General features: G+C 72.2%; 91 protein-coding genes, 13 tRNA genes, 1 other RNA gene, 5 pseudogenes and 1 riboswitch (1 of these 111 running past the window's edge). Of the genes and pseudogenes, 49 read left to right on the top strand and 61 right to left on the bottom strand.

Annotation, left to right across the window (positions count from 1 at the left end):
- Positions 1-365: 365 nt before the first annotated feature.
- Complete coding sequence (locus AB0J10_RS15590; RefSeq protein WP_363062096.1) at positions 366-869, bottom strand: MarR family transcriptional regulator; 504 nt, start codon at positions 867-869, stop codon at positions 366-368.
- Positions 870-1,262: 393 nt separating this feature from the next.
- Between AB0J10_RS15590 and AB0J10_RS15595 the strand changes: the two genes are divergently transcribed.
- Positions 1,263-2,552, top strand: a complete 1,290-nt coding sequence (locus AB0J10_RS15595) for an MFS transporter (RefSeq protein ID WP_363062098.1) — start codon at positions 1,263-1,265, stop codon at positions 2,550-2,552.
- 21 nt (positions 2,553-2,573) lie between these two features.
- Here the strand turns inward: AB0J10_RS15595 and AB0J10_RS15600 are convergent, their stop codons facing one another.
- Both AB0J10_RS15600 and AB0J10_RS15605 read right to left on the bottom strand, forming a co-directional pair.
- Entirely contained in the window at positions 2,574-4,277 is a 1,704-nt protein-coding gene (locus AB0J10_RS15600) for an ATP-binding SpoIIE family protein phosphatase (RefSeq protein ID WP_363061789.1), read from the bottom strand.
- A 242-nt stretch (positions 4,278-4,519) separates the two neighbouring features.
- Positions 4,520-6,073, bottom strand: a complete 1,554-nt coding sequence (locus tag AB0J10_RS15605) for an FAD-dependent oxidoreductase (RefSeq protein ID WP_363061791.1) — start codon at positions 6,071-6,073, stop codon at positions 4,520-4,522.
- A gap of 338 nt (positions 6,074-6,411) precedes the next feature.
- Here AB0J10_RS15605 and AB0J10_RS15610 point away from each other — a divergent pair, with 338 nt between their 5' ends.
- Complete coding sequence (locus AB0J10_RS15610) at positions 6,412-7,176, top strand: helix-turn-helix domain-containing protein (RefSeq protein ID WP_363061793.1); 765 nt, start codon at positions 6,412-6,414, stop codon at positions 7,174-7,176.
- A 499-nt stretch (positions 7,177-7,675) separates the two neighbouring features.
- Positions 7,676-9,598 carry a sigma-70 family RNA polymerase sigma factor gene (locus tag AB0J10_RS15615; RefSeq protein ID WP_363061795.1) on the top strand — a complete coding sequence of 641 codons (1,923 nt, stop codon included), beginning with the start codon at positions 7,676-7,678 and terminating at the stop codon, positions 9,596-9,598.
- A 232-nt stretch (positions 9,599-9,830) separates the two neighbouring features.
- Here the strand turns inward: AB0J10_RS15615 and AB0J10_RS15620 are convergent, their stop codons facing one another.
- Positions 9,831-11,972 carry an asparagine synthase-related protein gene (locus tag AB0J10_RS15620; protein ID WP_363061797.1) on the bottom strand — a complete coding sequence of 714 codons (2,142 nt, stop codon included), beginning with the start codon at positions 11,970-11,972 and terminating at the stop codon, positions 9,831-9,833.
- 725 nt (positions 11,973-12,697) lie between these two features.
- On the opposite strand from AB0J10_RS15620, the gene AB0J10_RS15625 reads away from it, so the two are divergent.
- From AB0J10_RS15625 to AB0J10_RS15640, 4 genes are all read left to right on the top strand, one after another.
- Complete coding sequence (locus AB0J10_RS15625; RefSeq protein ID WP_363061799.1) at positions 12,698-14,143, top strand: MFS transporter; 1,446 nt, start codon at positions 12,698-12,700, stop codon at positions 14,141-14,143.
- Between the two features lie 114 nt (positions 14,144-14,257).
- Positions 14,258-15,475 (top strand): L-2-hydroxyglutarate oxidase, encoded by a 1,218-nt coding sequence (lhgO, locus tag AB0J10_RS15630; RefSeq protein WP_363061801.1) that lies wholly within the window; start codon positions 14,258-14,260, stop codon positions 15,473-15,475.
- Between the two features lie 47 nt (positions 15,476-15,522).
- Positions 15,523-16,335: a tRNA (guanosine(46)-N7)-methyltransferase TrmB gene (gene trmB, locus AB0J10_RS15635; protein WP_363061803.1), complete on the top strand. Its 813-nt coding sequence runs from the start codon at positions 15,523-15,525 to the stop codon at positions 16,333-16,335.
- Positions 16,336-16,409: 74 nt separating this feature from the next.
- Entirely contained in the window at positions 16,410-17,747 is a 1,338-nt protein-coding gene (locus AB0J10_RS15640; RefSeq protein WP_363061805.1) for a PrsW family intramembrane metalloprotease, read from the top strand.
- Between the two features lie 223 nt (positions 17,748-17,970).
- Here the strand turns inward: AB0J10_RS15640 and AB0J10_RS15645 are convergent, their stop codons facing one another.
- The 5 genes from AB0J10_RS15645 to AB0J10_RS15665 form a co-directional block, all read right to left on the bottom strand.
- Entirely contained in the window at positions 17,971-18,993 is a 1,023-nt protein-coding gene (locus AB0J10_RS15645; RefSeq protein ID WP_363061807.1) for a M23 family metallopeptidase, read from the bottom strand.
- Between the two features lie 11 nt (positions 18,994-19,004).
- A riboswitch (cyclic di-AMP (ydaO/yuaA leader) is annotated at positions 19,005-19,140 on the bottom strand.
- A 306-nt stretch (positions 19,141-19,446) separates the two neighbouring features.
- On the bottom strand, positions 19,447-20,586 hold the full coding sequence (locus tag AB0J10_RS15650; RefSeq protein ID WP_363061809.1) for a PP2C family protein-serine/threonine phosphatase: 1,140 nt from the start codon (positions 20,584-20,586) through the stop codon (positions 19,447-19,449).
- Between the two features lie 210 nt (positions 20,587-20,796).
- Entirely contained in the window at positions 20,797-21,549 is a 753-nt protein-coding gene (locus AB0J10_RS15655) for a MerR family transcriptional regulator (RefSeq protein WP_363061811.1), read from the bottom strand.
- A 135-nt stretch (positions 21,550-21,684) separates the two neighbouring features.
- Positions 21,685-21,758 (bottom strand) — tRNA-Met (locus tag AB0J10_RS15660).
- Positions 21,759-21,921: 163 nt separating this feature from the next.
- Complete coding sequence (locus AB0J10_RS15665) at positions 21,922-22,122, bottom strand: DUF5988 family protein (RefSeq protein ID WP_138054425.1); 201 nt, start codon at positions 22,120-22,122, stop codon at positions 21,922-21,924.
- Between the two features lie 237 nt (positions 22,123-22,359).
- On the opposite strand from AB0J10_RS15665, the pseudogene AB0J10_RS15670 reads away from it, so the two are divergent.
- Positions 22,360-22,802 (top strand): annotated as a pseudogene (locus tag AB0J10_RS15670) (IS5 family transposase); the annotation flags it as partial.
- Positions 22,802-22,996, top strand: a pseudogene (locus tag AB0J10_RS15675) (SAM-dependent methyltransferase); the annotation flags it as partial. The pseudogenes AB0J10_RS15670 and AB0J10_RS15675, both read left to right, overlap by 1 nt.
- 431 nt (positions 22,997-23,427) lie before the next feature.
- On the opposite strand, the gene AB0J10_RS15680 reads toward AB0J10_RS15675, so the two are convergent.
- The 7 genes from AB0J10_RS15680 to AB0J10_RS15710 all read right to left on the bottom strand — a co-directional run bounded on the left by AB0J10_RS15680 (position 23,428) and on the right by AB0J10_RS15710 (position 29,261).
- A tRNA-Lys gene (locus AB0J10_RS15680) sits at positions 23,428-23,500 on the bottom strand.
- Positions 23,501-23,824: 324 nt separating this feature from the next.
- Positions 23,825-24,439 carry a hypothetical protein gene (locus tag AB0J10_RS15685; RefSeq protein WP_363061813.1) on the bottom strand — a complete coding sequence of 205 codons (615 nt, stop codon included), beginning with the start codon at positions 24,437-24,439 and terminating at the stop codon, positions 23,825-23,827.
- A gap of 119 nt (positions 24,440-24,558) precedes the next feature.
- Positions 24,559-26,745, bottom strand: coding sequence for a DEAD/DEAH box helicase (locus AB0J10_RS15690; RefSeq protein ID WP_363061815.1), 2,187 nt, complete (start codon positions 26,743-26,745; stop codon positions 24,559-24,561).
- A gap of 431 nt (positions 26,746-27,176) precedes the next feature.
- A complete protein-coding gene (locus AB0J10_RS15695; protein WP_363061817.1) occupies positions 27,177-27,761 on the bottom strand; it encodes a hypothetical protein in 585 nt (194 codons plus the stop codon).
- Positions 27,762-27,917: 156 nt separating this feature from the next.
- On the bottom strand, positions 27,918-28,280 hold the full coding sequence (crcB, locus tag AB0J10_RS15700) for a fluoride efflux transporter CrcB (RefSeq protein WP_363061819.1): 363 nt from the start codon (positions 28,278-28,280) through the stop codon (positions 27,918-27,920).
- Positions 28,277-28,771: a CrcB family protein gene (locus AB0J10_RS15705; protein ID WP_363061821.1), complete on the bottom strand. Its 495-nt coding sequence runs from the start codon at positions 28,769-28,771 to the stop codon at positions 28,277-28,279. Before AB0J10_RS15705 ends, crcB begins: the two co-directional genes overlap by 4 nt.
- Positions 28,772-28,910: 139 nt before the next feature.
- Complete coding sequence (locus AB0J10_RS15710; protein ID WP_199800681.1) at positions 28,911-29,261, bottom strand: metallopeptidase family protein; 351 nt, start codon at positions 29,259-29,261, stop codon at positions 28,911-28,913.
- 71 nt (positions 29,262-29,332) lie between these two features.
- On the opposite strand from AB0J10_RS15710, the gene AB0J10_RS15715 reads away from it, so the two are divergent.
- From AB0J10_RS15715 to AB0J10_RS15730, 4 genes are all read left to right on the top strand, one after another.
- Positions 29,333-30,889 carry a metallophosphoesterase gene (locus AB0J10_RS15715; protein ID WP_363061823.1) on the top strand — a complete coding sequence of 519 codons (1,557 nt, stop codon included), beginning with the start codon at positions 29,333-29,335 and terminating at the stop codon, positions 30,887-30,889.
- 80 nt (positions 30,890-30,969) lie between these two features.
- Positions 30,970-31,042, top strand: a tRNA-Glu gene (locus tag AB0J10_RS15720).
- 46 nt (positions 31,043-31,088) lie between these two features.
- Positions 31,089-31,163 (top strand) — tRNA-Asp (locus tag AB0J10_RS15725).
- A 21-nt stretch (positions 31,164-31,184) separates the two neighbouring features.
- Positions 31,185-31,258, top strand: a tRNA-Phe gene (locus AB0J10_RS15730).
- Between the two features lie 90 nt (positions 31,259-31,348).
- Here the strand turns inward: AB0J10_RS15730 and AB0J10_RS15735 are convergent.
- The 4 genes from AB0J10_RS15735 to AB0J10_RS15750 all read right to left on the bottom strand — a co-directional run bounded on the left by AB0J10_RS15735 (position 31,349) and on the right by AB0J10_RS15750 (position 34,806).
- Positions 31,349-32,485: a site-specific integrase gene (locus tag AB0J10_RS15735; protein WP_363061825.1), complete on the bottom strand. Its 1,137-nt coding sequence runs from the start codon at positions 32,483-32,485 to the stop codon at positions 31,349-31,351.
- Positions 32,486-32,541: 56 nt separating this feature from the next.
- On the bottom strand, positions 32,542-33,978 hold the full coding sequence (gene repSA / locus AB0J10_RS15740; RefSeq protein ID WP_363062100.1) for a replication initiator protein RepSA: 1,437 nt from the start codon (positions 33,976-33,978) through the stop codon (positions 32,542-32,544).
- A gap of 178 nt (positions 33,979-34,156) precedes the next feature.
- The gene (locus AB0J10_RS15745) at positions 34,157-34,495 is read right to left on the bottom strand and encodes an XRE family transcriptional regulator (RefSeq protein ID WP_363061827.1); all 339 of its coding nucleotides are present in this window, start codon (positions 34,493-34,495) and stop codon (positions 34,157-34,159) included.
- A 56-nt stretch (positions 34,496-34,551) separates the two neighbouring features.
- Positions 34,552-34,806, bottom strand: coding sequence for a hypothetical protein (locus AB0J10_RS15750; RefSeq protein ID WP_363061829.1), 255 nt, complete (start codon positions 34,804-34,806; stop codon positions 34,552-34,554).
- A 195-nt stretch (positions 34,807-35,001) separates the two neighbouring features.
- Between AB0J10_RS15750 and AB0J10_RS15755 the strand changes: the two genes are divergently transcribed.
- The 3 genes from AB0J10_RS15755 (at position 35,002) to AB0J10_RS15765 (ending at position 37,417) form a co-directional block, all read left to right on the top strand.
- Positions 35,002-35,325 (top strand): antibiotic biosynthesis monooxygenase, encoded by a 324-nt coding sequence (locus AB0J10_RS15755; protein WP_363061831.1) that lies wholly within the window; start codon positions 35,002-35,004, stop codon positions 35,323-35,325.
- Positions 35,318-36,556 carry a helix-turn-helix domain-containing protein gene (locus AB0J10_RS15760; protein WP_363061833.1) on the top strand — a complete coding sequence of 413 codons (1,239 nt, stop codon included), beginning with the start codon at positions 35,318-35,320 and terminating at the stop codon, positions 36,554-36,556. The genes AB0J10_RS15755 and AB0J10_RS15760 overlap by 8 nt, the downstream gene beginning before the upstream one ends.
- Before the next feature lie 462 nt (positions 36,557-37,018).
- Positions 37,019-37,417 (top strand): hypothetical protein, encoded by a 399-nt coding sequence (locus AB0J10_RS15765; RefSeq protein WP_363061835.1) that lies wholly within the window; start codon positions 37,019-37,021, stop codon positions 37,415-37,417.
- 420 nt (positions 37,418-37,837) lie between these two features.
- On the opposite strand, the gene AB0J10_RS15770 is transcribed toward AB0J10_RS15765, so the two are convergent.
- From AB0J10_RS15770 to AB0J10_RS15780, 3 genes are read right to left on the bottom strand one after another with little or no spacing between them, the layout of a single operon-like run.
- The gene (locus AB0J10_RS15770) at positions 37,838-38,665 is read right to left on the bottom strand and encodes a cytochrome c biogenesis CcdA family protein (protein ID WP_363061837.1); all 828 of its coding nucleotides are present in this window, start codon (positions 38,663-38,665) and stop codon (positions 37,838-37,840) included.
- Complete coding sequence (locus tag AB0J10_RS15775) at positions 38,662-39,552, bottom strand: DsbA family protein (RefSeq protein WP_363061839.1); 891 nt, start codon at positions 39,550-39,552, stop codon at positions 38,662-38,664. The genes AB0J10_RS15770 and AB0J10_RS15775 overlap by 4 nt, the downstream gene beginning before the upstream one ends.
- Positions 39,553-39,611: 59 nt before the next feature.
- Complete coding sequence (locus tag AB0J10_RS15780) at positions 39,612-40,091, bottom strand: hypothetical protein (RefSeq protein ID WP_363061841.1); 480 nt, start codon at positions 40,089-40,091, stop codon at positions 39,612-39,614.
- 477 nt (positions 40,092-40,568) lie between these two features.
- Here AB0J10_RS15780 and hrpA point away from each other — a divergent pair, with 477 nt between their 5' ends.
- From hrpA to AB0J10_RS15795, 3 genes are all read left to right on the top strand, one after another.
- Complete coding sequence (hrpA, locus tag AB0J10_RS15785) at positions 40,569-44,528, top strand: ATP-dependent RNA helicase HrpA (protein ID WP_363061843.1); 3,960 nt, start codon at positions 40,569-40,571, stop codon at positions 44,526-44,528.
- A 90-nt stretch (positions 44,529-44,618) separates the two neighbouring features.
- Positions 44,619-44,693 (top strand) — tRNA-Asp (locus AB0J10_RS15790).
- A gap of 120 nt (positions 44,694-44,813) precedes the next feature.
- Positions 44,814-45,215, top strand: a complete 402-nt coding sequence (locus AB0J10_RS15795) for a DUF6274 family protein (protein WP_363061845.1) — start codon at positions 44,814-44,816, stop codon at positions 45,213-45,215.
- 424 nt (positions 45,216-45,639) lie between these two features.
- Here the strand turns inward: AB0J10_RS15795 and bldC are convergent, their stop codons facing one another.
- Entirely contained in the window at positions 45,640-45,846 is a 207-nt protein-coding gene (bldC, locus tag AB0J10_RS15800) for a developmental transcriptional regulator BldC (protein WP_003949541.1), read from the bottom strand.
- A 491-nt stretch (positions 45,847-46,337) separates the two neighbouring features.
- Entirely contained in the window at positions 46,338-47,183 is an 846-nt protein-coding gene (locus AB0J10_RS15805) for a hypothetical protein (protein ID WP_363061847.1), read from the bottom strand.
- Positions 47,184-47,338: 155 nt separating this feature from the next.
- On the opposite strand from AB0J10_RS15805, the gene AB0J10_RS15810 reads away from it, so the two are divergent.
- Together AB0J10_RS15810 and AB0J10_RS15815 are read left to right on the top strand one after the other, a co-directional pair.
- Positions 47,339-48,430 carry a Glu/Leu/Phe/Val dehydrogenase dimerization domain-containing protein gene (locus AB0J10_RS15810; RefSeq protein WP_363061849.1) on the top strand — a complete coding sequence of 364 codons (1,092 nt, stop codon included), beginning with the start codon at positions 47,339-47,341 and terminating at the stop codon, positions 48,428-48,430.
- Between the two features lie 280 nt (positions 48,431-48,710).
- Positions 48,711-48,959 (top strand): DUF3073 domain-containing protein, encoded by a 249-nt coding sequence (locus tag AB0J10_RS15815; protein WP_363061851.1) that lies wholly within the window; start codon positions 48,711-48,713, stop codon positions 48,957-48,959.
- A gap of 63 nt (positions 48,960-49,022) precedes the next feature.
- Here the strand turns inward: AB0J10_RS15815 and purM are convergent, their stop codons facing one another.
- The 4 genes from purM to AB0J10_RS15835 form a co-directional block, all read right to left on the bottom strand.
- Positions 49,023-50,087 carry a phosphoribosylformylglycinamidine cyclo-ligase gene (purM, locus tag AB0J10_RS15820; RefSeq protein WP_363061853.1) on the bottom strand — a complete coding sequence of 355 codons (1,065 nt, stop codon included), beginning with the start codon at positions 50,085-50,087 and terminating at the stop codon, positions 49,023-49,025.
- Positions 50,088-50,123: 36 nt separating this feature from the next.
- Positions 50,124-51,641: an amidophosphoribosyltransferase gene (gene purF / locus AB0J10_RS15825; protein WP_363061855.1), complete on the bottom strand. Its 1,518-nt coding sequence runs from the start codon at positions 51,639-51,641 to the stop codon at positions 50,124-50,126.
- A 239-nt stretch (positions 51,642-51,880) separates the two neighbouring features.
- Positions 51,881-52,723, bottom strand: a complete 843-nt coding sequence (locus tag AB0J10_RS15830; protein WP_363061857.1) for an META domain-containing protein — start codon at positions 52,721-52,723, stop codon at positions 51,881-51,883.
- Positions 52,724-52,767: 44 nt separating this feature from the next.
- Positions 52,768-53,562 (bottom strand): sterol carrier family protein, encoded by a 795-nt coding sequence (locus AB0J10_RS15835; RefSeq protein WP_363061859.1) that lies wholly within the window; start codon positions 53,560-53,562, stop codon positions 52,768-52,770.
- A gap of 120 nt (positions 53,563-53,682) precedes the next feature.
- On the opposite strand from AB0J10_RS15835, the gene AB0J10_RS15840 reads away from it, so the two are divergent.
- The gene (locus AB0J10_RS15840; protein WP_363061861.1) at positions 53,683-54,084 is read left to right on the top strand and encodes a nuclear transport factor 2 family protein; all 402 of its coding nucleotides are present in this window, start codon (positions 53,683-53,685) and stop codon (positions 54,082-54,084) included.
- Positions 54,085-54,401: 317 nt separating this feature from the next.
- Here AB0J10_RS15840 and purL read toward each other — a convergent pair whose 3' ends face one another.
- From purL to purS, 3 genes are all read right to left on the bottom strand, one after another.
- Positions 54,402-56,651 (bottom strand): phosphoribosylformylglycinamidine synthase subunit PurL, encoded by a 2,250-nt coding sequence (gene purL, locus AB0J10_RS15845; RefSeq protein WP_363061863.1) that lies wholly within the window; start codon positions 56,649-56,651, stop codon positions 54,402-54,404.
- A gap of 85 nt (positions 56,652-56,736) precedes the next feature.
- Entirely contained in the window at positions 56,737-57,417 is a 681-nt protein-coding gene (gene purQ, locus AB0J10_RS15850; protein WP_363061865.1) for a phosphoribosylformylglycinamidine synthase subunit PurQ, read from the bottom strand.
- Positions 57,414-57,659, bottom strand: coding sequence for a phosphoribosylformylglycinamidine synthase subunit PurS (purS, locus tag AB0J10_RS15855; RefSeq protein WP_017946142.1), 246 nt, complete (start codon positions 57,657-57,659; stop codon positions 57,414-57,416). The genes purQ and purS overlap by 4 nt, the downstream gene beginning before the upstream one ends.
- 298 nt (positions 57,660-57,957) lie before the next feature.
- Between purS and AB0J10_RS15860 the strand changes: the two genes are divergently transcribed.
- From AB0J10_RS15860 to AB0J10_RS15885, 6 genes and pseudogenes are all read left to right on the top strand, one after another.
- Positions 57,958-58,287: an Lsr2 family protein gene (locus tag AB0J10_RS15860; protein ID WP_363061867.1), complete on the top strand. Its 330-nt coding sequence runs from the start codon at positions 57,958-57,960 to the stop codon at positions 58,285-58,287.
- A 137-nt stretch (positions 58,288-58,424) separates the two neighbouring features.
- Positions 58,425-58,496 (top strand) — tRNA-Gly (locus AB0J10_RS15865).
- A 78-nt stretch (positions 58,497-58,574) separates the two neighbouring features.
- Positions 58,575-58,647: transfer RNA gene (locus AB0J10_RS15870), tRNA-Gly, on the top strand.
- A 182-nt stretch (positions 58,648-58,829) separates the two neighbouring features.
- Positions 58,830-59,420: pseudogene (locus AB0J10_RS15875) on the top strand (ABC transporter permease); the annotation flags it as partial.
- A 369-nt stretch (positions 59,421-59,789) separates the two neighbouring features.
- A pseudogene (locus AB0J10_RS15880) lies at positions 59,790-60,416 on the top strand (response regulator transcription factor).
- Positions 60,417-60,438: 22 nt separating this feature from the next.
- Positions 60,439-60,514 (top strand) — tRNA-Gly (locus AB0J10_RS15885).
- 40 nt (positions 60,515-60,554) lie between these two features.
- On the opposite strand, the gene AB0J10_RS15890 is transcribed toward AB0J10_RS15885, so the two are convergent.
- The 6 genes from AB0J10_RS15890 to ffs form a co-directional block, all read right to left on the bottom strand.
- Complete coding sequence (locus tag AB0J10_RS15890; RefSeq protein WP_363061869.1) at positions 60,555-61,454, bottom strand: phosphoribosylaminoimidazolesuccinocarboxamide synthase; 900 nt, start codon at positions 61,452-61,454, stop codon at positions 60,555-60,557.
- 148 nt (positions 61,455-61,602) lie between these two features.
- Positions 61,603-63,090, bottom strand: a complete 1,488-nt coding sequence (locus AB0J10_RS15895) for a N,N-dimethylformamidase beta subunit family domain-containing protein (protein WP_363061871.1) — start codon at positions 63,088-63,090, stop codon at positions 61,603-61,605.
- 163 nt (positions 63,091-63,253) lie between these two features.
- Positions 63,254-64,981: a hypothetical protein gene (locus AB0J10_RS15900; protein WP_363061873.1), complete on the bottom strand. Its 1,728-nt coding sequence runs from the start codon at positions 64,979-64,981 to the stop codon at positions 63,254-63,256.
- Positions 64,982-65,530: 549 nt separating this feature from the next.
- Positions 65,531-66,784, bottom strand: coding sequence for a phosphoribosylamine--glycine ligase (gene purD, locus AB0J10_RS15905; protein ID WP_363061875.1), 1,254 nt, complete (start codon positions 66,782-66,784; stop codon positions 65,531-65,533).
- A 61-nt stretch (positions 66,785-66,845) separates the two neighbouring features.
- Positions 66,846-69,146 carry a DNA polymerase III subunit gamma and tau gene (locus AB0J10_RS15910; protein WP_363061877.1) on the bottom strand — a complete coding sequence of 767 codons (2,301 nt, stop codon included), beginning with the start codon at positions 69,144-69,146 and terminating at the stop codon, positions 66,846-66,848.
- A gap of 210 nt (positions 69,147-69,356) precedes the next feature.
- Positions 69,357-69,453: signal recognition particle sRNA small type (gene ffs / locus AB0J10_RS15915), an RNA gene on the bottom strand.
- Positions 69,454-69,525: 72 nt separating this feature from the next.
- On the opposite strand from ffs, the gene AB0J10_RS15920 reads away from it, so the two are divergent.
- Positions 69,526-69,613, top strand: a tRNA-Ser gene (locus AB0J10_RS15920).
- 79 nt (positions 69,614-69,692) lie between these two features.
- Here AB0J10_RS15920 and AB0J10_RS15925 read toward each other — a convergent pair.
- From AB0J10_RS15925 to AB0J10_RS15950, 6 genes and pseudogenes are all read right to left on the bottom strand, one after another.
- A pseudogene (locus AB0J10_RS15925) lies at positions 69,693-69,959 on the bottom strand (tyrosine-type recombinase/integrase); the annotation flags it as partial.
- A 181-nt stretch (positions 69,960-70,140) separates the two neighbouring features.
- Positions 70,141-70,854, bottom strand: coding sequence for a DUF899 domain-containing protein (locus AB0J10_RS15930; protein WP_363061879.1), 714 nt, complete (start codon positions 70,852-70,854; stop codon positions 70,141-70,143).
- Between the two features lie 254 nt (positions 70,855-71,108).
- The gene (locus tag AB0J10_RS15935) at positions 71,109-72,527 is read right to left on the bottom strand and encodes a DUF6777 domain-containing protein (RefSeq protein WP_363061881.1); all 1,419 of its coding nucleotides are present in this window, start codon (positions 72,525-72,527) and stop codon (positions 71,109-71,111) included.
- A gap of 598 nt (positions 72,528-73,125) precedes the next feature.
- Positions 73,126-74,097 (bottom strand): NAD(P)-dependent alcohol dehydrogenase, encoded by a 972-nt coding sequence (locus AB0J10_RS15940; RefSeq protein WP_363061883.1) that lies wholly within the window; start codon positions 74,095-74,097, stop codon positions 73,126-73,128.
- Positions 74,094-74,285: a helix-turn-helix transcriptional regulator gene (locus AB0J10_RS15945; RefSeq protein ID WP_363061885.1), complete on the bottom strand. Its 192-nt coding sequence runs from the start codon at positions 74,283-74,285 to the stop codon at positions 74,094-74,096. The genes AB0J10_RS15940 and AB0J10_RS15945 overlap by 4 nt, the downstream gene beginning before the upstream one ends.
- A 53-nt stretch (positions 74,286-74,338) precedes the next feature.
- Positions 74,339-74,767 carry a hypothetical protein gene (locus tag AB0J10_RS15950; RefSeq protein ID WP_363061887.1) on the bottom strand — a complete coding sequence of 143 codons (429 nt, stop codon included), beginning with the start codon at positions 74,765-74,767 and terminating at the stop codon, positions 74,339-74,341.
- Positions 74,768-75,422: 655 nt separating this feature from the next.
- Between AB0J10_RS15950 and AB0J10_RS15955 the strand changes: the two genes are divergently transcribed.
- From AB0J10_RS15955 to AB0J10_RS15975, 5 genes are all read left to right on the top strand, one after another.
- Positions 75,423-76,229, top strand: coding sequence for a CAP domain-containing protein (locus tag AB0J10_RS15955; RefSeq protein ID WP_363061889.1), 807 nt, complete (start codon positions 75,423-75,425; stop codon positions 76,227-76,229).
- A 246-nt stretch (positions 76,230-76,475) separates the two neighbouring features.
- Positions 76,476-77,744: a YncE family protein gene (locus AB0J10_RS15960; RefSeq protein ID WP_363061891.1), complete on the top strand. Its 1,269-nt coding sequence runs from the start codon at positions 76,476-76,478 to the stop codon at positions 77,742-77,744.
- A 98-nt stretch (positions 77,745-77,842) separates the two neighbouring features.
- The gene (locus AB0J10_RS15965) at positions 77,843-78,121 is read left to right on the top strand and encodes a hypothetical protein (protein WP_363061893.1); all 279 of its coding nucleotides are present in this window, start codon (positions 77,843-77,845) and stop codon (positions 78,119-78,121) included.
- 94 nt (positions 78,122-78,215) lie between these two features.
- Positions 78,216-78,797: an HhH-GPD-type base excision DNA repair protein gene (locus AB0J10_RS15970; RefSeq protein ID WP_363061895.1), complete on the top strand. Its 582-nt coding sequence runs from the start codon at positions 78,216-78,218 to the stop codon at positions 78,795-78,797.
- Positions 78,798-78,957: 160 nt separating this feature from the next.
- Complete coding sequence (locus tag AB0J10_RS15975; protein WP_363062102.1) at positions 78,958-80,499, top strand: M28 family metallopeptidase; 1,542 nt, start codon at positions 78,958-78,960, stop codon at positions 80,497-80,499.
- 132 nt (positions 80,500-80,631) lie between these two features.
- Here the strand turns inward: AB0J10_RS15975 and AB0J10_RS15980 are convergent, their stop codons facing one another.
- On the bottom strand, positions 80,632-82,260 hold the full coding sequence (locus AB0J10_RS15980; protein WP_363061897.1) for a helicase HerA-like domain-containing protein: 1,629 nt from the start codon (positions 82,258-82,260) through the stop codon (positions 80,632-80,634).
- A gap of 108 nt (positions 82,261-82,368) precedes the next feature.
- Here AB0J10_RS15980 and AB0J10_RS15985 point away from each other — a divergent pair, with 108 nt between their 5' ends.
- Both AB0J10_RS15985 and AB0J10_RS15990 read left to right on the top strand, forming a co-directional pair.
- Positions 82,369-82,665 (top strand): type II toxin-antitoxin system VapB family antitoxin, encoded by a 297-nt coding sequence (locus AB0J10_RS15985; protein ID WP_003999914.1) that lies wholly within the window; start codon positions 82,369-82,371, stop codon positions 82,663-82,665.
- Between the two features lie 154 nt (positions 82,666-82,819).
- Positions 82,820-83,443 carry a LytR C-terminal domain-containing protein gene (locus AB0J10_RS15990; protein WP_363061899.1) on the top strand — a complete coding sequence of 208 codons (624 nt, stop codon included), beginning with the start codon at positions 82,820-82,822 and terminating at the stop codon, positions 83,441-83,443.
- A gap of 114 nt (positions 83,444-83,557) precedes the next feature.
- Here the strand turns inward: AB0J10_RS15990 and upp are convergent, their stop codons facing one another.
- The gene (gene upp, locus AB0J10_RS15995; protein ID WP_138054321.1) at positions 83,558-84,193 is read right to left on the bottom strand and encodes a uracil phosphoribosyltransferase; all 636 of its coding nucleotides are present in this window, start codon (positions 84,191-84,193) and stop codon (positions 83,558-83,560) included.
- Between the two features lie 87 nt (positions 84,194-84,280).
- Between upp and AB0J10_RS16000 the strand changes: the two genes are divergently transcribed.
- From AB0J10_RS16000 to AB0J10_RS16035, 8 genes are all read left to right on the top strand, one after another.
- Entirely contained in the window at positions 84,281-84,514 is a 234-nt protein-coding gene (locus tag AB0J10_RS16000; RefSeq protein WP_363061901.1) for a hypothetical protein, read from the top strand.
- A 182-nt stretch (positions 84,515-84,696) separates the two neighbouring features.
- Positions 84,697-85,212: a hypothetical protein gene (locus AB0J10_RS16005; RefSeq protein WP_363061903.1), complete on the top strand. Its 516-nt coding sequence runs from the start codon at positions 84,697-84,699 to the stop codon at positions 85,210-85,212.
- A gap of 35 nt (positions 85,213-85,247) precedes the next feature.
- A complete protein-coding gene (tadA, locus tag AB0J10_RS16010; RefSeq protein WP_363061905.1) occupies positions 85,248-85,721 on the top strand; it encodes a tRNA adenosine(34) deaminase TadA in 474 nt (157 codons plus the stop codon).
- Positions 85,722-85,769: 48 nt separating this feature from the next.
- Positions 85,770-85,854, top strand: a tRNA-Ser gene (locus tag AB0J10_RS16015).
- Between the two features lie 444 nt (positions 85,855-86,298).
- Complete coding sequence (locus AB0J10_RS16020) at positions 86,299-86,466, top strand: hypothetical protein (protein WP_363061907.1); 168 nt, start codon at positions 86,299-86,301, stop codon at positions 86,464-86,466.
- Between the two features lie 336 nt (positions 86,467-86,802).
- A complete protein-coding gene (locus tag AB0J10_RS16025; RefSeq protein WP_093655404.1) occupies positions 86,803-87,606 on the top strand; it encodes an RNA polymerase sigma factor SigF in 804 nt (267 codons plus the stop codon).
- A gap of 234 nt (positions 87,607-87,840) precedes the next feature.
- Positions 87,841-88,743, top strand: coding sequence for an RNA polymerase sigma factor SigF (locus tag AB0J10_RS16030; protein WP_363061909.1), 903 nt, complete (start codon positions 87,841-87,843; stop codon positions 88,741-88,743).
- A gap of 623 nt (positions 88,744-89,366) precedes the next feature.
- A complete protein-coding gene (locus AB0J10_RS16035) occupies positions 89,367-89,606 on the top strand; it encodes a hypothetical protein (RefSeq protein ID WP_363061911.1) in 240 nt (79 codons plus the stop codon).
- 34 nt (positions 89,607-89,640) lie between these two features.
- On the opposite strand, the gene AB0J10_RS16040 is transcribed toward AB0J10_RS16035, so the two are convergent.
- The gene (locus AB0J10_RS16040; protein ID WP_363061913.1) at positions 89,641-89,856 is read right to left on the bottom strand and encodes a hypothetical protein; all 216 of its coding nucleotides are present in this window, start codon (positions 89,854-89,856) and stop codon (positions 89,641-89,643) included.
- Positions 89,857-90,090: 234 nt separating this feature from the next.
- Here AB0J10_RS16040 and AB0J10_RS16045 point away from each other — a divergent pair, with 234 nt between their 5' ends.
- Together AB0J10_RS16045 and AB0J10_RS16050 are read left to right on the top strand one after the other, a co-directional pair.
- Positions 90,091-90,540, top strand: coding sequence for a MarR family winged helix-turn-helix transcriptional regulator (locus AB0J10_RS16045; protein WP_363061915.1), 450 nt, complete (start codon positions 90,091-90,093; stop codon positions 90,538-90,540).
- Between the two features lie 35 nt (positions 90,541-90,575).
- The gene (locus tag AB0J10_RS16050; RefSeq protein ID WP_363061917.1) at positions 90,576-92,996 is read left to right on the top strand and encodes an MFS transporter; all 2,421 of its coding nucleotides are present in this window, start codon (positions 90,576-90,578) and stop codon (positions 92,994-92,996) included.
- A gap of 522 nt (positions 92,997-93,518) precedes the next feature.
- Here AB0J10_RS16050 and AB0J10_RS16055 read toward each other — a convergent pair.
- The 6 genes from AB0J10_RS16055 to AB0J10_RS16080 all read right to left on the bottom strand — a co-directional run bounded on the left by AB0J10_RS16055 (position 93,519) and on the right by AB0J10_RS16080 (position 101,711).
- On the bottom strand, positions 93,519-95,663 hold the full coding sequence (locus AB0J10_RS16055; protein WP_363061919.1) for a glycosyltransferase family 39 protein: 2,145 nt from the start codon (positions 95,661-95,663) through the stop codon (positions 93,519-93,521).
- A complete protein-coding gene (locus tag AB0J10_RS16060) occupies positions 95,660-97,075 on the bottom strand; it encodes a bifunctional glycosyltransferase family 2/GtrA family protein (protein WP_363061921.1) in 1,416 nt (471 codons plus the stop codon). Before AB0J10_RS16060 ends, AB0J10_RS16055 begins: the two co-directional genes overlap by 4 nt.
- 25 nt (positions 97,076-97,100) lie before the next feature.
- Positions 97,101-98,633, bottom strand: a complete 1,533-nt coding sequence (locus AB0J10_RS16065; protein WP_363061923.1) for a HAMP domain-containing sensor histidine kinase — start codon at positions 98,631-98,633, stop codon at positions 97,101-97,103.
- 3 nt (positions 98,634-98,636) lie between these two features.
- Positions 98,637-99,377, bottom strand: coding sequence for a response regulator transcription factor (locus tag AB0J10_RS16070; RefSeq protein WP_363061925.1), 741 nt, complete (start codon positions 99,375-99,377; stop codon positions 98,637-98,639).
- A 206-nt stretch (positions 99,378-99,583) separates the two neighbouring features.
- Positions 99,584-100,579 carry an amidohydrolase family protein gene (locus AB0J10_RS16075; RefSeq protein WP_363061927.1) on the bottom strand — a complete coding sequence of 332 codons (996 nt, stop codon included), beginning with the start codon at positions 100,577-100,579 and terminating at the stop codon, positions 99,584-99,586.
- A 226-nt stretch (positions 100,580-100,805) separates the two neighbouring features.
- Positions 100,806-101,711: a DUF2797 domain-containing protein gene (locus tag AB0J10_RS16080; protein ID WP_363061929.1), complete on the bottom strand. Its 906-nt coding sequence runs from the start codon at positions 101,709-101,711 to the stop codon at positions 100,806-100,808.
- A 446-nt stretch (positions 101,712-102,157) separates the two neighbouring features.
- Between AB0J10_RS16080 and AB0J10_RS16085 the strand changes: the two genes are divergently transcribed.
- Positions 102,158-102,934 carry a calcium-binding protein gene (locus tag AB0J10_RS16085; RefSeq protein ID WP_363061931.1) on the top strand — a complete coding sequence of 259 codons (777 nt, stop codon included), beginning with the start codon at positions 102,158-102,160 and terminating at the stop codon, positions 102,932-102,934.
- Between the two features lie 305 nt (positions 102,935-103,239).
- Here AB0J10_RS16085 and AB0J10_RS16090 read toward each other — a convergent pair whose 3' ends face one another.
- The 3 genes from AB0J10_RS16090 to AB0J10_RS16100 all read right to left on the bottom strand — a co-directional run bounded on the left by AB0J10_RS16090 (position 103,240) and on the right by AB0J10_RS16100 (position 104,464).
- A complete protein-coding gene (locus AB0J10_RS16090) occupies positions 103,240-103,791 on the bottom strand; it encodes a hypothetical protein (protein ID WP_363061933.1) in 552 nt (183 codons plus the stop codon).
- Between the two features lie 134 nt (positions 103,792-103,925).
- A tRNA-Arg gene (locus tag AB0J10_RS16095) sits at positions 103,926-103,998 on the bottom strand.
- A gap of 375 nt (positions 103,999-104,373) precedes the next feature.
- Positions 104,374-104,464, bottom strand: a tRNA-Ser gene (locus AB0J10_RS16100).
- A gap of 234 nt (positions 104,465-104,698) precedes the next feature.
- Here AB0J10_RS16100 and AB0J10_RS16105 point away from each other — a divergent pair.
- A complete protein-coding gene (locus AB0J10_RS16105) occupies positions 104,699-105,223 on the top strand; it encodes an SSI family serine proteinase inhibitor (protein ID WP_363061935.1) in 525 nt (174 codons plus the stop codon).
- A gap of 328 nt (positions 105,224-105,551) precedes the next feature.
- Entirely contained in the window at positions 105,552-109,700 is a 4,149-nt protein-coding gene (locus tag AB0J10_RS16110; RefSeq protein ID WP_363061937.1) for a PAS domain-containing protein, read from the top strand.
- 570 nt (positions 109,701-110,270) lie between these two features.
- On the opposite strand, the gene AB0J10_RS16115 is transcribed toward AB0J10_RS16110, so the two are convergent.
- The 5 genes from AB0J10_RS16115 to AB0J10_RS16135 form a co-directional block, all read right to left on the bottom strand.
- Complete coding sequence (locus tag AB0J10_RS16115; RefSeq protein WP_363062104.1) at positions 110,271-111,923, bottom strand: long-chain fatty acid--CoA ligase; 1,653 nt, start codon at positions 111,921-111,923, stop codon at positions 110,271-110,273.
- 90 nt (positions 111,924-112,013) lie between these two features.
- A complete protein-coding gene (locus tag AB0J10_RS16120; protein WP_363061939.1) occupies positions 112,014-112,559 on the bottom strand; it encodes a SigE family RNA polymerase sigma factor in 546 nt (181 codons plus the stop codon).
- Positions 112,560-112,706: 147 nt separating this feature from the next.
- Entirely contained in the window at positions 112,707-113,873 is a 1,167-nt protein-coding gene (locus AB0J10_RS16125; RefSeq protein ID WP_363061941.1) for a lipid-transfer protein, read from the bottom strand.
- Positions 113,870-114,295: a MaoC family dehydratase gene (locus tag AB0J10_RS16130; protein ID WP_363061943.1), complete on the bottom strand. Its 426-nt coding sequence runs from the start codon at positions 114,293-114,295 to the stop codon at positions 113,870-113,872. Before AB0J10_RS16130 ends, AB0J10_RS16125 begins: the two co-directional genes overlap by 4 nt.
- On the bottom strand, positions 114,292-115,343 hold the 3' portion of the coding sequence (locus AB0J10_RS16135; protein WP_363061945.1) for an acyl-CoA dehydrogenase family protein. Its footprint extends 64 nt past the window's final position; 1,052 of the gene's 1,116 nt are visible here — the last part of the coding sequence; its start codon lies beyond the right edge, outside the window — the gene reads right to left on this strand; it ends in the stop codon at positions 114,292-114,294. The genes AB0J10_RS16130 and AB0J10_RS16135 overlap by 4 nt, the downstream gene beginning before the upstream one ends.

Consider the following 115,343-nt stretch of genomic DNA (forward strand, 5'->3'; position numbering starts at 1 on the left):
TTTCCCTTTCCGGCGGTTCCGACTCTATCAGATCCTTTCGGGCCTGATTCCCAGTCAGAGGGGGTTGTCTTTCCGGCCACCGGGCCGTTCCGACGCCCAAACTCTAGCCCATTTCCCAGTCGGCTCATAATCGGGCCGATCGAAATGAATTTCGGCATGCCGAAAATCATCCCGGCTGGGATATCGTGCAGAGTTGGTTTGCCGCGTTCGCGGCGGGATCGGTCGTCGAAGAACCGTTCCGGCTCCGTGACAACTCGAAGAACCTTACGGATCGGCGCGGGCGGTGTCAACCCGCGCCGTTCACCGAGTCGACGCCGGCCCGTATCCGGCTCGCGCGCTGTCCCACAGCCCCTGCGGGACAGCCCTCAGTCGAGGTCGGTGAGTCGTCCACCGGCATCCGGTTGGGCCTGCTCGACGCGGCGCAGGAGTCGGATCAGCATCTCGCCGAGGACTCCGCGTTCCTCGCCTGTGAGGTCCTGCAGCAGGTCCTCCTCGAAGTCCGTGGCCATGCGCATGGCCTCCAGCCACTTCGCGCGGCCCTCGTCGGTCAGCTCGACGATCACGCGCACCCGGTTGGACTCGTCCCGGTCCCTGGTGACCAGGCCCTCCGCCGCCATCCGGTCGATGCGGTGGGTCATGGCCGCCGGGGTGAGGCCCAGTCGCTTGGCGAGATCTCCGGGGCCCTGACGGTACGGGGCCCCGGAGAGGACCAGCGTCTTGAGGACCTCCCATTCGGCATTGCTGATGCCCAGCGCTGCGACCTGGCGGCCGTACGCCACGTTCATCCGGCGGTTGAGCCGACCGAGGGCCGAGACGACCTTCTCCACCTGGGGGTCCAGGTCGCGGAACTCACGCTGGTAGGCCGCGATCTGCTCGTCGAGGCTCGGCTCCTGCGATGCCCCGGGGTTCGCGGAGCTTCCCCGGGTGGTCGACGCCGAGCGCTTGGGCGCGGCCGGACCGGCGGATGAAGAGGAGGAGCGAGAGGCGGAGGGAGCGGCCGCTCCGGCCGGGGACCCCTGCGCCGGCTTGCCGGCCTCTTCGTCTGACGGGCCGGGCGGTGCTGTCGCGGGTGCCTGCTCGGCCCGCGCCGGGCGGGCGGGCCTCTGCTCGGGGGTGTCGGACATGCGCCTCACTATCCCATGCCGCTGGTTTGGTTCTAAGTCCTTCGATGTGTACTGTTGAGGTTCTAACTTTAGTTTCTAAGTCTTCAAGCTTCAGTCCTCCGGACTGATCGACCGAGGCAGGTGAGTGTGACCAAGGCGATGGGCGCAGCAATGCGCCGGATCCAGGCAGGGAACGTGCTGAGCGCGTTCGGGCTCGGGTTCACCGTTCCGTACCTCTATGTGTATGTGGCGCAGGTGCGGGACCTGGGGGCGAGCACGGCGGGCGTCGTGCTCGCCGTCTTCGCCATGGCCGCGCTCGTGGTACTTCCCTTCACCGGGCGGGCCATCGACCGCCGCGGTCCGCTGCCGGTGCTCGTCGTGGCCGCGCTGCTGGCCTCGGGCGGGGCTCTGGCCATGGGCCTGGCCGACAGTGTGTCCGCCGCCGTGCTGTCCGCGGCGCTGCTGGGCGCCGGTACGGCCGTGATGCAGCCGGCGCTGGCGACGATGATCGTCTGGTGCTCGAGCCCGACCACCCGCACACGGGCCTTCGCCGTGCAGTTCTTCCTGCAGAACCTGGGCCTGGGCATCGGTGGTTTGTTCGGCGGGCAGATCGTCGACAGGAGCCGGCCCGGCAGTTTCACGCTGCTGTTCTCGATCGAGGCCGCGATGTTCGTCGTCCTGGCCGTGATCGCGGCGACCGTGCGGATGCCGAAGTCGCCGTCGATCCCCGACGCGATGCCGGAGAACACCGAGGCCAAGGCCAGGGGCGGAATGCGGGCGCTGCTCGGGCACCGCGCCATGGTGCAGCTGTGCGTCCTCGGCTTCGTTCTCTTCTTCGCCTGCTACGGCCAGTTCGAGTCGGGCCTCGCGGCCTACGGCACCGAGGCCGCGGGGATCGACCCGGCGACGCTCGGTTACGCACTGGCGGCCAACACCGCGGTGATCGTGCTCGCGCAGTTCCTCGTGCTGCGGTTCGTCGAGCGGCGCCGTCGGTCGCGTGTGATCGCCGCGGTCGGGCTGATCTGGGCCGTGGCCTGGCTCGTCGCCGGCTACGCGGGGCTCGGGCACGGCGGGCAGGCGATGGCGACGGCCGCCTTCGTCTCGACGTACGCGCTGTTCGGGCTCGGCGAGGCGATGCTCTCGCCGACGGTGGCACCGCTCGTCGCGGACCTCGCACCGGAGTCCATGGTCGGGCAGTACAACTCCGCATTCGCTCTGGTCAAGCAGCTGGCGCTGGCAGTCGGCCCGGCGGTGGGCGGCCCGATGGGGGCCTCGCTGCACGGCCCGTACATCGTGACGTTCGTCCTCTTCTCCCTGGGCATCAGCGTGCTGGCCGTGAAGCTCGGGCGGAACCTCACGGCCGTACAGGACCGGCCCTCGCTCGCGTCCGCGTCGCGGGTCGTCGCACGGCACCGACCCGAGCAGGACAGGGCGCCGGCCGGCGCCTGACGGCGGCGGCCGGCGCCGCCGCTAACCGGGCGGCTCGGGCAGGGCGAACTCGCACCACACCGCCTTGCCGCCGCCGGGGGTGCGGCGGCTCCCCCAGGACGAGGCGATCGTCGCGACGATGGAGATCCCGCGGCCCGCCTCGTCCTCCGTTTCGGCGCGGCGGCGGCGCGGAAGGTGATCGTCGCCGTCCGTGACCTCGATGATCAGCCGGCGGTCGGTGCGCCGCAGCCTCAGCCGCATGGGCGGCGTGCCGTGCTGCAGCGAGTTCGCGACCAGCTCGCTCGCCGCGAGCACACCGAGGTCGCGCAGCTCCACGGGGAACCGCCACGACGCAAGCACCCCCGATGCGAAAGCCCGTGCGCGGGGCGCGGCCTCCACGCCGCCGAGCAGTTCGAGGGCGGCATTGTGGAAGAGCTCCGCGTCCCCGCCCGTGCGGGTCGGGTGCTGCAGGACGAGGACCGCGACGTCGTCGTCGTGGTCCGCGGTGACTCCCAGGGAGCGGATCAGCCGGTCGCACACGACCTGGGGAGTGCCGGTCGCTCCGGCGAGCGCCCGCTCCAGCGCGGCGACACCTTCGTCGATGTCCTCGCCGCGCCGTTCGACCAGTCCGTCCGTGTAGAGCACGGCGGTGGAGCCCGGCTGCAGCGGGATGGTGGCGGAGGAGTGCAGCCAGCCCCCGGTGCCGAGCGGCGGGCCGGTCGGCTCCTCGGCACGGTGGACCGTGCCGTCGGCGTCGCGGACGAGGATCGGCAGATGGCCCGCGGACGCGTACACCAGTCGGCCCTCGTTCGGGTCGTGCACCGCGTACACGCAGGTGGCGATCTGGCTTGGATCGATCTCGGAGGCCAGGCCGTCGAGGAGCTGGAGCACTTCGTGCGGGGGCAGGTCGAGGCGGGCGTACGCGCGGACGGCGGTGCGCAGCTGGCCCATGACGGCGGCCGCTCGCACGCCGCGGCCCATGACGTCGCCGATGACGAGCGCGGTGCGGCCGGCGCCGAGCGTGATCACGTCGTACCAGTCGCCGCCGACCGCGGCGTCCGTGCCGCCCGGCCGGTAGTCGGCGGCGATGCGCAGGTCGTCCGGCTGTTCGAGCTCCTGCGGCAGCAGTGAGCGCTGCAGGGTGACGGCCGCCTCGCGGTGACGGCTCTCGCTGGCGCGCAGGCGTTCGGCGGCCTCGGCGTGTGCCGTGACGTCGGCGGCGAAGACGAGGACGCCCTTGACGAACTCGCCCTCCCGGCGCGGATCGGGGGCCTCGGCGGGCAGGCACGTGACCGTGTACGAACCACCGCCCCTGACCCGGCGGGACTTCACCGTGCGGGGCCTGCCGCTGCGCAGCACCTGGTCGAGCAGCGGAAGCAGTCCCAGTTCGCCGAGTTCGGGGCAGGCCGCCGCGGCCGCGGCACCGGTGGCGCGGGGGCCGAACGCGCTCTCGTACGCCTCGTTGACGTAGGAGATCCGGTGCTCGGGGCCGTGGACGAGGGCGACCAGCGCGGGCAGCCCGTCGAGCAACCCGCGGACGGGGAAGTGCTCAAGGGCCGGAACGGAGGATTCCGCCGACGGGGCCGGTGCGCCGTGCGGATCGGTGACGACGTCGGTGGCGTCGGGCTGCCGGTCCGGCCGCCGGTCGTACTCACCGCGGGCCGCGGGGACGGACCCGCGGTCCGTCCGCGCTGCGGCGCGACGCTGCGTACCGGGGAGCCGGGCGCTCCAACGCGTGAAGTTCACGGATTTTCAAGCCTCGTGGTGTCGTTGCTGTTGCCGTGCGCGGTTGCGCCCGTGTGTGTGACCGTGGCCGGTGGGGGTCCGGTTCCGGTTCCGGGGGCCGCTCCTCACCGGAGCGGCCAGGTCTGCTGGTCTCGTCGTCGATCGGTGCGGAGGGGACGGCGCGCCCCGGCACGTCACTCTGCGCTGCTCGCACGGCCACCTATCGTCACACGTCCAGTGTGGCGCACCGCACCGACAGCGGGTCAGCCCTCCTCGGTTCCCGGTCCTGGAGCGTCCTGGCCCTTCACCCCCCGGTCGCCACCCGCCGCGGCGTCGGACGGCGCCCCGGACGCGTCGGGACGGGTGCCGGACGCCCGACCCCGCCTCCTCTCCCGGGCACTCATGGGCGGGTCCTCGTGGCGGCGCGCGAGCGGCCTGGACGGGACGCCGCCCGCGGCGAGTTCGAACTCGGCACGCGGGTGCTCCAGCGACCCGAGGGAGACGATCTCACGCTTGAACAGCCCGGACAGCGTCCACTCGGCGAGGATGCGGGCCTTCCGGTTGAAGGTGGGCATGCGGCTGAGATGGTACGCGCGGTGCATCAGCCAGGCCGGATAGCCCTTCAGCTTGCGGCCGTACACATGCGCGACGCCCTTGTGCAGCCCCAGCGACGCCACGGAACCGACGTACTTGTGCGCGTAGGTCTGCAAGGGCTGTCCCCGCAGCGAGGCGACGATGTTCTCGGCGAGCACCTTGGTCTGGCGGACCGCGTGCTGGGCGTTCGGCGCGCACTCCGTACCGGGCTCCTTCGCGGTGACGTCGGGCACGGCGGCGGCGTCGCCCGCCGACCAGGCGTGTTCGGCGCCCTCGACGGTGAGTTCGGCGGTGCACTTGAGACGCCCGCGCTCGTTGAGCGGCAGGTCGGTGGCCGCCAGGACGGGGGCGGGCCGGACACCCGCGGTCCACACGACCGTGCGGGTCGGCAGCCGGGACCCGTCACTGAGAACGGCGACCCGGTTCTCGCAGGAGTCGAGTCGGGTGTCGAGCCGCACGTCGATGTTGCGGGCCCGCAACTCCCGGATGGCGTACTTCCCCATCTCCGAGCCGACCTCCGGCAGGATCCGGTCGCTCGCCTCGACGAGGACCCACTTGAGGTCCTCGGGCTTGATGTTGTGGTAGTAGCGGGTTGCGTAGCGGGCCATGTCCTCGAGCTCGGCGAGCGCCTCGACGCCCGCGTAGCCGCCGCCCACGACGACGAAGGTGAGCGCCGCGGCGCGCAGGGCGGGCTCACGGGTGGAGGAGGCGATGTCCATCTGCTCGATGACGTGGTTGCGCAGGCCGATGGCCTCCTCCACGGTCTTGAAGCCGATGGCGTACTCGGCGAGTCCCGGCACCGGCAGCGTGCGCGAGACGGAGCCGGGGGCGAGCACCAGCTCGTCGTACCCGATCTGGATCGCCCCCGCCCCCTCCTCCTCGGTGGCGAGGGTGGTGAAGGTGGCGGTGCGCTCGGCGTGGTCCACGGACCGGATCTCGCCGCTGACGATCTTGCATCTGTGCAGGACCCGGCGGAGCGGTACGACCACGTGGCGGGGCGAGATGGAACCCGCGGCCGCCTCGGGGAGGAAGGGCTGGTAGGTCATGTAGGGCTCGGTCGACACGACCACGATCTCGACCTCGCCGCGCTCCAGCTCGCTCCTCAGCTTCTGCTGGAGACGGATCGCGGTGTACATCCCCACGTACCCCCCGCCGGCGACGAGAATGCGCGTGCGCGACGGGGTGCCTGGGGTCGTGTCCCGGGAGTATGCAGCCTTCACCATCCCATGACGCAACGCTCCTCGGAGTTTGTCCACAGCCCCGGCCGATTGTGTGACCGGAGGTTTTGGCCACGCCGCGGCGGCGCGGTCGCCGCCGTCGGGGAAAGATGCGCAGGTCAGCGTGGAGAAAGCGGGTCCGTGGCGGGGGTGGAATCAGGAAGGTTCCGGCCCTTGCTCCGATCGGGGGGCGCACCGGACGGAACTGCCCCTTCTGAATTGACCCCGACTCAACTATGTTCGTACCTCGTCGGGGTGTTCTGGCCGGTGACTCGTCTGATTCACCCCGGCGTCACGGCGGGGAGTCTCCGGGGGGAGACGACATCATTTCCGGGGGAACATTCATGCACATTCAGGATTCGCATTGGTCGGGCGCCGTCGCCACGGAGGCCGGTGGAAACGGGCGCGCGGGCGCGGCTGCCACCAGCCGTTCGGCACCGCTGCGGGTGGACGCGCAGCGCAATCTGGAGCACGTGCTCAGAGCTGCTCGCGAGGTGTTCGGGGAGCTCGGCTACGGCGCTCCGATGGAGGACGTGGCACGTCGGGCGCGGGTGGGCGTGGGCACGGTCTACCGCCGCTTCCCGAGCAAGGACGTGCTGGTTCGGCGCATAGCCGAGGAGGAGACCTCCCGGCTCACGGAGCAGGCGCGGACCGCCCTCGGCCAGGAGGAGGAGCCCTGGTCGGCGCTTTCCCGCTTCCTGCGCACATCGGTGGCCTCGGGTGCGGGCCGGCTGCTGCCGCCGCACGTTCTGCGGGTCGGCGTGGCCGACGACGCGACGGTCGTCGAGGACGCGGTCCGGGAGGAGACGCGGGTGCCGCAGCAGCGTCTGGGCCTCGCCGGACAGCCCGAACTGCGGGTGGTCGCACCGCGTCCGGTGCCCGCCGCCGAGCAGGACGACTCGGGAGCGGGCGAGCTGCTCGACGTCGTGGGGCAGCTGGTCGAGCGGGCGCGGGGGGCCGGTGAACTGCGCGTCGACGTCACCGTGGCGGACGTGCTGCTGGTGATAGCCACCGCCGCGCCGTCCCTTCCGGACGCTGCGCAGCAGGCGGCCGCCTCGGCACGGCTGCTGGACATCCTGCTGGAGGGGCTGCGCTCGCGGCCCTTGTGACCGCGGGTGCACGGCCTCCGGCCGGCCGGCCGGAGCGCGGAGCGCGATCGGACCTCGCGGCCGCTCGGACGCGGCCGACCGCCGGCTGGACACGGGCTCTCGTCGGTCGGTCCCGGTGCGCGGGCCTTCCGGGTGCGGCTCCCGTACGCGGGGCCACTCGACCCGTACCCGGGGCCGCTTGAGTCGACCCTCGTACGGGGCCCTGGGGGACGGTTCCCTTACGCGGCCTCGGGACGGCCCCCTCGTGCGTGCCTCACGCGCACGAGGGGCTCGGGAGCGGGCCGGCGGCGGAGAACGCAACCGGCCGGCCGGTCTCCTCGCGTACGCGGGCTCGGGAACGGGCCCTCGGGAAGGGCGTCTTGTACCGGCCGGGTGTCGTCCTTGGATTCGGATGGTCTCCCGGACGAGTGGTTACTGTGCGGGGGAGGCTTGACAGCCCGATCCCTGTGACACTCTTGGCCGGTGTTCGGGTCACTGGGTGGGTACGGGGGCTTACGCGATGAGCGGTGAGGGTCGCAACGAGCCGCACGCCGGAGGCACCGGCGACGAAGCCGGCCGGCTCGGTGGGGAAACCGGCGGGCGGGTCCCGTCGCAACGCGAGGGCGGCTCATCGGGACCCGGTCTCGATGCCTCGCCCTCTCCACCGTCACCGTCGGACGCCGACCTGGTCCTGCGGATGCGCGGTGGCGACGACAGCGCGTACGGAGAGCTCTTCCGCAGGCACGCGGACGCCGTGCGCCGCTACGCCCGCACCTGCTGCCGTGACGCCCACACGGCGGACGACCTGACGGCAGAGGTGTTCGCCAGGACGCTGCAGGCGGTGCGGGGAGGCGCGGGACCCGAACAGGCGGTGCGGGCCTATCTGCTGACCACCGTGCGCCGCGTCGCCGCAGCCTGGACCAGGTCCGCCCGCCGGGAGCAACTGGTCGAGGACTTCGCGGCCTTCGCCGACCAGGCGGCCCGCGCCACCGGAGTGCCGCGCGAGGACACGCTCGAGCTCGGTGCCGATGTACGCGCCATGCACCAGGCCGAGCAGTCGATGGCCCTGCAGGCATTCCGCTCGCTGCCCGAGCGGTGGCAGGCGGTGCTGTGGCACACCGCCGTGGAGGAGGAACCACCGAGCGCGGTGGCGCCGCTGTTCGGTCTCACCGCCAACGCCACGGCGGTCCTGGCAGGCCGCGCCCGGGAAGGGCTCAAGCAGGCCTACCTGCAGGCCCATGTGAGCTCGGCGCTCACCTCGGGCGGAGACTGCGCCCGGTACGCCGACCACCTCGGCGCCTACGCCCGGGGCGGGCTTCGGATGCGGGCCGAGCGCGGCCTCCGCAAGCACCTGGGGACGTGCGTCAGATGCCGCCTGGCCGCGGGCGAGCTGGAGCAGGTGAACTCCGGGATCCCGGCCCTGCTGCCGGTCGCCGTCATCGGCTGGTTCGCCGCGGGGTACTCGGTCAAGGCCGCAGGGATCATCGGGGTCGGCGCTGCGGGAGCGGGTGCCGCGGCGGCCGGGGCCGGGGTGGGCTCCGGTTCGGCGGGCGCCGCGGCCGGGCCCGGGGCCGGGACCGGCTCGGCCTCCGGTGGGTCCGGTGGCGTGGGCGGAGCGGCCGCGGCGGAGGGGCTCGCGGCTCCCGTGAAGGCCGCGATCGCCGCCGCGGTCGCGGCCGCGGTGGGCGCGGGCCTGATACTGGCGCTCGCGGGTGAACCGGCACCGAAGCCGCATGCGCGGCCGCCGGCGGCGCAGCCCGTCGTTCCGGCGCCCCCGGCCTCCACGGCACCCTCGCCGGCACCGCCCGCGCCCTCCCTGCCCGTCGGCCCACCCGGGGCGGCACCCCGTGGACGGACGCCCCCCGTGCCGCCGGCGGCACCGGGCGCCTCTCCGTCCCAGCCACGTCCGGTGCCCGCGCCGCCGCAGGCACCGGTGCCGGTGCCTGCGCCGTCCCGACCGCCCGGGGAGACTCCTTCACCCTCGCCGACGCCTGCTGACCCCACGACCGTCCACCAGCTCAACCAGCTCCAGTACGGGGTGGCCGGCGACGGCTCCCGGCCCGAAGTACGGCTCGCCCCCGACAGTTGGGTCTGGCAGCGCCACGGGATGTCCATCGGCGGCACCCGGTACGAGCACGGCGTCTCCGTCCACGCCAGGTCGTCCGTGACGATCGACCTGAACCGCGAGTGCACTTCGTACGACGCGCTGGTCGGCGTCGACGACATGACACTGGGTCTGGGAGCGGTGCGCTTCTCCGTGTTCGCGGACGGGGCGCGGCGCTGGCGGTCGCCGCTGCTGCGCGGTGGTGACCCGGCGGTGCCCGTCTCCGTCGGCCTCAGCGGCCGCGGGACGCTCCGCCTGGTCGTCGAACCCGACGGCGTACGACCACTCGCCGCGACGGCGATCGCCGACTGGGCGCGGTCGCGGATCACCTGCGTGTAGCGCCTCGGAGGGCGGACGGATCGTCTGCCGAGTGTCGGTGCGGAGCACCCGCGCCACGCGCACGGGGCTGCCGGCTCGGGCCTCATGGCCGAAGGCGCTCCGGTGCGAAGACGGCGCTCCGGCGGGAGGGCGGCAGGTCCGGGTGCCGAGCGTCCCGCACACCGCCCTTCCGCGCCCTGAGCGTCGCGCCCGCACACACCGGCACCACCGCGAGGGCCGCGACCGCGCGCAACTACGCCTGGAGCGTCGGGCGACGGGGTACACCCGAGGCGACCGCGCGGCGGCGGGGAGCCTCGGTGCCCGTCCAGCACGTGCCGCGCCGTGCCAACAGCCGTCGTAGCCAGAGCTCGGTCGAGACCAGGTCCGCGAGTCCGTCCAACGGCACCGGTTCGCCCTCGGACGCCGCGCGCAGCGCCTTGCGGACGACCCTCGCCTCGACGATGCCCGCGTCGGCGAGCAGCGGAGTGTCGAACAGGTCCAGCAGATGCGGCAGCGACAGCCGCATTCCCGCCCGCGTCGCCGTGGTCGCCGCGGACTGCGAAGGCGCGCCCCAGCCGGGCGGCAGGTCGTGGACGCCTGCTCCGGCGAGGACCGCGCGCAGGACGGCGGTGCGTGCGCCGGGCTGGACCCGCAACGCCTCGGGGAGGTCGCGTGCGGCACGGACGACCTGGTTGTCGAGGAAGGGAGCGTGCAGCCGCTGGCTGCGTACCTCCGAAGCCTGCTCCATGACGCGGTGGTCCGCGGCGTACCGCGCGAGTGCCGCGCGGGCACGGGCCTCACCGGGTCGTTGCACCGAGGTCGGCCGGGTCGCCGCCTCCTGGAGACGAACCGATACTTCGGCGAGTGCCTCGCCCGTGAGCCAGCGTGCCGCGGGCCCGGGACGGGACCAGGCGAGTGCCGCGAGGGACGCGCCGAGCGGCCCGTCGACGGCCGTCACCCGGCGGTTGGCCTCGGGCAGCCGCGCGGCCGCCGTCTCGAGGCCGGTGCGGTAGGGGGTCCGGGCGAGTCGCCGAGCCGCCCGGTAGACGGTGAGCGGCACGAGCAGCGAACCGGCGGTGGGGCCGGAGGCACGGGCGAGTGCGGAGACGGGACGGAGCAGGGGCCTTCTCCGACGGTCCATCAGCAGGTCGGCCAGGCGCGCCGGGTGGGCGTCCAGGACCTGCCGGGCGCCGTGCCCGGTGAAGTGGTCGGCGCTGCCGGACACGAGGCGCCGCCGGTTGCGTTCGGCCTCGACGAGGGACGGGCCGGGCTCGTCGGTGAGGGGGCCGTCCAGATCAGCGTAGGGCAGGGCCTCCGCCCCCGCGGCGACGACGACGTGGTGCAGCCGTGGATTCCCGGCGATGGTCCCGGCCCGTTCCATCTCGGCCTCGCGTCCCTGCGGGGTGGCGAGATCGTTGAACGTGACGGCCAGCAGCCGCTCCCCGGCACCGGTGCCGTGGCCGAGGATCGTGCCCGGGACGCCGGGCAGACCGGCGGCGAGCAGTGCGAGGGTCCCCGAGGCGCTGCCTCCGGACAGGTCGGCGCCGATGCCGGGCGCCGGTGCGCCGCGGGCGGCGCGCCGTTCCGCGGGCCCCATGCCGGGCACCGGTCCCGGGTCGGGCGGCAGGGTCTCGGGCGCGTGCCGGGGAGCGGTGAGCCGGGCGCGTACGGAGTCGACGAGCGCGTCCCGCATGGCCTCCATGGCCCGGTCCGTGTCGAGTTGGGGCGCGGCGACGGCGAGGGAGGCGACGGGTTCGTAGCCGGTGATCTCGCGGGAGCCCTCGCGCAGGATCAGGGCGTGACCGGGCGGGATCCGTTTGACCCCGGCGTACGGGGTGGAGTCGCGCAGCGCCTCGGGGGACTCCGGGCAGGCCAGGAGCGCGGCGAGGTGCCCGATGTCGAGCTGGGCCTCGATGAGGTCGGCCAGGGGCAGTGCGGCGGTCGCGTAGGCCGTCCCGTTGGCCCAGGGGGTGTAGAAGACGGGGCGTGCTCCGGCCAGGTCGCCGGTGACGGTGATGCGGCGGCCGACCTGGACGACGGCCGTGTAGCTGCCGGCCCAGGCGGTGAGATGGCGCAGCGCGCCCCCGCGGGCCGCGAAGAGGCCGACGCGCAGCTCCTCGTCGCTGGCGGCGCAACAGCCCAGCACGGCCAGGCGGATGGTGGGCGTCCCTCCGGTGAAGCCGGGGGGAGGGCCGGCGGTGACGACGCGGACCTCGTCCGGCCGCCAGTCGCCGACGGCCCACAGCGGATCGGGGTCGCCCCACAGGAGCTGGGCTCCGACCGGGTGGACGGTGCGGTGGTCGTCGCCGGAGGCGGAGGCGGAGGGGCGGGAGCCGACAGCTCCCGCCGTACCGAAGCTTGCGGCGACACTGCTCCACCCCACCAGCCACCGCATCGCGCCTCCACAGCCTGTGGACAACTTTCGGCACACCCGATTCGGTACACCCCGATGAGGACATGCTGCCACGACAAGGGCGCACGGGAGGGGCTCCGGGTCGCGGGCGCGGAAAGTGAACGCGCCCCTGGCAAGGGCCACATGGAACCGCCCGGCCACCCGGGAACCGGACGCCGGCGACGGGACGGAACGGGGCGGGACCCGGGCGGCGCGCGAAACGCCGCCGAAGGGGCGGCATTCGGCCAATCTGCAGAACACGAAGAGTGGGACATACCGAAAGGATCGGACACCGGCGCACGGTCCGGGAGGCGGCACTCGCCTCCCGGACCGGTCCGCCACCCGCGGGGAATGAGGCGGCGGTGTCCCCCAGCCCATCGGATCCCTCGCCGATGGGCCGACCCACGCAGCACTCATGGAAGCGCTCCCCCGAGGGCCGGACGAGAGCGCACGGACGGGCGCACGGCCACACGCCCGGAGCACGCACCGGAGGGGGCTCCCGCCCGAACACACAACAATCTCGCCATACGGAACACCGCCTCTTAACGGTCGGGATGCGGCGAACTACCCTGTGTGTCACTGCTGTTCTCCTCGGGGGGTGCATATTCCCGGGGGCTCGGACACCTGCTCTTGCGTCCGGCTTCCGGGGAGTTGTCCCCCTGTGGGGAGGGCGGAGCGAACGCCGGAAGCGGATGCCCGGCGGCCGTCTGCGTGTCGAGGGGTGGCGCATGTCCAGAGAGCAACGCGGGCCGAACGAAAAGCTCGGCACCGTTCTCGCCCTCGCGGGAATCAGCAACGCCGGCCTCGCCCGGCGGGTCAACGACCTCGGGGCGCAACGCGGTCTGACCCTCCGCTACGACAAGACGTCGGTGGCGCGGTGGGTGTCGAAGGGCATGGTGCCGCAGGGCGCCGCGCCCCATCTCATCGCGGCGGCCATCGGGCAGAAACTGGGCCGCCCGGTGCCGCTGCACGAGATCGGGCTCGCGGACGCCGACCCGGCGCCCGAGGTCGGGCTGGCCTTCCCCCGGGACGTGGGCGAGGCGGTGAAGGCCGCCACGGAGCTCTACCGGCTGGATCTCGCCGGCCGGCGCGCGGGCGGCGGAGGCATCTGGCAGTCACTGGCCGGTTCCTTCTCGGTGAGTGCCTACGCCACCCCCGCCTCCCGCTGGCTGATCAACCCGGCCGACTCGTCCGTGGAACGCCCCCTCCGGGGAACCGGGGGCGGCGAGAGCCAGGAGAGCCCCGAGGACGGCCAGGTGCGGGTGGGCCACAGCGATGTGACCAAGCTGCGCGAGGCGGCCGAGGACGCCCGGCGCTGGGACTCCAAGTACGGCGGCGGGGACTGGCGTTCGTCGATGGTCCCGGAGTGCTTACGGGTCGACGCGGCGCCGCTGCTGCTCGGTTCGTACTCGGACGAGGTGGGCCGGGCCCTGTTCGGGGCGACGGCCGAGCTGACCCGGCTGGCGGGCTGGATGGCCTTCGACACCGGTCAGCAGGAGGCGGCCCAGCGCTACTACATCCAGGCGCTGCGGCTGGCACGCGCGGCGGCCGATGTCCCGCTGGGCGGCTACGTCCTGGCGTCGATGTCGCTGCAGGCGACCTACCGCGGCTTCGCCGACGAGGGCGTGGACCTCGCGCAGGCGGCCGTGGAGCGCAACCGCGGCCTGGCGACGGCCCGCACGATGAGCTTCTTCCGGCTGGTGGAGGCACGGGCCCACGCGAAGGCGAGTGACGCGCTCGCCGCCGGGGCGGCACTGAAGGCCGCGGAGAGCTGGCTGGAGCGCTCACGGGAGGGCGACGCGGACCCGTCCTGGCTGGGTTTCTACTCGTACGACCGGTTCGCGGCGGACGCCGCCGAGTGCTACCGGGACCTCAAGGCGCCCCGCCAGGTGCGCCGCTTCACCGAGCAGGCGCTGTCCCGGCCCACGGAGGAGTACGTGCGCTCGCACGGACTGCGTCTCGTGGTGAGCGCCGTGGCCGAGCTGGAGTCCGGCAACCTGGACGCCGCCTGCGCGGCGGGGACCCGCGCGGTGGAGGTCGCGGGCCGGATCTCCTCCGCGCGTACGACGGAGTACGTACGGGACCTGCTGCACCGACTGGAGCCGTACGGGGACGAACCGAGGGTGGCGGAGCTGAGGGAGCGGGCCAGACCGTTACTGATGGCACCGGCGTGAGCCGTGCGCGTCCCGTGACGCGTGTCCCACCCGGTTTAAGGCGCTCGTCGGTGGGCCAGTGCATCATCGGGGGCGGGACGTTTCCCGGGAGGGCACTGCCGGGCTGGAAGGTGTGTGGTGAAGGCGGCCGCATTCGACTGCGACGTGCTGGTGATCGGTGGCGGGATCATCGGGCTGTCGACGGCCCATGCCCTGACGCGTGCCGCGCCGGGCACCTCCGTGGTGGTGCTGGAGAAGGAGCAGGGCCCTGCGCGCCACCAGACCGGGCGGAACAGCGGGGTGATCCACAGCGGGATCTACTACCGCCCGGGTTCGCTGAAGGCACGTTTCGCCGTGCGCGGCGCGGCGGAGACGGTGAAGTTCTGCGCCGAGTACGGCATCCCCCACGACGTCACCGGCAAGCTCATCGTCGCCACCGCGCGCGAGGAGCTGCCGCGGCTGCACGCGCTCGTCCAGCGCGGCCGGGAGAACGGCATTCCCGTGCGCGAACTGGGCCCCGCCCAGATCGCGGAGTACGAGCCTGAGGTCGGCGGCGTCGCCGCGATCCACGTCGGCACGACCGGGGTGTGCGACTTCGGGGCCGTCGCCGCCCAGCTGGCGGAGGTCTCAGCCGCCTCGGGTGCGGAGGTCCGCTACGGCGAGGAGGTGCGGCTCGTCGACCGGCGCCCGTGGGGTGTCGCGGTCCGTACGTCCACCGGCCGGATCGTCCGCGCCCGCACCCTGGTGAACTGCGCGGGACTGCACTGCGACCGGGTGGCCGAGCTCGCCGGGGAGCGGCCCGGCATGCGGATCGTGCCCTTCCGCGGGGAGTACTACGAGCTGGCCCGCCCCGAGCTGGTGCGCGGCCTGGTCTACCCGGTGCCCGACCCCGCCTTCCCCTTCCTCGGGGTCCACCTCACACGCGGCATCGAGGGCGGCGTCCACGTGGGACCGAACGCCGTCCCGGCGCTGGCCCGCGAGGGATACGGCTGGTCCACGGTCCGCCCGGGTGAGCTCGCGGCCACCCTGGCCTGGCCCGGTTCCTGGCGGATCGCCCGGCGCCACTGGCGCTACGGCGCGGGCGAGCTGCACCGCTCGCTCTCGAAGCGCGCCTTCACCACTGCCGTGCGGCGGCTGCTGCCGGCCGTCGCGGAGGACGATCTGCGGCCGGTGGCCGCGGGTGTCCGGGCCCAGGCGGTGCTCAGGGACGGCACCCTGGTGGACGACTTCATGATCAAGGAGTCGCCCCGGGCGGTCCACGTCCTGAACGCACCGTCGCCGGCGGCGACCGCCTCACTGCCGATCGGCCGGGAGGTGGCCAGGCGGGCGCTCGCCCATCTCGCCGGGGTGTGACGCGGCCCGCCCTCGGCCGGCGTCCGCCACCGTACAATCAGGTCATTGTGTCTGTGTCTGACTTCGAGAACGTCACCGCCGGTGGTCCGCGCGGGGACGCCCCCCGTACCGCGACCGCCGCACGGCCGAAGGGTGAGCCCCGGTTCCCGGGCGGCCCCGCGGCCGACCCCGCGGGTTCGCACCACGAGCGGCGGATCCGCAGCTTCCAGCCGCGCCGGAGCCGGGTGACGGCCGGGCAGGGCGACGCGCTGCGGCGCCTCTGGCCCCTCTGGGGGCTGGACGTCGACGGGCTCCGCACACTCGACCTGGACGAGATGTTCGGCGGACTGCCGGTCGTCCTGGAGATCGGCTTCGGCATGGGCGAGGCGACCGCACGGATGGCCGCGGCCGACCCGGCCACGGGCATCCTCGCCGTGGACGTCCACACCCCCGGCCAGGGCAATCTGCTCGGGCTGGCGGAGCGGGCGGGCCTGGGCAATGTGCGGGTGGCCAACGGCGACGCGATCATCCTGCTGCGCGAGATGCTGCCCCCGGCCTCGCTCGACGGCCTGCGGGTGTACTTCCCGGACCCCTGGCCCAAGAAGCGCCACCACAAGCGCCGGCTGATCCAGCCGGAGTTCCTGACCCTGGCGGCGGGCCGGATGAAGCCGGGCGCGGTCCTGCACTGCGCGACCGACTGGGAGCCGTACGCCGAGCAGATGCTCGAGGTGCTCGGCGCCCATCCGGACTTCGAGAACACCGAGGCCGCCGGCGGCTACGCGCCCAGGCCCGCCTTCCGCCCACTGACCCGCTTCGAGGGCCAGGGCCTCGACAAGGGGCATGTGGTGCACGACCTCCTGTTCCGGCGCCGGGCGGCCTGACGCCGGTGGGTGCGGTGCACCCGACGGCACCAACGCCGTCGCGCGTTGTCCGTGCCGCTCGTTAGGGTCGTCTGGTGTCCGACTGGTCCCCGCAGCCGCATCCGGCCGCCCGCCCCGCCGTCCCGGCGTGCGACGAGCGGCCGCTGTTCGACTCCGTACCGGAGCGCGCCCGCTGGCGCTACAAGCCGCGCCGCGACTTCTGGCGCAGCAAGGCCGTACGCGCCTGGGCACTGATCACCCTGCTGGCGCTCTCGGGTCTGGTGATCCTCGCGCTGGTGCGCGAGCAGACCGGCACCGAGGGCTTCCTCGTCGGGCTCGGTCTCGCCGTGCTGCCGGTGCCCCTGCTGATGGGGGCGTTCCGCTGGCTGGACCGGGTGGAGCCGGGGCCCTGGCGGAACCTCGTCTTCGCCTTCGCCTGGGGGGCCTGCGCGGCCGCCCTCGTCGCGATCATCGCCAACTCGTTCGCGACCCAGTGGATAGCCACGGCCACGGCCGACCCGACGCAGGCGGACACGATCGGTGCGACCGTCATCGCCCCCGTGGTCGAGGAGACCGCCAAGGCGGCAGCGGTGCTGCTGCTGTTCCTCTTCCGGAGACGGGACTTCACCGGCCTCGTCGACGGGGTCGTGGTCGCCGGTTTCACGGCGACGGGCTTCGCGTTCACCGAGAACATCCTCTATCTCGGCAACGCCTTCGGCGAGGACCAGGAGTTCGGGACCTCCGGCTTCGCCTCCGTCACGGCCGCGACGTTCTTCGTACGCATCGTGATGTCTCCGTTCGCGCACCCGCTGTTCACGGTGCTGACGGGCATCGGTTTCGGGCTGGCGGCCGCCACCGCGCGGGACCGGAGGGACCGGAGGGTCCGCAGGGTCCTGCTGCCCGTGCTCGGCCTGCTCCTCTCCATGGGCATGCACGCCCTGTGGAACGGCTCGGGGATCTTCGGACCTCTGGGCTTCTACGCGGTGTACGCGGCGTTCATGGTGCCCGCCTTCGGTCTGCTGACCTGGCTGGCGGTGTGGTCCCGGCAGCGTGAGCTGCGCACGGTCGCGGCGGAACTGCCGGCCTATGCCGCGGCCGGCTGGCTGGCGCCCGCCGAGCCGCTCGCCCTGTCCTCCATGAAGGCCCGTACGATGGCCCGCGATCTGGCGGGCCGCACCCACGGCGCCGCCGCCGCGCGCGCCGTCTCGGAGTACGAGGTGTTCGCCACCTCCCTGGCCTTCCTCCGCCACCGGGCCGAGCGGGGTACGGCCGGGCCGGACTTCATCGCGCGGGAGCAGGAACTGCTGCACCATCTGTGGCAGCGCCGGGATCTCGCGGGCCCGGCCCTGACGTACGCCGCCCGTGCCACGGGCCGCGCCTGGCAGCCCCCTCCGCACCTGGACTACAGCGGCTTCAACCCGTATCGCGGCTGACGCACCCCGGCTCGGGGGCGCGCCCGCGGGGCGGGGCACCCGGCGGGGCGTGGACGCCGGCGAGCGGGGTGCCGGGGCAGGACACAGCCGGGCGGCCCGGTGGGCGTCGGTGGGACGCCCGCCGGGCCGCGGCCGGAGCACGAGGCTCCGCAAGAATGTGGGCCGAAGCGAGCACCAGGCTCCGTGCGAACGCCTCCGGAGCACGCGGCTCGGTGCGGATGGATCAGACGGACAGGCCCTTGCCGCGCAGCCACGCGGCGGGGTCGATCCCGTCGCCGCCCGGGGTGTGCACCTCGAGGTGGAGGTGCGGGCCGGTGACATTGCCGGTGGCGCCGACGCGGCCGATGGTCTCGGAGGTGGAGACCTTCTGCCCCACGCCGACGGTCATCGACGACAGGTGGCAGTACCACACCTCGGTGCCGTCCTCGAGCTCCAGCACGATGCGGTAGCCGTACGAACCGGACCAGCCGGCCGACTTGATGGTGCCGCCGTGCACGGCCTTGACGGGGGTGCCCGTCGGCGCGGCGAAGTCGAGACCCGTGTGGTAGCCGGAGGACCACATGGATCCGGCCTGCCCGTAGGTGGACGTCAGCGTGTACGACGAGGTCGGCAGCGAGTAGCCGGCGGCGAGCTTGGCGAGGCGCTCGGCCTCCGCCTTTCGGGCGGCCTCCTCCGCGGCCTTGCGCTCGGCCTCGGCGGCCTCGGCCGCCTGGGTCGCCTGCTGCTTCGCCTCGGCGGCGGCCTGCTCCGCGGCGGCCTGCTCGGCGGCCACCCGCGCCTCGGCCTCGGCCTTGACCTGCTGCTGCTCGGCCTGCTGGAGGATCCGGGCGCGCAGGGCCTCGCCCGCGTCACCGCCCTGGACCGCGGTGTCGACCGTGGTGAGCGGTCCGTCCGCGACGGCCTCGTCGCCGGAGTCGTCCGACACCAGGGAGCCGACGCCCGGCAGCGATTCGGCGTCGGGGAGTTTGTCCGCGATGACGTCGGGAAGGGAAATGGAGACCGCGGGCTTGTCCTGGGCGGTGGCCATGCCGCCCGCGCCGACCGCGGCGATGACGCCGACACCGAGGACGGTGGAGCTCCGTGCGAGCGCGTTGCGCTGCTTGACGACGCGGTGCCTGCCACGGACGGGACGGACCGATTCCTCGGTCGGGTTCCACTCCTCCGCCCCGGGGGCGGGAGCCCACTGGTCGCTGGGGACCCACTGCGCAGTGGGGGGCTCCTGGAGGGCAGGCTCGTTGGACGCCACGGAGGCGTTCTCCTTTCCTTCCTTCTCGCCTACCGGGTTAGCTGACGGGTTCGGAGCAGGAAGGTCTCCTACGGGCACCGCGAAGTGCCCGATTCACCCCAATAGTTGGTTCCCCGGTTCCCTTGCGGGATTCGGCGCGTGCGCACGGTGCCGTCTCTGGCGACGGCTGGGACGACCGCGCTGCGTTATCGAACGTTAATAGAGACCGAGCCCGGATTCCAAGCTGTTCCGACTGATCGTTAAGGACATTGGCCAGGACTTACCTGCAACAACAGCCCCGAAACGGACAAGTTGATGGGCTCTCACTCGGGCCAGCGCTTCTGATGGTTCGTCATTTGTTATGCGGAGGGCTTCCCTTCGGTCACGCTCCGTGGCATCACGCCTCTCAGGCAACCCTCACACCCCATATGCCACACCGACAGCCAACCGCTTCTCGGAACGGCGCCCCGCCCCTCACCGCTGGACCGGCGTCGCCCGGCGCCGCGGCGGCCGGCGCTCCTCCTCCCGGGTGACCGCGAGCAGCGCCATGTCGTCCGTCGCCGCCCCTCCCGTGTGCCGTCGCACATCGGCGACGACCACGTCCAGCAGTTCCTCCGGGCCGGCGAAGACCCGGCCGCCCAGCCGCCGGCGCGGGTCGTACATGACGTCGTGCGCGTCCCGTGCCTCGGACAGGCCGTCGGTGTAGAGGAGAAGCGTGCCACCGGGCGGATAGGGGGTCTCCGACGTCCGGTCCGGCCAGGTTCCGAGACCCAGCCCCAGAGGCAGCGCCCGCTCGGGCGGATCCAGCACGAGCAGTGCGCCGTCCGCCCCGAGCAGCAGCGGCGGCGGATGTCCCCGGTTCACGATCCTGATCCGCCCGCCGTCACGCGGGATCTCGGCGAGCACGGCGGTGGTGAAGCCCTCGACGGCGCCGAAGCCGGAATCCCACGCGCCCTCCCGTGCGAGCGCCCGCTCCAGCCGCTGCGCCACCCCCGCCAGCGAGTCCTCCTGCTCGGCGGCCTCCCGGAAGGCGCCCAGCACCAGGGCGACCGTCCCGACCACGCCCAGGCCCTTCCCCTGCACGTCGCCCACGATCAGCCGCACCCCGTACGGGGTCCTCTGCGCGGCGTACAGGTCCCCGCCGATGAACGCGTCCTGCTCGGCCGCCTCGTACCGGGCGGCGATCCGCAGGCCGTCGATCCGCTCGTCCGGCGTGGGCAGCACGGCCCGCTGCGCGGCCTCCGCGACGACGCGGGCCGACGCGAGGCGCTCACCGCTGCGCCGCACGATCCGGTTGATGAAGAGGGCCAGTACGGAGACGGTGAACACGGTCAGCAACTCGGTGACGGCCGGGGCCCTCTGGAGCCTGTCACTGTAGATGTGCATGCCGGTCACCGCCGCGCAGGCCGCCACCCCGGTGGCCAGTGTGTAGAGCATCGAGAAGAAGGGCGCGGCGATCAGCGGCGCCGCGGTGAAGAGGGGGGCCGCGGTGAACGTGTCCGGTGTTCCCAGGTCGTAGATGACCCCGCCCACGATCAGCAGCCACGGGAGTACCGCGATGACGCGACGGCCACCGTTCCGCTGCTGCCCCTCGCCGGATTGTCGATGCCGCACCAGTGGTCTCCTGCCGGGGTCCGTGCCAGGGGCGCGGACGGTACCGCGCCCCATCCAGGCTGGCGGCCGCCGCGCCGCTCCACGAGTCGCCATCGGCCAACCGGCCGAGCCCGCGGCAGCGCCGCGCCGGCGGACGGTCACCAGGGGGCCCTCCCGGTGGCGGCGCCGCACCGGGCGACCGGTCGCCGGCCCGGGTGACCGCCGGCGAGGTCACCGGCCGTCGCCGAGACGGCGCTCCGCGTAGACCTTCAGCGCGTCCCGGACGAAGACCGCGGTGCCCTCGCCGTGCCGGTCGTAGGTGGCCGTGAAGCGCGGGTCGGCGACGTACATCTCGCCCAGTCCGATCACGTACGACCTGGTGGGGGTGGTCGTCACCGACAGCCACTCGCAGTGCCGCCGGGCGATGTCCTGGACCTCGTCGCTGTCCGGCGCGAGCCCGTCCTTCAGAGCCTGCCCGAAGTCACGTGCGATCGCGACCTGACGGTCCTGGAAGTCCCGCTTCTCCCGCACGCTCAGCGAGCGCCACCAGCGGTCGCCCTTGTCGTACGCCTCCCCGCCCCAGCGCTCGGTCACCTCCTCCTTGTACTGGGTGTGGTCGAAGCCGTCGAAGACCTCTTCCGCCATCAGTTCCTCCCCTTTCTCCGTCCGGTCGAGAGTGGTCCGCACCGAGGCGATCTGACGCCCGATGCGTTCCCGCTCCTGCTCCAGCAGCCGAAGATGCGTGCGCAGTGCGGTGGCCGTGTCCCGCTGGCCCTCCAGGGCCCGCGCGATCGCGGGCAGGCCGAGGCCCAGCTCCCGCAGCAGCAGGATCCGCTGCAGCCGGACCAGGGCTTCCTGGTCGTAGTAGCGGTAGCCGTTGCTGCCGATCCGGCTCGGCAGGAGGAGGCCGAGCTCCCCGTAGTGACGAAGCGTGCGGCTCGTCGTGCCGGCCTTCCTGGCGATTTCCTGGATGGACCACTCCATGCCCGGAACGCTAGATCTTGACGTTGCGTAAAGGTCAAGGGGAAAGGGGCCGGGCCGTGGAACGGGCATCGGCGGCCCTGACGGCAAACGCACCGAGGGCCCGGAACCATGTGGTTCCGGGCCCTCGGCCTTCAGTAGCGGGGACAGGATTTGAACCTGCGACCTCTGGGTTATGAGCCCAGCGAGCTACCGAGCTGCTCCACCCCGCGTCGGTGAACACCACCTTACGCCATGCGGAGCAAGATCAATTCCATTTGATCGCCCGGCACGCCGCCGGGTGCACCCCGAAACCGTCAGCAACCACGCAAAGGGGCTCCTTTCCGGGGCGGCAGATCCGTCCGCCTCGGCTCTCTCCAGCCCGCCGACCTGCGACTACTCCGCCACCTCGGTACGTTCCCACCACTCGTAGACGGTCAGCCGCCCCTCGGGGGCGTCCTCGTGGCGGGTCGTGGCCTTGAAGTGCTCGTAGCCGCCGCGATGCGGGATCTTCAGCTCCTGCCCCGGAGGGGTGATCGGCACGACCTGCCCCCGCAGATCGTCCGGCCCGCCCTCGAGGCGTGCCTTGCTAGCCATACCTCCAGTCTTCCCCCTCCCGGGACCACCCCGCACTCCCGCGGCGCCGATCACCTCGTCCGGGCGCCCCACCGACGAGCACCGGCGGGCGCGGGCGGAGGCGCGGTGGACCTGCCTCGACGGGTACGGCCTCCAGCCCCCGCCCGACGCCCCGGACGCCCTCGGCTGCCGCCGCGACGGCGCCCCCGCCCCCGAACCCGCCGAGCGCCCCAGCCTCCCCTCCGCGGGCCACGACCCACGGTCGTGCGAGCCCACCAGCACGCGGCCGGGGCCCGAAAAGGGGGCTCCGCAGCCCGGCACTCGGCCGCTCGAGAGGCGGGCTGACCAGCAAGATCCACCTGGCCTGCGACATCCTCGGGCGGCCGCCGGCCTTCGTCATCACTGGCGGGAACACCAACGACTGCACCCAGTTCACCGCAGTGATGGACGCAATCCGGGTGCCTGGCACCGGCCTGGGCCGGCCTCGTGCAGGGCCGTCCCACGTCATCGGCGACAGGGGCTACAGATCCAAAGCCATCAGGAACTGGCTACGGCGGCGGGGCATCGCCCACACCATCCCTGAACGAGCCGACCAGATCCGCAACCGGGCCGGGCGCGGCAGCCGGGGCGGCCGCCCGCCCAGGTTCGACAAGGCGGTCTGCGAGAGGCGCAACGTCGTGGAAAGGCGCTTCAGCCGCTTGGGAGTTGCGGCCCGCAGGGCATGTACAAGGGCGGCTTCGCAGTGAAGGCCATGTACACCTACCGGTACACCTACCCGCCCCACAGGTGGACGACCATGCTGCAGCGAGCCGGCTTCCGCGACGTCGACGCCCAGATCCTCGATGCGCCGGAGGCCGGGCACATCGGCACACTCCTCGTCCGCGCCCAGGCGTAGCGCAGCGCCCCGGCCCGCTCTCCCCCGTCGGCGGGCCGGGGCTTCTCATGCCCGGACGGCCCTACCCAGGTGCCCGGCCTCGGGCGGGAGCGCACGCTGAAGCCATGCCCATCCCTCCACTCGTGGTCGTTTACCTACCGGACGACGACGGGCACCGACGGGTACGCATCGACGGGCTGACCGCCGGCCGCGCGCATATCCCACGAGACGTCGTCGAGTTCATGCGCAAGCGGGCGCTGATCCCGGCCAGTTCGATCTGGCGGACTCGGTGTTCATCGAGTGGCGCGGCGGAGGCATGGACGGTTGGGACCTGCCCGGGCAACCATGATCGTTGGCACTTCGGGCCAGCAGGGGGCAGCGCGTGCCCGATATGCCCGACTCCGACGAGATCAGCACCCGGCCGGATGATCCCCGACCAGGTGCTGAGCGAGTAGGCCGTGTGGGACTCGAACCCACAACCAACGGATTAAAAGTCCGCTGCTCTGCCAATTGAGCTAACGGCCCTCGGCGAGTCATCCCCGAGCATAGCCGTACGGCGCCCGGTATCCGATCGGGTATCCCTCGCCGGCTGTCGTCACGAGTGGAAAGCACGTCCTGCCGAGCATGTGCGCGCTGGTCGGCGGGATACGGCGAGCGGGTGTGCGCCGGAGGGCGTGCGGTGCGGCGCACGCCGGTGGGCGCCGGTCGGGACACCGGTTCCCCGGCCGGCCGCCGTCGCTGCGGCCGAACGGGATGAACCGAGTTGGCCCGTTGGGCACGGGCGCGCCGCGCGGGAACACGAGCCCTGATCCCCCTGGCCGTGCCGCCCCCAAGAGAAACCGGGAAGCGTCACGGCGGCCGCGCTGATCGCGGAAGCCCTTTCGGACCCGTTCGGGTGACGCGCGGGCCCCAGTTCGCCCGGCCGTTCTCGAACAGCATGGTGAGGCCGGACTCCGTGCCGTTCCCCCGGCCGTGGAAGCCGTCGCCGCTCGCCCACATCGTGACGCAGCGCTCGGCCGTGCTCCCGCTGGAGCAGTCGGTGTCCCTTCCGCTCACCAGGCCGTCCACCGTGGTACGGACGGCCCGCGGCTCGCCCGTGGCGTTCAGCCAGGTGCCGCGGTACGCACCGAAGTTGGTGAACGGCTGGAACAGCGTGCTGTCGTCGGCAGTGGTGAGGATGCCGCTGCCGAGGGAGAGTCCGTAGATGTGCGCGGGCATCGGCTCGACCGTCGCGAGTCGGCGCGTCTCCAGGCTCCCGTCCGCCTTGGGCAGGATGCGGTGCACGGCCCAGTCGACGTCGCCCTGCGCGGGGGCGGTGGTCGCCCCGGCGATCAGGACGGAGCCGTCAGGGGCGACGGCCCTGCTCGTCCGCCGGCCGCAGCACGAACGGGCGCCGGCCTGCGCGGCGACGCTGGCGAGAGGGACCCCCAGCCACCCTCCGTGCGAGTGCGCCGACCTGAACACCGGCCTCACCAGCGGTGAAAGGGGAATCGAAACCGTTCAAAGCGAACCCGTTCAAAGCGAACGGGCCCGTACAGCACCGAGGTGCGTACGGGCCCGTTCGTCAGGGCTTGGCGCCGGCGTCAGCCGTTGCGCTTCCAGCGCGGCTTGTCGTCACGGCGACCGCCCCCGAAGGAGCCGGAGTTCGAACCGCCGCGGTGGTCGTCACGGCGGCCGTACGGGCGGTCGTGTCCGCCGGAGCGGAAGCCGCCGCCCGAGGGGCGGTCGTCGCGGCGGTCGCGGTTGAACGGACGGTCGCTGCCGGCGCGGTGGTCGCGGCGCTCGAAGGAACGGCCACCGCGGTCGTTGTCCCGACGGTCGTCACGACGGAAGCCACCGCGGTCGTCACGGCGCTCGAAACCGCGGTCATTGTCCCGGCGGTCGCGGTTGAACGGGCGGTCGTTGTCACGCCGCTCGAAGGAACGGCCACCGCGGTCGTTGTCCCGACGGAAGCCACCGCGGTCGTTCTCCCGACGGAAGCCACCGCGGTCGTTCTCCCGGCGGTCGCGGTTGAACGGACGGTCGTTGTCACGCCGCTCGAAGGAACGGCCACCGCGGTCGTTGTCCCGACGGTCGTCACGACGGAAGCCACCGCGGTCGTCACGGCGCTCGAAACCGCGGTCCCCGCGGTCGTTGTCCCGGCGCTCCCGGCGGTCGAAGTTGCCCCGCTCGTCGCGGCGCTCACGGAACTCGCGGACCGGACGCTCCTCACGGGCCTCACGCACCGGCTGCTCCGGTACGGACGCCTCGGCGACCGCCTGGACCTCGGCCTCCGCCGCCTGCGCGGCCTCGGCGACCGCGGCCTCCGGGTCCTCGCCCCGCTCACGCGCCGCACGGGCGACGAGGCGGTCGGCCTCCTCGCGCAGCTCGACGGCACGGCGCTGCAGGCGCTCCAGCTGCTTGGTGAGCTGGTCGACCTCGCGCTCGGCCTGCTTCGCGGCGTTGCTCGCGGAGTCCGCCTGGACCTCGGTCAGCGAACGGGCGCCGGTGATCTCGGCGACCTCCGGGTCGAACACGCCGGCACCGCCGACGATGTGGCGCGAGGCGTCGACGCCCGCGTCCTCCATCAGCCGGAAGATCTGGCGGCGCTGGTGCGGGAGCGCCAGCGAGACGACGGTGCCGGACTGGCCGGCGCGCGCGGTGCGGCCCGAGCGGTGCAGGTAGTCCTTGTGGTCACCGGCGGGGTCCACGTTCAGGACCAGGTCGATGCCGTCGACGTGGATACCGCGGGCGGCGACGTCGGTCGCGACCAGCACGTTCACGTAGCCGTCCTTGAAGTCGGCGAGCGTGCGTGTGCGGGCGCCCTGCGTCATACCGCCGTGCAGCGCGTCCGCGCGCACTCCGGCGTCCCGCAGCTGCTCGGCGACGCGGTCCGCGCCCAGCTGGGTGCGGACGAAGATGATGGTGCGGCCCTTGCGGGCGGCGATGGCGGCCGTGACCGGCGCCTTGTCCTTGGGCTTCACGACCAGGACGTGGTGGGTCATGGTCGTGACGGCACCCGCGGACGGGTCGACCTCGTGCGTCACCGGGTCGACCAGGTAGCGCTTGACCAGGCTGTCGATCTCGTTCTCCAGCGTCGCGGAGAACAGCAGGCGCTGGCCGCCCTCGGGGATCTGGTCGAGCAGCTCGGTGACCTCGGGCAGGAAGCCCAGGTCGGCCATCTGGTCGGCCTCGTCGAGGACGGCGATCCGGACGGACTCCAGGGAGCAGGCGCCGCGGTTGATGACGTCCCGCAGCCGGCCCGGGGTCGCGACGAGGATGTCGACACCGCGCTCCAGGGCGTAGATCTGGTTGCCCATGGACGTACCGCCGCAGACGACCTTCATCTTCAGGCCGAGGACGTCGCCGTACGGCTGGAGCGCGTCGGCGACCTGCATGGCCAGCTCACGGGTCGGGGTGAGGATGACGCCGCGGGGCTTCTTCTTCTCGGTGTGGCCGCCGGCCAGGGTGGCGAGCAGCGGCAGCCCGAAGGAGAGGGTCTTCCCGGAGCCGGTGCGGCCACGGCCGAGGATGTCCTTGCCGGCCAGGGCGTCCGGGATGGTCGCGGCCTGGATCGGGAACGGGACGGTGACACCGTTCTGGGCGAGCTTGCGGACGACGCCCTCGGGGAGGCCCAGGTCGCCGAAGGTCACCTCGGGCGCCTCGGACGTCCCGGCGGCGTCGGCGGCCTCGTCGGTGACGTGCGCGCCGTCGGTGCTCCCGGTGTTCCCGGCCTCGACGATCTCGTCGTTCTCGGGCAGGACGGCACGGTCAGAACTGGAAATGGACATGCGAAATGCGAAACCTTCCGGAGTCTCGGCACGCGCCCAAACTCCGTGTTTCGCAATTCGACCGCCTCGATGCGGTCAGCCACGGCAAGGGAGAGTACGCGCCACACGCGGCGCGCTTCGGTGGTGGCGCCGGGCAAATGGGATCAAACGATCTACCACCATACGCACCCTCCCCGGCTCAAGGCAAACCGCTCGGGTGCGTCGCTCGTCACACCGCTCCATCCAGATGAGCAGATGTGGGCCTTTGGCCCACACATGACCACTGCGGACATCCCGAACGATCTGGAGGTCCGACTGGTGTCCCGCGTTCCGTGCTCCCCGTCCGGGCACGTGCGCCGGGTGCACGTGCCGTGCCGGGTGGGGCGTCCGCATCGGCTTGCTCCGGTGCTCCCGGGAACCCCGCTCGCGTCCCCGCCCCGCCTCGGCCACCGTCACACGGGTGCCATCTGGGGTGACGCCTCCGGCTCCGCGCCGAACCCCTTCCCGTGCGTGTCGACGGCCTCCCGCATCGCGCCCATCTGGGTCTCCGCGGCCGGTGACTCCGTCGGCGGATCGGTCGGCTCTCCGGTGGGTCCGGGATCGGGGCCCGACGGCGTCGGCTCGGCGGGCGGCGTCGTCTCGGCCGGGGGCGTCGGCTCGGCGGGCGGCGTCGGCCCGCCCGGGGGCGGCGTCGGCCGCTGGGGGGACGGCGGCTTGGCGCCACCCGCACCTTTGGGGGGCGAGGCCGGCGGCGCCGCGGAGACGCCCGGGCTCGCCGACACGTCCGCACCCGCACTCCTGGACCCGCCGCCGGAGGGCTCCGTACCGCCCATGCCCGTCCGGCCCCGACCGCCGGAACCGCCAGGCGCTCCCCCGCCGCCGTCCGGTTCGGCGGCGGCACCGGGCCGCTGCGGCGACTTCGCCGGCACCGGACCGTCGGCGTCGTCGCTCACGCTCACACAGCCGGCGGAGGCCGCGACGGCCAGTGCGGTGGCGAACCAGACGGCACAACGGCCGGGGGCGGACAGCTGGCGCACGGTGGCACCTCCGGGGCACAGGACGCGGTTTCCCTGCCCAACTCCCCGAGCCCCGCAAGGGACACGCCCCGCGCTTCCGCACGGCGTCGCCGCCGAACCGGGCATGAGGGCCGTCAGGCGATCCCCGGTGGGCGCACGGGGACCGCCTGACGGCCCTCAACGCGCCAAGCCCCCCGCCAGATCGGCCCCGAGGACCACCGCCCCCAGCCCCACCAGCACCGACCCGGCCACATTCGCCAGCGCCAGGAACAGCCGGCCCCGCTCGGCCAGCCGCAGCGTCTCGTACGAGAAGGTGGAGTACGTCGTCAGGGCGCCGCACAGCCCCGTGCCGAGCAGCGCGTAACCGCCCGACGCGACCGAGGCGCCGGCCAGCAGGCCGAGGAGGAAGCTGCCCGAGGCGTTGACCACGAACGTGCCCCACGGGAAGACCGAGTCGTGGCGCAGCTGGATCGCACGGTCCATCAGATAGCGCAGCGGGGCGCCCACCATCGCACCCACCACGACCAGCACCCAGTTCACCGAGCCGCCCTCCGCCGGTCCACCAGCCGGCGCGCCGCCGACGCCCCCAGCCACACCGCTCCCAGGGCCCCGGCGAGCGTCACGGCGGCGTACAGCAGCGCGGTGCCCGCCCGGTGGAGTTCCAACAGCCGGGCGAAGTCGAGGGCGTACGCCGAGAAGGTGGTGAAACCGCCCAGCAACCCGACGCCGACGAACGGCCGCACGAGCGGACGTGCGACGACATCGCGCTCGCTCACCAGCACCATCAGCACCCCGATGAGCAGGCAGCCGAACGCGTTGACGGCGAACGTCCCCCAGACCGAGGGCCACAGCTGCGACACCCCGTACCGCGCCGACGCCCCGATCGCCCCGCCGGCCGCGACCACCGAGAGGACCTTCCACTTCCGGGGCCCCTCGGTCTCGATGCGCTGAGCCGGCACATGGAGGTCGACGTCCGGGTCGATCGCCTCCGAACGGCGGCCGTGCGAAGGGGGGTGCGAGTGCCCACTCATCGGCGCCCCGGCCCCGTCGACGGCACGACCGCCCGCCCCGGCCGCGTCGACGGCACGGCTGGGGGGCCCTGACCCGCTCCAGGGCCCGACAGCGGCGCGGTCCGCCGCCCCGGCCCCCTCAGCGGCACGGCTCCCGGCCTCACCCGTAACCCAGTGCGTGCAGCCGCTCGTCGTCGATCCCGAAGTGGTGCGCGATCTCGTGGACGACCGTGATCTCGGTCTCCTCGACCACGTCCTCGCGCGACTCGCACATCCGCAGCGTCGGCCCGCGGTAGATCGTGATCCGGTCCGGCAGCACGCCCGCGTACCACTCCCCGCGGTCCGTGAGCGGAGTTCCCTCGTAGAGCCCGAGCAGCTCGGGGTCGGACGGGTCGGGTTCGTCCTCGACGAACACGGCGACGTTGTCCATCAGACGTGTCAGCTCGGGCGGGATCCTGTCCAGCGCCTCGGCGACCAGTTCCTCGAACTCCTCGCGCGTCATCTCCAGCACCCGGCCATTGTCACGCACACGCGCCCCCGCCGGTCGGCATAGCCCCGCGCGGACGCGGGCATACGCGACCAATGGCCCGCGCTCACGAACTCCTCCATGCCGGCCTCGTCCGCCTCGAGCGCCACTACCGGTCCCACCACACGACCCCCGTCAGCGCCCTGGTCCACAGGCCTCATCCGTACGGCCGCGCCTTCGGGCTCGTCGCCGTCGTCCTGCTGGGGGCATGGCTGGGTCTGCTGGTGGTGGGAGCCGTCCGCACCCCGGTGGGACCCGTGGACACGAGCATGGCGCTCCGCCCGTCCCTCTCCGGCGGCACGAAGATCAACGTCTCGCCGCTCGGCGCCCTCGACCTCGACTCGCACACCGCGCCGATCCGGCTCGACGTCGACATCGACCGACTCGACCCCATCCGCTCCCAGGCACTCGTGGAGCACCCCGAGCGTCTCGCCGGACTCCAGGAGGAGATCGGCCAGGACGTCACGGACGGCACACGCGAGCTCGCCCTGCGCTCCTGCGTCGCCGTGGTCTCCGGCGCCACGGCCCTCGGCCTCGTCGTCTACCGCCGCCCGCGCCGGGCCCTCGCCGCAGGCGGCCTGGCCCTCGCGCTGCTGGCCGCCTCCGGAGTGAGCGCATGGGCCACCTGGAACCCCAAGTCGGTCCTTGAGCCCAGGTTCTCCGGCCTGCTGAGCAGTGCTCCCTCGGTCGTCGGCAACGCGCGTTCGATCGTCACCGAATTCGACGTCTACCAGAAGGAGTTGGCCCGCCTGGTCACCAACGTCACCAAGCTGTACGAAGCCACCTCCACGCTGCCGGTCTACCAGCCGGACCCGGGCACCATGCGCGTGCTGCACGTCTCCGACATCCACCTCAACCCGGCCTCGTGGCACATCATCGGCTCGCTCGTGGAGCAGTACGACATCGATGTGATCATCGACTCCGGCGACACCATGGACCACGGCACGGCGGCGGAGAACACCTTCCTCGACCCGATCCCGGACCTGGGCGCGCCCTACGTCTGGGTGCGCGGCAACCACGACTCGCCCGTGACCCAGCGCTATCTCCAGCGCCTGAAGAACGTCCACGTCCTCGACGAGGGCCGCGCGGTGACGGTGGGCGGTCTGCGGGTGGCGGGCACCGGCGATCCCCAGTTCACCCCTGACCGCTCGACGGTCCCCGCGGGCGATCCCGCCGAGCGCATGGCCGGCATCCGGCTCGCCTCGGCCCTGCGCGACCAGAGCGCGGCCGGCACCCCGGTCGACATCGCGGTCGCCCACAACCCCGTCGCCGCACGCGAGACCGACGGCGAGGTGCCGCTGGTCCTGGCGGGCCACGTCCACCGGCGGGACACCGAGATCCTCCCGCTCGGCACCCGTCTCAAGATCGAGGGCTCCACGGGCGGCGGCGGCCTCCGGGCGGTCGAGCGCGAGGAGCCGGAGAAGGTCCGCACCTCCGTGCTCTACCTCGACCGCGACACACGGACCCTCCAGGCCTGGGACGAGATCACCCTCGGCGGACTGGGCCTCACGACGGCCGAGGTCAGCCGCCACCTGGCCAAGGCGCCTCCGCCGCAGGGCCCGGACGCACCCCGGACACCGCCCCCGACGGGTCTGCCCTCCCCTGCCTCGTAAACCGTTTTGGCGATAGGTCCCCGCATCCCATATGCTTCTCACGTCCCCGACGCGCTGCTAAGCGCCCAGGTGGGCCCTTAGCCCTCATCGTCTAGTGGCCCAGGACGCCGCCCTTTCAAGGCGGTAGCACGGGTTCGAATCCCGTTGGGGGCACGCATCACCGTGTGCGAGACTTGCTCTCGCACAATGCATCACCTCTGGTCCTGTGGAGCAGTTTGGAGTGCTCGCCACCCTGTCAAGGTGGAGGCCGCGGGTTCAAATCCCGTCAGGACCGCTGCGACTCATCGAGTCGCATGGCTGGGTAGCTCAGTTGGTACGAGCGTCCGCCTGAAAAGCGGAAGGTCGCCGGTTCGACCCCGGCCCCAGCCACCGCAGCCCTACCAGGGCAGAAACCCCCGCCGAGATCATCGGCGGGGGTTTTGTATTGGCGTCCTGACGGCAGTACGACGGCAGTGCCGCTCACTGGAACAGCTTGCTGAGCTGGGTCAATGCCTTCCTCTTCTCGTCCGTGGAGGCGTGGGCGTAGACGCCCAGGGTGACCTGAAGATCGCTGTGCCCGGCGATCTCGCGCACGATGTGCGGGGCGACTCCGAGGTCGAGCAGCAGCGAGACGAACGAGTGACGTAGATCATGGAAGCGGTAGCCGTCGAGCCCTGCCCGCCTCCGGGTGGCGTACCAGTGCCGGTTGAGATTCCTCGGATCCACCGGCGAGCCGACGACGGTCGTGAAGACGTGCCCCGAGTCAAGCCACTCGTCACCGCAGGCGCCGCGCTCCTCCTCCTGCTGTTGTCGCCGGAGGCACAGCGCGTCCACTGCGAAGGCCGGCAGGGGGATCGTGCGGAGCGAGTACCGCGTCTTGGGTGCGGCGGAGACCAGTTCCCCGTTGATCCGCTGGAGTGAGCGCCGGACCGTGAGCTCTCCTTTGTCGAGATCCACCGCATCCCACTGAAGACCGAGGAGCTCCCCCTTGCGGAGTCCGAGGGTGAGGGCCAACAGGTACAGCGCGTAGAGCCGCTCGTTCCGCAGAATCACCAGGAGCTCACGGGCCTGCACGGGGTCGAGCCCCTTGCCGCGGGCGTAGTTCGGTCCCTCCACCTGGACGAGCTTGGCGACGTTGCGCGAGACCAGCTCTTCGCGCACGGCGTTCTGAAGGGCGTTGCGAAGCACGGCGTGCACGAGCTGCACCATGCGGACGGAGAGACGACGATCGCAGCACTTGCCGCGGGAACAGCACTGGACCTCTTCGGCGCGCCGGGCGTCGAGCTTCCGTGCGCAGCAGAGACAAACCTGACGCAGGCGACCAAGCAGGGCAAGCACGTCCTTGGGGGCAAGCCGTTCCAGCCGCTTGTTCCCGATCAGCGGTATCAGGTACAGCCGGACAGCCGACTCATAGGCAAGCACGGTCTTGGGCCGTCTGCGCGGGGTCACAACGTGCTCGATCCAGTACCTCAGGTACTCCCCGACCGTCCACGACTTGTCGGCCACCGGAATGCCTCGGTTGGCCTGCTCCAGCATCCTGACCAGCTTGGCGTACGCCTCAGCGCGAGTGCGGCCGTACTGGCGCTTGCGCTTGAGCGTCCCAGCCGAGGTAGGCACGTAGGCCGCAGCCTCCCACCGGCCGTCTTTGCGCAGGGTGACAGTGCCCTCACCGTTCAGGCGGGTACGGCGGCCCATGCTTCCTCCCTTCCAAGGTCATCAAGCTCGGCGCGGAGTTCCCGGCCCAGTTCGCGGTTCTGCTGGATCTCGTTGGCGATGGTCTGGGCGAGCCAGGATTCGCCGGGGCTGTGGCCGTGTCCGGCGTAGGTCCAGTGGGCGAGTGTCAGGGTGGAGCCCTCCTCGGTATCGGGGTCGATGTCGGGCAGCCCGCGAGCCTGGCGTTCCTGGCGGGCGCGGTAGTCGGCGCGGACCTGGCGGAGCGCGCCGAGGGTGGTGGAGTAGCGGCGGGACTTGGAGGAGAAGTGGCCGCGGAAGCCGAGCATGTGAGACCAGCGCGCCAGCAGCCGGTCGGGATAGTCGGGGTTGAGGTCCCAGCAGGCTTGGATGAGGCGGCGGGTGTGGTCGGGCAGCTCGAGGCGGTCCAGCTCGCGCAGCTCCCCGATCCGCCGATCCACGGTGCCGGTCGTTTCGGCGGCCTTGGTGGCGTACTTGGCGACATAGGCGGCCACGGCCTGTTCGGTCAGTTCCTCGTGCCCGAGGGCGCCGATGGGCTGGACGTCGACCTGGGTGCCCCAGCGCAGTTCGCGTTCCGGGTGGGTGCCGGCGGGCGGGACCAGGACCCGGACGCGGGCGGCAGCAGCGCGGATCGCGTCGTCCAACAGGGGGACGGTGGCCCAGGTCGGGGGTTCGGTGTCGGGGCCGTCCGGACCGTCGAGCCGCACGACAGCGTGGAAGTGCACGGCCCCGCGCTTTTGGAATTCGGCGACCTTGCCGAAGGAGACCCGGCAGGCGTCCGCCAGGGCGCGTTGGGAGAATCCGGCGCGGGCGGCGATCTCCCGGCGCAGGTAGATCGTGAACCGCTGCCACAACTGCCCGGCGTGGTTGTTCCACAGCACCGCCCCCGCGTAGTCGTACCGGGCCGGGTCCAGCGCCGTGCCCAAGACTGGGTCGTCGTCCTGGTGGAGGGTGCCGCAGCGGCAGCGCCCGGCGGTGGGCCGGTTGTGGACCGGGCCGAAGGAGGGGGCGGTGAGGGTGGCGAACACCCGCGGGTGGTCGCGGACGGTGGTGGGGACGTCCTTGCGTTCGTCGCCGGTGATCCCGGCCCGGATCAGGTGGTAGGTGTCCCCCGCATACGTCCACGCGCAGGAAGGGCAGCGGGATGCGCGGCGGTTGCCGCAGGCCACCCGTAACCGGCCGCCCGGCTCCGCCTGCGTCGAATAGGCGTACAGGGTCTCGGCCGTCGTGCGGTCCTTGGTGATCGTCCAGCCCTGCAAGTGGATCGGGTCCGAGCAGCCACCGGTACGCCGGACCTGCTCACGCCACCGCTCGAAACCCGGTTGGTTGGCGACGCGGAGCAGATCGACCAGGGTCAGCGGGTCCACCCCCACAGCGGCCGCGGTGCCGGCCACAGCCGCCGGGGCGACGGGAAGCATCGTCACCAGGACACCCCCGTCCCCCGACAGGCCACGCAGTCCGCGCCCGGCATCAGCTCACCCGCAGCGACCTCGACCCAGACGAAACCCCAGCCGAAGCACCCACCACACACGGCCGCAGAGGAGGCCGGGACGTCGGTGGCCGGGACCAGGACCGTCACTACGGTGTCGGCGGCGTTCACGCGGCCACCCCCTTGAGTTGGGCGGCGAGCCTGTCCACCAGCGTTTCCAGCGAGGCGACCCGATCGGCGAGCGCGGCCGTGCCGGTAGCACGGGTGAAGCCCAGGTCATCCGGGGTGGCTCGCAGGACTGCACAGAGCAGCACCTGACACGAGGGGCCCGGATGCACCGCGCCGTTCTCCCAGCGCGACATCTGCACCTTCAGTGAGGACTCCGCAGCGATCTCCCAGCCCCAGTGCCCGGCCAGGAGTACCAGGGCCCGGACGACCTTGTGCTGAGACCAGCCCCGCGCCAGCCGTGCACGGCCCAGGGGAGTGTCCGGAGCCCGCAGCGGCACCCGAGCAGGCTGCACAGGGGCGACAGGCGTATCCGTGAGCGGAACGATGGATGCGCTCACGCGGCCACCGCCTCAACCGAGGCGGACACGGGCTTGCCGGTCTCCCAGACGAACGGCACGGCCACCGGGCAGCGTTCGCGGTCCTCGGTGTCGTGGACCAGGACGCCGAGGCCGTCCACCTTCATCCAGCCCCAGCTGGGGGCGGAACCGCACGCCTGACAGAGCACGGGCTGGTAGACCACACCCTCATCCGTCCGGGACAACGGCGCGGATAGCGGTGCCGGCTGCGAGACGTAGAGCGTCACGGGCATGATGGGACCTCCCCTAGTGGGAAGCCCCGGACGGTGTCGTGATCTTGGCAGAGAGCACACCGCCCGGGGCGATCTTGTGTAGTGGAGCGATAACCCGAAGCTACTCGCAGGAAATCTGCGAGTCAACAGAAGAACTGCGAGTAGCAGTGAATCTCTGATTCTGCGATGCTGATAGGCAACGTCAGAGGAGGAAAGATGAGCAACTTCGGGCTTCTTGTTCGCTTTACGCTCAGGGACGGCGCGGCAGCCGACTTCGACACCCTGGTGCGCAAGACCACCGCAGCGATCGAGGCGAAGGAGCCCGGCACGCTCGTCTACGCCTGCCACACCGTCGAGGGAGCCCCCAACGAGCGGATCTTCTTCGAGCTCTACCGGGACCACGCGGCGTTCGAGGAGCACGAGCGCCAGGAGCACACCCGTCACTTCCTGGCCGAGCGGAACAAGTACGTGACGAAGACCGAGGTCGATCGCATGACGCCGTTCGCGGGCAAGTACCCCACCGAGGCCAACGGTGGCTGACACAGATCCCCGAGCGACCGGGCAACGGATCAAGGAACTACGCCGCAGTGCGGGCATGTCGCAGAGCGATCTCGCCACGGCGATGGATCGTTCAGAGAGCTGGGTTTCCCAGGTCGAGCGCGGCGTACAGCCCGTCGAGCGACTGTCCGTTCTTCAGGCCCTGGCCGACGCGCTGGGCGTGTCCGTGCGCGACGTTCGGCCAGACGCGGGGACCCCAGAGCAGGAGCCCGAACAGGCACAGCAGCCCGTCAGCAATGACCTTGACGCTCTGCGAGTTGCGCTGACCGGTCACCCTGCTCTCGGCAGCCTCTTCGACGGGCCGCAGGAAGGCACGACCGCGACGCCGGACGAGCTGCGACCCCAGGTCGACGCAGTATGGGATCTGGCCCACGCGTCGAAGTACGCGGCTCTCAGCAACCGGCTCTCCGAACTACTGCCGAGCATCGAGGCAGCCGTACGTCACGCGCCGGCGGGCGACCGCCAGGAGCTCCACACGCTGAGGGCGCGTGCTTACCAGGTCGCAGCGGCCGCCTTCGTTCGCCAGGACGAGGCGGATGCGGCATGGGTCGCGGCCGATCGGGCCCTTCAAGCGGCCGAACTCGCGGGGCAGCCGCTGGAGGTCGTCGCGAGCCTCTTTCGCATGGCGCACGCGTTCATCAGGCAGCAGCGCACCGAGCAAGCCGAGCACGCCGCCACCTCAGCCGTGAAGGTGCTGGGCCCTCGCGCCGAGGCACCCGACTGCCCCCCTGAAGAGTTGTCGCTCCTCGGCGCGATGAACCTGGTCCTTGCGGTCATCAACGCAAGGGAGGGGCACCGCGCAGCGACGCATCACCACATCGAGCAAGCCCGCACGATCGCGTCCCGACTCGGCGAGGACCGCAACGACTTCGACACCGAGTTCGGACCGACCAACGTCGAGCTGCACGCCGTTGCCACCGCCGTGGATCTCGGGGACGCAGGACACGCGCTCGATGTCGCCGAGAACGTCGACCCCCGCGGACTCTCCTCGGAGCGTCAGGCCCGTTTCCTGCTTGATGTGGCGCGGGCACACGCGCAGCGGCGACACGTCGGCGAGGCCGTAGCCGCATTGCTCGAGGCCGAGAAGCTGGCACCCGAACAGATCCACTCGCACCACTTCTCCCGTGAAGTCGTCCGCGATCTCGTGCAGCTCTCAGGGCGCCGAGTCCCTCAGCCCTTGACGGAGCTCGCCGAACGCATGGCCATCGGATAGCCGATCCGGATCTGTTACAGGTTTCTCTACCTCGATCAAGTGCTCGCTTCGCTCGCCGATGATCCCGGCCTCCTGGAACTGCAAGCAGTCTGATGCAGAGATCAGAGGTGCCGCGCACAGCGCGGCGGCGCCGGCCGGACGCCGCCGCCCGGCTCCCTCCATGTCTCCGCCACCGGGACCGCGCGCCATCGCCCGCCCGCGCCCACAAAGGGGGCGAAAGACCAGGCCGGGGCAGGGGGAGTGCGACACCACAGGTGAGAACAAATCCGTGGCTGGGACGGTCGGCTCCACGGCTTTACGCAGCCACCATGGGGCGAGCCTCGAAGATCGGGGCCCACATCGGGCTATTGCGGGCAGGTCCACAGACTGCCCGATTCGCGACCAGCGTACGGGCCCCGATCTCTCGCCCCATGGCAGCTCCAGCCCAAAGCCGCTCCACCGACCTCGCGATACCGTGCCTCCGTGGATGCCAACACTGGTCAGAACCCGCCCGAGCGCACCCTCACCTACGCCGAAGACCTCACGCCCGAGGACGTCCGCGCCCTGGAGGCTTTCCTCTACGTACAGCTGGAGCGGGTATGCGACGGGGTTGGCGAGACTGGCGAGACTTCGTTCGCGATGCGGTCCCTGCTTCGCCTGATCAGTGACTCAGCCGGGTTCCTGCGCACACTGATCGCGGCGGAGCGGCCCAACACGTGGCAGCGGGCAGCGATCGTGCGCGAGTGGCAGCGGCTACGCAGTACGGCCCACGAGTTCAACCACTGCGACGGTTACGACCACGGCCGCTGGTGGCACCAGGTGCGGCACTTCGACGCTCGCGACCAGGCCGCCGAACAGAACCGGATCCACCAAGCTCGCTGACGGCAGTCTGACGGCAACGGCAACGGACGCCACGGTACGCAGCGGTATGTCACGGGCTGTCGACGTTGGCCGTTGTCGGGGCGAAGACCGATCCACTCCGCACGATCAACTCGCCTGAAAAGCGGAAGGTCGCCGGTTCGACCCCGGCCCCAGCCACCGCAGCCCTAGCAGGGCAGAAGCCCCCGCCGAGACGATCGGCGGGGGCTTTCCTCATGTCGGCCCCGCCGACCGGTACGCCGACGGGTCGGATCGGTCCCTCCTGCCTCACGCCTCTCGTGGGACCGACCGACGCCGTCCCGCGGCACCCCTCGGCAGCCGCGCAGCCCCCGCCCCGTGCCCGGAACAGCACGGGAACGGGGGCAGGGCGGGGGAGGGGCATGGGCGGTGACGGGAGCGCCGTGTCGCCCGGGCGGGACACCGTCAGACCCGGTCCCGCCCCCGCAGCCCCCGTACCGCGAGGACGATCGCCGCGGCCGCCACGACCAGGGCGAGCAGTACCCAGTCGGGGACCGCGCGCCCCGCGGAGGAGGCCCACTGTTCCACGGCGAAGGAGTCGTCGACCGACAGCAGCCCCGGCAGGGCCGTCGTTCCGTCGAAGACGAGGAAGACGGTGCCGAGGACGATGAAGAACAGCCCGGACAGGGCCGAGGTGGAGTGCAGCTCGAAACGGCCGGCGATGCGCAGGGGGCGGCCGCGCAGCCATCGTCGTCGGGACAGGTCGTAGCGCTCCCAGAGCAGGGCCAGGACGAACAGCGGCACCGCCATGCCCAGGGCGTAGACGGCGAGGAGGAGCCCCCCGTACGCGGGGCTCCCGCTCAGGGCCGCCACGGTGAGGACGCTGCCGAGGATCGGGCCCGCGCAGAAGCCCGCGAGCCCGTAGACCGCACCGAGGGCGTAGACCGAGAGCGCGGTCGTGGGGCGGATCCTCCCGCCTGCCTCGGCGAGGCGCCGCGAGGTGAAACCGAGGCCCGCCAGCTGGGCCACCCCGAGCACGATGATCAGCCAGCCGCCCACCGCGACCAGCAGGTCACGGTGGCCGTAGAAGAGGCGTCCGGCGAACGAACCCGCGGCACCCAGCGGGACCAGGGTCGTCGCCAGGCCCGCGTAGAAGACGCAGGTACGCGCGATGAGCCGGGACGTGGTGTCGATCGAGTACGCGAAGAAGGCCGGCAGCAGCAGGGCGCTGCAGGGGCTGAGCAGGGCGAGCAGGCCGCCCAGGAAGGCGGCCAGGTATCCGATGTCGCTCACTCGCCGCCCGCCGTCCCCGGCATCGGGGTTCCGGGAGCGGTCGCACCCGGAGCCCGGGTGCCCGGAGCGGTGGTGCCCGGAGCCGTCGCGCCGGGAGCCGGGGTCGTCGGCGCCGACCTCGGTCCCGCCGGCTCCGTGGTCACGGCCTTCCGCGCCGCCTCGATCGCGTCGACGAAGGTCCCCGCCGGCTGGGCGCCCGCGATCGGACGGCCGTTGACCACGAACGACGGTGTGGACGTGGCGCCCAGCCCGTACCCCTCCTCCTGGTCCCTCGCCACGGCCTGACGTGCCTCCTCGCTGTCCGCATCGCGGGTGAAACGCGCAAGGTCCTTCACCTCGGCCTCGGCGGCGAGTTCCCTGAGCTGCTGCTCGCCGAAGCCCCTCTCCTTGGCGCCGTCGGCGTACGCGGCCTTGTGGAACTGCCAGAACCGGCCCTGCCGCCCCGCGGCCCAGGCGGCCCGGGCCGCGGCCTCCGACTCCTCGCCGAAGATCGGGAAGTTGCGCCATTCGATGCGCAGGACGCCCTTCTCCACGTATTTCCGGACCAGTTCCGGCTCGGTGTCGCGGGCGAACTTGCCGCAGTAACCGCACTTGAAGTCGGCGTACTCGACCATCACCACGGGCGCGTCGGCGCGACCCAGCGCCAGCGGGTCGGCGGCGTCGCGCCGGGCGAGCTTCTCCAGTTCCGGGTACACGCCGGCGTCGGGCTCGGCGGAGACGTCCGCGACGGAACGCCCACCGGTCGGGGAGTCGTCGGGCTTGGTGGCCGTGTACGAGACGAAGCCCAGCAGCACCGCGGCGGCGGCGACGGCGGCGCCGTACGCGTACGGCTTGAACGAGCGGGCTGGGCGGGTGCCGTTGTGGGCAGGGGTGCGGGAAGGGGGCATGGCGGTGTTCACTCTCCGGGTGGCGCAGGGTTACGGGCAGGGCGGGGCGGTACCGCGGCCTATACGCGCAGGACGGAGAGGTCTATCGGGCCGGGTGTCGCGAGCGCGGGCGGGGCGCGCTCAGGCGCGAGATCCGGTACGGCACCGGCGGCCGCCGGGCAGCCGGACCCGCCATGGGCGGTGGTCGGCAGGGCCGGCAGGAGTTCGTGCGCGGCGGACCCGCGCGGCGGCGTGGCGGGGTTCAGCCCGCCGTCACCGGAGCCTTCGCCGCAGCCGGGGGCCCGGTGCTCGCCGCCTGCCGTGGCGGCGGGCGGAGGCACGGCGAACCGCGTCGCCACCGCACCGGGCCGTGCCACCGCGGCGGGCGGAGCCACCGCACCGGACGCAACCACAGCGACCCGGGGCGGGCCGGCCCCGGTCGCGTCGCCGATGTCCGCTGCCGCACTCGACCCCACGCAGAGAAGTGCCCCCGCCAGCACCGCCGTGAGGGCCGCCACGACCGCGAGGGCGCGGTGCCAACGGCTGCTGGGGCTGGGCATGGACGAGGGCTCCTGGAGTCGACGTGCCCGCAATCGTACGGGCCGGCCGCTCCCCGGGCCGGTACGCCCTGCCCCGCACCGGCCGTCCGGGACCCTCGCCCGACCCCGCGCGACCTCGTACGTGCGGTCGAGTCGGGCAGGGCGGCGGGGAACGCCGGACCTCAGCGACCCGGCCCCCGCCCACCCCACGCATCACCGCCGGCAGGCACCCGCCCGAGGGCACCGCCTCGCCCGGCCGGACCCGCCGCCGGCACCGGCCGCTCCCCGGGCCCGTCAACCGCGCCCAGCTACCAGCGCCGCGTTCCCGGACGCCGCCGCGGAACACGGCACCTGCCGCTCCCCGGTCACCGACGGCAGACGCCGCCCGCCCCCGCTCCCCAGCGGAACCGGTCACCGCAGCCGGCCGGTGATCCGGCGCCCGGAACACCGGAAATGGGTTCGCCAGTCCGCTCGCACGGGTGCGATCCTGGATCCCGTATGTCTACTTCCTTCGCCGATCTCCAGAAGCAGCTGGCCGAGATCTCGCTGCGCGACGCGCACCGGCTCGGGCGGCGCCTCGAGGGCACCCGCCGCATCCGCAAACCCGAGGCCCGGCAGGCCGTGCTCGACGAGATCGCGGCCGAGGCCGGCAGGGCCGGCGCGCGGACAGCCGCGCGCGCCGCACGGGTGCCGGGGGTGACGTATCCCGAACAGCTCCCGGTCAGCCAGAAGAAGGACGAGATCCTCGAGGCGATACGGGACCACCAGGTCGTGATCGTCGCGGGGGAGACCGGATCCGGCAAGACGACACAGATCCCCAAGATCTGTCTCGAGCTCGGCCGCGGCGTACGCGGCATGATCGGGCACACCCAGCCGCGCCGGATCGCCGCGCGGACGGTCGCCGAGCGTGTCGCCGAGGAGTTGCGCACCCCGCTCGGCGAGGCGGTGGGCTGGAAGGTCCGGTTCACCGACCAGGTGAACCAGGACGCGACCTTCGTCAAGCTCATGACGGACGGCATCCTGCTCGCGGAGATCCAGACGGACCGCGAGCTGCGCGCCTACGACACGATCATCATCGACGAGGCCCACGAGCGGTCGCTCAACATCGACTTCCTGCTCGGCTATCTGGCCCAGCTGCTACCGAAACGTCCCGACCTCAAGGTCGTGATCACCTCCGCGACCATCGATCCCGAGCGGTTCTCCAGGCACTTCGGGGACGCGCCGATCGTCGAGGTCTCCGGCCGGACCTACCCCGTCGAGGTCCGCTACCGCCCCCTCCTCGAGGAGGAGAGCGACGAGTCCGACCGCGACCAGATCACCGCGATCTGCGACGCGGTCGACGAACTCCAGAGGGAAGGGCCGGGCGACGTCCTGGTCTTCCTGTCCGGCGAGCGGGAGATCCGCGACACCGCGGACGCGCTGAACAGGAAGAACCTCCGCAACACCGAGGTCCTCCCCCTCTACGCCCGGCTGTCGCACGCCGAGCAGCACCGCGTCTTCCAGCCGCATTCGGGCCGCCGCATCGTCCTCGCGACGAACGTGGCGGAGACGTCCCTGACGGTGCCGGGCATCAAGTACGTCATCGACCCGGGCACCGCCCGCATCTCGCGCTACAGCCACCGCACCAAGGTCCAGCGCCTGCCCATCGAGGCGATCAGCCAGGCAAGCGCCAACCAGCGCAAGGGCCGCTGCGGCCGTACCTCGGACGGCATCTGCATCCGGCTCTACAGCGAGGACGACTTCCTGTCCCGGCCGGAGTTCACCGACGCCGAGATCCTCCGTACGAACCTGGCGTCCGTCATTCTCCAGATGACCGCGGCCGGCCTCGGCGACATCGAGCGCTTCCCCTTCATCGACCCGCCGGACCACCGCAACATCCGCGACGGCGTGCAGCTCCTCCAGGAGCTGGGTGCGCTCGAACCGGCGCAGAAGTCCCCCCAGGAGGGGAGGAAGGCGCAGCGGCTCACTCCGATGGGCCGCAAGCTCGCCCAGCTGCCCGTCGACCCGCGCCTCGCCCGGATGGTGATCGAGGCCGAGAAGAACGGCTGCGTGCGCGAGGTCATGGTCATCGCGGCCGCGCTCTCCATCCAGGACCCGCGGGAGCGCCCCGCCGACAAGCAGGCCCAGGCCGACCAGCAGCACGCCCGCTTCAAGGACGAGACGAGCGACTTCCTCGCCTTCCTCAACCTCTGGCGCTATGTCCGCGAGCAGCAGAAGGAACGCGGCTCGTCCAGCTTCCGCCGGATGTGCAAGCAGGAGTACCTGAACTACCTGCGCATCCGCGAGTGGCAGGACATCTACGCACAGCTGCGCACGGTGGCCAAGCAGATGGGGCTCAGCTTCGAGGAGCCCGCGGCCGAGGCCGGCGCGCCTGACCAGTCCGTGCACGTCTCGCTCCTCGCCGGCCTCCTGTCCCACGTCGGGATGAAGGACGTGAAGGACGGCGCGAAGAACGAGTACCTGGGCGCCCGGAACGCCAAGTTCGCCGTCTTCCCCGGCTCGGCGCTGTTCAAAAAACCGCCGCGCTTCGTGATGTCAGCCGAGCTGGTCGAGACGTCCCGGCTGTGGGCGCGGGTCAACGCGAAGATCGAGCCCGAGTGGATCGAGCCGCTCGCCGAGCACCTGGTGAAGCGCACCTACAGCGAGCCGCACTGGGAGAAGGACCAGGCGGCGGTGATGGCGTACGAGAAGGTCACGCTGTACGGCGTGCCGATCGTCGCCCAGCGCAAGGTGAACTACGGGCGCATCGACCCCGGGGTCAGCCGTGACCTCTTCATCCGGAACGCCCTGGTCGAGGGCGACTGGCGGACCCACCACAAGTTCTTCGCGGACAACCGCAGGCTGCTCACCGAGGTGGAGGAGCTGGAGCACCGGGCCCGTCGCCGCGACATCCTCGTCGACGACGAGACCCTGTTCGACTTCTACGACCAGCGGGTGCCGGAGCACGTGGTGTCCGGGGCCCACTTCGACTCGTGGTGGAAGCACAAGCGCCGTGAGCAGCCCGAGCTGCTCGACTTCGAGCGCGAGATGCTCATCAACGAGAAGGCCGGGGCGGTCACCAAGGACGACTATCCGGACTCGTGGCGGCAGGGGCGGCTGAAGTTCCGCGTCACCTACCAGTTCGAGCCGGGGGCGGACGCCGACGGCGTGACCGTGCACATCCCGCTCCAGGTGCTCAACCAGGTCACGGACGAGGGCTTCGACTGGCAGATCCCGGGTCTGCGCCACGAGGTCGTGACGGAACTGATCCGCTCCCTGCCGAAGCCGATCCGCCGGAACTACGTGCCGGCGCCGGACTTCGCGAAGGCATTCCTGGAGAGGGCGGTCCCGCTGCAGGAGCCGCTGCCGGTCACGCTGGCGCGGGAGCTCCAGAGCATGGTCGGGGTGCCGGTCTCGGCGGACGACTTCGACCTGGCCAGGGTCCCGGACCATCTGAAGGTCACCTTCCGGATCGTCGACGAGCGGCGCCGCAAACTGGCCGAGGACAAGGACCTGGAGGCGCTGCGCCTGCGGCTGAGGCCGAAGGCGCGCAAGGCGCTGTCGGAGGCCGCCGCGGCCACGGCGGGGCGGTCCGGCGGCGACGCCGTCGAGCGCACGGGGCTGAAGTCCTGGACGATCGGCACCCTGACGCGCGTCTTCGAGACCCGCCGTGCGGGCCAGCCCGTCAAGGCCTACCCGGCGCTGGTCGACGACGGCGATTCGGTCTCGGTACGCCTCTTCGACACCGAGGCCGAGCAGGCGGAGGCGATGTGGCGGGGCACCCGTCGGCTGATCATGCTGAACATCCCGGTGAACCCCGCGAAGTTCGCCTCCGACCGGATGTCCAACCAGCAGAAGCTGGCCCTGTCCGCCAACCCGCACGGCTCGGTCCAGGCGCTCTTCGACGACTGCGCGACGGCCGCCGCGGACAAGCTGATCGCGGACCACGGCGGTCCGGCCTGGGACGAGGAATCGTTCCGGAAGCTCTATGACAAGGTCCGCGCCGACCTCGTGGACGCGACCGTGCGGACCGTCGACCGGGTGGGGCAGATCCTGGCCGCCTGGCAGGCCTGTGAGCGCCGTCTCAAGGGCACCACCAGCCCGGCGCTCGCCGGCAACGTCAAGGACGTGCGCGAGCAGCTGGCGTGGCTCGTCCCGGCGGGCTTCGTGACGCGGACGGGCCTGCGCCGGCTGCCCGACCTGATGCGCTATCTGATCGCGGTGGACCGCCGGCTGCAGCAGATGCCGACCTCCGTCCAGCGCGACACGACGCGCATGGAAAAGGTCCACGAGATGCAGGACGAGTACGCCTGGCTCCTGGAGCAGCTGCCCAAGGGCCGGCCGGTGCCGCCGGAGGTGCGGGACATCCGCTGGATGATCGAGGAGCTGCGGGTGAGCTACTTCGCTCACGCGCTGGGCACCGCCTACCCCGTCTCCGACAAGCGCATCGTCAAGGCGATCGACGCGGCGGCACCGTGACGCGGCCGTTGCCTTGAGTGAGTTCGACCGGACCCTCTGACCTGCTGTACAGTCTCTCTCGCAGCCAACGAGCGATCGGCTGCGAAACCTGGTCCTGTGGAGCAGTTTGGAGTGCTCGCCACCCTGTCAAGGTGGAGGCCGCGGGTTCAAATCCCGTCAGGACCGCAGTGAACGGAAGGCCCGCACCAAGTGGTGCGGGCCTTCCGGCGTATTGACGGGGACTTGCGCCGCCGGTACCCAGTCAGGACAGGGGTTGCGGGGCCCCCGATCCGCGGAGGTGGCGCGATGGCGGCATCCACAGCGAGACACGAGACCAGGGCGCTGCTGCGCGCCCATCTGGCGGCCGCCTCCGGCTATCGGCACCTCACTCGGCGGTGTCCGGTCTGTCATCGGCTGCTGCGCCTCGCCATGGACCCGTCGGAGGCCGTGCCGGAGGAGCCCGTTCCGCCGCCCTCCGCGCTTCTGGGGGGCCGTCAGCCGGCCGTACCCGCCCCGGCCGTGGAGCGCCCGGAAACCCCGCGGAACACCGCGCGCGCGGCGGACCCGACGGCCCAGGCGGAAACAGCCGGCACGGCGGGCGCCGGGCTCCGCCCCGGAGCCGAAGCCGCACCCGGCTCCGACCCCGGCTTGGGCTCCGGCTCCGGCTCCGGCTCCGGCTCCGGGGACGAAGGTCCCACCCGTGCATGACCGATGGCACCTTCCCCCGCCGTGGACGGGCGGCAGGCTCACGGGGGAGGACAGGCCACCCGCGGCAAGACCTGCGGCATGTGACGGGAGTCACCGAACGAGTTTGTGGAGCGGGCGACTTTACACCCTCCCTACAGGCGAAAAATCAAATACGTGCAATTGCACCCCTGTCTGAGCAGCCCCGCACGTCTCCCCAGGGGCCCCCTGGGCCCCCTACGGGACACGCGCCGCACGTGCATCCATCCCTGCCCCCACCGAACCGCCCGTACGCGGCCCGAACGCCCCGGCACACAAAAAAGATCGCGCTGGACCCGGCGGAGTCCAGCGCGATCGACGACGAAACCTGTTGGGGCAGGCGCCCGCCGTGTCGAGCTCTGTGCAGGGCTACCGGATTGGGGGTCCGGAGATGCCCTTGATCGGGGTGTCAGGCCTCGCTGCGCTGCTGCGGAATACCCGCCAGCAGTGCGCGGACCTCTGCCTCGCGGTACCGGCGATGTCCACCGAGAGTACGGATGGACGTGAGCTTGCCTGCCTTGGCCCAGCGCGTGACCGTCTTCGGGTCCACGCGGAACATCGTGGCAACCTCAGCCGGGGTCAGCAGCGGCTCGGCATCAGGGGTGCGAGCGGTCATGAGCGGCCTCCTCGGGAGAACCGAACCTTCTCGGTTCTTTCCTCTAAATTCTGCACCTTGACCCGCGTTGCCCGAAATGGCGGACGCGGGCCGAGTCGGTTATAGGACGAACGGCTTGTCCTCGGCACTACAACTACACCATCTGTCCAGCCACGTCGGCCAAACCGATGGAATTGCCCTCTCAGGTGTTCATCAGCGGCGGAAGCCGATGGTTCATGCCATAACGGACAGTCACGTCACAGTGACGATCAGTCACAGAGCGATCAGGAGTCATCAGACCCCCCATAGAGTGCAATGCTGAGATTTCCGCCCTTAGGTAGGCGGAAGGAACCCTCCCCGGACTCCTTGTCCTATTTTGGCATGAGGGTGGGCGAGGGTTGCAAGGGACGACTTAGTGCTGTCCATCACGCTTGAACCAAAGGCCCGGATCGGGGCCTACGTCCCCTACATGCCCGGTTCGGTTCCGGGAAGGGTACGACATGTCCCGAGCGTCAGTTCGCGAACTGACGGTCCCGGACCGCCCGCCAGCGGTCCGTGAGCCGGCCGTAGGCCGCACCCGCGCCCTCGCCGTCGCCGTCCCGCAGCGCCGCGATGCCGGCGGCCACATCGGCGGCGGACCGGTCCTCGGCCAGCCGGTCCGGCGGCAGGGCGTGGACGAGCCCGCCGTAGTCGAGCTCCACCAGGGAGCGCGGGTGGAACTCCTCCAGCCACCGCCCCACGTCCACCAGCCCCTCCGTGAGCGGCCCCTCCTCGATCGTGTCCCGCAGGGTCTTCAGGCCCCGCGCCAGCCTGCGCCGGGCCTGGACCATCGGCGTGCGGTACCGCATCACCGGCGGCACTCCGGGGACCTCGCCCGGCTCGTACTCGCGCTCGTCGTCCGCGAACAGGACGAACCAGCGCACCGGCACCTGCCAGACGGCGCTCCTGATCCAGGGGCGGGCGTCCGGGTTGCGCATCCGCCACGCCTCGTAGTCGGCGGCGGCCTGACCGCGCACCACCGGCGGCAGCACCGCGTCGAGCACCGGGGGAGGGAAGAGCCCGGTCAGCTCCTCCAGGGCCAGCCAGCCGCGCAGCCTGGTCCGCCAGGGGCAGACACGGACGACGCCGTCGTCCTCGGTGACGAAGGCGTCGGGGCTCTCGTGCACCGGCACCGGCACCGGAGGGGTGGGCAGCAGGTCCGCCAGCGACCGCCGGAGCTCGTCCTGGGCGGTGGGGGTCCGCCCGGAGCGGGCATAACGGGACCAGTGGCTCCGCTCGGGCTCCGGGAACGCCGCCAGGGGCTCGTACACCCGCAGGTAGGACGCGTACGGGACGAGCACGGAAGTGGCGGCCGTCATGTCACAGATCCTTCCACGCACCTACTCCGGGAGAGGGTGATCCTCAGCACTGGGACCGATCTACCCAGCCGTAGGACTTACTCTCTTGCCCATCGGGTCCCTCCCCACCCGCAGGAGGGTCCTCAATCGCCGCTTCGTACTTGGGAGTCACCACCGTGACCGATGTGACCGACGGCGTCCTGCACACCCTGTTCCACTCGGACCAGGGCGGACATGAGCAAGTCGTGCTCTGCCAGGACCGCGCCAGTGGTTTGAAGGCCGTCATCGCCATCCACTCCACCGCCCTGGGCCCTGCCCTCGGCGGCACCCGCTTCTACCCGTACGCCTCCGAGGAAGCCGCCGTCGCCGACGCGCTGAACCTCTCCCGGGGAATGTCGTACAAGAACGCCATGGCCGGCCTCGACCACGGCGGCGGCAAGGCCGTGATCATCGGAGACCCGGAGCGGATCAAGTCCGAGGAGCTGCTGCTGGCGTACGGCCGGTTCGTCGCGTCCCTCGGCGGCCGTTACGTCACGGCCTGCGACGTCGGCACGTACGTGGCCGACATGGACGTCGTGGCCCGCGAGTGCCGCTGGACCACCGGCCGCTCCCCCGAGAACGGCGGCGCCGGCGACTCGTCCGTGCTCACCGCCTACGGCGTCTTCCAGGGCATGCGCGCCTCCGCCCAGCACGAGTGGGGCGACCCCACGCTGCGCGGCCGCAAGGTGGGCGTCGCCGGCGTCGGCAAGGTCGGCCACTACCTGGTCGAGCACCTGCTCGAGGACGGGGCCGAGGTCGTCGTCACCGATGTGCGCGAGGAGTCGGTGCGCCGGATCACGGACAAGTTCCCGCAGGTGCGGGTGGCCCGGGACACGGACGAGCTGATCCGCGCGGAGTCCATGGGGGGTCTGGACATCTACGCTCCCTGCGCCCTCGGTGGCGCGCTGAACGACGAGACGGTTCCCGCGCTGACCGCCCGGATCGTGTGCGGCGCCGCCAACAACCAGCTCGCGCACCCGGGCGTCGAGAAGGACCTCGCCGACCGCCGCATCCTCTACGCACCCGACTACGTCGTGAACGCGGGCGGGGTCATCCAGGTCGCCGACGAGCTGCACGGCTTCGACTTCGACCGGTGCAAGGCAAAGGCGTCGAGGATCTTCGACACCACGCTGGCAATATTCGCACGTGCGAATGAGGACGGCATTCCGCCGGCCGCGGCCGCGGACCGCATCGCGGAGCAGCGGATGGCGGAGGCGCGTCGCCGATAACACCCCGCGGGTGTTCCTCGCCGACCGGGGGAGACAAGACTCACGCCGGTCGGCGAGCCGCCCGCCGAGAAGAGGTTAAAATCGCGGTTGACCAGCGAGGACGGGGCGCCTCGCGGGTCCTGCGAGGTGGCACGTGATGCGGGCGGCGTACCGTATGGCCGCGGAAGCAGGTACCGTTGAAGCCCTACGGACCGGTCTCTCCACGGAGAGCCCGCTCCGAACCATGAACGCGTGTCAAGACTCTGGGGCCGTCGAGCCCCGTCACCGAGGGGGTCGAGCCATGGGGCGCGGCCGGGCCAAGGCCAAGCAGACGAAGGTCGCCCGCCAGCTGAAGTACAACAGCGGTGGGACGGATCTTTCACGTCTGGCCAGCGAGCTGGGCGCATCGACTTCGAGTCAACCGCCGAACGCGGAGCCGTTCGAGGACGACGAGGACGACGACCCGTACGCCCGCTACGCGGATATGTACAACGACGACGAGGACGACGACGAGGAGTCCGGTCCGTCGTCACAGCGTCGCGGTGCTTGACGCCTGCACCTGCATTCTTCAGACCCGGTCCGAGGCCCAGCCCCGGACCGGGTTCTGTGCTGTTCAGCTCGCGTAGTCTCCGACCATCCCGGCGCCGGTGGTGTGCTCCCCGCGCTCGGTGATCCCTCCGGCGACCCATGCGTCAACACCGCGGTCGGCGAGGGTCGTCAGGGCGACGTCGACCGACTCCTGCGGAACGACCGCCATCATCCCCACGCCCATGTTGAGGGTCTTCTCCAGCTCCGCGCGCTCCACCTGGCCGGCGCCGCCGACGAGGTCGAAGACCGCGCCCGGCGTCCACGTCGACCGGTCGACGACCGCGTGCAGCCCGTCCGGCACCACGCGCGCCAGGTTGGCGGCGAGCCCGCCGCCGGTGATGTGGCTGAAGGCGTGCACCTCGGTGGTCCGGGTCAGGGCCAGGCAGTCCAGCGAGTAGATCCTGGTGGGCTCGAGCAGCTCCTCGCCGAGGGTGCGGCCGAACTCGGGGATCTCCCGGTCGAGCGTCCAGCCCGCCCGGTCGAAGACCACGTGCCGCACGAGCGAGTACCCGTTCGAGTGAAGGCCCGAGGACGCCATCGCGATCACGGCGTCGCCCGTACGGATGCGATCGGCGCCCAGCAGCCGGTCGGCCTCCACGACGCCCGTACCGGCGCCGGCGACGTCGAAGTCGTCCGGGCCCAGCAGACCCGGGTGCTCGGCGGTCTCGCCGCCCACCAGGGCGCAGCCCGCGAGGACGCAGCCCTCGGCGATGCCCTTGACGATGGCGGCCACGCGCTCCGGGTGGACCTTGCCGACGCAGATGTAGTCGGTCATGAAGAGCGGCTCGGCGCCGCACACGACGATGTCGTCCATGACCATCGCGACGAGGTCGTGGCCGATCGAGTCGTACACGCCCATCTGGCGAGCGAGGTCGACCTTGGTGCCGACGCCGTCGGTCGCGGACGCGAGCAGCGGGCGCTCGTAGCGCTTGAGGGCGGAGGCGTCGAAGAGGCCGGCGAAGCCGCCGATGCCGCCGAGGACCTCGGGGCGGCGGGTCTTCTTCACCCACTCCTTCATCAGCTCGACGGCGCGGTCGCCCGCCTCGATGTCGACGCCCGCGGCAGCGTAGGAAGCACCTGTCTCAGACATTGCCTGGGATCTTTCGGTTGGAATGACGGAACCTGGTCACGGACGACGGAGCGCGTCGGCGGCGTCCGCGCCGCCCGCAAGCTCGGTCTCCAGCAGCTGCTTGCCGAGCAGCTCGGGGTCGGGCAGTTCCATCGGGTACTCGCCGTCGAAGCAGGCGCGGCACAGGTTCGGCTTGTCGATGGTCGTGGCCTCGATCATGCCGTCGATGGAGATGTAGGCGAGTGAGTCGGCGCCCAGCGAGGTGCCGATCTCGTCGATCGTCATGCCGTTGGCGATCAGCTCGGCACGGGTCGCGAAGTCGATGCCGAAGAAGCACGGCCACTTCACGGGCGGGGACGAGATCCGGACGTGCACCTCGGCGGCGCCGGCCTCGCGGAGCATCCTCACCAGCGCGCGCTGGGTGTTGCCGCGGACGATCGAGTCGTCGACCACCACGAGCCGCTTGCCCTTGATGACTTCCTTGAGCGGGTTCAGCTTGAGGCGGATGCCCAGCTGGCGGATCGTCTGGGAGGGCTGGATGAAGGTCCGGCCCACATAGGCGTTCTTGACCAGGCCCGAGCCGTAGGGGATGCCCGAAGCCTCCGCGTAGCCGATGGCCGCGGGGGTGCCGGACTCCGGCGTCGCTATGACGAGATCGGCCTCGACGGGCGCCTCCTTCGCCAGGCGGCGGCCCATCTCCACCCGGGAGAGGTAGACGTTGCGGCCCGCGATGTCGGTGTCGGGGCGGGCGAGGTAGACGTACTCGAAGACACAGCCCTTGGGCTTCGCTTCTGCGAAGCGGGATGTGCGGATGCCGTTCTCGTCGATGGCGATGAGTTCGCCCGGCTCGATCTCGCGGACGAAGCTCGCACCGCAGATGTCCAGGGCCGCGGACTCGGAGGCCACCACCCAGCCGCGCTCGAGCCGACCGAGGACCAGCGGGCGGATGCCCTGCGGGTCGCGCGCGGCGTACAGCGTGTCCTCGTCCATGAAGACCAGGGAGAAGGCGCCGCGGACGTCGGGGAGGACCTTGGCGGCCGCCTGCTCCACGGTGAGGGGCTTGCCGTCGTCGTCGGTCTGCCCCGCGAGCAGCGCGGTCACGAGGTCGGTGTCGTTGGTGGCGGCGACCTGGGTGGCTCGGCCGTCCTGGCGGGGCAGGTCGGCGACCATCTCGGCGAGCCGGGCCGTGTTCACCAGGTTGCCGTTGTGGCCGAGCGCGATGGAGCCGTGGGCGGTCGCCCGGAAGGTCGGCTGCGCGTTCTCCCACACGGAGGCACCCGTGGTCGAGTAGCGGGCGTGACCGACCGCGATATGACCCTGGAGGGAACCGAGTGAGGTCTCGTCGAAGACCTGGGACACGAGGCCCATGTCCTTGAAGACGAGGATCTGGGAGCCGTTGCTGACCGCGATGCCCGCGGATTCCTGGCCCCGGTGTTGGAGGGCGTAGAGCCCGAAGTACGTGAGCTTGGCGACCTCTTCACCCGGAGCCCAGACACCGAAGACGCCGCAAGCGTCCTGGGGGCCCTTCTCGCCGGGGAGCAGGTCGTGGTTGAGTCGTCCGTCACCACGTGGCACGGCACCGAGTGTAGGCGAGATCGACCACTGGTCCGAATTGGGGATGCGGCCCAGAACCGCCTTCTCGGGCTCGGAGGTTCACACAAAAGCCGCGTAATGAAGCCTTTGGGGGGTCCTACGGGCCGGTAGGGGCGGTGGGAGAGCGTGCCGCACATCACTCTCCGCACCGCCCCGGCAGGACCGGACCGGGGGCCGCCACCGTGCGGGGTCGGCCCCCCGGCCCGGTCTTCCCGTCCGCGTCACCCGGCCGTCGCCGCCACTCCCTTGCCGCTGTCCGCGGAGGTGAGGGTCAGGCTGCGGTGGTCCAGCTCGTACGACACCTTGCCCGTGAGGGCCTCGGCCACCGCCTTCTCGAGCATCCCGGCGGTGCCCGCGCAAAACTTGCGGGTGCTGGACAGCGGGCCGACGGTGAGCGTCGACCCGGACGCCCTCGCCTCGGCGCGGAAGTCGTTGCAGCCGAGGTTGCCGCTCAGCGAGCCGTCCTCGGCGATGACGAAGTGAGCCCTGCCCTCGGTGCCCGGCGGCAGCGAGGCGGCCGTCTCCCCCTCGAGCAGGGAGGTGACGGTCCACTTGGTGCCCGCGAGCGGGGCGGCGGGCTGCGCGCTCATCGTGATGGAGTCGCCCTCGGCGGTGGCCAGGGTCAGGTTCTTCCCCGCCACCTTCGCCTTCAGCTCACCGGAGAAGGCCGTGCGCAGGGCCTCCTCGAAGCCCGCGACGCCCTGCGGGCAGCCCATCTCCGTCATCTGCCCGCGCCCGACGGTAATGGTGTCACCCTTGATCGTCACATCGGCGCCGAAGCTGTTGCAGCCGTAGTTGCCCTCGGCACGGCCCTTCGCCCCGTCCTTGCCCGCTTCCCCGGTCGTGAACTCGACATGGGCTCCGGTCGGGGCCGCGATCCTCTTGCCGTCGACGGTCACGTGCTGGACGGTCCAGTGCACGCCGGTGACGGGGGCCACGGGCCGCACGGCGCCGCCCGCGTCGTCCCCCGCACCCTGGCCCGAGCCCTTCTCGGAACCGCAGGCCGTCAGCGTGATCGCGGCCGTCAGCGCGGCCACCGCGGGAACGATCAGTTGAGTACGCATGTCGTTCAGACGGGACGGGCGGGGCTGAGGTTCCCCGGGAGCGGTCAGGCCGTCACGGGAAGCAGCGCCGACAGGTCGGAACGCTCGCCGCTCGCGCTCACCCTCGCCGCCTCCCGCGCCGCCGCCCAGTCCTCGCGTCCCGTGGCGAGCCGGACCCAGGTCAGCGGATCGGTCTCGACGACGTTCGGGGGCGTGCCGCGGGTGTGCCGGGGCCCCTCGACGCACTGCACCACGGCGTACGGCGGGATCCTCAGCTCCACCGAGCCGCCGGGGGCCTTCACGGCGAGCGCGTCGGCGAGCACCCGCACACAGGCGGCGAGCGCCTGGCGTTCGTACGGGAGGTCGAGGCCGGTGGCATCGGCCAGGTCGTCGGTGTGGACGACGAGTTCCACGGCGCGGGTGACGAGGTGGTCGGACAGGCGCATGGCACCGGCCCCGGTCCGGACGAGCCGCTCGCCGGAGACGCCCAGCAGCGCGGATTCGACCTCCCCCGCCGTCCACCCGTAGAGGGCCGGGAGATCCTCGGAGGCCGCCACCGCCGCGCCTGTGCCCCCGTCGACGGCGCCGGCACACTCGGCGGTCGAGAAGGGCCGGTCCAGGAGCGTCACATCGGCCTTCGCCGGCTCCGGGTGGTCGAGAGCCCTGGCGACGGCGCCGAACGTCAGCGCGATGTGCGCCGCCAGTTCGCGGACGGTCCAGTCCCCGAGCCGGGTCGGCAGCGCCAGCTGCCCGGCCGTCAGACCCCCCACGGCCTCGCGGACATGACCGAACTGCGCGAGGACGGCGGTGCGGATCCTGGCGGGGTCGTAGCTGCGGGCGCGCTTCCTGGCCGGTGGCATGGGGCCGAGACTAACCGGCCCCTCGGACACCGACCGTGCCGAGGCCGCTGCCTGGCGACCGGCCCGTGCCCGGCGGACGATGAAGGGGGGCCGTAACGGCGAGGAAGGAGTGTGGCGGACATGTCCGAACACCCGCACACCGCCCTGGTCCGCCGGGGCTACGAGGCGTTCGGCAGGGGTGACATGGAGACCCTTCGTTCCCTGCTGACGGCGGACTGCGTGCACCACGTCCCCGGCGGCAGCCGGATCTCGGGGCACTACAAGGGCCAGGACAACATCCTGGATCTGTACCAGGAACTCGGTGAGCTCACCGGCGGCACCCTGCGGGTCGAGCTCAGGGGCGCCTACCCCGACGGCCGCGGGCATGTGATGGCCGTCCACACGTACTACGCCGACCGTGGCGACCGCGGGATCGAGATGCCCGGCGGGCTCTGGTTCACGATCGTCGGCGGCAAGATCTCCGACATCGACGAGTGCGTTCAGGACATCGACGAGGCGGACGCGTTCTGGGGCGCCGACTGAGAGGCCGACGTCCACGGCTCGCGCGCACGCGGGCCCTGTCCCCAGGTGCACGGGACGCGGCCCGGCGAGTTCGGGCGGCGGGCGCCTGGCAGCGGACGGCGAACGCCGGACAGCAGACAGCTCACGGCGACGCTCACGCACGCGGGCGCAGCCGCACCGGACGCCCCGGGCCGCGAAGGTGTCGGCGAGGTCCGACCGGTGGTCGTCCAGCGGCTCCTCGGTGAGCGCCTCGACCCACCGCGACGCGATTCGTGCCCGCACACGACGGAGCCCCCGCCCGGACCATGCCCGGGTGGGGACTCCGTCGTGTCGGTGGCTCAGGCGAACAGCGCCGGCACGGTCTCCTCGTGCGCGGTGCGCAGCTCGCTCAGCGGGACGGTGAACTCGCCCTGCACCTCCAGCGCGTCCCCGTCGACCACGCCGATGCGGTCGGCCGGGAGCCCCCGCGCACCGCACATGTCGGTGAAGCGGAGCTCCTCGCTGCGCGGCACCGCGACGACGGCCCGGCCCGCGGACTCGGAGAAGAGGAACGTGAAGGCGTCGAGACCGTCCGGCACGACCAGCCGGGCGCCCCGCCCGCCGCGCAGGCAGGACTCGGTGACCGCCTGGATCAGACCGCCGTCGCTCAGGTCGTGCGCCGCGTCGATCATCCCGTCGCGGGAGCCCGAGATCAGGATCTCCGCGAGCAGCCGCTCCCGGTCCAGGTCGACCCTGGGCGGCAGACCGCCGAGGTGGTCGTGGACCACCTGGGACCAGGCCGACCCGCCGAACTCCTGGCGCGTGTCGCCCAGCAGGTAGAGCAGCTGGCCCTCCTCGGCGAACGCGATCGGTGTACGGCGCGTCACGTCGTCGATCACGCCGAGCACGGCCACGACCGGTGTCGGGTGGATCGCCGTCTCGCCCGTCTGGTTGTAGAGCGAGACGTTGCCGCCGGTCACCGGGGTGCCGAGCCGCTGGCAGCCGTCCGCCAGACCACGGGTGGCCTCGGCGAACTGCCACATGACGGCCGGGTCCTCGGGCGAACCGAAGTTCAGGCAGTCGGAGACGGCGAGCGGCCTGGCACCCGACGCGGCGACGTTGCGGTACGCCTCGGCCAGCGCGAGCTGCGCGCCCGTGTACGGGTCGAGCTTCGCGTAACGGCCGTTGCCGTCCGTGGCCACCGCCACACCGAGGTTGGTGTCCGGGTCGATACGGACCATGCCGGCGTCCTCGGGCTGGGCGAGCACGGTGTTGCCCTGGACGAAGCGGTCGTACTGGTCCGTGATCCAGGACTTGGCGGCCTGGTTCGGCGAAGCGACCAGCTTCAGGACCTGCTCGCGCAGCTCCTCGGACGAGGCCGGACGGGGCAGCTTGCCCGCGTCGTCCGCCTGGAGCGCGTCCTGCCACTCGGGACGGGCGTACGGGCGGTGGTAGGTCGGGCCCTCGTGCGCCACGGTGCCGGGCGGCACGTCGACGATCTGCTCGCCGTGCCAGAAGATCTCCAGCCGCTCGCCCTCCGTCACCTCACCGATGACGGTGGCGATGACGTCCCACTTCTCGCAGATCTCCATGAAGCGGTCGACGTGCCGTGGCTCGACGATCGCGCACATGCGCTCCTGCGACTCGCTCATGAGGATCTCCTCCGGCGAGAGGGTCGCGTCGCGCAGCGGCACGGTGTCGAGCTCGACGCGCATACCGCCGGAGCCCGCCGAGGCCAGCTCGGAGGTGGCACAGGAGAGACCGGCGCCACCGAGGTCCTGGATGCCGGCGACCAGCTTCTCCCGGAAGACCTCCAGGGTGCACTCGATGAGGAGCTTCTCCTGGAACGGGTCGCCGACCTGGACCGCGGGCCGCTTGGCGGGCTTCGTGTCGTCGAAGGTCTCGGAGGCGAGCACGGAGACGCCGCCGATGCCGTCCCCGCCGGTACGGGCGCCGTAAAGAATGACCTTGTTGCCCGCGCCGGACGCCTTGGCCAGGTGGATGTCCTCGTGCTTCATGACGCCCACGCACAGCGCGTTGACCAGCGGGTTGCCCTGGTAGCAGGAGTCGAAGACGACCTCGCCGCCGATGTTGGGCAGGCCCAGGCAGTTGCCGTAGCCGCCGACGCCCGCCACGACACCGGGCAGCACGCGCTTGGTGTCGGGGTGGTCCGCGGCACCGAAGCGCAGCGGGTCCATGACCGCGACGGGCCGCGCGCCCATCGCGAGGATGTCCCGGACGATGCCGCCGACGCCGGTGGCCGCACCCTGGTAGGGCTCGATGTAGCTGGGGTGGTTGTGCGACTCGACCTTGAAGGTGACCGCGTAGCCCTGGCCGACGTCGACGACGCCCGCGTTCTCGCCGATGCCGACGAGCAGCGCGTCGTTCTCGGGGGCCTTCTCGCCGAACTGCTTCAGATGGACCTTGCTGCTCTTGTACGAGCAGTGCTCGGACCACATGACGGAGTACATGGCGAGCTCGGCGCCGGTCGGTCGGCGGCCGAGGATCTCGCGAATGCGCGCGTACTCGTCCTCCTTGAGGCCGAGGTCCCTCCAGGGCTGCTCGGTCTCGGGGGTCTCGGTGGCGTGCTTGACGGTGTCGAGGGTCACGCTCGGTCGCTCCTTCGCGTGCGGATGGTGCTGCGGACGCCGACAGAGCGCTCGGTCGCTCCCTCGGCTGCTCCGGCGTCGACGGTCATGCGGCGACCAGCCTCTTGATGATCGAGGTGAAGAACCCGAGGCCGTCCGTGCCACCGGTACCGACGAGGGGCTCCACCGCGTGCTCGGGGTGGGGCATCAGCCCGACGACGTTGCCCTCGGCATTGGTGATGCCGGCGATGTCGCGCAGCGACCCGTTCGGGTTCAGGTCGAGGTAGCGGAAGGCGACCCGGCCCTCGGCCTCGAGTTCGTCGAGGACGCGCTCGTCGGCGACGTAGCGGCCGTCCATGTTCTTCAGCGGAACGGAGATCTCCTGGCCCTGCTCGTAGTCGGCGGTCCAGGCCGTCTCCGCGTTCTCCACCCGCAGCTTCTGGTCGCGGCAGATGAAGTGCAGGTGGTTGTTGCGGAGCATCGCACCCGGCAGCAGATGGGCCTCGGTGAGGATCTGGAAGCCGTTGCAGATACCGAGGACCGGCATCCCGGACTTCGCCTGGGCGATGATCGTTTCCATCACCGGCGAGAAGCGGGAGATGGCGCCGGCCCGGAGATAGTCGCCGTAGGAGAAGCCTCCCGCGAGGACGACCGCGTCGACCTGCTTGAGGTCCTTGTCGCGGTGCCACAGCGAAACGGGCTCGGCGCCCGCGAGGCGGACGGCGCGCAGTGCGTCCTGGTCGTCGAGTGTTCCAGGAAATGTGACGACACCGATACGAGCCGTCACGACTCCACCTTGACGACGAAGTCCTCGATGACGGTGTTCGCGAGGAACGTTTCCGCCATCTCATGGATACGGGCGAGGGCGGCCTCGTCGACCGGCCCGTCGACCTCGAGTTCGAAGCGCTTTCCCTGACGTACGTCCGCGATCCCCTCGAAGCCCAGGCGGGGCAGTGCGCGCTGCACCGCCTGGCCCTGCGGGTCGAGGATCTCCGGCTTGAGCATGACGTCGACTACGACGCGTGCCACTGGCACTCCCGGTGGTGTGGTGCTGAAGGCGGTTCCCTCAGCGTACCCGCCCGAAAAATCTACGCGCATAGATATACGGAGAACGCGAAGGGGAAATCCAGGGAAAAACCGATCCGGCCCATTGCGGAGGACACGCGGACGCAATTGACTGGGCTTCCCAATGCGACACCGGCCGCTGTACAAAGGAATACAGCGGAAAGCAGCATTGCCCCGCAGCAGCCGGAATACCGGATTCGCCCCGAGTCAGCACTGACCTGTACTGACCCGCACGGCGGACCACAGGAAAGGACCGATATCCGTGGCGCAGCGCGTAGTGGTGACGCTCTTCGACGACATCGACGGCGGAGCAGCGACGGAAACGGTTTCGTTCGGGCTGGACGGGAAGTCGTACGAGATCGACCTCAATCCCGCCAATGCAAAGAAACTGCGCACCGCCCTCGCTCCCTACATGGCGGCGGGGCGCAAGGCGGCCCGCCACTCCGGCCGGCCGCGCAAGGAGTACCGGCGGACCGACCTCGCCCCCGACCCGGCCGCCGTCCGCGCCTGGGCGCAGTCCAACAAGATGGACGTACCGGCGCGCGGCCGGATCCCCAAGCGCGTCTACGAGGCCTTCCGGGAGGCGAGCTGAACACCCGCCCGCACGGCGGAAGAAGACCCGCGGGCCCGGCTCCGGCGAGAACCCGAGTTGCACTGCACCCCCGCAGGTGGGCTAAAGTCTGGATCACGCCGAGGGGCGAGGCCGGAAGGCCGGACCTCACGGAGCGTGCGGGTGTAGTTCAGTAGTAGAACAGCCCTCTTCCAGAGGGAAGGCGCAGTGTGCAATTCCTGTCACCCGCTCCGCACCACGTACCGACCACCCCGGTGGATCGGGTACAGTGGTGGACGCACCGCCAGTGAGAGCTGAGCGGTAGCAATGCGGACGTGGCTCAGTTGGTAGAGCATCACCTTGCCAAGGTGAGGGTCGCGAGTTCGAATCTCGTCGTCCGCTCGGGAGCGAAGGCCCCGGTCATCTCGACCGGGGCCTTCGTCGTTCCCCCTGCTCCCGCCCAGCCGGTTCTGACATTTGTCATGTGTGCCGATGACAGCGCGCACTGCCGATCGCCGGCATCCGGCGGAACGCTGGATCCATGAACAGCGATGGGCACGTGATCGAGGCAGCGGGACTGCGCCGCGGTTATGACCGGGGGAGTCGGCATGGTGCTGATCCTGGTCGTGCACCTCAGCCTCACCTCGGCCTTCGTCGCCCGGCGCGAGGAACTGGTGCTCGAACGGCTGCGGACGGACGAGGCTTCAGACACGGAGATCCTGGCCGGGACGGCACTGCCCGCGGCCGCGCTCGCGCTTGCGCAGAGCGTCCTGGTGGTCGTCGCCGGGGTCGTGCTCCTCGGCGCGGACGGCCCTCGGCGGCCCGAACTCCTCGTGGCCTGAGCCCTGCTGGGCACCGTCGTGATGGCGGCCCTCGCCGCCGCGACCTCCACGGTCACCCGGACCGCGGAGAGCGCGCAGATCACCACGCTTCCGCTGTTCATGGTCTCGGCGGGCGGCTCCGGGCGTCTCATCCCGCTCGACGTGCTGCCGGATCGGTTCGCCCCGGTGTGCGAACTGCTGCCGATGACCGGCGTGATGCGCCTCGTGGAGGCCGGCGTGGGCGGCGGCGCGGACGCCGCTCGACTCACCGGTGCGGCGCTCAACGTGCTGGCCTGGACCGTGATCTCGGTGATTGCTGTGCGACGGTGGTTCCGCTGGGAGCCGAGGCGCTGAGGACCGGGAGGATCGGGGGTGTCCCGCATGCGGGTACGCGGCTGGAGCGGGCGCAGCGGGCTCGCCAAGGTGGACCTCTGCACGCGCGGCACCGTGTACCTCCTCGTCTGGGTGGCGCTGCTCGCGCTGACACTGCTCATGCTGACCCGGCCTGTGCGCCTCGGCGCACACCCCGCCGTGGCCGTCGGCGTCCCGCTGCTCGCGGTGGCGAACGGCGTGTTCTCCACTCTGCTGGCCCGGCACGCGATGGACGCCTATCTGGGGCAGGGCCCGGTCCCCCGGAGGCTGGTGGGCGGGTCCGCGTTCGTGGCCGCCCTGGCGACCGGCACGGCACTGTGGCTGGCCGCGACGGCCGGCATGGAGAAGAAAATGGGGCCGGGCGTGACGCAGGATCGCGTGCGGGTGCTGCCGGCCGACGACGAGCATCTGATCCGCGGCGCGCTCGCCGCGCTGCTCGCGCTCGAGGACGATCAGCTCGTCGTCGCGGAGGCCGCATCCGGAACGGAGGTGCCGGCGATGGCCCGCTCGCACCGGCCGACGTGGCCGTCCTGGATCTCCAGATGCCCGGCGGCGACGGTGTGAAGGTCGCCACATCGCTGATGGCCGAGCTGCCCGGCTGCCGGACGGTGATCGTGACCAGTCACGGCCGCCCCGGCCATCTCAAGCGAGCGCCGGCCGCCGGGGTGCGCGGTTTCGTTCCCAAGACGGTCAGCGCCCGGCGGCTCGCCGAGATCATCCGTACGGTGCACGAGGGAAACCGTTACGTCGACCCCGAGTTGGCCGCCGACGCCATCTCCGCCGGGGACTCCCCGCTCACCGCGCCCAAGGCGGAGGTGCTGGAACTCGCCGGGGAAGGGGCACCGGTCGCGGAGATCGCCGAGCGGGCCTCGCTCTCACCGGGCACGGTCCGCAACTACCTGTCGGCGGCGGCGGCGAAGCCGGGCGCGGAGAACCGGCACACCGCGGTGCGTCGCACGCGAGCGAGGTTGGGTATAGTGGGCTCCGCGCCACGGCGCATGCGGACGTAGCTCAGTTGGTAGAGCGCAACCTTGCCAAGGTTGAGGTCGCGAGTTCGAGCCTCGTCGTCCGCTCCAGTCGAGAAGCCCCCGGCCCGAGGCCGGGGGCTTCTTCGCGTCATGCCCAGACCGTGCCGGTCAGCAACTCGTACGCCTCCAGGTACCGGGCGCGGGTCGCCTCCACGACGTCCTGTGGAAGGGCCGGCGGGGGCTGCTCGCTCCTGCGGTCCCAGCCGGAGGCCGGCGAGGTCAGCCAGTCGCGCACGTACTGCTTGTCGTACGACGGCTGGGCGTGGCCCGGCCGCCACAGGTCGGCGGGCCAGAAGCGCGAGGAGTCCGGGGTCAGCACCTCGTCCGCGATGATCAGCCGCTCGCCGTCGAAGCCGAACTCGAACTTGGTGTCGGCGAGGATGATGCCGCGCTCACGGGCGATGTCCCGGGCGCGGGCGTAGACATCGAGCGTGGTCCGGCGCAGCAGCGCGGCCGTCTCCGCGCCGACCTGACGGGCGACCTCCTCGAACGACACGTTCTCGTCGTGGTCGCCGACGGCGGCCTTCGTGGCGGGGGTGAAGATCGGGGCGGGCAGCTCGGAACCGTCGACCAGCCCCTCGGGCAGGGCCAGCCCGCAGACCGTTCGACTCTCGTCGTACTCGGTGAGGCCGGAACCGGTGAGGTAGCCGCGGGCGACGCACTCGACCGGGACCATGTCGAGGGACTTGCAGACGAGGGTGCGGCCGGCCCAGTCGGCCGGGGCACCGGCCGGGAGGTCGGTGGAGATCACGTGGTTGGGGACGAGGTCGGCCAGACGGTCGAACCACCAGAGGGAGAGCCGGGTGAGCACCCGCCCCTTGTCCGGGATCTCGGTGGGCAGCACCCAGTCGTACGCGGAGATGCGGTCGCTCGCCACCATCACGAGGTCCCCGGCCTCGTTCTCGTAGAGATCGCGCACCTTGCCCGTGTGCAGGTGGGTGAGGCCCGGGACCTGAATCGGCTCGGGCTTTTCTACGAATCCGGACACGGTTCCTCCGCGTAGGTTGATCCAGGAGCGCTTCCGATTCTCTCGCACCCGGGGACCGCGGGGGTCGGAGGGTCCGCCCGTCCACTCCGTGGGGGCTCTCCCCTCGCCGGCGGCTCCGGGGGACTCGGCCCGGGGCCCGGCCGGGGGCTCAGTCGCGTTTGCAGATCCGGTCGAGCAGATTGGCGGTCGCGCGCTGGATCCGCTCGTCGACGTGGCCCGGCCGGTCCAGCGCCGGCGACCAGGCGAAGGTGCCGGAGGCGAAGACGATCGCGCCGGACGGGGCCCTGTAGAGCGAGGTCTCCTGGTGGCGGAGGGCGCCGTCGCCGTCGGTGTACGGGGAGTGGGCCAGCAGGATCCGGCCCTCGTGCTCGGGGAGCGGGGTCCGGGGGAAGTAGCGGTCGGCCTCCCCCGCGACCAGTCCGGGGATCTCGTCGCCGTCGCCGGCGCCGGTCGCCTCCCACAGCCAGTGGTCGGCGTTGCGCACCACCATCGGATGGGGTTCGGGCACCCGACCCGCGTACTGGATGCCGAGCAGCTGCTGCTCGGCGCGGTCGATCTCGCGCCAGAGGGCGGAGCGGCCGGGGCCTCGTCGCTTGCGGCAGGTCAGCAGCCGGTCGGCGACGCCGGAGGGGGAAGGGCCGAGCTCCACCTGCCAGTACAAGGTGTTGGCCGACAGGAACACGAGGGACGTGCCTTGCTCGCGGGCCAGCTCGGCGGTCCGGCGCATGGGCGCCGACCAGTACTCGTCGTGGCCGGGGAAGACCAGGCCGCGGTAGCGGGTCGGGTCGACGCGGCCCGCGTGCAGATCACGGGTGTCGGCGTACGCGAGGTCGTAGCCGTACCGCTCGGCCCACCGGATGAAGTCGTACGCATGCCCGACGTGCAGCGGGAGGCCCGCCCCCGCGTAGGGGCGGTCGAAGGAGACCGTGACCGCGGCGTCGTTCTCCCCCAGCAGTCGGCCCCGCTCGTCCCAGGCGTGGTAGAGGCTGGCGCCGGTCCGCCCGTCCTCCGGGTAGAGGTTGTACGCCTGCCACGTGATGTCGGGCATGAGCAGCAGCAGATCGGCGGGGCGGCTGTCGCGGACCGTGAAGGGGATGTGCGAGCGGTAGCCGTCCTCGGTGGTGAGGACGGCGACATGGGCGCCTACGGACCAGAACGACGGCACCTGCAGCCGCCAGGAGAGCCACCAGTGGTGGCAGGAGACCGTGCGGTCGGCGGCGAGCGGAGGCGGCTGGACGATCCCGGCGAGGCGGGGGCTGGTGATGATCTTGGAGGCGCCGTCACCGCCGTAGTGGCCGATGCGGTACACGTCGACCGAGAACCGCTGGGGCGGGTCGACCGTGATGTGGAAGTCGATCGCCTCGCCGGGGGCGACCGCGCCGTTGGACGCGAAGCCCTTGATCTGGCGGTGCACGTCGTCGGCGGTGCGCAGGCCGCGTGAGCGCCCGCCACGGCCCGCCGCCGCGTCCGGGTCCGCGTACCAGGGCACGACCTGGCCGGTGTCGTCGAGGTAGTACTCGCTGCCGCGCAGCCAGGGCAGCGGGCCCTGGCCGAACGGATCCGTGACGGCGTGGGCGAGGGCACCCGACTCCCAGCGCCGGATCGGCTCCGCCCCACGGATGTCCTCCGCCCCCATCGTGCGCCCCTCCCTCGTCCCCTGAGACCGGTCCTGGCGCGCTGACCGTCAGCGCCGGTCCCAGCACATCACATAACGCACGCACTCCGTCACCGTTCGTCGTGAATTGACGTGAACGGAACGCAACATTCCGGCCTGGGGTGGCGGAAACCGACCGGGCCCCTCACACCAGACGGACCGGCTTCTCGGCCCGGACGCCCGCCTTAGCCAGCCAGGAACGCAGCGGCTCCGGGTCCCCGTCCTCGACCAGACTGAGCACCCGGGTACCCAGGTCCGGCCGGCGCTCACCGTTGATGAGCAGGGCCGGTCCGTCCAGCCAGTCCATGCCCGGGGCGGCGCCGGCGGTGTCCACGGCCGCGCAGCACACCATGGCCGTCACATGGTCGGCGAGCAGTTCCCGTGCGGTGCGCGGCGGCTGGAGGGGCACGAGGGGCAGCGGGTCGTTGCCCCAGGGGTCCGGGGCGTCGCCCGTGCGGTCCGCGGCCCTCGGCGGTGCGGCCGAACGCTCGCGCGCGGCCTCCTCACGGGCCACGTCGGCGCTGATCCCGGCGGCGAGCACGGCGCCGGGCCCGTCGGTGCCCGGTGCCCCTGGCACGGGCGGGACCTGGGCCGGATCGTCGGCCGGCGGCTCGGACGCCGCCCCGGAGCAGTCGGCGAGGTGCTCCATGACGCGGGCCAGCGTGGGGCCCGCGGGAACACCGGCGGACGGCCGCACGCCCATCGCGTCGAGGACCCGATGCAGCCGGGCGGCCTCCGTGCGCCACTTCCGGTCGACGACCTCCTCCGGATACTGCTGCCAGTCCACCGGCGACCAGTCCGGTCCGATCTCGGCGGGCCCGCCGTGGAACAGCCGGGCGGCCAGCAACGACGCGGCCTCGTCCACCGCCCCCGGCTCCTCCAGCAGATCGCAGGCTGGGCGCTCCCCGAGCCGCGAGGCGAAGCCCTCCGCCAGTCGGTCGCGGCGGGACAGCTCGGTGAGCGCCGAGACGACTCCCGCGTCGAGGCGGCTCGGCCACCGGCCCATCCGCCACGCGGGCAGCGCCACCCGGGTCAGCAGCCGGTCCCAACCCGCGTACGCGAGGCCGACCTGCTCCTGCGCCACGATCCTCAGCCCGTAGTCCACGGCCTGTGCACGCTCGGAGGCGGCCGCGGCGACTCCGCGCTCCATCTCCGCGGCATGGCCGCGGCAGCCGCGCAGCAGGACCCGGGCGACCCGGCCCACGGCCCCGCAGCCGAGCCTTCGCACCGGCCCGAGCCCGGGACGGGCCGCGAGCCCGGCCGCGGCGTCCAGGCCGCGCAGGAAGCGGCGGGCAGCGGCTATGTCGGGGTGCGCCGAGGGGCCCGTGCCGGCGACGACCGGCGCGAGCACGGCGCGCAGCTCGGCGACCCGCATCCACCACAGGAACGGGGAGCCGATGACCAGGACGGGTGCGTCGTCCCGGGGCGTGACCCGGGACGGGCGGCGCGGGCCGTGCGCCCGGTGCGTACGGTCCTCCAGCCAGCTGTCGCAGTCCGGTGTGAGGGCTATGGCCGACGGCGCGGGCACGTCCATCCGTTCGGCCAGCTCCTCCACCAGCCGGTACAGATCGGGGGCGGCGGTCGGGGCCAGCGGCACCGTCGGGCTGACGGCGGGCCTGGCCCGGGCTATGACGGCGGCGACCACGGCGGCGGCCAGCAGCACGAGGACGGCGACGGAGCCGACCACCCAGCGCGCGAGGTCCCAGTGACCACCGCCGATCCGGCCGGTGACCCCGCCGACGAGCAGCACGACGGCGACGGCGGCGGGCAGCAGCACCAGGGCCAGCGCCCTGCTGCGCACCCGCAGCACGGCGAGGGCACGGGAACGCGCGGTCAACGCGCCCGCCTCCTCACCGACGACGGTTCCGGACACGGCCGGACTCACCCCCTCTGCCCTGCGGCGGTGTTGCTCACTCCCCCACTGTGGCACCCGTCACGGACATCGCAATGTCGGTGGGCCAAGTGCCGGAACGCTTGCGCCGCACCCTAGTTGGGCCTTTCCCGGCCGTCATCCGGATGGGGCAGCGGTCACTCGATGGAATGCCTTTGGGCAAAGCTGCTGACATCGTGACCGGAGCCTTGCAGGCCCCCGGACCTCGTCGAACGGGCCGGCCTCGGCGGTGCCCGGGCCCGGGCACCGCCCCCTGGGGGACGGCCGCGCGGCGGTCGGACGAGCAGACGGGAAGGGGCGGTGGGCCGGACGGGTCCGAACCCGCCACGAGCGGGCCGGCGTGACCAGCTCCCGGGCCTCTGCGGAGGAGCGGGGGAGCCGCTCGCCGAAGGGGTTGCCGCGGCAGAAACCGATTCCACCCCGCCCGTCCGTGCGGTGGAGCCCGGTGGGCGGGGCCGCGCGCCGCGGGATGGACGCGGCAGGCCCGCGGAGGGCCGGGCCGGCGCACGGCCGGATGCAACCCGACGCGCCTCAGGGGCGGGACGCCGCCTTCTCGGCGATGTCCCTTCGGTGGTGCGAACCGTCCAGGTGGATGCGTTCCACCGCGGCGTACGCGCGCTCACGGGCCTCGGCCAGGTCCCCGCCGGTCGCGGTCACCGACAGCACCCGGCCGCCCGCGCTGACGATCGCGTCGCCCTCCCGCCTGGTCCCGGCGTGCAGGACGTACGCCTGCGGAGCGTCGTGCACCGCGACCTCGTCGAGCCCGCCGATCGGGTCGCCGGTGCGGGGCGTGGCCGGGTAGTTGTGCGAGGCGATGACGACGGTCACGGCGGCGTCGCCGCGCCAGGTCAGCGGCGCCTCGTCGGCGAGGGTGCCGCGGGCCGCGTGCAGGAGGACGCCCGCGAGCGGGGTCTTGAGCCTGGCGAGCACCACCTGGGTCTCGGGGTCGCCGAAGCGGGCGTTGAACTCGATCACGCGCACTCCGCGGCTGGTGATCGCGAGCCCCGCGTACAGCAGGCCGGCGAACGGTGTGCCACGGCGTCGGAGCTCGTCCACGGTGGGCTGGAGCACGGTCTCCAGGACCTCGTCTACCAGCTTCGGATCGGCCCACGGAAGGGGCGAGTACGCGCCCATGCCGCCGGTGTTCGGCCCCTCGTCACCGTCCAGCGCGCGCTTGAAGTCCTGCGCCGGCTGGAGCGGGAGCACCGTCTCGCCGTCGGTGATGGCGAAGAGCGACACCTCGGGTCCGTCCAGGTACTCCTCGATGACCACGCGGCCGCAGGCCAGCGCGTGCTCCCGGGCCTGCTCCAGATCGGCGGTCACGACCACGCCCTTGCCCGCGGCGAGCCCGTCGTCCTTGACGACGTACGGCGCGCCGAAGGCGTCGAGGGCCTCGTCGACCTCCTCCGGGGTGGTGCAGACGTAGCTGCGCGCCGTGGGGACGTTCGCGGCGGCCATCACTTCCTTGGCGAAGGCCTTGGAACCCTCGAGCCGGGCCGCCTCGCGGGAGGGGCCGAAGCAGGGGATGCCCGCGGCCCGAACGGCGTCGGCGACACCGGCGACGAGCGGCGCCTCGGGCCCGACGACGACCAGATCGGCCTCGAGCCTGCCGGCGAGTGCGGCGACGGCGTCGCCGTCGAGGGCGTCCACCGTGTGCAGCTCGGCGACGTCCGCGATTCCGGCGTTGCCGGGCGCGCAGTGCAGAGCGGAGACGTCGGGGTCGAGGGAGAGAGCGCGGCACAGGGCGTGTTCGCGGGCGCCGCCGCCGATGACGAGGACCTTCACGGCAGCCAGGGTAGCCCGCTCGCCACCGGCGACCTTGTGCGGGCCACCGAAACGGCCTCGCCTACTCGTTCGTGTATTCCTCCACAACGGTGGCTCCGAGCTCCCGCACGATCAGGTCGTGACCTGACAGGGCTGAGTCCACGAGATCCGGATCGTCCTCTTCCGGGATGTCGTCCTCGAGCGCGACGGGCTGCTGCGGCGGCGTTGCCTGCGGAGCCGCGGCCCCTGCCGACTCCGCAGCGGACGGGCCCTGCTGCGGGGCAGGACCGCCTCCCCCGCCCGGTGGCCGTGAGGAAGGCGCCGCCGGCTGCTGGGACGGCCGCGGTGCCTGCGAAGGCCGAGGTGCGGGCGCCGCGGAGGCGGGCGGGGACTGGACGGGCCGGCCGCCGTGTCCCCCGTAGCCGCCGGACGATCCACCCGGACCGGGCGGGGGCTGCCCCGCCCCGCCCGACGGGTCGATGATGGCCTCGATCTTCCACTGGACGTTGAACTGCTCGGCGAGCGCCTGCCGCAGCACGTCCTCACTGCCGCTGCTCGCGAAGTTGTCGCGCGCTCCTGCGTTGATGAAACCGAGCTGGAGCGTGGTGCCGTCGAAGCCGGCCACCTGGGCGTTCTGGCTGAGAAGGATCCAGGTGAAGCGGCGGCGGTTCTTCACCACCTCCAGGATGTCCGGCCACATGTTGCGCACCTGGGCGGCCCCCTGGGCCGCGGCGGGCGCGACCGGTTGCGGCGGGGCGGGGGCGGCAGGCGCCGGGGTGGGGGTCGCGGGGGGTGCCGGAGGGCGGGCGCCGTGGCCTGGCGCGGCGGCCGAGGGCCAGGCGCCCGGACGTGTGGCGGCCCCACCACCGCCGGGTGCAGCGGCACCCGGCCACGCGCCGGGGCGCGGTGCGGTGGACTCCTCGGCGGGTGCCGGCGCCGGGTCCGTCCGGGATTGCGGAACCGCGGCCCCGGCGGGCTCCGCCTCGACGGGCTGCCGGGGGGCCTGGTCGGGCCCGGGCTGCGGGGCTTCGGGCCGGACGGGCTGCCGGGCCGGCTCGGGCTGCGGCGGGGCCGCTTGCGACTGGGCCTGGTCGGATGCCGCTCCCCCGCCCCGTGCCGCCGCACGCGCGGCGGCGGGACCACCACCCGGAACCATCGGCGCGTGCGCCTCCGGGCCCGGTACGTAGCCCATCGCCGGCCCGGATCCCTGCGCCGTGTACGCGATGGCACCGCGCTCCAGCCGGTCGAGCCTGGCCTGCAGGGACCGCTCGTCGTCGAAGGCCGCGGGCAGCAGCACCCGGGCGCAGATCAGTTCCAGCTGCAGCCGGGGCGAGGTGGCGCCCCGCATCTCCGTCAGCCCGGTGTTGACCAGGTCGGCGGCCCGGCTGAGCTCGGCGGACCCGAACACCCGGGCCTGCGCCTGCATCCGCTCGACCACGTCCGCCGGCCCGTCGATGAGCCCCTTCTCGGCCGCGTCCGGCACAGCGGCGAGGATCACCAGGTCCCGCAGCCGCTCCAGCAGATCCGCGACGAAACGGCGCGGGTCGTTGCCGCCCTCGATCACCCGGTCCACGATCTCGAACGCCGCGGCGCCGTCGCCCGACGCGAAGGCGTCCACGACCGAGTCCAGCAGCGATCCGTCGGTGTACCCCAGGAGGGCCGTCGCCATGGCGTACGTCACACCGTCGTCCGTGGCGCCGGCCAGCAGCTGGTCCATGACCGACATCGAGTCGCGCACCGAACCCGCCCCGGCCCGTACGACCAGGGGGAGGACCCCGTCCTCGACGGGGATCCGCTCCCTGCCGCACACCTCGCCCAGGTACTCCCTGAGGGTCCCGGGCGGAACGAGGCGGAACGGATAGTGGTGGGTGCGCGACCGGATCGTCCCGATGACCTTCTCGGGCTCGGTCGTCGCGAAGATGAACTTGAGGTGCTCCGGCGGTTCCTCGACCACCTTCAGCAGGGCGTTGAAGCCCGCCGAGGTGACCATGTGGGCCTCGTCGATGATGTAGATCTTGTACCGGCTGGACGCGGGCCCGAAGAACGCCTTCTCCCGCAACTCGCGGGCGTCGTCCACACCACCGTGCGACGCGGCGTCGATCTCGATGACGTCGATCGATCCGGGCCCGTTGCGCGCGAGGTCCCGGCAGGACAGGCACTCACCGCAGGGGGTGGGAGTGGGGCCCTGCTCACAGTTCAGACACCGCGCGAGGATGCGGGCACTGGTCGTCTTTCCGCATCCGCGCGGCCCGCTGAACAGGTACGCGTGATTGACCCGGTTGTTCCGCAGCGCCTGCTGCAGCGGGTCGGTGACATGCTCCTGCCCGATGACCTCGGCGAAGGACTCGGGTCGGTAGCGGCGGTACAGCGCAAGGGACGACACGCATACGAGGTTATCGGGGCGCACCGACAATCACGGCGGCCGCCGTGGGCCGGGCCTCCGGGCCAGCGGGCCCGGACGATCCCAGACCGCACCCCCGGACCCGTATTCGGACGTCGAGCCAGGGTCCGGCTGCCGGGAACGGGCCGCCGAGCCGGGAACGGGTTGTCGAGCCGGGAACGGGTGTCGAGCCCGACCGCGACCGCCGCGGAACGCAAGGGCCCCCCACGCACCCGCCAGAGCCGACCTACCCTTGCTGCCTTCCGGCCCTGGGGGAGTTCAGTCAGATAGCGCCACGTGAGGGGCTGCGCACAGACTACCCGATGGTGGGGGCGGGGAACGAGTTCGCGAGCACTCCTCCGCGTCATGTAATGTTTCCGGCGGAGGATTCGCCTAGAGGCCTAGGGCGCACGCTTGGAAAGCGTGTTGGGGGCAACCCCTCACGAGTTCGAATCTCGTATCCTCCGCCAGTGCCTCACCGGGCACGATGTCGAAGGGCCCCACCGTTCGCGGTGGGGCCCTTCGACGTTGTCCGTCTCAGTTTCCGTCTCAGTTGGTCTTCGGCAGCTCCCAGAGCGCATCGCCGACTTGCTGGGCGACCTTCCGCAGCATCGTTCCGGTGACGTGCATGTACCGAGCGCGCGTACGTGCCGCTCCCCCGGGTTCCCAGCCCATGATCGCGTCGACCACGACGTCCGGGACGCCGAGGATCAGAAGGACGGTCGCGGCGGTGTGGCGAGCGTCATGGAGGCGGCCGTCTCGAACGCCCGCTTCCCGGAGCAGTCGCTTCCAGACGTGGAAGTCGGTGTTCGGGTTTCACCGAGCCGGCGGTGTTGCTGGCGCTCGGGGCCCTCGGGATCGTGCTGACCCTGGTAGGGATCGGCCTGGGGATCGCGGGGTACGTCACCGGGCGGCGCGCCCGGCGGCCGCGCACGGCTGTGCCGCCATGGCCCGTGGCCTGAGCCGGTGAGACGCCTTCTCCCGGGCGAGGAGGGACTCAGCCGGCGTCGCGGGTCCTGGCCGGCAGCTCCGGATCCGGTGCGGCGTCGTCGCCGTACTCGTCGTGCCAGTTCCACCACTCGTACGGCGGGGTCCGGGGATAGCCCTCGGGCGAGTCCTCCCACGTCTCCTGCCGCCCGAGAGCGGTCATGTCGAGGTAGCTCCAGGTGCTCCCCAGCGCCTCGTCGCCGCGGTTGTTGATGAAGTAGGTGCGGAACACACTGTCGCCGTCGCGGATGAAGGCGTTGGTGCCGTGCCACTCGTCCACCCCGAAGTCGGCGTCGAAGTCGCCGGCGATGGTGTACCAGGGCATCGCCCAGCCCATCCGGTCCTTCACTCGCTCGATGTCCGGCTGCGGCGCACGCGACACGAAGGTCAGCGTCGTATCGCGAGCGTTCAGATGAGCGAGGTTCCCGACGTGGTCGGCCACCATGGAGCAGCCGCGGCAGGCGTGGGAGGGCCAGCCGAAGACACCGGGCTCGAAGAAGGCCCGGTACACGACCAGCTGCCGGCGGCCCTCGAACAGGTCCGGCAGACCCACCTTGCCCTCGGGACCCTCGAATGCGTAGTCCTTCTCCACCGCCAGCCACGGCATCCGGCGCCGCTTGGCGGCCAGTTCGTCACGAGCGCGGGTCAGCCGCTTCTCCTCGACGAGCAACTCCTGCCGCGCGGACTCCCACTCCTCCGGGGAGACGACCGGGGGCTTCTCCATGGCGACGTCCACCTTCCAGTTGTGTCAGAGCTCGCGCGGGGGTGGGCACCGGGGTGCGGGCGGATGCCGCGACCTGCCGCCGCGCCCTCCTCCAGGGTCGGTCGCCGGCGCCGAGGGCGCACGCCGATGCACATGACACGAACATGTGAACGACATGGAGGTGGCCGCAATCCGCGCACCGACGGGCGACGCGGATTGCGGCGGGAACCCTCCCAAGCCCCTGGGCCGCGGGCCGGGAAGCACGGCGCTACGAGTTACCGCGGCTCCTGCTGAGGCTGTTCCTCGGCCGGCTGCTGCGGCTGCTTCTGCTGGTCGGGCTGCTGCGGCTGCTCCGCCGGGGGTGACTCGGGGAGCTGCTGCTCCGACTGTTCCGGCTGCTGCGGCTCGGCCGGCTCCTCGGGTGCGGGAGGCTGTGGCTGCTCGGGCGGGACCGGCTGGTCCTGTTCCTGCGGAGGCTGTTCCCGCTCCGTCTCGGGCGCCACGGGCTTCTCCGGCTGATCCGGCGATGGCGGCTCTTCCGAGTCCGGCGCCACGGGCTTCTCCTTCTGTTCCTCCTGCGACGGCTTGTCCGTCTTCTCGTCCTTCTTCTGCTCCTCCTGCGACGGCTTGTCCGTCTTCTCGTCCTTCTTCTGCTCCTCCTCCGAGGGCTTGTCCGTCTTCTCGTCCTTCTTCTGCTCCTCCTGCGACGGCTCGTCCGTCTTCTCGTCCTTCTTCTGCTCCTCCTCCGAGGGCTTGTCCGTCTTCTCGTCCTTCCGCGACGGCTCATCCTCCTTCTGCTGCTCGTCTTCCTTTTCCTTCTCCTCGTCCTTGCCCTTCTCCTCGTCCTCGTCCGTCCCGCCGTCCTGCGTACCCTGGTCCTCGCCCTCCGGGAACACGTCCGAGGAGTCCTTGGCAGGCTCGGGCAGGACCGGGTACGCCGCGTCCTGCGGCTGACCCTTCGGGGCGGGAATCCGGTGGTCGCTGCGACCCTCGGCGTCCCCCTTCGGGCGCTCGAACCATGCCTTGGCATCCGGGTCGAACATCGCGACGGCCTTCATCGGCTTGGGCGCCGGGACGACCGCGACGATGGTGGACGAGCGGAAGGACGTCCACTTCTCGCCCGAGTACTTCTGCTCACCCTGGACCGCGACGGCAGGGGCCAGCGGGTTGCCGCACGCGCAGCGCACGCGCGGGACACCCCGGTCGTCGACGAGCACCGCCGTGCCGGCCTGAAGGACCGCCTGGTACTCGGTGGCCTTGCCGTCCCGGTATCCGTGGTTGGTGACCCGGGTGTCCCAGGTCAGCCGAACCGGCGTCAGCGACCGCAGGTAGGCGGGCACTTCGGCCTTCGGGATACGCAGGGCGCCCGCGAAGGCGCTGCCTTTGTTGTCGTTCTCCACGAGATACGCGATCTGCTTCTCCACGTCGCAGCTCGCGACGTTCTGCGTACCTCCGTACAGACCGGGGTGCGCGCCGCTTACGGCGACGGTGCGTGAGCCGATCCTCGACGTGTTCGGCCCGGTCGGACCCGCGGCGTTCCGGGTGTCCGTGGCGACGGACGGGGTGAACGGGTCACGGCCGGCCGCCGAGGCGGTCTGCAGGAAGATCTCTCCGCCCGCCTGGGATCCCCCTCCCATGAAGGAGAACGCGAGGATCACCGCCAACGCCACCATGACTGCCGTGCCGGCACTCACCAGTGTGAGCCGGCTCCGCCGCCAGAACGGCGGTTTTCCGCGGCCCGGGTCCGGCTCGCCGGGTCCGCCCGCCGCGGGCGGCTCATGCGGAGGATCAGGCGGGGGCGGGAGTCCGGGCGGGGGCGGGGGCTGTTCCCACCCGTCGGACGACCGGCCGGTCAGCGGACCGGACGGGGGGCCCGTGGGGCGTGTGGGGCGCTCGGACGGAGGAAGCTCTGACGTCACGGCATTCTCCCCAGAATCGGGGACGTCGGGGAAATGACGGTGGTCCTCATTTGCCCTCCCTATCGTCATTATGGGCTTCTGGTCCGGGAATTGTGGATCTTGCAGATTTCCGCCGCGTACCGCCGTGCGACAGCGCGAGCGGCGCGTTCGATGCGGAGGGGCGGCGTTCTCAGCCGACCCCGATCCCAGGAAAACCCGGTCGCCGCAGGCGCGTCATGCCGCTGCATTTCGGGACTTGACAGGCCAGGGCGCCCGAGCAATGCGTGCGCACATGTCTTCGGCCTCCGCCCTGAACGGGGCGGAGGCCGAGGACGGGGGCCGGGAAGGCGACGGACGGGGGAAGGACGGGAGAGGGAAACGGCGGTACGTCGCGTCACATCGTGATCACGACCTTGCCGCACGCCCCGCTCTCCCTGAGGTACCGGATGGCCTCGGGCAGCTCACCCAGCCGATACGTCCTGTCGACGACCGGGGTGACGCTGCCGGCCTCGATCAGCTCCCTCAGCGATTCCAGGTCCTCGACCCGCTCCGCCGAGAACAGCCCGCACAGCCGCTGCCGTACGAACGGGGACAGCAGCATCGCCCGCAGGACCCGGTCGGTGCCGCCGAGCCAGCGTCCCCCTCCCTCGCCGCCGACGAGGACCAGCGTCCCCCGCGGGTTCAGCGCCCGCCTGAGCCGTGCCAGCGGAGCGTTGCCCGCGGTGTCGACGACGAGGTCGAAGGCACGGGAGCCGTCCGCGTAGTCCTCACGGGTGTAGTCGAGGACCTCGTCGGCGCCGAGGGCGCGGACCAGGTCCGTCTTCGTCGTGCTGCAGACGCCCGTGACTCGCGCACCGAAGGCCTTGCCGAGCTGTACGGCGAACGTCCCGACCCCACCCGCCGCCCCGATGACCAGCACGCGCTGCCCGGCCCGCACCCGGCCCGTGTCGCGCAGCGCCTGGAGTGCGGTGACCGCGGAGAGGGGCACGGCCGCCGCCTGCTCGGCCGAGAGGTTCGCGGGCCGCGTCACGAACCGGTCCTCACGGGCGGTCGCGTACTCGGCGAAGGCCCCCTCGCAGAAGCCGAACACCTCGTCTCCGGGCCGGAAGCGGGTCACGCCGGCACCGACCGCCTCCACCCGGCCCGCCACCTCCCGGCCGCGGACGGGAACCTTGGGAGCGCGCAGCCCGTAGCCCATGAGGCGCAGGAGGTACGGCAGCCCAGTCATCAAGTGCCAGACGCCCGCGTCCACGCCGGCCGCGCGTACTCGTACGAGCACCTCGCCGTCCCCCGCGACGGGCTCGGGGACGTCCCTCAGCTCCAGCACCTCGGCGGAGCCGTATGTGTCCTGTGCGACGGCCTTCATGCGGTACCCCCTCCACTGCCGCTGCCCGGTTCTCCGGCCGTGTACTGGAAGACCTGCTCGAGCGGAACTCCGAAGACGTGGGAGATCCGGAACGCCATTTCGAGCGAGGGCGAGTAGCGGCCCTTCTCGATGGCGATGACGGTCTGGCGGGTCACCCCGATCCGGTCGGCCAGTTCCGCCTGGGTCATCTCTCCGTGAGCGAAGCGGAGGGAGCGGATCGAGTTCGTGACGCGGGTCGGTTTCACCACGGCTGGAAGCCCCACCGGTAGGCGCAGATCCTCGCCACGGAGCCGAGGACCGCGGACAGGACGAAGGCCAGGTAGACGGTGTTGGCGATCCAGAAGTGGTCCGCCTCGGCCATGGCCAGGACGAGGGCGGCGACCCCGCCCAGGACGACGAGGGACTGGCCGGTGAGTTCGCCGAACCGGGCGATCTCCCGGTCGCGCTCGTCCTTCGGGCCGGCCTCCCCGGGCGAGGCCAGCGCGACCGCGATGTGGAGCGCGACGGTCGCCGCGATGGCCGCGCCCACGCTCCAGAGCAGCGCGGACGCGTAGGGCGCCTCGGCGAGTGCGACTCCGTCGGCCCGTCCGAGAACCACGGCGAGGTAGGCCGCGTATGCGGCGATCGCGACCACCCCCATGATCCAGGCACGTTTCTCCTCGAACGCCATGACCTCTCCCCCTGTAAAGGAAACTTGACACAGCGAAGGTAAAGCTACCCATACATCAAGTCAAGCATTCTTTACACAGGCTTTCGGAGCGATCGCCGCGACCAGCCGCCACCCCACTCACCGGCACCGCCCACCGTCGCCGACACCGCCCACCGCCCACGGCCACCGGCACCGCCCACCGCCGCCGACACCGCCCACCGGCCGCCTCGACCTCGCTCAGGTCGTCGCGGTTCCAAGAACTCTCCGGTCATTCCGTGACATCCGTCACGCCGAACCGGGCACTAGGGCGGCCGAATAGTAGAGAGCCCGGCAATGGACAAATGAGACTTGTCCACTTTGGGAGAGACATGTCCCGTGGTCGCCGTGGGGGCATTCGACCGGCTCGCCGGTTCCGCCCGTTTACCGGGAAGCCGGGGGTTCCTGACGGGTCAACAGGAGTGCGGGTCAGGTCCGGAACCGGGGCCAGCACGCCTGAGGGCCCATTTCAAGAGGCGCCCCGACCTACGAGCCGAGGTAGTAACGACGCTCATTGCTCCCGCCGCGCGGCGCTTCTAAGAATGGCGGCCCGCAAAGGCGTCTCCGCAGCTCAGCACAGGACCAGTGCCGGGTCGACCGTTCCCCGGGGGCGCTCCGCGAAAACCGAGTGAGGTCATGCATGAGGAAGCACCGCAGGAAGACGCACCACCGGAAGATAACGATCGCCGCCGTCGCCCTGGGCGCCGTGGCCGTGCCTTCCGTCGCCATGGCCTGTATGGACCAGCCTGACGGTCAGAACCGCCAGGAGAGCCGCGACAGCCGCTCCTGGGGGGACTGGAAGAACGCCTCGTCCGGGAATCCCTGGCAGCAGGGCGGCTGGGACTGGAAGAAGAAGCACGGCGGTGAGCCCGGCGGCGCCGAGCAGCCCGGTTCGGAGCCCGGTGCGGCCGAGCCCGGCGGTTCCGCCCCGGCCGAGCCGGCTCCGCAGGCCCCCGCACCCGCCAAGCCCGCCGCTCCCAAGCCCGCGGCGCCGAAGCCCGCCGCTCCCAAGCCGGCCGCGCCGAAGCCCGCCGCTTCCCCGAGCACGCCCGCGTCCTCCGCTCCCGCCTCCGGCGACGTGGCGCGCGTCGTGGAGCTGGTCAACAGCGAGCGCAGCAAGGCCGGATGCTCCCCGGTGAAGGTCAACGCCAAGCTGACCAAGGCCGCCCAGGACCACAGCAAGGACATGGCCGCCCACCGCAACATGTCCCACACGGGCTCCGACGGCTCCGACCCGGGCGCCCGGATCACCCGCGCCGGGTACAACTGGAGCACGTACGGCGAGAACGTCGCCTACGGCTACGAGACCCCCGAGAAGGTCATGGCGGGCTGGATGTCCAGCCCGGGCCACAAGAAGAACATCCTGAACTGCGAGTTCAAGGAGATCGGCGTCGGCCTCGCGCAGCCCGGGAACTACTGGACCCAGGACTTCGGCACCGCCCGCTGACCATGACCGCGGCCGTTCGCCGCCCCCGCGAACGGACCCCCCACCGCGGCCCGCGAAAGGGCCCCGACCGTGCTCGGACGCTGCGTCCGTGCACGGTCGGGGCCTTCGCCGTGCCCGGCCACCGGGCGGCGGAGGTCGGGCGCCGCGGGAAGTCCTGCCGGACCTCTGGTCTTTCATGTGACCCGCCAGTACCTTACCGCCGGTAATTACCTGTCTCCCTCCTGTCCCACACCCCAGGAGCGCGCCGTGAAGACAGCACTTCTTCCGACCCTGACCGGTGTCGCCGTCGCCCTCGCGGTCACCGCCGCCTCCGCCCCGGCGTCCGCGGCCCCGGTGCCGACCGCCGCCTCCGGCCCCGGCACCCTGCGCGAGGTGCTGTTCGTCGGCAACAACTGGGACGGCACCGCCGATGTCCTCGAACCCTCCGGGTCCCTCGCCAGGATCGGCCGGATCAACGTGATTCCGGACAAGGACCGGCGGATGCTGGAGATCTACCTCAACCCGGTGAAGCTCGCGTACTTCCTCGGCATCCGGATGTCCGTGGGCGAGGGGCACGACCAGTTCGTCGACGACATGTACTCGACGCCGGACGGGTCGGCCGTCGTGGTGTCCCGCCCGAGCTTCGCCGACGTCGTCTCCGTCGACGTGGCCACCGGCAAGCTCAACTGGCGCTTCCCCGTGTCGGGTTACCGCTCCGACCACATGGCCGTCTCCCCGGACGGGACCCGGGTCGCGGTCTCCGCGTCGACGTCCAACACCGTGCACGTCCTCGACATCCGGACCGGCCGGGAGACGGGCTCGTTCACCACCGGGGACAAGCCGCACGAGAACGTCTTCACCGACGGCGGCAAGCGGATCTGGAACAGCGCGATCGGCGAGGTCAACACCGCGTTGGACGACCCCTTCTGGGACTTCACCAAGGGCGACCGCAAGATCACCGTCGTCGACGCGCAGACGTACCGCACGGTGAAGGTCGTCGACATGCGGCAACGGCTGGACGACTTCGGCCGCAAGGACCTCTCGGACGCGGTCCGGCCCGTGGCCTTCACCCCCGACGAGTCGAAGCTCTACTTCCAGGTGTCGTTCTTCAACGGCTTCCTGGAGTACGACGTCGCCGCCGACCGCATCACCCGCGAGAAGACCCTCCCGAAGAATCCGGCGACCAGCGAGGACCGCACGACCTGGGTCAACGACTCCCGCCACCACGGGATCTCGATGAGTCCCGCGGGCGACAAGATCTGCGTCGCCGGGACGATGGACGACTACGCCACGGTCGTCGACCGGGCCACCCTCGAGGAGGGTCCGCTGGTCACGGCCTCGAAGCCGTACTGGGCCACGGTGAGCGGGGACGGGAAGTCCTGTGTGGTCTCCGAGAGCGGATCGGACTCGGTCACCGCGATCGACTTCGCCACCGGCCGGAAGGTGGCCAGCGTGCCGGTCGGGGACCATCCCCAGCGCGTACGGCTGGGCAGGGTGGCGGCGGACTGGACGGGCCCCTCTGCAGCGCGCGGGTAGTCCCGCCCCGGCCGCGGGAACGGCGGGCCCAGGACCAGGGCCGGACCGCGACCCGGCGAGGGGTGGCGGGGTCTCCGGGAGAGCGGCACCATCGGTTCATGACCCGCACGTTCGACCATCTGGTGGCCGAGGCCGAGGCCGAGGCCGAATCCGTGTCCGTGGCGGGCTGGGACTTCTCCTGGCTCGACGGGCGGGCGACCGAGCAGCGTCCGTCCTGGGGCTACCAGCGGCTGCGGAAGGTCGTGTGGACGGTGCCGGGCTTCACCGTGGCCCACCACCGCGACCGACTCCGCGAGCTGCACGAAAGGACCGAGACGGAGGGCCCCTTCGTCGCCCGGACGACGCGCTTCCTGATCGAGGCCCGCAAGCCCGGCTGACCCGCCCGCCGGGCACCCCCGCCAGGCCCCCGCGGAGCCCCCGAAGGGCCGCGGCGAAGGTGCGGCACGCCCGCACGGGAGGGATCATCGGGGAATGAGTCCCGAGATCCATCTCGCCCAGCAGCCCGAGGCCGACGAGCTCCTCGGGCGCAGCCCGCTCGCCCTCATGATCGGCATGCTGCTGGACCAGCAGGTCCCGATGGAATGGGCCTTCACGGGCCCCTTCACGATCGCCGAGCGCCTCGGAAAGGACGATCTCGACGCCCATGAGATCGCCGCCCAGGACCCCGAGGCGTTCGCCGAGCTGCTGTCGCGGAAGCCCGCTGTGCACCGCTACCCGGGGTCGATGGCGAAGCGGATCCACCAGCTGTGCCAGTACCTGGTGGACGAGTACGACGGCGACCCGACGGCATTGTGGAAGGACGCTCCCCCGGGCAAGGAGGTACTCCGCCGGCTGCTCGCCCTGCCCGGCTTCGGCAAGCAGAAGGCCCAGATCTTCCTCGCCCTGCTGGGCAAGCAGTACGGGGTGGCGCCGGAGGGCTGGCGGGAGGCTGCGGGGCCGTACGGCGAGGAGCGCGCCTACCGCTCGGCCGCGGACATCACCGGCCCGGAATCGCTGGCCAAGGTACGTGCGCACAAGCAGGAGCTGAAGCGCGCGGCGAAGGCGGCCAAATGACTCATAAGTACGCCCGAAGACGTACTAGTTGATGTCAATGTCGCTAAATAACGCGTGAGTTGCGGCACATGTGTTCACAGAACACCCAGAGATCGCTAGCTTCCCCTCAACCTCGTTCGCACCGGGAAGGACCTCTGTGAACGCAACCCATCGCAGAGCAGTGGCCACCGTGGCCGCAGCCGCACTTGCGACCCCGCTCCTGCTGGCATCCGCCTCGCCCGCAACCGCTCACCGGCACGACCCCGCCGAGAGAGCGGCGAAGGAAGCGGCCAAGCTCTCCAAGAAACTGGTCCGCAAGTCGTCCGCCAAGGACGCCTTCGAGCACCTGCAGAAGTTCCAGCAGATAGCCGACAGCACCGGCGGTCACCGCGCCGCCGGTTCGCTGGGTTACGACGCCTCCGCAGCGTACGTCTACCAGCAACTGAAGAAGGCCGGGTACGACGTCTCGTACCAGAACTTCGACTTCATCTACACCGAGACCCAGGCCCAAAAGCTGTCGGTGGTCTCCCCCGCGCCGCGCGACATCGCGATATCGGCGATGACGTACACCAAGTCGACCCCCGTGGGCGGTGTGAAGGCCGATCTGGCCGCCGTCCCCGTCGACGCCGACGGCACCACGGGCTGCGAGCCCGCGGACTTCGCCTCCGGGACCTTCACCGGCAAGGTGGCGCTGATCAAGCGCGGCGGCTGCACCTTCGCCGCCAAGCAGCAGAACGCGGCCGCCGCCGGCGCGATCGGCGCGATCATCTACAACAACACCGAGGGAGCCCTCGCCGGCACCCTCGGCGGCCCCGAGGCGGGGAAGATCCCGACCGGCGGCATCACCCAGGCCGAGGGCGCCAAGCTCGCCGAGGACCTGGCCAAGGGCCCCGTGAGCATCGACTTCGAGATCCGCCAGCTCCAGGAGAAGCGGACCACCCGCAACGTCATCGCGGAGACGCGGCACGGGAACGCCGCCAACACCGTGATGCTGGGCGCCCACCTCGACTCCGTGACCGCCGGCCCCGGAATCAACGACAACGGCTCCGGCTCGGCCGGACTGCTCGAGGTCGCGCTGGAGCTCGCCAAGGCGGAGAAGCGGCCCGCCAACAAGATGCGGTTCGCCTGGTGGGGCGCCGAGGAGAACGGTCTGCTGGGCTCCGAGCACTACGTCGCGAACCTCAGCGACCTGGGCAAGAAGGAGATCAAGCTCTACCTGAACTTCGACATGATCGCGTCCCCGAACTACGGCCTGTTCGTGTACGACGGCGACAACTCCGACGGCGTCGGCGCACCGGCCGGTCCGGCGGGCTCGGCCCAGCTGGAACGCGACATCAACGAGTTCATGGACCGCGTCGGCGCGCCCCACGAGGGCACGGACTTCACGGGCCGCTCCGACTACGGCCCGTTCGTCGAGGCCGGCATCCCGTCCGGCGGCACCTTCACCGGCGCCGAGGGCATCAAGTCGGCCGCGCAGGCGGAGAAGTTCGGCGGCACGGCGGGGGTCGCGTACGACGCCTGCTACCACGCCAAGTGCGACGACATCAAGAACGTCAACATGAAGGCGTTCGACGTCAACATCGACGTCATCGCCAACGCCGCCGGCACGTACGCGCACGACCTGAGCTCGCTGCGCAAGCCGGTCGCCACCGTCCCGACGGACGGCGACACGGGCAGCGGCGGCGGTCTGCACGACGGCCACGACCACGAGGTCACCGAGTAGCGGCGGGAACCGCGCTCCCCGGACCCGTCCCGCACCGACCGCGGGACGGGTCCCTCGCTCCCCACGCCGGCCGGGCTTCCCCGAGGCCCCGCCGGCGTCCGCCCGTCGGGTCGGCCGTCCAGCGGCGCCGCCCTACCGGCGACGTCTGCGGGCCGTGCCGAAGAGGGACCGGGAGATCTCCCGGCCCAGTTGGGTGCCGACCGAACGGGCCAGGGACGTGAACAGGCCACTGCCCATCACCTGGCCGACCAGCGAGTCGCCCCGCTCCTCCGGACGCGCCGCCCCGTCCTCCCGCCGGGCTGCCTCCGCCGCCTCCCGCGCGGCCTCGGCTTCGCGTGACGCCCGCAACGCCGACTCCTCGGCGGCCTGCTGCTCCGCCGTCAGCCTCTCGTACGCCGACTCCCGGTCCACGGCCAGTGCGTAGCGCGGGTACAGCACCGAGGACCGCACCGCGGCCTCCAGCTCCGTGTCGCCGACCGGGCCCATCAGAGACCGCGGCGCCCGCAACCGGGTCGCCGCGACGGGGGTCGGAGCCCCCGACTCGCTCAGCACGGTGACGACCGCCTCCCCCGTACCCAGTGAGGTGAGGACCTCCTCCAGGTCGTACGCGGAGTCCGGGAACGTCCGCACCGTCGCCTTCAGCGCCTTGGCGTCGTCCGGGGTGAAGGCCCGCAGGGCGTGCTGCACCCGGTTGCCGAGCTGCCCCAGCACGTCGCCGGGCACGTCCTTGGGCGTCTGCGTCACGAAGAAGACCCCGACGCCCTTCGAACGGATCAGCCGCACCGTCCGGGTGACCGCGTCCAGGAACGCCTCGGAGGCCCCGTCGAACAGCAGATGCGCCTCGTCGAGGAAGAACACCAGCTTCGGCTTGTCGAGGTCGCCGACCTCCGGCAGATCCGCGTACAGATCCGCGAGCAGCCACATCAGGAAGGTCGAGAAGAGCTGCGGCCTGTCCTGCACTCCGGGGAGTTCCAGCACGGACACGACGCCGCGTCCGCCGGACGCCGTCCGCAGGAGCTCGCCGGTGTCGAACTCCGGCTCGCCGAAGAAGTCGCTCCCGCCCTGCTGCTCGAAGGCCGTGATGGCCCGCAGGATCACTCCGGCCGTGGCCGTGGACAGCCCGCCGATGCCCTTCAGCTCGGGCTTCCCCGTGTCGGACACCAGGAAGGCGACCACGGCCCGCAGGTCCTTCAGGTCCACCAGCTCCAGGCCCTTGGCGTCGGCGTAGTGGAAGACCAGGCCGAGGGACTGCTCCTGCGTCCGGTTGAGCCTGAGCACCTTGGACAGCAGCACCGGACCGAAGTCCGTGACGGTCGCACGGACCGGGATGCCGTGGCCGATGCCGCCCAGCGCGTAGAACTCGGTGGGGAATCCCTCGGCCTGCCACTCCTGGCCCACCTGCGCGGCTCGCTCCGCGAGCTTCTCCCCGCCCCGGCCGGGCGCGGAGATGCCGGAGAGGTCCCCCTTCATGTCGGCCAGGAAGACGGGGACGCCGTTCGCCGACAGCTGTTCCGCGACGAGCTGGAGCGTTTTGGTCTTGCCGGTGCCGGTCGCCCCGGCGACCAGACCGTGGCGGTTGAGCATGCCGAGGGGGATCCGGACGGGTGCTCCGGGCAGGCACCGGCCGTCGTGGAGCAGGGCACCCAGTTCGAGGGCCGGTCCCGGGAAGGCGTAGCCGGAGGCGATCCTCCGTGCCTCGGCGGAGAGATCGGCCGCTCCGGACTGGCCCGCGGACGAGGTCGGTTGCTCTGGCTCAGTCATGACACGGCCCCTACTTCCGGGTTTGCGAGGCTTTTGCGGGGTTTTGCCCAGCATCCCACCGGCGCTGCCTGGCTGCGCCGACCGCCGCTTGCCCGGTAGGCTTTCCGTGTGATCTTCAAGCGCATCGGAAACGGGCGGCCGTACCCCGACCACGGCCGGGAAAGCACCCGGCAGTGGGCGGATGTCGCGCCGCGCCCGGTCCGCCTCGATCAGCTCGTGACCACCAAGGGCCAGCTGGACCTCGAGACCCTCCTCGCCGAGGACTCGACCTTCTACGGCGACCTGTTCGCCCACGTCGTGAAGTGGCAGGGCGACCTCTACCTCGAGGACGGGCTGCACCGCGCCGTGCGCGCGGCACTCCAGCAGCGCCAGGTCCTGCACGCCCGGGTGCTCGAACTGGACTGACCCGGGCCGCCCGCCGCGGGCGACCCGTTCGGCCCTCCACGCTCCCCCGTCGGGCGCAGCCTCGCGACCCGTAAGGCGCAGCTTCGCGTCCATACGGAGGCAAGCAGATGATCGTTAAGTAGGCATAGCCCCCGGACCGCATTACGCTGCGCCCATGAGCATGCTCACTCCCCCAGGCATGGGCGGAAAGTACCGCATTACGGGCAACGCCTATCCACGTATGCGCCGCCCCCGTCGCCGCCGCAAGGTCGTGCTCGCAGTCGTCGCAGCCGTGGCCGTCATCGGTCTCGGCGGGTGGGGAACGCTGCAGCTCATCGACGCCTTCTCGGACGACGCCAAGAAGGCCGGCGCCAAGAGCCGGGCCGCGGCGTGCAAGCCGCGGTCCACACCCTCGGCCGTGCCCCCACCGCCGAGGCCTGCCCAGATCACCGTCAACGTCTACAACGCCACCCCGCGCAGCGGACTGGCCAAGGCCACCGCCGACGAGCTGCAGAAGCGCGGCTTCAACATCGGCAAGGTGGGCAACGCCCCGGCGGAGTACGACAAGAAGGTGCCCGGCGCCGCACTGCTGCTGGGCGCGCCGGGCGCCTACGAGGGGTCGTTCGGCGTGCTGGGCACCCAGCTCGCCGGCGCCCAGGTGAAGGCCGACGCCCGCACCTCCGCGGACGTCGACCTGATCATCGGCACGGCCTTCAAGACGCTGAACACCAAACCCGTCGCGGACAGGGCACTGGCCGCACTGGCCGAGCCCGAGCCCGCCCCGGGCGAGTGCGGCTGAACGCCTCGCTCCCCACGGCCGCACGGCCGGCCGCACGCCTCGCGCGCCCGCTCCGGGGGGCGCGAGGGCCGTGGGCCGGCGGACCGGGGGCCCCGGCGACCACCGCGACGGGTCCTACTCGGCCGCGCCGTACATCCGGTCGCCCGCGTCGCCGAGGCCCGGGACGATGTAGCCGTGCTCGTTGAGCCGCTCGTCGACGGAGGCCGTCACGACCGTCACCGGCGTGCCCGCGAGCTCGCGCTCCATCACCTCGACACCCTCCGGTGCCGCCAGCAGCACGACCGCCGTGACATCGTCGGCACCGCGCTTGATCAGCTCCTGGATCGCGGCGACCAGCGTGCCGCCCGTGGCCAGCATGGGGTCGAGGACGTACACCTGGCGGCCGGAGAGGTCCTCCGGCATGCGCGTCGCATACGTCGACGCCTCCAGGGTCTCCTCGTTGCGGATCATGCCGAGGAACCCCACCTCGGCGGTCGGCAGCAGCCGCACCATGCCGTCGAGCATGCCGAGGCCGGCCCGCAGGATCGGCACCACCAGGGGCCGCGGACGGGAGAGCTTCACTCCCGTGGTCGCCGACACCGGCGTCTCGATGTCGATCTGCTCGGTGCGCACATCACGCGTGGCCTCGTACGCGAGCAGGGTCACCAGCTCGTCGGCGAGGCGCCGGAAGGTGGGGGAGTCGGTGCGCCGGTCGCGCAGGGTGGTGAGTTTGTGCGCCACCAGGGGGTGGTCGACGACGTGGATCCGCATGGACCCAACAGTAGCCGGGGCTGGCGTGGACGCGGCCTCCGGCGGGAAGGTGGGAAATGGCCTTCCAGCGCCGAGGGGGTGTGGCCGATGCCGGAGCGGGACCAGCACGACCGGGACCAGCAGGACCGGGAGCAGCGGCGGGAACCGCGGCAGGAACCGCGGCAGGAACAGGAGGAGACCGACGCCGAGCGCAGGCGCCGGCGCGCCCAGTTCCTCCGCGAACTGCACGAGGCGAAGGCCTTGCGTGACCGCGTCCAGCCCCGGCGTGCCCGTACGGCGCGGATGCGTCATGCGATGCGCATGCGCTCCTTCCGCTGGTGAGCCTCGGTGTCCCCTGGACGGACCCCTGCGCCGCCGTTCGGCGGGCCCTCTCGCTGAACGCGTGCACGACGCAACGCCGGAAGACCTCTCGCGAAGCCGCTGTTTCTGCCACGATTCCGAGTGGGCGGGGCACGAGCAGCGCTCCGCCGGTCGTCACAACTCTGATCAGTGGGAGAGTCACGGTGTACTTCGCCGCACTGCTCGCGCGCACCGAAGACGGGTGGGTAGCGAGCGACACAGAGCTCGACGATGTGGAGACCCTGTCGGATCTGGCCGACCTGGCCCGCGATGCCTCGGTGAACGAGGACACGGTGCTCGCCTTCATCGAGCAGGAAGACACATGGTTCGGCATCGTCCGGGTGGACGGCGAGGACGATCCTCGTGTCTTCGTCTCGGACGCCGCCTCGGCAGCACGCTCCTCCTACGGGGCGATGCTCACGGACGAGCTGCTCGGCAAGGACGAGGAGGATGACGAGCTGGACTCGCTCGACCTCGACGGCACGGAGGACGGCGAACCGGAGGCCGAGGAGGACACGGCGGACGACTCCGACGCTGTCCCGGTCGGGCCGCTCGGCGACTTCGATCTGCTCGCCGACCTCGGGATGTCCGCCAAGGAGATCTGTGCGCTCAGCTCGGACGCGCTGACCGAGATCGCCGACACGCTCGGCGCTTCCGAGATGCTGGAGGCCGTCCGCTAGTGACGGACCCCGTCAGGGCGCCGTGGGAGGCGTCCATGCGGCTCGCGCTGGACGAGGCCGCACGTGCGCCGCTGGCCGGGGACGTCCCGGTCGGCGCCGTCGTGCTGGCCGAGGACGGCACCGTCCTGGCGGCCGGCCACAACGAACGCGAGCTGACCGGCGACCCCACCGGGCACGCCGAGGTCCTCGCGCTGCGGCGGGCGGCCGCGGTGCGCGGGAGCTGGCGGCTGACCGGCTGCACGCTCGTCGTCACGCTGGAGCCGTGCACGATGTGCGCGGGCGCCCTGGTGCTGTCCAGGGTGGACCGGGTGGTCTACGGCGCCCGCGACGAGAAGGCGGGCGCGGCCGGCTCGCTCTGGGACGTCGTACGGGACCGGCGGCTCAACCACCGCCCGGAGGTGATCCAGGGAGTGCTGGAGGCCGAGTGCGCGCAGCAGCTCACCGCGTTCTTCCGGGGCCCTCGCGGGGATGCCGGGGAAGGGCTGCGGGACGGCCTTCCCGGCCGCTGATCGATATCGATTTCAGAGCACGGCCCACCTTGGGCTAAGCTCTCTCCCGGTAGCGTGTCCGAGCGGCCGAAGGAGCTCGCCTCGAAAGCGAGTGTGGCGCAAGTCACCGAGGGTTCAAATCCCTCCGCTACCGCTCCCGTGAAGGGCCCCGCTGCTTGTTCCAGCCCGGGGCCCTTCATCATGTACGCGTGCGCCCCGCGCACGGGCGCCCGGACGCGGGCGGCCTCACGGCGCGGGCACGGCGCGCGCCCGGGGAGGCCCCGGCCGTTCGGGGGATCGGGCCGGGGCTTCCGTCCGGCCGGAGGAGGCGGGGCCGGTACTCACCGTTTCCCCGGGGGGAACGCGCCCGCCGGCCAGGCACCGCCGGCCGGGAGGAGCATGTGGCTCGCGGGCCCGCAGCGGGGGCACGGTTCACCCACCCATCGGATTCCTGCCGGTCCTCCGGGTTCATCCCGGCACCGCTGGTGGGGGAGCCCTCCACGCCGGAGGAAAGGGCCCGGGCCGCAGGGTCCTACGCTCCTGAACGCTCGGTTAGACTCACCCGTCCGCGCAGGGGCCGCAGGGGAGGCAGGGACCAGTGGTGCAAACGAAGAAGATCGCTCTCTATGTGGTCGTCGTCTTCGTGCTGTACACGATCATCAATTCCCCGGACCGCGCGGCCGACCTCGTCCAGGTGGGCTTCGAGGGCATATCCAGTGCCGCGCAGGGCGTCGGCGAGTTCATGTCGGCGCTCGTCAACAACTAGGTCGCCCCGGACGTGGTGCCCCGCCCGGACGCAGCCGGTCGGCGGTGCGAGGTGTCACCACGCGGGTGATCGCCGAAGGCGACCACCGAGCCGCCCGCCCTCCCGGACCCTTCAGCCCCCACCGTAGAGGTGCGGGGCTTTCTTCACTTATGCACCAACTTGCCCTCAACACGGCGTTATGGGGTGCTTGAACGCGGTGGATCTGTGTTGTGATGCTATGACCGCTTTTGATGGATGAGTTGACCCGGCGTTGACCCCTGGGGTTGACGCCTGGGGTTGACGCCGTTCGACCCGTGAAGGGGTGGCGTGACCGTGCCGGCCAGTACTGCGCCTCAAGTGCCGCCCCAGAACGAGAGCGAGGGCCGGACCAAGCAGAGCCGGGGCGCGGACACCAGGGCGCTGACCCAGGTGCTCTTCGCCCAGCTGAAGGACCTGGAGCCCGGCACGCCCGAGCACACCCGCGTCCGGGCCGCGCTCATCGAGGCGAACCTGCCCCTGGTCCGTTACGCGGCGGCACGTTTCCGCAGCCGCAACGAGCCGATGGAGGACGTGGTCCAGGTCGGCACGATCGGCCTCATCAACGCGATCGACAGGTTCGACCCCGAGCGGGGCGTGCAGTTCCCGACGTTCGCGATGCCCACCGTGGTCGGCGAGATCAAACGATACTTCCGCGACAACGTACGGACCGTGCACGTGCCGCGCCGGCTGCACGAGCTCTGGGTGCAGGTCAACGGCGCCACGGAGGACCTCACCACGACGCACGGGCGGTCCCCGACGACGGCCGAGATCGCGGAACGGTTGAAGATCTCCGAGGACGAGGTCCTCGCCTGCATCGAGGCGGGCCGGTCGTACCACGCGACGTCGCTGGAGGCCGCGCAGGAGGGCGACGGACTGCCCGGGCTGCTGGACCGGCTGGGCTACGAGGACCCGGCGCTCGCCGGGGTCGAACACCGCGATCTCGTACGCCATCTCCTCGTACAACTGCCCGAGCGCGAACAGCGGATCCTGTTGCTGCGCTACTACAGCAATCTGACGCAGTCCCAGATCAGCGCCGAACTGGGGGTCTCTCAGATGCATGTGTCAAGGCTCCTCGCCCGCAGCTTCGCACGATTGAGATCCGCAAACAGGATCGAGGCGTAACCGAATCGGGTAGAGCCCTTTCAGACCATTTCGAGCGGCACGAAAGCCGCATACCCCCTTTTTCCTGCGCTGATTTGACGCTCTGTTGTCGACATGTCACTACAGCGCGTTGCCGACATGTGACATTCTGCCGGAACCGCGTTTGCCGCGGCCCCGCCTCCGGTATTCAGGTGGAGGCTGCGTTCCTCCGATGGTCGTGGCCGACGCGACCGTCCGCGACCTCCAGGGGGTGGCATGTCCGCAGAACAGGGCAGCTCGAAGGTGCTCACGCTCACGCAGAGCGCTCCCTCGCCCGACGCGCTCCCGGCGCCCGAACCGGCGTCCGCACCCATGTCCGTGGACGTGGCCGTGGACCTGCCGTCAGAGGCCCCCGAAGCCCTCGACACCCGTACGCTCTCGCGCTCGCTCTTCCTGCGGCTGGCCGCGCTCGACCAGGACAGCCCCGAGCGCACGTACGTGCGCGACACCCTCATCGAGCTCAACCTGCCGCTGGTGCGCTATGCGGCGGCCCGCTTCCGCAGCCGCAACGAGCCGATGGAGGACATCGTCCAGGTCGGCACGATCGGCCTCATCAAGGCGATCGACCGCTTCGACTGTGAACGGGGCGTGGAGTTCCCGACGTTCGCCATGCCGACCGTGGTCGGCGAGATCAAGCGCTTCTTCCGGGACACGAGTTGGTCGGTGCGGGTTCCGCGCCGGCTCCAGGAACTGCGCCTCGCGCTGACGAAGGCGAGCGACGAGCTGGCCCAGAAGCTGGACCGCTCCCCGACGGTGCCCGAACTCGCCGCGGCACTGGGCGTGTCGGAGGAGGACGTGGTCGACGGCCTCGCCGTGGGCAACGCCTACACGGCCTCCTCGCTGGACTCCCCGTCGCCCGAGGACGACGGCGGCGAGGGGTCCCTCGCGGACCGCCTCGGCTACGAGGACGGCGCGCTGGAGGGCGTCGAGTACCGCGAGTCCCTGAAGCCGCTGCTGGCCAAACTCCCGCCGCGCGAGCGACAGATCATCATGCTGCGCTTCTTCGCCAACATGACGCAGTCGCAGATCGGCGAGGAGGTCGGCATCTCCCAGATGCACGTCTCCCGGCTGCTCACACGGACGCTGGCGCAGCTGCGCGAAGGTCTGATCGCCGACTGACGCCCCCGGCCGGGCGCGCGCCTCCACGGCCCACCGCCCGGCCGGTCACCACTCCCCGCCACGGGGTTCCTCTTTGACGAACCGTCAGACAGACTGGGCCGATGCGACGGCGACGGGTCGGATACGGGCTGGCGGGGGTAGCGCTCTGCCTCGGCGGGGTGCTCGCCGCCTCCGGGGCCGACGGCCGGCACGACGGGTACGCCGCCGTCGGAGCCGGCGGGAACGGGCCGGAGGACGCCGTGCCGCCGTCCGGGGACGTCGTGCTCGTACCCCTCGACGGCAGCTCTCCGGCCCGGCCTCCCGGTGCGGCACCGGGACCCGGCGACGGATCCGCCGGTGGGACGGAAACGGGCGCGGCCGCGCGGCTCACGGGGACGGCACCGGACGCCTCGGACGGCCCCGCCGCGACCGCGTCGCCGGAGGAACGGCCTCCCGGGGGAGGATCGGGCGAGGGCTCCGGGCCGGGCCCGTCGGAGCCGGGAAGCTCTCCCCCCGCCCCGGGCACGAGCCCGCCTGCTCCCCCGGCGCCGGAACCGCCGCCTTCGCCGCCGGGGCCTGCCGTAGTGGTGGTCGCGGAGGTGCGGAGGGCGCCCACGGACAGGCGGTGGTGCGAGGACGTCACCGTGGAGTTCCGCAACACCGGTGGCTCAGAGGCGCGTTCGGGCACCGTCGTGTTCGGCACGCACATCGTCGGAGCGCTCGGGGTCGACTGGGCGACGATCGATTCGGTCCGGGCTCTGCCGGCGCCCATCGCCGCGGGCACGGCCAGGACGACGACGTACCGGGTGTGCGTGGACTCCTGGCGCGTGCCGCTGGGCATGCGTGTGGAGACACGGGACGTACGCGCGGAGCATCCGTCCTGACCGGTCGGACCGCACGGGGCCCGTCACGGCGGAATCAGCCGAGCGCGAGCCAGACGACCGCGCCGACGACCGCGACGGCCGCCACGATCCCGACGATCAGCCCGACCCGCGGACCGGCCGGGGCGGGCGCCGCCGCGGAGCGGCCGCCCTGCTGCGGACCGCCCTCGTCGACGAAGGCGCGGAACATCTGCGTGCTGCCCGCGGGGTCGTAGCCCTCGGGACCCTGGGGCGCTTGGGGGTTGTGTGCCATGGGTCAGGACCCTAGCGAACGCGGGTGACCCACCCAACCCCCGGTCGTCCGCCCCGCGACACACCCGCACGTCGCGCGCACGCCGTCCGCACGTCACCCGCCAATGCGACCGGATTCTGACCTCGCACATGCAAAGACTTTGAGGTTCCTTTACCCCGAAGGGCCCCTTTTCGTTTGCCTGCAGCAACCAACTGCTTCTATGGTTGCCCTAAGCAACAAGATGGGGGTGCGTCCGTGGCCGAACGGAGTCAGTACGAGGAACTGGCCCGCCAGATCAGCGCCATGGGCGCCGTGAAGAGGAGCCTCGCGCGCCTGCTGCCCGCGGAGTGCCCGTCCGGCTCCGCCGCCGTGCTGGCCCTCCTCGACCGGTACGGGGAGATGCGGATCAGCCGGCTCGCGGAGCTCCTCGCCGTCGACATGTCCGTCACCAGCCGCCATGTGGCGCACGTCGCCGGGCGCGGCTGGATAGAGCGGTCACCCGACCCGGACGACGGACGCTCGCGCATCCTGCGGCTCACCCCCGCCGGGGTGGCCCGGCTCGAGGACCTCGGCCGGCGCACCACCGATCTGTTCGCCCACCACCTCAAGGACTGGTCCGACGACGACGTCGGACGGCTCAACGCGCTGCTGGCCCGCCTCCGCGAATCCCTCGGGGACTGCCGGAACGCCCGTACACCCACGTGAAAGACCGCACACCCACGCAAGAGACAAGGAAGTACATGGCTACGACCACACCGACCGGTGTGCGGGGCGGCCACGCCAGACACGGGGGGACCCCTGCCTCCGAGGGCGGCGCGCCGATGACGCACCGGCAGATCATGGAGGCGCTGTCCGGGCTGCTGCTCGGCATGTTCGTCGCCATCCTGTCCTCGACCATCGTCTCCAACGCCCTGCCCGAGATCATCAACGACCTGGGGGGCGGCCAGTCCGCCTACACGTGGGTGGTCACGGCGGCCCTGCTGGCGATGACCGCGACCACCCCGCTCTGGGGCAAGCTCGCCGACCTCTTCAGCAAGAAGCTGCTGGTCCAGACAGCCCTGATCATCTATGTGGTGGGCTCGGTGGTGGCCGGGCTCGCGCAGGACACCGGCACGCTCATCGCCTGCCGCGTGGTGCAGGGCATCGGCGTAGGCGGCCTCACCGCACTGGCACAGGTGATCATGGCCGCGATGATCTCCCCGCGGGAGCGCGGCCGCTACAGCGGCTACCTCGGCGCGACGTTCGCCGTCGCAACGGTCGGCGGCCCGCTGCTGGGCGGCGTCATCACCGACACCGAGTGGCTCGGCTGGCGCTGGTGCTTCTACGTCGGTGTGCCGTTCGCGCTCATCGCGCTGCTCGTGCTGCAGAAGACCCTCGAGCTTCCCGTGGTGAAGCGGGACGTCAAGGTCGACTGGGCGGGCGCCCTCCTCATCAGCGCCTCGGTCTCGCTGCTGCTGATCTGGGTCACCTTCGCGGGTGACAAGTACGCGTGGCTGTCCTGGCAGACGTACGCCATGACCGGCGGCGCGCTGGCCCTGGGCCTGCTCTTCCTCGTCGTCGAGTCCCGGGTGGGCGACCCGATCGTCCCGCTGCGGCTGTTCCGCAACCGGACCATCACGCTGGCCTCCCTGGCGTCGCTCTTCGTGGGCGTCGCGATGTTCGCCGGCACGGTCTTCTTCAGCCAGTACTTCCAGCTGGCCAGGGGCGAGTCGCCCACGATGTCCGGCGTCATGACCATCCCGATGATCGCGGGTCTGTTCGTCTCCTCGACGGCCAGCGGCCTGATCATCACCAGGACCGGCAGGTGGAAGGCATGGCTGGTCAGCGGCGGTGTCCTGGTCACCGGCGGTCTCGGACTGCTGGGCACGATCCGCTACGACACCGAGTACTGGCGCATCGCCGTCTTCATGGCCGTCATGGGCCTCGGCCTCGGCATGATGATGCAGAACCTGGTGCTGTGCACGCAGAACCAGGTGGCCCCGCAGGACCTGGGCGCGGCCTCGTCGGTCGTCACCTTCTTCCGGTCGCTGGGCGGTGCGGTCGGTGTCTCCGCACTGGGCGCGGTGCTCGCCGACCGCGTCACCCACTACGTCGAGGACGGTCTCGCCGAACTCGGCCCACGCGGCGCGTCGATGGGCCACGGCGGCACCGGCGGCGGGGGCATCCCCGACCTGGACGCGCTGCCCGCCCCGGTCCGCACCGTGGTCGAGAGCGCGTACGGGCACGGTGTGGCGGACGTGTTCCTGTACTCGGCCCCGTTCGCGCTGCTGGCGTTCCTGGTGACCCTGTTCATCAAGGAGGTGGCGCTCAAGGGCGCCTCGGCCGCCGCCCCGGGCCCGACCTCGCGGGACACCGGTGACACCGCCCCCGAGGACAGGCCCGTCGCCGTGGCCGGCGGGACCGTCGTGCACGGCGTGGTGCGCGGCTCGGAGGGCGCGCCCGTCGGGCGGGCCGCCGTCACGCTCATCTCGCCAGCGGGCCGCCGGCTGGGCCGCGCGGTGGCGCGGGCGGACGGTGCGTACGCCCTGGACGCGCCGGGCACCGGCCCGTACGTCCTGATCGCCTCGGCCGACGGTTTCCAGCCGCAGGCGTCCACGGTGGTCGTCGGGAACGAGCCCGTGGCCCGCGACATCCTCCTCGCCGGTACGAGCGGACTGTCCGGCACCGTGGTCGCGGCCGAGGGCGGCGCGGCGGTCGAGGGCGCCATGGTCGTCGTGACCGATGTGCGTGGAGAGGTGCTGGCGACCGGCGCCTCCGGCCCGGGCGGGGGCTTCTCCTTCGCCGAGTTGGTGCCCGGAGGGGTGACCCTCGCCGTGAGCGCGCCCGGCTTCCGGCCGCTGGCCCTCCCCGTGGAGATCGGCGGCCAGGGCGTCACCCGGCTCGAGTTGGCCCTGCACGCGGGCGCCGTGGTGCGCGGCACCGTCCGGGCCGGGGACGCCGGGACCCCGCTGGCCGACGCCCGGGTGACGCTCGTCGACGCGGCGGGGAACGTGATCGCGACCGCGACCACCGGTGACGACGGCGCGTACGCCTTCGCCGACCTCGACCCGGGCGAGTACACGGTCGTCGCCACCGGCTACCCGCCGGTGGCGGGCACGCTCAGCGTGACCGGCGTTGGTGTGGACGGCCACGACATCGCACTCGCCCACGCGGTCGAGTGACCGGACCCCCGGGCGGCGCTCCCAGCGGAGGCGGCGCCCGGGGCCGGGGCGGCGGGCAGGGGACGGCCGGCCGCCCCGGCGACTCCAACGGGGTGTCCGGCGAGGAGACCGCGCAACGGGACGGGACGGGACCGCACGCACGGGCAGGACGCAGGTCGGTCAACGAGGGCCGGGGTTCCCGGGGTTCCGGGGTTCCCGGGGTTCCCGGGGTTCCCGGTGCGCTCAGGGTTACGGGTGCGCCAGGGGCACCGGTGCGTCCCGCGCGCTCCGCCGTCGCCTCGACGCCCGCGATGACCGGCTCCAGGACGTGGTCGGGATTCCGTTCCGGCGTTTCCCCCACCGTGTTCCCACCCCGGGCGGCCCCGTCCTCGCCGCGTCCTCGCCGCGTCCTCGAACATCCCGGTGGGCTGAGGCACCCACCGGGTCGCGCCCTTTGCCTCGGGGTAGTGGTCGTCGAGCGCGTACGGTGCACGGGACGGCTTCCCGTGCACCGTACGAGGCTCGCCCTCGCGCCGTTCGGCGCTACTGCGCCGAGGTGAGGTCGTACAGGGTGGTGTCCCCCACGGTGACCTGCGTGAAGTTCGCCCGGACCCAGTCCTGGATCTCGGCGCTGCTGCCGCCCCCCGGGCCCCCTCCCCGGGCGCCGACGCCGCCGTCGATGAACCAGTGGATGCTGCCGGCGGCCACGTACTGCCGGAACTGGGCGAGCGTCGGCGACGGGTCGCTGCCGTTGAAGCCGCCGATCGCCATGACCGGCTCCTCGGTGGCCAGTTGGTACGCGGCCGCGTTCTGGGAGCCGACCGCGGCGGCCACCCAGGTGTGGGCGGAGGCGTTCTCCGTCAGCCTGGCGACGACGGCGGAACCGACGTCCGGCCCGTCGAGCAGACCGCCCGCCCCGCCGGCACCGGCGGGCCCTTCGCCCCGCGCCTGGCGGCCCTGGCCCTGGCCGTGGTTCTGGCCGGGACCGGGGGGTACGCCCTGACCCGGCCCCTGGCCCTGCCCCGCGGTCCCGTCCTGGCCCGGCTGTTGGCCTTGGCCTTGGCCGAGCCCCTGCCCAGGGCCCCGGCCGCCTCCGTCCCCCACGCCCGGCGGCGTCCCGCCGCCGTCCAGCGCGGGACGGCCGCCTCCAGGCCCACCACGCGCGGACACCGGTCCCGCCGTCACGATCGAGCCCTGGTGGCCGCTGCCCAGTGTGTACAGGGTGTACGCCACCGGCCCGGCCAGCGATGCCGCGAGCCCGAGGCCCGCCGCGCCCAGCGCGAGCGCTCGCCCGAGCCTCCCGGCGAACAGCAGTCCCACCGCGGCCACGAGCCCGCCCACCAGCACCGCCGCGCGCAGCCACGGCACGAAGTCCGCGGTGCGGCCGAGCAGGACACAGGCCCAGACCGCCGTCACCGCCACCGCGCCGGCCAGCGCCGCACGGGCCGCGGGGTGCCCGCGCTCCTCCCACAGCACGGTGGTGCCCATTCCGACGAGCGCCGCGATGTACGGGGCGAGTGCCACCGTGTAGTACTCGTGGAAGATCCCGGCCATGAAACTGAAGACCAGGAGCGTCGTCAGCAACGCCCCGCCCCAGACGAGGAAGGCCGCCCTCGCGGTGTCGGTCCTGCCGCCGCGCCGGGTCACCACGAGGCCCGCGACGAGCAGGACGAGTGCGGCGGGCAGCAGCCAGGAGATCTGGCCTCCGACACCGTCGCCGAACATCCGCCCGATGCCGGTCTCCCCCCAGCCGCCCTGTCGGCCGCCGCCCCCACCGCCGCCGACGCTGCCGACCTCGTTGCCGCTGATGCGGCCGAGGCCGTTGTAGCCGAAGGTGAGCTCGAGGAAGCTGTTGTTCTGGGAACCGCCGATGTACGGGCGGGAGGCCGCCGGCCACAGCTCGACGATCGCCACCCACCACCCTCCGGAGACGATCAGCGCCACCCCCGCGAGGGCGAGTTGGCCGATCCTGCGCCGCACGGGAGCGGGCGCGCACACCGCGTACACGAGCGCGAGCGGCGGCAGCACGAGGAACGCCTGCAGGGTCTTGGTGAGGAACGCGAACCCGACCGCCACGCCCGCCCACACCAGCCATCCGGTACGGGCGGCCTCCAGTGCGCGCAGCACGCAGTACACGGCCACGGTCGTCAGCAGCGCCAGCAGCGCGTCCGGATTGTTGAAGCGGAACATCAGGGCGGCGACCGGCGTCAGGGCAAGCACCGCGCCCGCGATCAGCCCCGCCGCCGCGCTGAAGCGACGGCGGACGGCCGCATGGACGACGGCCACCGCCGCCACGCCCATCAGCACCTCGGGCACCAGGATCTGCCACGACCCGAGCCCGAACAGCCGTACCGACAGCGCCATCGGCCAGAGCGCGGCGGGCGGTTTGTCGACGGTGATGGAGTTCGCGGCGTCGGACGAGCCGAAGAAGAACGCCTTCCAGCTCTCGCCGCCCGCCTGGGCGGCCGCGGAGTAGAAGGAGTTGGCGTAGCCGGAGGCGCTCAGGTCGTACAGGTACAGCACGCCGGTCAGCGCCAGCAGGGCGATCAGGGCGGGCCGCGCCCAGACCGGGTCCTCCGCACGGCCCCGCCACACGCGAGCGGCCCGGCCGGGTCGCGGCGGCGTCCGGGGCGGTTCCGGGTCCGCGCTCACGGTGGGTGCGCAGGCGTCGTGCGGTGCGGTCGTCATCGTCGGTCTCCCGTGGTCGTGCCGGCGGTAGGGGCGTCGGAAGCCGCGCCGTTCGTACCGGCGTCGAGTGCCGTGCCGGCGGTACGGACGTCCGGAGCCGCGCCGTCCGTACCGGCATCGGCAGCGCTCACGCCCGTGGGGCGCGGGCGCGGCAGCGCTCGGCGGTCGGGAAAGACCCAGGCGCGGAGGAGCAGGAAGCGCAGCAGGGTGGCGGCGAGGTTCGCCACGACCAGGACGGCCAGCTCGGTGCCGTGCGAGGGACTGCCGGCCGCGGCGTCCAGCGCGGCCAGGGAACCGCTGGTGAGGGCGAGACCGATGCCGAAGACCACCAGCCCCTGGGCCTGGTGGCGCACCGCCCTTTCGCGGCCGCGCACACCGAAGGTCAGGCGCCGGTTCGCCGCCGTGTTGGCGACTGCCGAGAGCAGCAGCGCGGCGGCGTTCGCCGGCTGCGGCCCCGCCCCGGCACGGAACACCGAGTACAGCAGCAGGTAGCAGAGCGTCGAGAGCGCGCCGACCGCGCAGAAGCCGACCAGTTGACGGGCCAGCCCGCCGGGGACTCCGCTGATCCGGCCGTCCCTCGGGTCGTCGCCGAACGGCCGTGCGAGCCGGTCCAGGGGGAGCGCCCCGACCGCCAGCGCCCGTCCGACCCGCAGCACGCCCTTCAGGTCGTCGACGGCCGTGCGCACGATGTGCACGGTGGAGTCCGGGTCGTCGACCCAGTCCACGGGCACCTCGTGGATACGCAGCCCTGCCCGCTCGGCCAGCACCAGCAGCTCCGTGTCGAAGAACCAGCCGGTGTCCTCGACCATCGGCAGCAGGCGCTCGGCGACCTCGCGCCGTATCGCCTTGAACCCGCACTGCGCGTCCGAGAACCGCGCGGCCAGCGAACCGCGCAGGATCAGGTTGTACGTACGGGAGACGAACTCCCGCTTCGCCCCGCGCACCACCCGCGACGAACGCGCGAGCCGCGAGCCGATGGCCAGGTCCGAGTGCCCGGAGATCAGCGGGGCGACCAGGGGCAGCAGCGCGTTGAGGTCGGTGGACAGGTCGACGTCCATGTAGGCCAGCACGGGCGCGTCGGACGCCGCCCACACGGCCCGCAACGCACGGCCGCGCCCCTTCTGCTCCAGACGGAGGGCCCGGACTCCGGGGACGGAGGCCGCGAGCGCCGCCGCCACCCGGGGTGTGCGGTCGGTGCTGGCGTTGTCCGCGACGGTGATCCGGAAGCCGTACGGAAAGGTGGCGGCGAGATGGTCGTGGAGCCGGCGCACGCACGGCTCCAGGTCCTTCTCCTCGTTGAAGACGGGGATGACCACGTCCAGCACGGGCGGGCCCGCCGCGCCCACGGGCAGATGTTCCCGTGCCGGCAGGGTGCCCGTGGCGGTGGTGCCCGCCGGGGTGTCGGTTCGCATGGACCGACTCTCGACGGGGCCGCTGTCACCGCCGTGTGCCGAGGCTGTGCGCCGTCTGTGAGTCCCCGGGTTCCCGTACGAGCGGCAGCCGCACGGTGAAGACGGTGCGTCCCGGCGCGCTCGCCGCGCCGACGGTTCCGCCGTGCGCCGTGACCACGGCGTGCACGATCGCGAGCCCGAGTCCGGTGCTGCCCGCGTGCCGGGAACGGGAGGCGTCGCCGCGCGCGAAGCGCTCGAAGACGTGCGGGAGCAGGGCGGGCGGAATGCCCGGACCGTCGTCCCGGACCTCCAGCACGACCGCCGTCCGGCACTCCAGCGACCGCACGGCCGCGGTGACTGTGGTGCCCGGCGGAGTGTGCGTACGGGCGTTGGCCAGCAGATTGACCAGCACCTGCTGCAGCCGCTCCGGATCGGCCCGCACCACGGCGGGCGCCTCCGGGAGTTCCAGGCGCCAGACGTGCTCCGGTCCCGCAGCCCGGGCGTCGCTCACCGCGTCGACGACGAGCGGCGGCAGGTCGGTGCTCCGGTACGCCAGGGGCCGCCCCGCGTCGAGCCGGGCCAGCAGCAGAAGATCCTCCACCAGCCCCGTCATCCGGGTGGCCTCCGACTCGATCCGGGTGAGCGCGTGCCGGGTGTCGGGCCCGGGCCGCTCCCGACCGCGCCGGGTCAGCTCGGCGTAGCCGCGGATGGACGCGAGGGGGGTGCGCAGCTCATGACCGGCGTCCGCCACGAACTGCCGCACCCGCGTCTCGCTCTCCTGCCGCGCGTGCAGGGCTGAATGGACGTGGTCGAGCATCCGGTTGAGCGCGGCGCCGACCCGGCCGACCTCGGTGCCGGGGTCGGCCTCAGCCTCGGGCACTCGCTCGTGCAACGCCACCTCGCCGCTGTGCAGGGGAAGTTCGGAGACCCGGGTGGCGGTCGCCGCGACCCTCCGCAGCGGGCGCAGCGCGACCCCGACCACGGCGCCGCCCGCCAGTCCGGCGGCGACCAGCCCGGCGGCGGTCACACAGATCTCGACGACCACGAGCGTGGTCAGGGTGCTGTGGACCTCGGCCAGGGGAACGCCGACGAGGAACGCGCCGTTTCCGCCCGCACGGTACTCGACGCGGTAGTCGCCGAGGCCCGGCAGTTCCACGGTGTGCGGCCGTCCGTCCCGCGGCACGCCGGTGAGCGCGGCCTTCTCCGCCCCGGTCAGGGCCCGGTCGGTGACCCGTGGGCCCAGCTCGTCCGAGTCCTGCTGGGTGGAGACGACCCCGCCGCCGAGGTCGCCGTCCGCCGCGACCTGCGCGCCGACGGTCCCGAGCGGCGCGCCGCCGCCGGTGACGAACCGCAGGGGCTCCGGCGCCCGCGGACCGCCGCCCGGGGCGCCCGGAGGCGGACCGGCCGCCCGCAGCGCGACGCCGCGGAGCTGCTCGTCCTTCTGGCCGTACAGGTAGGTGCGCAGTGCGAGCGTCGTCACGGTGCCTATGACCGCCGCGACCACCGCGATGAGGGCCACCGCGGACACCACGAGCCGGGTCCGCAGCGACCATCCGCCGCGCGAGCCGCCGTTCTTCACGCCCTAGTCACCGGGCTTGATCAGATATCCCGCACCGCGCCGGGTGTGGATCATCGGGGTGCGTCCCGCGTCGATCTTGCGCCGCAGATAGGAGATGTAGAGCTCCACCACATTGGCCTGACCGCCGAAGTCGTACGACCACACCCGGTCCAGGATCTGCGCCTTGCTGAGAACCCGCCGGGGGTTGCGCATCAGATAGCGCAGCAGCTCGAACTCCGTCGCCGTGAGGTGGATCGACGTGCCGCCCCGGGTCACCTCGTGACTGTCCTCGTCGAGCGTCAGGTCACCGACGACGAGCAGCGGCTCGTCCCTCGCGGCGGCCACCGTCGCGGCACGCCGGATCAGCCCGCGCAGCCGTGCCACGACCTCCTCCAGGCTGAACGGCTTGGTCACGTAGTCGTCACCGCCCGCCGTGAGACCGGCGATCCGGTCCTCGACGGCGTCCCTGGCCGTCAGGAACAGCACCGGCACGTGGGGGTGTTCGCGCCGGATCCGGCCGAGAACGGTCAGCCCGTCCAGGTCGGGCAGCATCACGTCGAGGATGACGGCGTCGGGCCGGAAGGCGCGGGCCGCGCGCACGGCACCCGCCCCGTCGCCGGCGCTGCGCACCTCCCAGCCCTCGTAGCGCAGGGCCATCGAGAGCAGTTCGGTGAGGGATGCCTCGTCGTCCACGACGAGGACCCGTACGGGGCCGCCGCCGGTCCTGCGCAGTCCGGGCCGTCCCCGGGCCGTGGTCGTCGTCATGCCGCCCACTCTGGGGCGGCGCGGTGAGAGGGGCCTTGCGCTTCCCTGTGAATTCCCTGAGAACCGTCACTGTCCGACGTGGGCGATCGGCACCGATGCACGGCGCCACGGGTGGGCGACGCCGAAGACGGCCACGGACCGACGGGGGCGGGGACGGGGACGAGGAGGGGCAGCGGGCACGGGGGAGGGGCAGGGACGGGCGGGCGTCACGGGCCGGTGGAGAACAGCGCGGCAGCGTTCCCGTGGCAGACCGCGCGCAGCCAGTCGTCGCCGAGCTCCAACCGATCCAGGGCCCGGAGCTGGTGGAGGTAGGGGTAAGGGATGTTGGGGAAGTCGGTCCCGAGCAGCACGCGGTCCCCCAGGTCCGCGAGCCGCGCCCGCTCGGCCGTCGGGAACGGGCTGAAGCGCTCGCTGAAGTCGGTGAAGGCCATCGTCGTGTCCAGGCGCACCTCCTGGTGGCGCTCGGCGAGGTCCAGGAAGTCCGTGTACTCCGGCATCCCCATGTGGGCGACGACCAGCCGCAGTCGAGGATGGCGCGCCAGGAGGCGTCCCACCGGCTCGGGCCCGGTGTACTTGCCGGGCGCCGGCCCGGACCCGCAGTGCATCACCACCGGAACGCGCGCCTCGGCGAGCAGGCCCCACACGGGTTCGAGGAGGGCGTCGTTGGGGTCGTACGCACCGACCTGGACATGCGCCTTGAACACCCGGGCCCCGCTCTCCACGGCGGTTCGGGCGTACCGCTCGACGCCCGCCTCGGGGTAGAGCGTCGCCGTCCGCAGACAGTCGGGCGTCCGGGCGGCGAAGTCCGCGGCCCACCCGTTCAGCCACTCCGCCATGTCAGGCTTGTGGGGGTACAGCATGGACGTGAAGTGCCTCACCCCGAACTCCCGCAGCAGCGCGATCCGTCGGCCCTCCTCCGCGCGATAGGTGATCGGCCACGCCATGCCCGTCAGTGGTCCGGCGGAGTCGAAGTACGCCCACACCTTGTCCAGGACCCGCTCGGGCATGAAGTGGGTGTGCACGTCGATGAGTCCGGGCAGCCCCAGCCGCTGCCAGAACGCCCGTACCGCCAGGGCCTCGGTGCCGTCCGGGCCCGGGCTGCCGGAGGGTCCCGCCGCCGCCCCCCGGGCCGCTGCCCCCGCATCCGGCGCACAGCAGGGGGAGGTGGGGCGGTTCCGTGCCGTCACCGGTTGATCGCTCATGCCCACACCCTCCGACGCGCACGGCGGGACTGTCCAGGCCCCGGCCCCGGCCCCGGTAGGACCGGCCCCGGTAGGCCCGGCCCCGGACGCAGACGCAGGGCAGGGCAGGCGAACGCCGCGTAGCGTCCGAACCGGGCCCCGCACCGGGGCCGGGCGTACCGGGGTCGGCCGTACCGGGGCCGGCCGCACCGGGGCCGGCCGCACCGGGACCGGGATCAGGACGCGGCTAGAAGAGCCCGTCCTGGACACCCGTCGGCAGCTCGTCCACCGGCACGGACACCACGGAGCGGGGATCGGCCGCGACGAGCTCCCAGCCGGACATCAGGCGGGTGTCGAGGACCGTCACCCGGCCGTCTCCGCTGCCCAGGTGCAGATCGGGGCCCGCGGCCGCGACGAGCCGTCCGGCCACGACCCCGCCGTCCACCAGCTCCCGCACCACTCGCAGAACCGCGGGTGCCGCGGCCGCGGCGCCGGGCGGCACCGTGCACTCCAGCCCGAACTCCCGGGCGTGGTCGACCACCTCGAACCCGGCCCGCTCCAACGCCTCGGGCCACCCCGGAAGCGACACGGCCCGCTCGTACAGCGCCACGACCTCGGCGGCCCGATCGTCCGCGGCGGCCGGAAGCACGGGACGCACCGCCCGCTTGCGCGTGTAGGGCACCCGGTCCGGTACGCCGAGCGCCGAGCGCAGCAGTTCCTCCGTGCGCCGCGCCGCCATCAGGGGCCCGCGGCCCAGCCAGCAGAACACCACCGCCCCCTGCTCCAGCAGGCGCGCCGCGCCTCGCTCCTCAGCGGTGATCCCTACCTTCACCATCCCGGGCCCGAACCAGGCCAGATAGACCCGGAACGTCCGCGGATCGTCGGCGACGGTGTCGGCGGCCACCGAGTGCGCACGGTCCAGGCGCGCGCACTCCGGGCACTGCCCGCCGGTGCTCCTGCCGGGCACCACGGCCCCGAGCGGGCAGACATGGCCCCGCGCCCCGGCGCAGTGCCGCACCCCGACGGCCCGGAAGCCGATCTCCCGGCCGGGAGCGAGCCGGCTCGTCCGCGTCTGCGCACCGCGCACCCACCGCAGCTCGGGGGTCCCCCGCCCCCAGCTCAACCCCCGGCACCGCCACCGCTCGTCGCCCATGCCCCGCACTCCTCCAGCACGTCTCACGTGAGAGCCCCCGGATCTCGGCGCATTTCGCGGAGGTCTCCCGGCTCCGGCACCCGGCACCCGGCACCCGGCACCCGGCACCCGGCAGGATTCGAACCCGCCACCTTCTGATCCGCGGCTCCGGCCCGATCGTCCGTCGGCATCCGCACCGGACGCTTCGAGGCCCCACGGGGACGCTATCGGACGGGGCAGGCGCCGGCCCCGGGCACAGCCGGCTTCGCCGGGCGGGTCTCCGCCACCCGAGGGGCCCGTGCGGGTGGGGGCCGAAGGAGTGCTTCCGGTGACCCGATGCACCGCTTTGACCTGCGGAAAGGTCCCGTGAGGGGTACGGGCCGGCGGGATCTGCGGGAGCGGACCGGGCGCGGGTGTGACTTGCTGTGGGGGACAGCTGCCCACCTCGCCAAGGAGACAGCCGAGCCATGTTCGAGTCCAGCCCGTTCGGGGACGCCCGGTCGAAGACGGCTCACGCCGGTCGCTCCGGCCGACGCGCCGGTACCCGGTCGCTGTCCGCGCTCGTCGTCCTCGTCATCGGGGGACTGCTCGTCTTCTCCGCCTCCACGACGGCGGCGGCACCCGGGCCACCGGGGCGCACCCTGGAATCGACGGCCTCGACCACGTCCCTTGCGACGAAATCCTCGGGCGGCTCGACCTGTGAGGACGCCAGACCCACCAAAGTGGGCACCGAGAGGAACGACGTCATCTTCGGGACCCCCGGCAACGACGTGATCTTCGCCCTCGGAGGCAATGACACGGTCTACGGACTCGGGGGGAACGACCTCATCTGCGGCGGCCCGGGCAACGACACTCTCAACGGTGACCGGGACAACGACCAGCTCTTCGGCGGCGAGGGCGACGACCAGCTCTTCGGCGGCTGGGACAACGACGAACTCCACGGCGGGCCCGGTAACGACGAACTCCGCGGCGAATCGGGCAACGACGAGCTCCACGGCGACTCGGGCAACGACCGGCTCTCCGGTTTCCTGGGCAACGACGCCCTGTTCGGCGGAAGGGGCAACGACGAGCTCCGCGGCGGACGGGACAACGACGAGCTCTACGGGGGCGCGGACAACGACCAGCTCTTCGGGGAGGCCGACGACGACACCCTGGACGGCGGCTCGGGCACGAACCGCAACAACGGCGGATCCGGAATCAACACCTGCGTCGACCCGAGCCGTGGCCCGGGCTGCAATGACTGAGCCCGGAACGGGTCGTCAGCCGCCATGGGCATGACGCCCCTTCAGGGACTGGCGGTGCCGGCCGTCCGCGGATTCCGGGGGAGCGCCGTGGCCAACGGCATCACCTCGGAGGGCGGCCGTCCCGAGCAGGGCTCCGACGCCCGCATGATCATGGAAGTACTCCGCCACGGACCGATTCGATCGGCCATGGACACCCGCGCCTTCGCACGGCGCGACTCGCAGCGCTCGGCGTTCGATCTCGTCGGGGACGCTCCGCCGGGGCGACGGCGACGATCCGGACGGCGACGGCCCGGCCGGGTGGCTGTCTAGAGCCGTTTCAGGTTCCGGTCCAGGATCGCCCGGAGCCGATCCACGTCCGCGGCACTCTGGGCGCCCCGCTTGGGGAGTACCGCGACTCCGGCCGCGCGGTCGCCGCCCAGCAGCACGGAGAGCCCGGGCGTCTCCAGGTACTCCCGGAACACAGCCCAGTCCACGGTGTAGGACATCCGCTCACCGTTGCTGACCGCGCCGCGCTCGTCGGCAACCGTGCGGAACTGCCCGTACGGCTCCACGACGCTGAACATCCTGCGGGCCATTGTGCGCAGCCCTCGCACGGTGCCCCAGGACGCGACCGCCACGGAAAGCACCAGCGAGACGATCAACACGGGCGGCGCGGTGTCGTGAAGGGCCGAGAAGACGCCCACGGCGATTGCCGCCAGCAGCGGCGCCATGAGCGCCTGGGCCCGGCCCGCCGGTGTCCGACGGGCTCGAGCACGCAACGCCTCCTCGAAGTCAGCGACCGTCGGTCGATGGACGAACTCGGCGGTCGCACCGCGCTCCGTCCCCCGATGTGAGGATTCCCCGCCCCTGATGTCCATGAGCCGGGATCCTGGCGAGGGGCCGGCCCAGCGAATCAGGGCCTCCTTGGCCGGACCGCCGGACACCTCCGCACCGACGTCGAGACGAAAGCCAGAGGCCCTGTGGATCACTCCACAGGGCCTCTGGTCCGATGTGCACTCGGCAGGATTCGAACCTGCAACCTTCTGATCCGTAGTCAGATGCTCTATCCGTTAAGCTACGAGTGCTTGTCTGCCCGGGCTTTTCGGCCCGGTCGGCGTTGCGGGAACAACATTACATGACCTGCGCCGTCAGGCGAAATCCATTAGCCGCACCCTGCCTGACCTGCACAAACACCCGGACGGCCGTACGGACGCCCACCGCTGGGGTCCGCCCACCGCAGCGATGCGGAAGCGCGCGGATCACCCGTGCGCCGGCCGGGAGCATCGGAGACGGGCCCCGGGTGCCGAGAGAGGGAGATCGCGCGAGCCCGGTGCGACCCCGACGAAGGGGCAGAGGACGCCGCGCGCCGGGAGCACGGCCGGGGCGGCCGCCGGAATCGCCGGACACGCACCGGGAGCGACCGAAGCCCCGGCCGTCGGGCCGGGGCTTCGATAATGGTGCGGAGGCGGAGGGATTTGAACCCTCGATGGGCTTTAAGACCCAAACCGCATTAGCAGTGCGGCGCCATAGACCGGACTAGGCGACGCCTCCAGCACACCCGCGCGGTCGCGGGTGGTGCGTGCAGATGATGACACAGCCGGGTGGGGTGTCACCAATCGCTCCCCACGGTACTAGGCGCGTGGGCTCCTGGGCAAAGACGCGCTCACACCCCGATCGGCCCAGCCGGGGTTGCGCAACGCCCCGGCGCGCGGAGCGTTAGAGATGCCGGGACGCCGTCCCCCGAAGCGGGGCTCCGCCCCCAAACCTTCGCTTCCAGGAGTACGCATGCTGCGCCGCCTCGTCCTCACCGTCGCCGCGACGGCCACAGCCTCCCTCGCCGCGCTGACCACCGCCGTGCCCACCGCGGGTGCCGCCCCGCACACGCCGATCCCGCTGCCGCTGCTCCAACCCGGTCAGCCGGAGCCGTCGGACCGCTCCGCGCCCGGTGACCGGCTCACCGTGACCACCTCGGAGACGGGGAACCCCCAGGCCGACGGCACGTACGAGCTGACGTGCGGCGCGGCGGGCGGTCCGGCGGGCGGCTCGCACCCCGAGGCGGAGGCCGCCTGCGACCGGCTGGCCGAGTTCGCCACGGATCGGCAGGACCCGTTCAGTCCGGTCGGCGAGGACACCATGTGCACGATGCAGCACGGCGGCCCCGCCACCGCGCGGATCACCGGGACCTGGCGCGGCCGCGACGTCGACGCCACCTTCGACCGCACCAACGGCTGCGAGATCCGCCGCTGGGAGACCCTGGAACCGGTTCTGCCGACCGCACGCCGGGGCGACGCCCGTACCACCCCGGTGTGACACCCCGCCCCACCCGGACGGCCCCCTGTCCCGAGGCCCGGCGTAACCCGTCCCGGGGTTTCGGCCAACGCCCCCGCCCACGCCCGCTTGACGCCCCACGACGGCGCCCGGCGCTCCCGGCGGTCCCGCCACGCGCAGGTCAGGGGGCCTCTCAGAGGGCCGGGAGCGACTGTGTGTACACAGAACCTCGGTGAGAGCTCCCCCTCATCCACCGCCGCGGCCGCATCCCCAGCCCTTAGACTCCCTCCAGTGACAGGCTGCGGCCGCGAGGGCAAGCCGCCCCGGCCGTCCGCCGCAAGATGCTGTAGGTCAGGGAGGAAGCGTCGTCGTGAGCAGCAGGCCATCCCGAGGCGCTGCTCGCCTCGCCGCCATACTCGACGCCCTCCCGGACGGGCTCGTCCTCGTCAACTGCAACGGCACGGTCGTCAACGCCAACACCATCGCCCTCGAGATGTTCGAGGCCCCCGGCACCGCGCTCGTCGGTCGCGGGCTCCTCGACCTGCTGCCGGTGTTCGACTCCAAGCTCATCCCCGGCTCGATGCGCCGCCCCGACTCCGCCGACGAACGCGGCCGCACGAAGCCGACCCGGATGGTCGCGCGCCGCACGGACGGCAGCGAGTTCCCGGTGGAGGTGACCAGCGCCAGCCTCGAGGACGGCCGTGAGGCGTACGACCCACCCGGCGTCGGAGGTGGCGGCTACACCGGCGACGAACTGCTGATGCTCGTCGTGCGCGACCTGTCCGGCACGGTCGACACCGAGGCCGAACTCGCGCGCTCCCAGCGGCAGACCGAGATGATCCTGCGTGCCGCCGCCGAGGGCGTCGTCGGCACGGACACCGACGGCCGCGTCGTCCTCGTCAATCCGGCCGCCGCCCAGATCCTCGGCTTCCGCGCCAGCGACCTCGGTGGCAAGGAGCTGCACCCGCTGATCCTGCACTCGCGCCCGGACGGCGAGCCGTTCCCGTACGAGGAGTCCCCGCTCGCCGACACGCTCAAGTCCGGGCGCAAGCACCGGGTCCGCGGCCAGACGCTGTGGGCCAAGGACGGCAAACGCGTGCCCGTCGACCTGACCACCGCGCCGGTGCGCGACGGGGAGCAGTTGGTCGGCGCGGTCATGACCTTCACCGACCGGCGGCCCTACGAGGAGCAGGCGGAGCGCCACGCCGCGGAGCTCGCCGAACGGGACGAGAAGTACAGCACGGACATCGCGCAGCGCGACGAGAAGTACGCGACCGACATGGCCGAGCGGGACGAGCGGCACGCGGCCGAGCTGGCGGAGCTGACCGAGAAGCACACCGCTGAGGTCGCGGACCGGACCGAGCAGTACGCCGCGGAGATCGAGAGCCGGGAGGAGCGGGAGGCCTCCCTGGCCGCCCGGCACGCCCAGCTGGCCGCGGTCCTCGGCGAGGCACTGCGCGGTCCCCTGGAGGAACTGCGCGGCGAGCTCGGGAAGCTGGCCGCCGACCCGGCCGGACAGCTGTGGCCGGAGGCCAACCAGATCCTGCACCACCTGTCCGCGGGCTACTCCCGGATGACGACCCTGGTCGACAACGTCCTCGGCTTCCAGCGGCTGGACGCCGGCACGGAGCAGCTGGACAAGGCCGTCGTGCTGCTCGACGCGGTCGTGGCGGCCGGTGTCGAGGGCGCGGTCGAACTGATCGGCCCGGGGCGGGCGCAGTTCGCGGTCCACGCGCCGCCGATCGAGGCCGAGGTGGACGGCGCACGGCTGGCGACGGCACTGGCCCATCTGGTCGCCGATGTCGCGGGCATCGACTCGACGGGCAAGGCCAGGGTGGTGCCGGGCGCCGGTTACGTCGACTCGACCATCGTGGTGGCGGCGGCGCAGCGCGGCGAAGTCGTACGGATCGAGGTGCGCGGTCCCTACTCCGGCGGCGATCCGGTGCACGAGCCCATCGTCCGGGGCATCGTGACCGCGCACGGCGGCGTGCTGCAGACGCACGAAGTGCCGGGTATGAACGGCAGCGCCTACGTCCTGGAGGTGCCGCTCGGCAACGGGGCCGGAACGGTGGCACCGGCGGCGGCCCCGGAGCAGGCGCCGGCCGCCCTCCCGGCGCAGGCCACGTCCGGTGGCGGGCGACGCCGCGCGCGCCGGGCCTCGACGGACGCCTTCCTGGAGAGCCCGGTGGGCCCCGACGGCGCACCCGCCGCCGAACCCTCCGGGCGGCGCCGGGCACGTACGGAAGGTGACACGGCCGGTGGCACCGGTGGCGAGCCCGGGGCGGCGAGCGGCGGCACGGGCCGTCGTCGTGGCCGGCCGAGCCCGGCCGAGGCCGAGCCGGCCGCTCTCCCGGCCGCGCAGGGCGGCTCCGTCGTGACCGCGGCGGAGGCCGGTGCGGGCCGTCCCGCGCTGGGCGACACCGTGCCGCCCCAGGGTGTGAGCCCGGAAGCCGCGTCCCCGCAGGGCACCGGGCGGCGGGCCCGGCGTGCCCAGGCGGCGCTTCCCGCGCTGCCGTCGGGCGGCACGGCCCCGGACAGTCCGGCGGCCACCGGGCGGACCGCGGACCCGCACGGCGGACAGTCCGGCGGCCAGGGCGTCGCCGCACTGGAGCCCGCCACCACGGGAACCGCGTCCGGAGCGCAGCAGGGCGGTCGCCGGGGTCGGCGGGCACTCGCGACCGGCAACGACCGGCCGGCCCCCGCCGAGGAGCCGCGCGGCCCGTTCGCGCTGCCGCCCGCCGAGGCCGACCGCAACCCCGTGGCCGCACCCGTGGACGAGGGCCGCCACGACCAGGGGCGTCCTGAGCCGGAAGCCGCCCACACGCCCCCGCAGCCGCATCCCGTGCCGACCGGACGTCGGCGTGCGCGCCCTGCCGAGGGCGGGACGGCCGGGCCGGGCGTCCCCGCACAGGCAGGCCCCGCGACCCCGCCGCCCCCGATCCCACCCGCCGGCCCGGTACCGCCCGCCGCACCCGGACCGGTCCCGGCCACCGCTCCCGTGACACCCGCCGCACCCGGACCTGTGGCACCCGTGGCCGAGGGCGGGACGGCCGGGCCGGGCGTCCCCGCACAGGCAGGCCCCGCGACCCCGCCGCCCCCGATCCCACCCGCCGGCCCGGTGACATCCGCCGGCCCGGTACCGCCCGCCGCACCCGGACCGGTCCCGGCCCAGCCGCCCGTCCCCGGTCCCGCCGCGAACGCGGCGCCCTCCGGTGACACCGGTTCCGTACCGCTGCCCCCGGCGGCCCCGGTCCCGGCCGAGCCGCCCGCCCAGGCCCGTCGGGCCGCCCAGCCGCTGCCCGCCGAGGCGCCGACTCCGGCGGCCGGGACTGCCACACCCGCGCCGGGAACCGCCGCACCGGTGCCCGCTGCCGAGCCGGTCGACCCCGACGCCTCGCAGGGCCGGGCGTTCAGCGTGCGCACGCTCGGTCAGGGTGTGCCGTTCGCCCAGCAGATCGCGCAGCAGCCGAACCGACAGGCCACGCCGGCCGTGGCGCTGCCGCAGGCCGCCGCCCAGAACCCGACGCCGGGTTCGGGCCGCCGCCGCAAGCTGGCCACCCGGCAGGAGGCCGGACACCAGGTCTCCGAGACGGGCGCGCGGCTCCTTCCACAGCCGCAGCCGGGACCCGCCACCGCCCCGGGCCCGTCGCCGCGGCTCGGTGCGCCCACCGAGGGGCGGGCGTACGCGATCGGCGCCCCGGACGAGGGCGCGGAGGGCCCGGAGCCGCTGGACGGCCCGGGTGGCGCGGTCGAGGTCGCCAACCGGCCGGCGCCGCTTCCCCAGGACGACGAGCTTCCCCCCGAGCCGCTGGACAACCCGCGCCGGCTGCTGGTGTGGCCGGCGCCCGACGTCGCCACGCAGCAGGCGCTGAGCGACCGCGGCTACCGGCCGGTGATCGTGTACTCCCGCGAGGAGGTCGACGCGCAGATCGCCGCCTTCCCGGCCGCGCTCTTCGTCGATCCGCTGACCGGGCCGATCACCCGTACCGCGCTGCAGTCGCTCCGCCAGGCCGCGGTGGCCGCCGAGGTCCCCGTGCTGCTGGCCGCCGGACTGGGCCAGGCCACGCGCGAGGCCGCGTACGGAGCCGACCCCGCCGTGCTGCTGAAGGCCCTGGCGCCGCGCGACAGCGAACAGCATCCGTCACGCGTACTGCTGATCGAACAGCACGCCGACATCGCGGCCGCCCTGACGGCCACGCTGGAGCGCCGTGGGATGCAGGTCGCGCGGGCCGCGACCGACGCGGACGCGGTGGCGCTCGCGCAGCAGACGCGGCCGAACCTGGTGGTGATGGACCTGATGCAGGTGCGCCGCCGCCGCGCCGGGATCATCGACTGGCTGCGCGCGAACGGGCAGTTGAACCGCACCCCGCTCGTCGTCTACACCTCGGCCGGGCTCGACCAGGCGGAGCTGCCGAAGCTCTCCTCGGGCGAGACCGTCCTCTTCCTGGCCGAGCGCTCCACGAACGCCGAGGTCCAGGGCCGGATCGTGGACCTGCTGGCGAAGATCGGGACCAACTAGTAGGACGTCGTCGGGTCGGAGTGGACCGTCGGGGAGCGGGGTCCCGCGGACGGGGTCTCCCTCGGCCCTCCGGGCCGGCGGAGAGATCGCAAGGCACCGGATCGACCCGGTGGTGATCTGCCCGGTCGATGCGGCGACACCGCGAGCCGTCGTGCCGGGCGTCGCGGCGGGGCGAAGGCCGCCCGATGCGGCGCCGACACGGGTGCGGGGGCCGGACCACCGTTCGACGCGGGCACCGGCGGTCGCCGGTCTCGCCGCCCGGGGGCCGGCGCTTCGCCGCCGCCGCGCCCCGACGGACCGGAGCGCATCTGCGTGGAGCACGGCTTCCAGCTGGCCCCGCGCTCGACGAACGGCCCCTGGAGCGTGAGGAGTTCCGGGCGCGGATGGGGCAGCCCCGGGCGCGCCCTTCCACCGCCGAACAGCGAAGATGCCCGGGTTCCCGCGCGGACGCGACCGCGCGGACCGGCGGCGCACCAAGCGGCCACGGCGTGCGGCGGACGCCACCCGGCGCGGACGCGGCGCGGCTCGGTACGCCTCGCGCACCGGGCCGCGCCCGAACACCGTGAGTGCCTAGCGCACTTCGGTGACCTGCAGCTCGCCGTCCGCGTACTGCCGGCGGATGACCTTTTTGTCGAACTTGCCGACACTGGTCTTCGGCACGGACGGGATGATCGCCCAGCGTTCCGGCAACTGCCACTTGGCGATGTGCCCGGCCAGGAACTCCTTCAGCGACGCGTAGTCGGCGGTCGAGCCGTCCTTCAGCACCACCGCCGCCAGCGGGCGCTCGCCCCACTTTTCGTCCGGTACGGCCACGACGGCGGCCTCGGCCACCTCCGGGTGCGCCATCAGCGCGTTCTCCAGCTCCACGGACGAGATCCACTCGCCGCCCGACTTGATGACGTCCTTGGCACGGTCGGTGAGCGTGAGGAAGCCGTCCGGGCCGATGACCCCGACGTCACCGGTCTTCAGCCAGCCGTCCTCGCTGAACTTGTCGGCCGGCCGGAGCGGCTCGCCGGCCGCTCCGCCGTAGTACGCACCCGCGATCCAGGGACCGCGCACCTCCAGCTCGCCCGCGGACTCGCCGTCCCACGGCAGGAACTCCCCGCCCGGCCCGCGCAGCCGCGCCTCGACGCCCGCCGGGAAGCGGCCCTGGGTGAGCCGGTAGCCGAACTCGGCCTCCGTGCCGACCGCATGGGCAGGCGGCCGGGCGACAGTGCCCAGTGGCGAGGTCTCGGTCATGCCCCAGGCGTGGCAGACGCGCATGCCGAGCGCGTCGAACGCCTCCATCAAGGACGGAGGGCAGGCCGAGCCTCCGATGGTGACCTGGGTGAGGGAGCTCACGTCGCGCGGCTTGGCGGTGAGTTCGGCGAGCAGTCCCTGCCAGATGGTGGGTACGGCAGCGGCGTGGGTGGGGCGCTCGGTCTCGATCATCTCGGCGAGCGGACCCGGCTGCAGGAAGCGGTCCGGCATCAGCATGTTCACACCGGTCATCAGCACCGCGTGGGGCAGGCCCCAGGCGTTGACATGGAACTGGGGGACGACGACCAGGCTCGTGTCGGCGTCCGTCACACCCATCGACTCGGCCATGTTGACCTGCATGGAGTGCAGATAGATCGAGCGGTGCGAGTACACCACGCCCTTGGGGTCGCCGGTGGTGCCGGAGGTGTAGCACATGGCGGCCGCCGAGCGTTCGTCCAGCTCCGGCCAGTCGTACGTGGCCGGCTTCCCGGCGAGCAGTTCCTCGTACTCGTGGACCCGGGCGGCGGCGCCGTCCAGCACCGACCGGTCGCCGGGGCCCGAGACCACGACGTGCTCGACGGTCGGCAGGTGCGGCAGCAGGGGCGCGAGCAGCGGAAGCAGCGAACCGTTGACGATCACGACCCGGTCGGCGGCGTGGTTGACGATGAACACCAGCTGCTCGACGGGCAGTCGCAGATTGAGCGTGTGGAGGACCGCGCCCATGCAGGGGATCGCGTAGTAGGCCTCGACGTGCTCGGCGTTGTTCCACATGAGGGTCGCCACCCGTTCGTCACCGGTGACTCCGAGGTCGTCGCGCAGCGCGTGGGCCAGCCGCGCCGAGCGCTCGCCGATCTCACGGTAACTGCGGCGGTGCGGCTCGCCCTCGCCCGTCCACGTGGTGACCTGTGAACTTCCGTGGATCGTCATCCCGTGGTTCAGGATGCGGGTGACGGTCAGTGGTACGTCCTGCATGGTGCTCAGCACGGCGTCCTCCCGGTGGGCGCACAGCTCCAAGGTGTGTGCAGATTCTGCGCACATACCAATCGGTATGTCACTACCCCCGGGTAAGAAAGCTCAGTGGACCGGGGACAGCTCCGGGTCCTCACGGAGCTTCCCGAGCGCACGGGAGACCGCGCTCTTGACCGTGCCCACGGAGACACCCAGCACCTCGGCGGTCTGGGCCTCGCTGAGATCCTCGTAGTACCTGAGGACGACCATCGCGCGCTGCCGGTCCGGGAGCCGCATCACCGCACGCCACATCGCGTCGTGCAGCACCTGCTGCTCGGCCGGGTCGACCGGGGAGGCCCCGGAGGGCTCGGGCAGCTCGTCGCAGGGGAACTCGTCCACCTTGCGCTTGCGCCACTGCGACGTGCGGGTGTTGAGCAGCGCGCGGCGGACGTACCCGTCGAGGGCGCGGTGGTCCTCGATGCGCTCCCAGGCGACGTAGGTCTTGGCGAGCGCGGTCTGCAGCAGGTCCTCGGCGTCGCTCGGGTTGGCCGTGAGGGAGCGGGCGGTCCGCAGCAGTACGGGCCCCCGCGCCCGTACGTACGACGAGAACGACATGCAGGAGGTCGGCGGCACGGCGGCGCTGGAAGCGGTCGTGCAGACTGGCGTGGTCATGGCTCCACGCTAGGAGCGGCGCCTCCCACCCGGATCGGCCCCAGGTCCCGAACCCGGATCCGCCTCAGGTTGTAGCGGTGAGGCGGGCCCCACCTCCTGTGGGTGGAGGATGCCTCTGCTCCGGCTCAGGGTCCGCGGGTCACCGGCTCAACCGTCCGTCCCGAGTACCAGTGCCGACGTCGGGACGCCCGTACCGGCCGTGACCAGGGCGCGGGCCGCCCCGGCGGTCTGGTTCACGGAGGTGCCCCGCAGCTGTCTGACCGCCTCCGCGATGCCGTTCATGCCGTGCAGATACGCCTCGCCCAACTGCCCCCCGTGGGTGTTCAGGGGGAGCGTGTCCGCCGCGACGAACGCCGCCGCCTCACCCCGCCCGCAGAAGCCGAACTCCTCCAACTGCATCAGTACATAAGGTGTGAAATGGTCATAGAGGATGGCGACGTCGATGTCGGCGGGGCCCATCCCCGAGGTCCGCCAGAGCTGCCGGGCCACCACGCCCATCTCGGGGAGTCCGGTGAGATCGTCGCGGTAGTAGCTGGTCATCTGCTCCTGGGCGCGGCCCGCGCCCTGGGCCGCGGCGACCACCACCGCCGGCGGGTGCGGAAGGTCCCTGGCCCGCTCGACGGAGGTCACGACGAGAGCCTGGCCGCCGTCGGTCTCCTGGCAGCAGTCCAGCAGCCGCAACGGCTCGACGATCCAGCGCGAGGCCGCGTGGTCGTCGAGGGTGATGGGCCTTCCGTGGAAGTAGGCCGCCGGGTTGCGGGCAGCGTACCGGCGGCCGGTCACGGCCACCGGCCCGAACGCCTCCGGAGTCAACCCGTGGGCGTGGAGGTAGCGCTGGGCCGTCATGGCCACCCAGGACGCGGGCGTCAGCAGCCCGAACGGCAGGTTCCAGCCGAGGGCCACCCCCTCCGCCGAGGGCTCGCGCCGCTGCACCCCCGATCCGAACCTGCGGCCCGACCTCTCGTTGAACGCCCGGTAGCAGACGACGACCTCGGCGACCCCGGCGGCCACGGCGAGGGCCGCCTGCTGCACGGTCGCACACGCCGCGCCGCCGCCGTAGTGGACGCGGGAGAAGAACGACAGCTCGCCGATCCCGGCCGCCTGGGCGACGGTGATCTCGGGGCTCGTGTCCATGGTGAACGTGACCATGCCGTCGACGTCGGAGGGGGAGAGGCCGGCGTCGTCGATCGCGGCCCGCACCGCCTCGGCCGCCAGCCCCAGCTCACTGCGCCCGGAGTCCTTGGAGAACTCCGTCGCGCCGATACCGGCCACGGCTGCACGGCCACCGAGCGAGTCGGCCCTGTGCAGGCTCATTCCGCCTCCTTCCCGGGCAGGCCGACGGTCACCGTGCCGGTGACGTGACGGCCGAGGCCGTTCGAGCCGACCACCCGCACCACGGCCGTGTCCCCGTCGACCTCGGTGACCGTCCCGGTCAACGTCATCGTGTCGCCCGGGTGGTTGGGCGCGCCGAGGCGAATCACCACTTTCCGGAGCACGGCCGCCGGGCCGAAGCGGTCGGTGATGTATCGCCCGACGAGACCGTTGGTCGTCAGGATGTTCATGAAGATGTCCGGCGCGCCCTTCTCCCGGGCGAGTTCCGCGTCATGGTGCACGTCCTGGTAGTCCCGGGAGGCGATGGCCCCCGCGACGATCAGCGTGCGCGTGATCGGAACGGTCAGCGGGGGCAGTTCGTCGCCCGCACGCGGGCCGCGGGCCGCGGTACCGCTCGCGCTCATGACGTCGTCTCCCTCTCCTGGTGTGACGCCGGCTCCTCGCGCCACTGGCCCTCAACTCGCCCCCGACCGGCCAGCAACGCGCCGAGTTCGTCCAGCAGCCGGGCGCCGCAGCCCAGATGGGCGTCGATCTGGCGGCCCCAGAGGAAGTGCCGGTGGACGGGGTGGCCCAGATCGGCGCCGACACCGCCGTGCAGATGCTGACCGGTGTGAACGACCCGTCGTCCGGCCTCGGACGCCCACCACCCCGCCGTGAGCGCCTGGGTGGCGCAGGACAGCCCCTCGTCGAACCGCCATGCCGCCTCGTACGCGGTGACCCGGATCGCCTCCGTGTCCATATGGGCGTCGGCCGCCCGGAGCTGGACCGCCTGCCGGGTGGAGAGCGGGCGCCCGAACTGCTCCCGCACGGACGTGTGGGAGACGGCCCGGGCGAGCGAACCCGCGCAGACCCCGGCCTGGAGACCGGCGAAGGCGACTCTGGCGGCGGCGAGCACATCCCGGTACGCCCCGTCGCTTCCGATCCGTTCGGCGGGTGTGCCGTCCAGCCGGAGCACGGCCGCGGCCCAGGGGGCGGTCGTCTCCACCGGGACGGTCGCCGCGTCCGCCACCCGCACCAGCCAGAGGCTCCGGTCCGCGTCCGGCACCAGGACGTGCGTGGCGTCCCGCAACCAGGGCACCCACCCCGTCGTCCCGGTCAGCCGGCCGTCGCCGCCGGCCCGCGCCGCTCCCCCGCCGGGCAGGGCGTCGGCCCGCACCGCGCCTGTCCCCGGAAAGGCGCCGGTCGCCACGGCCGAGCCGGCCCCGAGCGCCGGCAGCAGGCGTGCCCGCTGCTCCTCCGTGCCGTGCCGGTACAGGGCCAGCAGGCCGTAGACACAGCTCACCGCGAACGGCACCTGCGCGGTCGTGCGGCCCTGCTCCTCCAGCAGCAGGACCAGACCGAGCAGTCCGACGTCCTCCACCGCCGCGATGAGCCCGGACTCGCCCAGGGCCTTCCACAGCTCGGCGTCCGTCCCCGCGCCGGCCGCCGCGAGCCGTTCCGGAGTGGAGAGCT

The organism is Streptomyces sp. NPDC049887 (assembly GCF_040656535.1).
In the GTDB taxonomy this organism is placed as follows: domain Bacteria; phylum Actinomycetota; class Actinomycetes; order Streptomycetales; family Streptomycetaceae; genus Streptomyces.

Coding starts and splice junctions, on each gene's coding strand:
- AB0J10_RS15595 (WP_363062098.1), top strand. CDS start 1,263: ATGGGCGCAGCAATGCGCCGGATCCAGGCAGGGAACGTGCTGAGCGCG.
- AB0J10_RS15605 (WP_363061791.1), bottom strand. CDS start 6,073: ATGGTGAAGGCTGCATACTCCCGGGACACGACCCCAGGCACCCCGTCG.
- AB0J10_RS15610 (WP_363061793.1), top strand. CDS start 6,412: ATGCACATTCAGGATTCGCATTGGTCGGGCGCCGTCGCCACGGAGGCC.
- AB0J10_RS15615 (WP_363061795.1), top strand. CDS start 7,676: ATGAGCGGTGAGGGTCGCAACGAGCCGCACGCCGGAGGCACCGGCGAC.
- AB0J10_RS15620 (WP_363061797.1), bottom strand. CDS start 11,972: ATGCGGTGGCTGGTGGGGTGGAGCAGTGTCGCCGCAAGCTTCGGTACG.
- AB0J10_RS15625 (WP_363061799.1), top strand. CDS start 12,698: ATGTCCAGAGAGCAACGCGGGCCGAACGAAAAGCTCGGCACCGTTCTC.
- AB0J10_RS15655 (WP_363061811.1), bottom strand. CDS start 21,549: ATGGAGTGGTCCATCCAGGAAATCGCCAGGAAGGCCGGCACGACGAGC.
- AB0J10_RS15665 (WP_138054425.1), bottom strand. CDS start 22,122: ATGGCTAGCAAGGCACGCCTCGAGGGCGGGCCGGACGATCTGCGGGGG.
- AB0J10_RS15690 (WP_363061815.1), bottom strand. CDS start 26,745: ATGTCCATTTCCAGTTCTGACCGTGCCGTCCTGCCCGAGAACGACGAG.
- AB0J10_RS15705 (WP_363061821.1), bottom strand. CDS start 28,771: ATGAGTGGGCACTCGCACCCCCCTTCGCACGGCCGCCGTTCGGAGGCG.
- AB0J10_RS15715 (WP_363061823.1), top strand. CDS start 29,333: ATGGCCCGCGCTCACGAACTCCTCCATGCCGGCCTCGTCCGCCTCGAG.
- repSA (WP_363062100.1), bottom strand. CDS start 33,978: ATGCTTCCCGTCGCCCCGGCGGCTGTGGCCGGCACCGCGGCCGCTGTG.
- AB0J10_RS15750 (WP_363061829.1), bottom strand. CDS start 34,806: ATGCCCGTGACGCTCTACGTCTCGCAGCCGGCACCGCTATCCGCGCCG.
- AB0J10_RS15755 (WP_363061831.1), top strand. CDS start 35,002: ATGAGCAACTTCGGGCTTCTTGTTCGCTTTACGCTCAGGGACGGCGCG.
- AB0J10_RS15775 (WP_363061839.1), bottom strand. CDS start 39,552: ATGCCCCCTTCCCGCACCCCTGCCCACAACGGCACCCGCCCAGCCCGC.
- AB0J10_RS15780 (WP_363061841.1), bottom strand. CDS start 40,091: ATGCCCAGCCCCAGCAGCCGTTGGCACCGCGCCCTCGCGGTCGTGGCG.
- hrpA (WP_363061843.1), top strand. CDS start 40,569: ATGTCTACTTCCTTCGCCGATCTCCAGAAGCAGCTGGCCGAGATCTCG.
- AB0J10_RS15795 (WP_363061845.1), top strand. CDS start 44,814: ATGGCGGCATCCACAGCGAGACACGAGACCAGGGCGCTGCTGCGCGCC.
- bldC (WP_003949541.1), bottom strand. CDS start 45,846: ATGACCGCTCGCACCCCTGATGCCGAGCCGCTGCTGACCCCGGCTGAG.
- AB0J10_RS15805 (WP_363061847.1), bottom strand. CDS start 47,183: ATGACGGCCGCCACTTCCGTGCTCGTCCCGTACGCGTCCTACCTGCGG.
- AB0J10_RS15815 (WP_363061851.1), top strand. CDS start 48,711: ATGGGGCGCGGCCGGGCCAAGGCCAAGCAGACGAAGGTCGCCCGCCAG.
- purM (WP_363061853.1), bottom strand. CDS start 50,087: ATGTCTGAGACAGGTGCTTCCTACGCTGCCGCGGGCGTCGACATCGAG.
- AB0J10_RS15830 (WP_363061857.1), bottom strand. CDS start 52,723: ATGCGTACTCAACTGATCGTTCCCGCGGTGGCCGCGCTGACGGCCGCG.
- AB0J10_RS15835 (WP_363061859.1), bottom strand. CDS start 53,562: ATGCCACCGGCCAGGAAGCGCGCCCGCAGCTACGACCCCGCCAGGATC.
- AB0J10_RS15840 (WP_363061861.1), top strand. CDS start 53,683: ATGTCCGAACACCCGCACACCGCCCTGGTCCGCCGGGGCTACGAGGCG.
- AB0J10_RS15895 (WP_363061871.1), bottom strand. CDS start 63,090: ATGGGGGCGGAGGACATCCGTGGGGCGGAGCCGATCCGGCGCTGGGAG.
- AB0J10_RS15930 (WP_363061879.1), bottom strand. CDS start 70,854: ATGGAGAAGCCCCCGGTCGTCTCCCCGGAGGAGTGGGAGTCCGCGCGG.
- AB0J10_RS15940 (WP_363061883.1), bottom strand. CDS start 74,097: ATGAAGGCCGTCGCACAGGACACATACGGCTCCGCCGAGGTGCTGGAG.
- AB0J10_RS15945 (WP_363061885.1), bottom strand. CDS start 74,285: ATGACCCAGGCGGAACTGGCCGACCGGATCGGGGTGACCCGCCAGACC.
- AB0J10_RS15950 (WP_363061887.1), bottom strand. CDS start 74,767: ATGGCGTTCGAGGAGAAACGTGCCTGGATCATGGGGGTGGTCGCGATC.
- AB0J10_RS15955 (WP_363061889.1), top strand. CDS start 75,423: ATGAGGAAGCACCGCAGGAAGACGCACCACCGGAAGATAACGATCGCC.
- AB0J10_RS15965 (WP_363061893.1), top strand. CDS start 77,843: ATGACCCGCACGTTCGACCATCTGGTGGCCGAGGCCGAGGCCGAGGCC.
- AB0J10_RS15970 (WP_363061895.1), top strand. CDS start 78,216: ATGAGTCCCGAGATCCATCTCGCCCAGCAGCCCGAGGCCGACGAGCTC.
- AB0J10_RS15980 (WP_363061897.1), bottom strand. CDS start 82,260: ATGACTGAGCCAGAGCAACCGACCTCGTCCGCGGGCCAGTCCGGAGCG.
- AB0J10_RS15990 (WP_363061899.1), top strand. CDS start 82,820: ATGAGCATGCTCACTCCCCCAGGCATGGGCGGAAAGTACCGCATTACG.
- upp (WP_138054321.1), bottom strand. CDS start 84,193: ATGCGGATCCACGTCGTCGACCACCCCCTGGTGGCGCACAAACTCACC.
- AB0J10_RS16000 (WP_363061901.1), top strand. CDS start 84,281: ATGCCGGAGCGGGACCAGCACGACCGGGACCAGCAGGACCGGGAGCAG.
- tadA (WP_363061905.1), top strand. CDS start 85,248: ATGCGGCTCGCGCTGGACGAGGCCGCACGTGCGCCGCTGGCCGGGGAC.
- AB0J10_RS16030 (WP_363061909.1), top strand. CDS start 87,841: ATGTCCGCAGAACAGGGCAGCTCGAAGGTGCTCACGCTCACGCAGAGC.
- AB0J10_RS16040 (WP_363061913.1), bottom strand. CDS start 89,856: ATGGCACACAACCCCCAAGCGCCCCAGGGTCCCGAGGGCTACGACCCC.
- AB0J10_RS16050 (WP_363061917.1), top strand. CDS start 90,576: ATGGCTACGACCACACCGACCGGTGTGCGGGGCGGCCACGCCAGACAC.
- AB0J10_RS16055 (WP_363061919.1), bottom strand. CDS start 95,663: ATGACGACCGCACCGCACGACGCCTGCGCACCCACCGTGAGCGCGGAC.
- AB0J10_RS16060 (WP_363061921.1), bottom strand. CDS start 97,075: ATGCGAACCGACACCCCGGCGGGCACCACCGCCACGGGCACCCTGCCG.
- AB0J10_RS16070 (WP_363061925.1), bottom strand. CDS start 99,377: ATGACGACGACCACGGCCCGGGGACGGCCCGGACTGCGCAGGACCGGC.
- AB0J10_RS16075 (WP_363061927.1), bottom strand. CDS start 100,579: ATGAGCGATCAACCGGTGACGGCACGGAACCGCCCCACCTCCCCCTGC.
- AB0J10_RS16080 (WP_363061929.1), bottom strand. CDS start 101,711: ATGGGCGACGAGCGGTGGCGGTGCCGGGGGTTGAGCTGGGGGCGGGGG.
- AB0J10_RS16085 (WP_363061931.1), top strand. CDS start 102,158: ATGTTCGAGTCCAGCCCGTTCGGGGACGCCCGGTCGAAGACGGCTCAC.
- AB0J10_RS16090 (WP_363061933.1), bottom strand. CDS start 103,791: ATGGACATCAGGGGCGGGGAATCCTCACATCGGGGGACGGAGCGCGGT.
- AB0J10_RS16105 (WP_363061935.1), top strand. CDS start 104,699: ATGCTGCGCCGCCTCGTCCTCACCGTCGCCGCGACGGCCACAGCCTCC.
- AB0J10_RS16120 (WP_363061939.1), bottom strand. CDS start 112,559: ATGACCACGCCAGTCTGCACGACCGCTTCCAGCGCCGCCGTGCCGCCG.
- AB0J10_RS16125 (WP_363061941.1), bottom strand. CDS start 113,873: ATGAGCCTGCACAGGGCCGACTCGCTCGGTGGCCGTGCAGCCGTGGCC.
- AB0J10_RS16130 (WP_363061943.1), bottom strand. CDS start 114,295: ATGAGCGCGAGCGGTACCGCGGCCCGCGGCCCGCGTGCGGGCGACGAA.